Origin of the sequence: Nostoc sp. FACHB-892 (assembly GCF_014698795.1) — a bacterium.
Classification (GTDB): domain Bacteria; phylum Cyanobacteriota; class Cyanobacteriia; order Cyanobacteriales; family Nostocaceae; genus Nostoc.
Genome location: NZ_JACJTR010000001.1, coordinates 403,701 through 519,043, shown reverse-complemented (window position 1 = coordinate 519,043; position 115,343 = coordinate 403,701). Strand labels below are relative to the sequence as shown.

Genomic DNA, 115,343 nt, shown 5'->3' with positions numbered 1-115,343 from the left:
ATTATTGTCTACTGCCTTGGCTGAGTGTCTTTGATAACGTTTATCTCGCCGTTGATTCGGTGTTTCCTAAAAAACCCCAGGCAGAAAAACGGGCGATCGTCAGAGAACATTTAGCAATGGTGGGACTCACAGAAGCAGCTGACAAGAAACCCAATCAGCTTTCTGGTGGGATGAAACAGCGAGTTGCGATCGCTCGCGCCCTTTCCATCCGTCCGCAAGTTTTGATTCTTGATGAACCCTTTGGGGCATTAGATGCCATCACAAAAGAAGAATTACAAGAAGAACTCCTGCAAATCTGGCGTGAACATCAAGTCACCGTACTGATGATTACTCATGACATTGATGAAGCGCTTTTCCTCGCAGACAGAGTTGTGATGATGACTAACGGCCCATCTGCTCACATTGGTGAAATCCTGAATATTCCCTTCTCCCGTCCCCGCAATCGTCGCCGCATCATGGAAGATCCAGAATATTACGACCTGCGAAACTACGCTCTAGACTTCCTATTCCGCCGATTTGCTCATGCTGACGAGTAACTACCGCTTCGCGGAGTCATTTGTCAAGAGTTAAGAAATTTTCTTCTGCTTCCCTACCTTCTTCTGTGTGTCCTCTTCAATTAGGAAGATTTGAATGCTTAAAAATTTATTTTCATTCAGCGATCGCTACCGCATCTTACATCAAACTTGGTTTGCCTTCTTTCTCACCTTTGTCTGTTGGTTTAACTTCGCTCCCTTTGCTACAACCATTGGCAAAGAGCTAAGTTTAGCGCCTGAGCAAATCAAAACTTTGGGCATCTGTAACCTCGCCCTTACGATCCCTGCACGGCTCATTATTGGGATGCTTCTGGATCGTTTTGGCCCCAGAATCACCTATTCAATCCTGCTGATGTTTGCATCTGTTCCTTGTTTGGCGACGGCGCTAGCGCAAGATTTTAATCAACTAGTCATCAGTCGTTTGCTGATGGGAATTGTCGGATCTGGGTTTGTTGTGGGTATCCGCATGGTGGCCGAATGGTTCCAGCCAAAGGAAATGGGAATTGCTCAAGGCATTTATGGCGGTTGGGGCAACTTTGGAGCTTTTGGCGCAGAGTTTGCTTTGCCAATACTTGCAGTAGCTACTAGCTTTTTTGCTGGTGGTGCTTCTAACTGGCGATTTGCGATCGCACTTACAGGAATCATTGCTGCTATTTACGGCGTAATCTATTACAACAGCGTCCAAGATACACCCACTGGTAAAGTCTACAAGAAACCTAAGAAAAATGGTTCTCTAGAAGTGACCAGCATTAAAAGCTTCTGGGCGCTAATTATCTCTAATTTTGGTTTGATTTTCGCTCTCGGTTTATTAGCTTGGCGTTTAGAACAAAAGAATATTCACTTCCTAACTTTAAGCCAAATGTATCTAGCTTGGTTGTTATTAGCAGGATTGTTTGCTTACCAAAGTTACCAAGCTTGGCAGGTAAACCGAGAACTTCTAAGTGGTAAAAAAACTTACGCTCCATCTGAACGCTTTCAATTTGGTCAAGTAGCTTTACTAGAATTCACTTACATAACTAACTTTGGCAGCGAATTGGCGGTTGTTTCCATGCTTCCGGCATTCTTTGAAAAAACCTTTGCTTTAGAGCATGTTGTAGCTGGGATGATTGCTGCTACCTATCCCTTCTTAAATTTGGTTTCTCGTCCCAGTGGTGGCTTAATTTCTGATAAATTTAGTTCCCGTAAATGGACAATGACAATAATCAGTGTCGGCATTGGTGTTAGTTATTTAATGGCACATTTTATTAATGGTAACTGGCCAATTCCGCTAGCGATTGTAGTTACAATGTTAGCCGCTTACTTTGCCCAAGCTGGCTGCGGTGCAACCTACAGCATCGTACCCCTAATTAAAAAAGAAGCCACTGGACAAATCGCCGGTAACGTCGGAGCTTACGGTAATTTTGGCGGCGTAGTTTACCTGACAATTTTTAGTTTAACCGACGCTCCAACACTTTTTACCACAATGGGTATAGCAGCTTTAATCTGCGCTTTTATGTGTGCCTTCTTCCTCAAAGAACCAAAAGGTTCCTTTGACGCTGCCTTTCAAGGTGAAGTACCAGAAACCGCAACTAAAAACCCTAACTTTTTAGCGGAAGAATAGACCTGTCTTGAAAATAGAGAGTAGGGAAAATAAATTCTTATAGTTCGTAGCGAATGGACTCAAACAAACTTTGCGTTCCTCTGCGCTATACTCTGCGCCCCTCTGCGTTTAAATTTCACCCCTCAATTCACCACGATTTTACGCAAAGCTGTATTAACTTGCGCTTTTCAAACAGTCGCTACATCTGAGGTTGCACAATCAAAATAACAAAATGGTACAACCGCCATGAGTGAATTTACCAAAACCCTTTGTCCTTACTGTGGTGTTGGCTGCGGTTTAGAAGTTTCACCTCCAGCCCAACATAACAAAGCAACTAATAGAGATAGCCAAGGAAATCCAACTTGGCGGGTGCGTGGCGATAAAGCCCATCCATCTAGTCAAGGAATGGTTTGCGTCAAAGGCGCAACGATCGCAGAATCTTTAGATAAAAATAGATTACATTACCCAATGGTGCGAGACTCCTTAGATCAAGAGTTTCGCCAGGTTAGTTGGGATGAAGCTTTCGATATGATCGTCAAGCGCATTCAAACCGTGCGCTTCACCCAAGGGCCAGAAGCCATTTGTATGTACGGTTCTGGTCAGTTTCAAACTGAGGATTATTACATAGCCCAGAAACTGATGAAAGGTTGTCTGGGTACTAATAATTTTGATGCCAACTCTCGCTTATGTATGTCTAGTGCTGTATCTGGCTACATCCAAAGCTTTGGCTCAGATGGCCCGCCTTGTTGTTACGAAGATTTGGAGTTAACTGACTGTGCATTTTTAATTGGTACGAATACAGCCGAATGTCACCCCATCGTTTTCAACCGATTGGCTAAGTATCATAAAAAGAACCGCAAAGTCAAAATGATTGTGGTTGATCCCCGACGCACACCAACCGCAGAAGCCGCAGATTTACATTTAGCCATTCGTCCCGGTACAGATATCGACTTGTTAAACGGCATCGCTCACTTGTTGATGCGCTGGAACTACATCGATACCATGTTCATGGAAGACTGCACCAGCAACTTTCCCGCATACGCTGAGGTGATTCGCCACTATCCCCCAGAAATAGTAGCTCATCGATGTGGAATTAGCATTGAAGATTTAGAAACAGCAGCTCGCTATTGGGGTGAATCACAAAGAGTACTGTCTTTGTGGTCAATGGGTGTAAATCAATCGTCAGAAGGGACGGCTAAGGTCAGAACTATCATTAACCTGCACCTGATGACTGGACAGATTGGTAAACCTGGAGCTGGCCCTTTTTCCCTCACCGGTCAACCAAACGCAATGGGAGGACGGGAAGCTGGAGGTCTGGCGCATTTATTACCGGGTTATCGGGTTGTGAAAAATTCTCAGCACCGAGCCGAAGTTGAGCAGTTGTGGGGACTCAAGCCAGGACAAATTTCGCCCAATCCCGGTTTGACTGCTTGGGATATGATTACTGGCTTGGAAAATGGCGCTGTAGGGTTACTTTGGATTGCGGCTACCAATCCAGCTGTAAGTATGCCAGATTTGGAGCGCACGAAAAAGGCATTATTGCGATCGCCTTTCACTATTTACCAAGACGCATATTATCCTACAGAAACCTCTGCTTACGCTCATGTTCTGTTACCAGCAGCCCAGTGGGGTGAAAAAACTGGTGTCATGACAAACTCCGAACGAGTGGTAACTCTGTGTCAAGCATTTCGCCAACCGCCAAGGGAAGCTAAAGCAGATTGGGAAATTTTTGCCGAAGTTGGACGTAGATTAGGTTTTGAAAAAGAGTTTGCCTTTGCTAACTCTGCCGAAGTTTATGCTGAGTTTGTCAAACTAACTAAAACTCGTCCCTGCGATATGACGGGTATCAGTCACGTGCAATTACAAGCAGAAGGCCCTACTCAATGGCCTCACCCAGAAGAGAGCAGGGGGAGCAGAGGAGCAGGGGAAGCAGGGGGAGAAACCTCTCAAAAGCGGTTATATACTGATTTGCGCTTCCACACTCCTGATGGACGCGCTCGATTTGGGGCATATTACTCAAAGGGACTAGCAGAACCACCAGACCCAGATTATCCTTTTGTACTCACTACTGGAAGAGTTTACGGTCATTGGCATACGCAGACACGCACCGGGCGGATTGAAAAAATTTGCAAAATGCATCCCGAACCGTTTATCGAAATTCATCCCCGTGATGCTGCTCGTTTAGGTGTTGTAGAAAGTATGTATATAGAAGTGCGATCGCGTCGAGGTAAAGCTAAGTTTCCTGCTAAAGTGACAAAAGCGATCACACCTGGTACAGTTTTTGTCCCCATGCATTGGGGTTCTCTATGGGCAGACAATGCCGAAGCTAACGCCCTTACCCATCCAGAATCTTGCCCCGATTCGCTCCAACCAGAATTAAAAGCCTGTGCTGTGCAACTGATACCAATCTCTGTGGAAGTTACAGTCAAAGATTATCAACTCCAGTCCTCACAATGGTAAGCTACATTTTGTAGCTCTATGGTAATTAATAATCACCAATAGGTAATTTAGTCAATAAGCAATAACCAATAGTTATTATCATTTTTTATGGTTCTCTACTCTTGACTCATACCAATTACTATATCTAAAGAGGGCAAGTTTCTACTAAACACAGGTTTTACCAGCGCCGAGTTGAGCTATAGTAAAGAGTAAAAATCAGATAATAAACTTACAAATCATCTTTTTTTAATCCTTTAGATTTATCTATGGGATTTTATTTTATTTTAAAATTGGGTGCATCACATGAAAAGGTTACTTAGACGAATTTTAGTAGCTACCAAAGATGAGAACTTCATGCACTTTATTGAAAATATAGAAGTGCTAGTTTCTAAAGCTCTATCTCTATTCATGGTAGTTGTGATTTTGGTAGCGATCGCAGATTTAGGAGTATTTATTTTTAAAGAGTTATTTACAGCGCCTTATGGAAAGTTTAATACAACATTATATAAAATATTTGGTTTGTTTTTAAATATTTTAATTGCTTTAGAAATATTAGAAAACATTACAGCCTATTTGCGAAAACACGTTTTTCAGGTTGAATTAGTTATTGTTACATCTTTGATTGCTGTTGCCAGAAAAATTATTATTCTTGACTTAGAGAAAGTTGGAGGTATTGATATAATTGGTTTAGGAATTGCTATTCTCGCTTTATCAATTAGTTATTTAATAATTCGTCTTAGTAATTCTAGAGACGCAAGATAAAAAACCTTTTGTGGATTTAAAAAATATTTTTTACTCCCTACTCCCAATACTCATCCAGTAGTTTTAAATTTGTTGAGCAACAACATAATAAACTAACTTTAAATACTTTCTTCTGACCGAAAAGCAAAAGGATATAAACCCCTAAATTTATGGGGATTGTTAATTTTGAATTTTGAACTATAAATTCGGAGCGAAGCAACGTGACAGATTTCTTTGAATTTGAAGCAGATTTTGTTGATTCCCTGCGTTGTATCCCTATGCAGGTGCGTTGCAAATTAGATACCTGTGGCATTAAGCTAAAATTGTCTGATTGGAATCAAATGACTACAGCCGAGCGTCAAGCTTTAGTCGAATTTCCTTGCACTACAGAAACGGAAATTCAGTCTTACCGCGAGCATATCCAGCAATTAATTCTACAACGTACGGGTATACCTGCTACAAAATTGCCCATCGAGCCACATCCCGCATGGCTAGACTCTGCCACTGTACCACCTAGCCTCCAGGAAAAAGCTCAAGAAATAGGTGTAATCCTGACAGAGCAACATTGGGCAGCTTTAACACCCTTACAGCGTTTTGCTTTGATTAAACTCAGCCGCCCAGGACATGAAAGCAAAAACTTTAAAAGAGCGATCGCAGAATTTGATCTGCTTTAATTAGTCAATAGTTATCTATGGACTAAGTAAGTGAGGGTAAGAAGAATATGGCTGCCAAGAAACTTTTGATGCTGGTTGGGGACTATGTAGAAGACTATGAAGTGATGGTTCCTTTCCAGGCGTTGCAAATGGTGGGGCACATTGTCCATGCAGTTTGCCCAGACAAAAAAGCTGGCGACAAGGTACGAACAGCAGTTCACGACTTTGAAGGAGATCAGACTTACAGCGAAAAACCCGGTCACAACTTCACTTTAAATGCCACGTTTGCAGAAGTAGAAGCCGCTACCTACGATGCCTTAGTCATTCCCGGAGGCCGGGCACCAGAATATATCCGCCTGAATCAGCAGGTGCTAGAAATCACTCGTCACTTTGCCCAAACGAATAAACCGATTGCTGCCATCTGCCACGGCTTGCAGTTATTGGCAGCTGCTGATGTACTGCAAGGCAAAAGATGTACTGGTTACCCTGCTTGTAGCCCAGATGTCAAGAGTGCTGGAGGTATTTATATTGATACTCCTGTTGACCAGGCAATAGTTGATGGTAATTTGGTAACAGCACCAGCTTGGCCTGCTCACCCCCATTGGTTGGCAGAATTCCTCACAGTACTTGGAACTAAAATTGAACACCCAGAACTAGCTAAAGTTGTTTGAGTCAAGATCCCAAAAATCTTTTGGTTCCATCTTCGGGGCAGTTTCTTTCCTTACTCCTTGCTCCGAAGGAGATTAGTCAATTATCAGTACTGCAAAACTACAGGCCACTGAAAATTATATATTTTTGGAATAAAACTAAATGCAGTAAAAACTACTCTTTTTGATAAATTGCCGTAGGTTGAATTTGTAGCCAGAATGGCAAGAGTACACTGCTGATACAATCTGATTTATCCGCCTAACAAACCAGATTTGGGACAAAATCTTAGTAAATTGAATACTTATTTACATTAAGTGAAAGAATTTAAAGTTTTGCATTTAGAATTTAAATTTCTTAGCAGTAAGTGAAGCTATAGTGGATTTAGCAATGCTGCTGTTGATGTGGCTAAGGTTAGTCCTGCTGCCAAATTATGTGAAGAATTAGTTTAGAAACGCACTTCTTATCGATGACAGGCAAACACGCAAGACATAATGCATTTCTGCGGCTAGTGTCTGGTAATGGGGCAGCTTCTGGATCAGGATCTCGCTACTCGCTGCCCCCCAGTAAAGAGATGGTAATTGGACGCGACCCCAGCTGCCAAGTTGTCTTGGATGCCATGATGTACCGAATGGTATCTCGTCGTCATGCAGTGGTTCGTCCCCTCTCTCTATCGCCAGATAGCAAATTCAGCTGGGTGCTTTGTGATTTGAATAGTGCTAATGGCACTTATTTGAATGGACAACGCTTGTATGAATGTCAAGAATTGCACCCAGGCGATCGCATTTCTCTAGGTGCTGATGGGCCACAATACGTTTTTGAGTACGAGTATACCTTACTTACCCCGGCGACGACAGTGAACCAAGTTGTACCACTGCCTTCGGCGACGAACTACCACGGTCACACACAATTAAAGCAGCCAGATTCTGTTAGCTTCACCCAACTTTTTCCGATTATTTCCACTGGTAAAGATTTAACTCGTAAAGCTTATCTCGTACCGGGAATACTGACCGTAATCTTTGTGGTGCTAATGTTTGCTACAGTCGGTCGGCCCCAAGATAATCAAGTGATCGTAGCAACTTACATCGCCTTCGCTGCCTACTATTTTGTTTACCAACTTTGCGGCAAACAGAAGCCTTGGTGGGTGCTAATGGCTGCGGCATTGAGTACGATACTGGTTTTAATAAGTCCGGTGTTGGATCTATTTATCTTTGTGTTTCGCACCGTTCTACCTGGAAACTTGTCCTCACCCCAAGAATCAATTACCTTTACAGAGTTGCTGGTGCGGATGTTTTTTGGCGCTGGGCTGATGGAGGAATTACTCAAGGCATTACCTATAATCGGTGCATATTTTATCGGTAGTGGATTACCTTCACCTTGGCGGGAACGGATTGGGGTCTTGGAACCTCTAGATGGTATTCTCCTGGGAACGGCTTCTGCTGTAGGCTTTACTTTACTAGAAACTCTCGGACAGTATGTGCCAGATATCACTCAAAATGTTACGCAACAGGTGGGTATAGGCGCTGCTGGTCAACTGGCGGGTTTACAACTGCTAATTCCGCGAATTTTAGGCTCTGTAGCTGGACACATGGCTTATAGTGGCTACCTGGGTTATTTTATCGGGCTGGCTGTTCTCAAACCCAGTAGAAGTTGGCAAATTCTTTCTATTGGTTATCTTAGTGCCTCTGCTCTCCACGCTTTATGGAATGCTACAGGATCAATCAATGCATTGTTATTGGTAGTTGTTGGAGTGTTATCTTACGCCTTTTTGATGGCGGCAATTCTCAAGGCCCGGGCACTCTCACCAACACGATCGCAAAATTTTGCTACCCGATTTCTTGGCCCAAAATAAAAAATGCTAAAAGGAAAACAAAAAAATAACGCTTGACTTTTGAATATTTATATCTTTGGATAGATGGCCTAATCTGACAGTTAGCTTAAATGTTACTTAAGTCCACTACACAAAAAAATTGAAAATTAGTGGATGCTCAAAACCGCAGCACAAAGTTTATCAGCCGTTATCAGCAGATAAATCTGCCTGCCCCTGAAATTTATGTAGAAAAGATAGAGAGTTAACTCAAGTTATGCTTCAGACTGAGACTTGTTGATTTCATTGAAAGCATAGGAAGCGATCGCTAAACTAACCTTTGCTTTCTCTACTTCTGATAAAGCTGTCCACTCTGTATCTTGAAGACTACTGAGCGCAGATGCTGCGTTTTGCGATTCACTACTTCGCATCGCGTAAGCAAAAGGACGAGCCAAAACTAAAAGATCCTCGGTTCCCCAATTTGGTAGTACTGTCTGAACACACTCAACCAGTTGTTCACTGATTGATTGCTGGGCAGCTAGAATTTCAGCAGCCTTAATGGCGATGGTCTTGAGCAATGCTTGGGGGACACAGGCGGCAAAAGTAGCACATAATCTTTCTTGAAGATTAAGCACTACTGACTGTTGTAGGTTGTGATTGTACTCTGGTGTAGAAGTAATACCAGACCAAAGTATGTCTAGATTATTGTAAAAATCTTCCGATCGCGCTGTCAGTTCTTCCTCAAGCAAATCTTGCATTCCGAACTGTTGTTCTAATTCCTGAAAATAAGCTTCTGACTCTTCATCAGCTGGATTCCAGGGATAGGTAGCATCGTCTGGTTCCAGTAGGGCTTCTAATAACTCTAAATCTACTTGAGATGGCAAAGAAGAGAAAGTATCTGAGCCGTTAATCTTATTAGCCATTGTTTTATTTCCTCACAATTATTTATTTGGTAGTATTGACAGCTACAATTCCTAAGAAGAGATTTCCGCAAAAACAGTTGAATTTTTCTACAGTAAAAATAGATTTTAAAGGCTGATGCTAAAGGCTCAAATCCTTTTCTGCAATTGTGCTAGGAGTCTTCAATAATAAACTCCCAGGTTTCACCTCTAGCACTTCCAAACTTTAACTGCATCCCCGATTTCAAGGGGACTTCCTCTCGGAGGATTTGTTGCCAACCATTAGGGCCTAAAAACCAGGTTGTCCCGTAGGTCGAAAAATCTTGCAAGTAATAACTTCGCACCAACGTAGCATCAGTAAGGGTATTACGGCAGAAGATTTCGGCGTGACGTTTGGATACAGATGGTTCGGGGATGACAATATCATTGTCTTTTGTGCGCCCGATGCGGGTGACTCCATAACGCAGCAACCAGGTTTTACCTTTTGGAGCGAGCGATCGCAAAGTTGCAGCTGGAAGGGAGGAACCTACATCAGGAATGGCTGTGTCTGGTAGCTCAGTAATACCTTCATCCAGATTCTTAATTAGTTCGCCATTAAAATCTGGATGCAGGTAGAGAACAGGCAAAGTCCAAGCAGGTTGATTAAATTTATACAGTGTTAACAACTCTTGCCTAGCCTGTGCTACGGCTTCATCAATTGGTTTGTGCGATCGCAAAGCTTCGGTAAAGGCTTGAATAAAACTGTGGCTTTCGTGGTCTGCGATTTCATCGCGCATCCCCAAAACCGCAGGCACACCATGACGAATCAGCACTTCTGCTAAACTGCTGGCAGGTATAGCTTGATGATTGATAGAAGCTGGTTGTGCGCCCCAACAGGCGTTGAAAACCGCTAATTTCACGCCGGTACGGGTCAATACTTGAGCTAATTCTATCCCATTCAGGGGCATATCTGAGCGCAAAAACAGTAACCCCCCATCTGGGTCTGGCAAACCATGTCCAGCGTAAAAGAAAACATTGTATGCTCTAGTTTCTAATTCTTGAATCAACTCCTGTGGAGTTGGTTGTAGGAGTTGATTCACTATACAAGGTGCATATCTTTGGGAATTACCACCCACAGAAGTATCTGCAAGAGTTTGCTGTAACATCGCAGCTTCTTGTTCCAGTTCTAACTTGTCGTCATGACCTAAAACCAGCAGGATACTTAAAGCTTGGTCAGTTCGCAAATACGGTAAGGGGTCAACTTCACTGCTGGTGCGACTAAATAGCAAATCTTGCGAGAGAGACATAGCCGATTGACCAGGCTCACGCTGCATAATTTCCCAAGGGAGAGCGATCAGATCCGGGTCGCGGATTTCTAGCCGGAAGCGCAAACGTGTATGCTGACCCATAGCAATACCGCGACTGCGTTCTAGACTACCGAGAATTTGCCCGTCAAATATCCAGCGCCATAAATTCATTCCCAAGTATTGCATCAGACGGCTGCTGTAGGGACCAGTGGTTTGACCTGAAGGGGGAGAAATCCAATCTATGGGGAATGGGTTGGACTTTTGAGATGTTGAGTTTGGGGAAATATCTAAATGACTATGACCGGCAAACATCTGCTGCCATTCTTGCCAGACTTGATTGAGTTCATCAGGCCATACAGAGTCACGTAAAACGTAGCCACTGGGATAGGGAGCTTTGACCACCCAAATAGCGAAATTATCAGTGCCAGTGTTTAGGAGACGGGCGATCGCCAAATTCAGGGATGGCATGGATTCATTAAATTAAAATTTAAAACAAATAATTTCAAATAAGAATTCTCCAAGGTTAAAAGTTTTTACTTTTTCACCTTGTAAGTTTTACTTTAATTGTTACCTGATTATTATTCCAGGTTTTTACCAGTTTAACGAGTATTTGATTAAGTTGGACTGGTGTCAGGTGCAGGTGATTGAATCGCTGGCGGTTGTGTGTCGGTTGTACATGGGCTTTTTACATCTGATTGTAAAACAGAGACACCAAAGCGTTTCAGTTGGGATAACAGCAATACTGTTTTCTCTTGCGGCAAAGGTTTTGAATTTGATGAAACAGAGGAAGTTCCTGCGGGATTATTAGTATTAGCTGAAGTTTGTGTGCTTTTATTTGGACAGACTCGCATAGACACCAACAAATCCCCAGAAGCTGGTTGAGAATTTGGTTTTATGTTGATAACTTCTAAAAAAGCTCTAGGGGGAAGTGATTGGTTTTTTCCCAAGGATATTTGATTGTTGGTTTGAATAACCCAACCAGGAGAAAGATTAGCAAGCGATCGCGCTGCGGGTGTTGCTTCGATGGTAGGGTTTTGAGTTTGTAATGGATTGGAAAAAATTGGCGAACGCCCTGATTGCGATCGCAGTTGCTTCACGAACAATCCTAAAGAACCTGCTGCTACTACAAATATTAACGGAACAATCCACTGTAGCGGTAAACTAGGAGTTCTTGCAGACTCAGTGTCTGGAATCACCTGAGTTTTGTGGTTTGGGCTACCTAAAAGTGTCGCATCAGGCTTTCTGGATGCCAAATCAACAGTTTTGGCAGAATAACTCTCTGGAATTACGGCTTTGATCGTGATTTCTGGTTCCCAGTATTGGACTTGATAATGAACTAAAGCGATGGTGACATTATCGTGTCCATTCTTAGCGTTAGCGATTTCGATTAATCTATCCGCAACATTTGTTATATTTGTTTCCCCAGCTAGAATCGGCAAGATTTCTGTTTCCCAGTACTCCTCTACCCGATCAAAATCACTCAAACCATCGGATGTGAGCAGAAAAACAGCATCTTCGTCGAGCATAAACCGTGCAGATGTGGGGTGCAACGAAGTACTAGGCCCCATGCCCAAAGCCTGGACAAGAGAGCCAGCAGCGCTTTGTTGTACAGCTTCACGGTAAATGGCATAGCCTAACCGCACCTCACGGGAAGCAACATCATCGTCCAGGGTTACTTGATAACAGCCGTGACGGGTAATCCAGTAAGCACGACTATCACCGACGTGGGTAATGTACATTTCATGAGCAACAGGCAATGCCATTACTAAAGTCGTACCCATCCGTTGACGACCTTGGCGATTTTCACCGTCATTGCGCTGACTAATTTTGTCATTAGCGATTGCCACTGCCTTTTCTAAATCATTTAGTAGCAGTGAGGGGTCTATGTGGTCGTAGGGAACTTTTGTGAGTTGCTGTACCTGCTGCTGGATTGTTTCAATGGCTAAATTTGATGCGACATTGCCACCTTCGTGTCCACCGATGCCATCACAGACAATTGCTAAGGCTGTTGACTGGGGTGGTTTGCTCACTAGAGTTCCACTGGGTGGGCTACAAGCATCTTCGTTACGTTGGCGGCTCGGCCCAGTATCGGTTTTGGTGATAATTTTGATTGTGGGTGTTTGCGATCGCCCTAATTGTGCTAGTCCCTGGTCTAAAACTGCAATTAATTGATCAGTTGAATTAATCTTTCCCTGAACTAAAGAAAGGCTAATGTGTTCAACAAATTCACCTATGGCTGGTTTAGCACCACTAACCAACTGCTGCCAAAATTGACCTAATTGGGGCAATTCTGGTAATGTTGCTGCGTCGAAACGCAATTCTAATAAACGGACTAATGATCCTTCTACCCGTAATACATCTGAGTCAAGCAAGCTAGAGACGACACCTTCACTTGCAAGAGGTTGCCACAAATGAGCTATTTGCCATAACCAATTGAGCTGGCGCATCGATGTAGCATCACGCCAAGCGGTGGTTAAATCGTTGCCCAAACGCACTTGTTGGATTTTTTCATCTACTAATAATGGAGGTTTTTCTAAAAGTAATATTTCTCGATGGGAGGAACCGTCAGCGAGAAAAAGCACTCCATATACCTGCGGTACGTTTAAACGGTAGGGAATCAGTCTCAGGTAAGCTTTTAGAGGCTGTAAATGATCTACTTCAGGTGTTAAAGCTAATAAACCTGGCTTCGTATCTAAAAGAACAAATTTATCAATAACTAAATAGCGATCGGCTAATATTTCTCCAGGACTACCCACACTCGGACCATCTACCACAGCCCAGAGGTAATTTTTGGGTAGGGGCGTGGAACATCGCTGGCAAAACTTGTGAGTCAGGGGGTTGGCAGCCTGACAATTTTCATTTGGACAGTAGAGCGTTGCCGCGTCATTTTCCATAGTTTTCGCACCGGGAAGCGATTGGCAATTTCTTTAACAGCATTATTCGGGACAATCTAGACCGCTCATCTTTCTTAAACTTCACGTACCCAGACTTTAGATGATGATTTTAGCTAGCGGATATCAGCAGGTGCTAATACTTATTTATCTAAAGAATACGCTCCTAAGTCAACCCTACAGCCTCATCATAGCTTCTATTGCTCTGTGACTCTCCATCGCCAAAGCAACTAACTCCAACCCTGTTACCAAAGCATAACCCAAGCATAACTGCGCCCCAAGCTTTTGCTGAATTTCTCGATCATCAAGAGGCAGATAATGTTGGTATTTATTTAGTTTATAAGTAGGATAGCAACAATTAACTTTAATTAAGAATTAAGATAATTTAAATGTACTTTTGGCAAAAGTACCTGACGAATAAAGTGACTTTAGAAATTTTGTAATTTTGGCATTGCATAGTTGCGGGATGATTTGGCAACTTCTAAAATTCCTCCCCTGCTTCCCCTGCTTGCCCCAATTCATCCCACTGTCCTGGAACGCCGTAATTTTGTTTCCGGGTTCGTCTTTGGGGAAATCGCAAAGCTTTACAGAGGGCATTCCCAGCCAGAGGCTGGGAACGAGGCACTAGCTACGGTGTACACACATCTCTACAAACGATACAAAACATCGTGTGATCCTCCTAAGTCCCCTTTCTAAAGGTGACTTTGAGATTTATTGCCCCCTTTTTTAAGGAAGGTTGGGGGGATCAGAAACTGTGTGTACACTGTAGTTTTGGGGAAGGGGGAGAATTCAGAGGCTCTCTTTTTATAAAAGAGAGGTCAAAATATGAAGTTGACATTGCGTGAGCTTATTGTTTGTCGTCAATTGCAACTTGGGGGACTCCCATGCTGTAGTTGGTAACACGGGCAGAAAGATTGTAGCTGATTTCGCCAAGTTGTAGAAGCGATCGCAGATAATGTTCTAAGTCTGACCCAACACGGCGCAAGTTATAGTCTGTGAGGTCTGCGCCACTAGATGCTTCTACTAGTTCATCAAATTTTCGATAAACTTTTTGCAGCGCATCTTCATTCCAGTTAAATTCGTTATCTGGGTCAACATCTAACGTTAAGACCTGTTGACTTGGAACCAGTTCGCCATCCCGGTCAATTTCACCTGCAAAAATGCGGATATGCCGGGTTGTGGACTTGAGCAGCATCGGGTTAGCCATAAAAGGGTGTAAGATTTGGGTGGATTACACTGAAATTATTGTAAACGCTATATTCAAGCGTGAATGCTCTCAATCTACAAGCTTTGAAAGCAATTTCAAAAGGGTATATTGAATGGGCATAAGTAAAAATATCACCTCTACTGATGAACTTGCTACTTCTGTTAGGAGTTGAAGATAAATTTAGTTGCTAGTACTGACAGTAGTCTAATTATTTTTCTGTAAAAATTACTGGTTGGAGTATTTTTATTTGGCGCATACAAATAAGTCTAAGCGCTGTGCCAGTCTTACCTAAAGCTAAGATTTTTGTACTCAATCAAGGATAGAAGGCAGTAGGGCGGGGCGCTCGGCGAGAATAATTTAATCTATGTACATTTTTATATGGGTAACAAAAATCTTTATCTTAATAATTATGCTGATTAATTTCTCCGGAATTTTATGTTGAAAAAAACGCACATCAAGTAATATTACTGAATAGCGCTACATCGACCTCTGGCATTAGTAAGCTCAAAAAAATTAAGCGGTTTTACTTACGTATAAACACCAAAATTCAAGTAACAAGTCCAACTGTGATTGACGTTAACATAAAGTTGGTGTAAAAAGCTTTAAAAAGGTCGAACAACTTCTTACAGAAACTTTATTGTGTAGAATCTTAAAAACTGAATAATGGTTATGGCTTACCATTAAGCTACATCTGGCACAAGAACATCAAAATCTAGCTTGAAAATAAAACACAGGAGACTGAAATGGAATACAAAAGTGATTGATGAAGAAAAATTCTTAATTCAAGCACTTTGGATTCAAAGAAGATATAAAGAATTTTGCTGGGCATCTACCTCCTTACCCTCATGACCACCAAGTAAAGGAATCTCAATAGCTATGAACTCCAAAGCATTACCACGCCAGATAAATAATCTCGAAGTAGGTGTTTATGAGTGCGAAATCCATCTCAAATTCCGGTTGATTGAGGAAAAGAGTCTATTGGGTGATCGCGAACAACTGTTACAGGTATTACTTGATGCCTTGACTGAAGGTTCTGACGACTTTCTAGAGACGTTGCAAGCCTCCGTTAAAGCGCAAGAAGTATCAGAGTTCAAAGCCTCACCTCAAATGCGACGTCAGCTGATGCGTTTACGTAATGCTGCTGAAAATCCCCAAACTTAAAGGTGTAATTTAAGTAGTGAAAAAACATGAATTGGGTATCAAATCAAATGTTGATCCCATAGCCCCGTTGCAATAAAAACTAACCAGCAAATAGAATTCATAAAATATTGTGATTTCTAGTTTGTGAAAGTCTTATTTAGCAGCACGAAGTCCCAGGAACAGTTTCCTCTATTAAAAACTTTGTAGCAAAGGGTACTGGTAGAATCTGAAAGCAAATTCAGCCGGGTGCATTTTACCGAGTTTTTATCAAGACATTGTAGGAAGAGCAAAACCCTGTGTCTTTACAGATGGGGAATTGGACAACAGGCGCGAATTCAATGAAAGCCTAAAAGGCCAAAGTGAAAATAAATAATTTACTTTTAGCTTTTTACTTTAGCTAAGTGCCTGATTTGCTGAAATACTTATGTTTTATCTATCACTGGTAATAGGTCATGGTTTAGCAGCCAGTTACCTATTACCCATATCAAAAAAAGATTTAATGAAGAGGATGCAAAGAGGAGGGCAGGGAGCAGGGGAGGATATTCTCCCATGCCCAATCCCCAATCCCCAATCCCTATTTAGCAAGACCGTGTTCTAGTGCGAAACGAACTAACTCTGTACGGCTATTGGTGCCAGTTTTACTAAACAAACGGCTGACGTATTTTTCTACATTGCGGACGCTCGTTTCCAAGCGACGGGCGATTTCTTTGTTCATCAGCCCTTCAGCGACCAGATTTAGAACACTTTGTTCTCTGGGAGTCAAATCAATTTTGAAAGGGGCTGGCGATTGAGAAATGGCATTTTTTTGAGTTAACAATGCCTTAATTTGGGCAATCTGATTAGCTAGTTCAGCAAGATCGGGGGTTTCAACGTCATCTCCCGTAGTTGGAGCCTTAGCAGCACGGCGGGCTAGCAAATTTTCGACTATAGCCACTAACTCATCTGGATCGAAGGGTTTGGGTAGATAGGCATCGACACCAGCATGATAGCCTTGGATGCGATCGCCTGTCATACCCTTAGCAGTTAAAAATACTACCGGGAGGGTTTGGAAGCGAGGGTCTTCTCGCAGTTGTTTCAGGAACTGATAGCCGTCCACTTGAGGCATCATGACATCGGAAATCACTAGGTCGGGTGTATTCATTTGCATCCATTCCCAACCTTCAAGGGCGTTACTGGCGACTTGAACGCTGAAACCGCTCTCTTGCAAATAGTCTTTCACGGCTTCCCGTATCCCTGGTTCATCATCCACCAGTAACAATTGTGCTGACATTTAAAATTCCCTTAAGTTTACCTTTTTCCAATTTAGCGAAAGTTGACAGTCATTGAACAAAAGGCGTAAAGGAAAAACGAGAGAGCTTGTTAACGTTGGGTGATGGCTGATAACGACGGTAACGGGTTTGTTTCAGCCGGAGACTATTTTACCACCGGGGATTTGTCATAATTAATGCCTCTGCTACTGAACTATTTAATGGAACAGAGAAAAAATTTCCTTGGGCATATTCACAATTCAACTTTCTTAAAAGTGCTAGTTGCTCTTTTGTCTCTACTCCTTCGGCTAGCACATCCATACCCAGTTTGTGTGCCAATGTGATAACTATCTCAATAATTTCTAAATTTTTACTATTACTGGCTATCAGGCTGATGAAAGAACGGTCAATCTTCAACACACTAATCGGAAAGTTATAAAGACGACCTAATGAAGAGTAGCCCGTACCAAAGTCATCAATTGATAACTCAATGCCCATCTCTCGAAGTTGTAAGAGTACGGCAGTTGCCTTATCGGCATTTTCCACAATTACGCTTTCAGTAATTTCTAGTACTAGAGTGCTAGCATCCAGACCAGTTGAGCGCAAAATTTGCCGAATCTGCTCAATCAAATCGGGCTGGGAAAATTGCTTGAGGGAGAGATTGACGCTGATTTTCTCTATAAAGTTGGAATGATGGCACATTCGCCAAGTTTGCACCTGGCGACAGGCTTCATACAACGCCCAGTTGCCAATGGAGTAAATTAGTCCAGTTTCTTCTGCTAAAGGAATAAAATCTGCTGGATTAAGCAAACCATGCTCAGGATGCTGCCAGTACAACAAAGCCTCAAAACCTAAAATAGAGCCTTTAGTAAGCGAAACAATTGGTTGGTAATAAACTCGAAACTCAAGGCGTTCAATTGCTCGGCGCAAATCGCTCTCTAACTGCAATTTCGCCAGAGTATTAGCATACATATCTGAGTTGAATAGCTCATAACGCGCTCTGCCCAGCAACTTGGCTCGGTACATTGCTGTATCAGCATCCCTCAACAGTTCTTCTGGATGTTTATAGTCTACTGTCGAACTCAACGCGATGCCAATACTTGCCGTTGTAAACACTTCTTGTCCGTCAAGCTCAAAGGGTAACTTTAGTTCCTGTTGAATCCGTTCAACAACTTTGATAGCGTCTGCCACATCTTGGATTCCCTCAAGCAGGATTGTAAATTCGTCTCCTCCAAGCCGTGCAGCTGTATCTATGGAGCGTACGCATAGTTCTAGCCTACCCGCAATAGCAAGCAGAAATTGGTCTCCTTTTAAGTGTCCAAGACTGTCATTGATCACCTTAAACCGATCTAGGTCAATAAAGAGTACCGCAAATAGATAATCTGAATGTCGTTTTGAATAATCAATGGCACGCCCTAGGCGGTTCATAAATGCAGCGCGGTTTGGCAGACCCGTTAGTGCATCGTGAAACGCAAGGTGCAGCAGTTGTGATTCGACTCGTTTACGCTCTATAATTTCAGTTAGCAATTTCTCATTTGCTTGTACCAGCTCCGCTGTCCGTTCTGCTACTCGTATTTCTAACTCATCGTAAGCTTGGTACAACATTTCTTCAGCTTGTTTGTGGTCGCTGATCTTGCACAGAAGCCAACGCCAGCCAACCTGCTTCCCCTGGAAGTCGTACACCGCAGATGCCTTACTTATAGCAGGAAAAGGATCTCCTCCTCGTGGTTGCAGGTTAATTTCCCAGTTTAGTAGCTCCTGGAAATTGTTCATCTGAAAGCTAAAACAGCGACGGTCTTGTTGAGCAATAAACAGAATTAATGGTTTACCTACCAAATGTTTTTGGTGGACACCGAGTAAGGTTGCCGCAGCATAGTTAGCCTCTAGGATTATCCCTGCGGTATTAGTTACCAAATAACCATCTGGAGCGAACTCAAACAAATCTTGGTAACGCTGGCGCTCTTTCTCTACTACCGCTCGTGTTAACTCTAACTCCTCGGAGGCTGTCAATAGTTCTTCCATTGCGGTGTGGAGTTCCTCGAAAGCCTGTGTTATTGTGTCTTGTTGTAAGCTTGCCTTAGTTCCATTGCATTGTAATAGTCCCTGTATCTGTAAGCACAATTTTTCTATCTCTTGGCTAAATGCATCCACGTTCATGTTGCTCAACTTACAAAACTATGAAACATAGGTGTGAATGAAGAGAGTAAGAGAAGCAAACCGCATACCTTCCTCAAGGGTTCAGACCCTTTTGAGCAAGTGAGAATTGGGTTACTTGCAAGAGCGGACACGTTGTAAATAAATATGGCAAAACTTATTTTCTTGATTTACTAATTTATCTATCAATGATGAGAAAGCAAACAAATTTGTCCACGCTCAGATAAACTCTTCACACTATTCAGTGCCACAAACTTGTCCATTAATGACCAAAGTACAAAGTTGGACCAAGCCCTACTTGCTGAGATTTTTACTTTATTAAATACAATTTCAGTTTATTAAAGTTAAATTTTACTATAACAGTATACTTGCTGTACCTATTTTTTTTAAATACTTCTTAAGATATATTCACTTTTATGATGTTAAGGCAAAAATAAAGGTTTCAGGCAATGCCTTGGGGCTGACAAAAGCGTTTTTTCTTACAGTAGTCCACTAAAGAAATTCGGTGGAGTTTTATAGTAAGAAAATCAAGTTCTTTTCTCCCTTTGCCTTTACCCGTTATTTTTGACTTGGTCGAGTATTAGTAGCATGAAATGCTATAAATTGTAATACATAACGGTAACATTTCAATGCAAGCAAAAATAAATGTTGAAGGACTAGAAGCTAGGCAACGAAAGTTTTTAAGCCAGTAACTTACAGTTTAAGGAGGATTTTACACTCCCTACAGAATTGACTGCTAGCCCCCAAATATTGTTACAGTCGATCAATTCTCTTAGCATTCTCTGGCAGCTTGGCGTCTCGTTGCCCAACAGTACGTGCCCTAGCTGTGAACAAACCAATGGGAGTATTCAATAAATCTACAAGGGTAGCTTGACCCGCGATGCCTGCGGCGGGCTGCGCCAACGCCTTTTTAATATCCCTTGGTATTTCTTTGAATAACCAACGTGCCAAACGATAGCCGCATTCTTTAAGTGTAATCTCTCGCATCAAATCTACACCATGTAGTTCGTGTAGATAGCGATTTGAACGTCCATAACGCCGCCATTGACTTTGCAGTTCTTTAAGTGTGGCGCGGTGGCGGTGCTGAACGATCGCATTCGGGGCAAATTCCAAACGTCCCATGTTTTCCCCCAAAATCCGCCAGCAAATATCGGCATCGCCACCAGTGGTAAGATAGGGACGAAATAAACCCGCTTTTTCTAAGGCAATGCGTCGAATTGCCAAATTAGCCGTTTGACCATAGGGACAAAAAGAATGGTTAAGGGTATGCTTTTGCGACAAAGTTTCTTGACGATCTGCGTGCTGTTCTAGCAAAGTTGTGCCTGGTAGTGCCAAAATTTCACCAGCGACAATTATCACTTCTTTGTTGACAAAAGGCTGAATCAATGCGTCTAACCATTGAGGTTGTGGGCGACAATCTGCATCGGTAAAAACTATAATTTCACCCGTAGCGGCACGAATCGCAGTATTACGAGCAGCATAGGAGCTTTGAATTTGGTTTTCGCTCAAAGGGCGAATTGTAATCGGGTAATTTTCGGCAAATGTTTTGAGGATGGTGAGAGTACGATCGCTACTATTATTGTCCACCAACAAGTACTCTACCCGGTCTTTCGGGTAGGTTTGAGACAAAAGACAATTGATTAACTTTGGTAAATCCGCCTCACCGTTATAAATAGGAACAACCACCGACACCATTGGTAAGAAACTGGTGTCGGTGGTTGCATCAACTGGCTGATGATTCATAAATCTGAGATTTTAGAGATGGGATTTCTAGTTAGTATTCCCAATCCAAAATCCTAGAACGGTATATCATGCAGTTTTCATAACTCCAAAAATCTGGATTTGGGAATACTACTATATAAACACCTGAAAACAAATCATTTGCGTCAATCTAAAATTTCAGGTTATCGGCGCGGCTCATGGGTCGAGTGGGCTGATTTGCTGGCGGCTGGGCAAAATTTCTATTGGATAAAATTGCGATCGCCCGAGCATATTGCGGATCACTCTTAGTTCCGATTAAATCTGGATTAGAAGCTAACTGTCGCTCTTGTGCCTCTGTCAAGTCTAGCTTGATATCTGGGACAATGCCTTTCTGGTTAATATCCGTTCCCGCAGGGGTGTAGTAATGGGCAATGGTAACTGCCAAGCCGGAACCATCTGCAAGCTCATGAACTGACTGCACTAACGCTTTACCAAAGGTTTGTCCACCTACGACTACCGCACGCTTATTATCCTTAAGTGCCCCTGTAAGGATTTCGCTAGCACTAGCTGAATTACCATCGACTAAGACTGCCAAAGGACGATTTGTCAGAGCAGTGCGATTGGCTTTAGTTTCGTCAGTGCCACCCACACGGTTTACTGTCTTGACAATTCCGCCCTCATTGTACCACATCCGGGCAATCTCAATGCTCGCCTGCAACAACCCACCAGGATTTCCTCGCAAATCTAAGACATAAGAATCGACTTTCTTAGTGTTTAAATCGCGGATGGCTCGTTGCATCTGTTCTGCGGCGTGGGCGCTAAATTCCCGCAAACGGATATAGCCAATGCGGCGATTTCCTTCTTGCTTGAGGGTATAACGTACCGTTGGCACTTCAATATTTGCTCTTGTCAGCTTCAAATCAAAGGCATTTACCCCTCTCCGCCCCAGCTTTAGTTTGATAGGAGTACCCGCTTTGCCACGAATTAGTTTAGAGGCGTCATCCACTTTCATTTTGAGAGTGGGTTTGCCGTCAATTGCCAAAATTTCATCGCCTGCTTTGATCCCAGCTCTCAATGCTGGAGAATTTTCTATGGCTTCTACAACAGTGAGCCGTTGAGTTTTTTCGTTCACTTCCATCCGAATGCCAATACCAGAGACTTCCCCAGATGTTTGGCTAGTGAGAGCTTCAAACTGTTTGGGGTCCATGAATCGAGTGTAAGGATCTCCCAACTTTTGTAAAGCTTCACGGATGGCAGCATAAGCCTCTTCACGAGAAGAATAGTCTTTGCTCAACAGGCTTTGTCTGGTTGCTTGCCAATTTTGTTGATTAAATTTGCCATCAACATATTCATGATTCACCAGTTGCCAAACTTGGTCAACTATCACTTTCGGGCTGTCTTGTAGGGCTAGAGAGGCACGGACAGCACGAGTCCAAGCGGGGCCGAACACGGACATTGTAGCAGTAGTGGCGATCGCTCCACCAATCAAGGCTACTTGGAGCGGCGAGTAACTTTTCGCAGATTGGTTCATGTATATTAGCTGGAATAATTGTGTTATTGACAGTTTAGCAATCAGGCTTTCCAGAAATTTTTAAGTTTTTATACCCCAAACTAAGCTATGCTCTGTTCATAATTTTTATCGTTGAATGATGCTGAAAATACTGCATTATTAACAACGACTTCTTAGTTTCTTAGCCTTCTCCGGAAGGCTATACTCAATATGTGACACTTTGATCAGCGTCATGTTTGTACTTTTTTATTACTTTTATAAGATAGCACTTTGATCACTGAAATGCAGCACTTTAGACAGCGATAAAATCATGTTTTGTTACCTAAGTCATGAAACGTAAATTTACGATCAAATCATTAATTTCTATTAAAAAAAAATTTGCTGATTTGTGGCAACTGTTACAAAAACTAACTGGTGGATTGTACTTTGTTTTGGGTGCTTGGCTGATTTTTACTACTATAACCTTAGTTTTTGCTTCTTCCCAGCCAGTAGATGCTTTCTTTGTGCTTGGTGGGAGTATTCGTCGAGAAACTTATGTTGCCCAACAAGCAAAACAATACCCGCAAACCCCAATTTTAATTTCTCATGGTTCCCCAGACCCCTGTATATGGTTACTTTTTCAGGCGGAATTAGCAGAGTTACAAAACGTTTGGTTAGAAAAGTGCGCGAATTCTACTTTTGAAAATTTTTATTATGGTATTCCAATTTTGCGCCGTTGGGGAGTGCATAAAGTCATGTTGATTACCTCGCAGAGTCATTTACCCAGAGCCAAATGGATGGCACAGATTCTTTTGGGCGCTCATGGTATTTGGGTAGAGACAGAGATTGTTCAGGAGTCGGGTGTTCCTGGTAATCGTGAATCTTGGCCCAAAACTGGATTAGATGTAACACGCAGCTTATTTTGGGCGATTGTAAGTCAAATTATTCAACCGCAATGCTCAAATCTAACAAAACTTACCCAAGTAGATATGCAAGCTTGGGAAAATCGAGGTTTTCATTGTGAACACCAAGGGGGGTTGAGGAGATAAGGGGGATGAGGATTCATCGAGGACTATAATGCTACTCCGTTTTTGGTAGGAGGAACTAAAAAGTCATTTTGCAATTTAGAACCACAAAGTAGCGATCGCCTGGAATTTTAAGCAATATATTTGCATAAAATAATCGCAATTGGGTGATGCAGCCAAAAGAAAATTAATGCAAAAATTCCCAATCTTGTAGCATCAAAATAGCATCTCTATACAAAGACAAATTTACTTGGTGAACTTCTATCCCCTGCCCGATTTCTTGTAGAAGGGTGATGGTCAAATTTCCGCCCAGGTGTTCGCGGAATTCCGTAAGCCCTCTAAATAGACAATGCGGATGATCTAGTTGATCTAATTGCTCTGTCAATGCCGATACGTACAAATTAAAGCCTAATTTTTTGAGTGTAGTTATAACCCTTTGCCACTCAGATTGCAAGAGTTGCCCTGTTAAATATGAATAGGTTGTATCTAAAGCAATGCCGATCGCTACAGCTTCACCATGACGTAGGCTGTAATTAGTTAAATGCTCTAGTTTGTGAGCAGCCCAGTGTCCAAAATCCAAAGGACGCGATGAACCCATTTCAAAGGGGTCGCCGCTACCAGCAATATGCTCTAAGTGCAACTGGGAACAGCGATAAATTAGCCTTTCCATTATGTCCATGTCTCGATTAGCCAATTTATCGGCATTAGTCATAATGAAATCGAAGAAATCTGCATCTTTAATCAGCGCTACTTTCACCGCTTCTGCAATACCCGATCGCCAATCTCGATCGTCAAGGCTAGTAAGAAAATCAAAGTCATTCAAGACAGCATAAGGGGGCATGAATGTACCCAAAAAGTTTTTCTTGCCGAAGGCATTGATTCCGTTCTTTACCCCTACACCAGAATCATTTTGCCCTAATACTGTTGTCGGTACCCGTAGCAGCCGAATTCCTCGGTGAGCCGTTGTTGCTGCGTATCCGGCCATGTCTAAAACGGCTCCACCTCCAATAGCTAAGACGTAGGAGTGGCGGCACAATCCAGCTGCATTTATGCGCTGATGAATTTGCTCTATAAATCTAGAATCATTCTTGACTGCTTCTCCACCCGGAACTATTATCGGCTCACTGCTCAGTGTTAGTACATTTTCATAATACTGAGCATAGACTGATAATTTTTTTAGCAACCCTTCCTGATGCTGTAAAAATCCTGCATCTACCACTGCTAGCACTTGTTTTGGCGCTGTCTCCCCCTCTGCGGCAATCACTTGTGCGAGTAAAGGATTATCTAACTGAAACAGACCTCTAGTGAAGTGAACATCATAGTTAAAGTTCACGCGAACACATTGGTTAATTGGTTGCAGATTAAGAGCAGTTTTTTGTTGAATAATCATTGGAATATTATTACTTTTTAATTAGTACAAATACATATAATACGATTAAAGCTAATAGCAGATTAGGCAAAACTAAACTTATCTAAAATAATTTATAAGTTAAGAACAAGCTAATGACTTGATCAGGCTTTTAAAGGTTTACTCATTCTAGTTATAGAATTTTTAAAATAATACTAATTTGCAATTTTATTAATGCCTAAGCTTTATATATAAGATGGGCTATGAATATCAGTATTACATAAAATTTTAATTTTATTCCGTAAGCGAATTTTATTATTTATCTAATCAAAATAATATCTTTACAGTATCTTATTTAAAATCGGAAGATTTTTATAGATTCAGTGAAGTTATAATCTCAGTAGTATATTATCTAGCTGCTTTAATCACAAAATATCAAGTTTAGTGCTATATTTTATACTTGGTTGTCACAAAAAAGTTGGGCAACTTTTCCTGAAATTCATCATGAGTAAAGTAAACAAGTTACTGCATCATTGGCTGTCAAAGTCTGTTTCAGAGAAAGCTTTTGTTTGGCTAGAACAGAAGCAGGCACAGATTGCTGACGGTGCTGCTGAGAAAGTGTTTTTTACGGCTTTTAGTGCAGTACCGCGTTATCTAGGTAAAGAGGATTTGCAGCTAACATTCCAGGACTTGGAAGCAGCACAGGATGTGATTCCCGGTTGGTATCCTGGTCATTGGAGTGTAGATCAAGCGGGTCGGACACTGTTGCTTCTAGCTTTGCCCCACGATGATCCTGAGGGCTATGTGCGATCACTTGATAAATTCTTCTCCACTGCCGATATGGGGGAGTTAGTTGTTCTTTATCAAAGTTTGCCGCTATTACCACATCCAGAGTTACATCGCCATCGCGCTGCTGAAGGAATTCGCAGCAATATGAGTAATGTATTCCAAGCGATCGCACTACGAAACCCTTATCCGGCGGATTATTTAGATAATGCTGCTTGGAATCAGATGGTGCTGAAGGCTGTGTTTGTTGGCAGTCCTTTGCATCTAATTTGGGGACTCGATCGGCGTGCTAACCCAGAATTGGCAAGGATGTTAGCAGACTATGCCCATGAACGTTGGGCAGCTAAACGCTCAGTTACACCAGAACTTTGGCGACCTGTAGGACGGTTTGCGGATAGTGCAATCATTACAGATTTGGAAAAAGTACTGGCTAATGGGGATATACACGAGCAAGAAGCAGCAGCATTAGCTTGTGCTGAGTCTGGTTTACCCCAAGCGCAAGAATTACTTTCTCGCTACCCAGATTTACAGTCATCTATTCAACAAGGTAATCTTACTTGGAGCAGTTTTAGCCCTGATGTCTGTGGCTAACTGCGCTAACGCCTTTTTGTTTACAAATAAAAGGGAGTGGAGACTAAGTAAAAGTTTTTTAAATACCCAATTCCTCATAAATTTTATTGCTCATTAAACCACATCATGATGTTCATTGATCCTCACATTCATATGTGTTCGCGCACTACTTACGATTACTTAGTAATGCGGGAATATGGCATTGTCGCCGTTATTGAACCAGCCTTTTGGTTAGGACAACCGCGAACGAACGCTGGCACATTCAAAGACTATTTCAGCAGTCTTGTGGGCTGGGAACGGTTTCGTGCTAGTCAATTTGGCATCCAACATTACTGCACAATTGGTCTAAATCCGAAAGAAGCTAACAATGAGGCACTAGCAGCAGAAGTTATAGAATTGCTACCACTTTATGCCTGCAAAGAGGGAGTTGTTGCCATTGGTGAAATTGGCTATGACGACATGACAGACGCAGAAGATAAGTACTTTTGTCAACAGTTAGCATTAGCCAAAGAACTCGATATGTTGGTGCTAATTCATACCCCTCATCGTAATAAAAAAGCGGGTGCTAGTCGGAGTATGGATCGCTGTATTGAATACGGCTTAGATCCCTCACAAGTAGTTATTGATCATAACAATGAGGAAACCGTTGAGGAAGTATTAGGACGAGGTTTTTGGGCAGCTTTTACGATTTACCCACAGACGAAGATGGGTAACGCCAGGATGGTAGAAGTCGTCCGTAAGTATGGACGCGATCGCATCATTGTAGATAGTAGTGCTGATTGGGGTATTAGCGATCCTTTGGCAGTACCAAAAACGGCTCAGTTAATGTTAGACAGGGGCATTCCTGAAGAACATGTGCGAGCAGTTTGTTATGAAAATGCCCTAGCTGCTTACAGTCAAACTGGGCAAATGCAAGCATCAGACTGGCTCAATCCCCAATCTGTTGATCAACGTCAGCTGTTCAATGGTAATTCTGTGTTGCGGGGACAAGAACCAGGAATCAAATCAGTTTCTGATTATGTATTGATTGAGTAAAAAATTGGGAGTGGGGAGTGGGGAGTAGGGATGAGGAATTGCATAATGTAATATGCGGTTTATTTTGAGAAATTATTAGGTACGGAGGCAGATAAGTGAATGTTGCAAGCTTAAATTTTCAAAGCTGGCGGGGTTATCTGGAATTAATGCGTCCTGCAAATATTGTTACTGCTTGGGCGGATATTCTTGTTGGTTTTGCTGCTTCTGGTTCTGGAATTATTTTTGCTCAATTAATCAATGGAGAAGCAAGTTTTACTATACTAATTCCATTAGCTTGGTTGTTATTGGCTACAACTGGATTATACGGCGGTGGTGTAGTTTTTAATGATGTTTTTGATGCTGAATTAGATGCAAAAGAGCGACCAAATAGAGCAATTCCCAGTGGTCGCGTATCTCGTCAAAATGCTACTTTGTTGGGGAGTATACTATTTGCAATCGGGATTATAGCTGCTTTTCAAGTATCGTTGGTAAGTGGTGCAATCGCTATATTTATTGTTCTTTCATGCTTACTGTATGACTCACTTGCCAAACATCACCCTTTTTTTGGCCCACTTAATATGGGTTTATGTCGTGGCAGTAACTTATTATTAGGTGTAAGTGCTGTACCAGCAATCATAGGAGAACGTTGGTATTTAGCACTAATTCCTGTTTTTTACATTGCTGCTATCACCGCAATTAGCCAAGGTGAAGTTCACGGAGGTAAAAAGATTACGGGAGTACTCGCATTACTGCTGATTGCAATAGTTTTAACGGCAGTTTTAGCTTTAGGACTATTAGGAGACTATGCAGCGATCGCAGCATTACCATTCGCGGCTTTATTAGCGATCAGAGTGCTGCCTAATTTTATCAAAGCGGCGCGTGAACCGATAGCCGAAAATATCCGAACTGCGGTGAAAGTAGGCGTGTTATCTCTAATAGTCTTAGATGCAACCGTTGCATCTGGTTTTGCTGGTTTGTATTACGGTTTTTTAGTTCTAATTTTGCTACCAATTTCGATGAAACTAGCACAAATATTTGCCGTTACTTAAATAGGAATGTACACACCCAGTAATACAATAAATCGGCTGTAGGGGCGCACATCTATGCGCCCTTACCCATGAATATACGGCAGGTATTTTGGGAAATGGTATAAGCCAAAGAAAATAAATTACTACCATATATAGGGCATAAATTTAGAAAATGAAAATTCCAAAAGACAGCAAATTTCATTTAACTTATTGCAGCAATATTCATCCTGGGGAAAGTTGGCTAGAGGTTTTCGCCAATTTAGAAAAATATGTTCCCAATCTTAAGTCACGTTTATCACCTACAGAACCTTTTGGTATTGGTTTGAGGTTAGCAGATGCAGCCGCTAAACAACTTCTAGAAAATAATAATTTAGCTCAATTCCAAGCGTGGCTTAGTCAAGAAGATTTATATGTTTTCACTTTAAATGGATTTCCTTATGGCGGATTCCATAGACAGGTGGTAAAAGACCAAGTTTATGCACCAGATTGGTCTACACAAGAACGGTTAAATTATACATTAAACTTGGCACAAATTTTAGCTAATTTGTTACCAGAAGGACTGGATGGCGGAATTTCTACATTGCCATTATCCTATAAACCTTGGTGGCAAAAAGACCAAGCAATCGAGACAGTTATAAAAAATAGTTGTTTAAATATAGCATCTGTTGTGATAGAAATGATTCGCATCTGCGAAGAAACAGGAAAGGTACTTCATATTGATTTAGAACCTGAACCTGATGGTTTAATTGAAAACACCTCAGAAGTAATTGATTTCTATCAAAACTGGTTATTGCCAATCGGTGGTAGTTATTTATCAGAGAAATTAAATATTGAACAGACTTTAGCAGAAGCTAAATTGCTAGAACACGTTCGTATTTGCTATGACACCTGCCATTTTTCAGTTGAATATGAGGAACCGCAATCTGTATTTGCACGTTTTCAATCGGCAGGAATTAAGATTGGCAAGATTCAAATCAGCGCCGCAATTAAACTAAAAATACCTGCTGATGTTGAAAAACGTAGTTTGATAGTTGAACGCTTACGCCCATTTGCAGAATCCACTTATCTTCACCAGGTAATAGAACGTCGCACTGATGGTACACTCCATCACTATCCTGACTTAATAAGTGCATTACCGCATTTAGAACAATCTCTAGCTGAAGAATGGCGGACTCACTTCCATGTCCCAATTTTTATTCATGATTATCAAATTTTACAATCTACCCAAGATGACATTGCTACTGTTTTGCATCTACTTCAAACAAATAATGCTTGCTCACATTTAGAAATTGAAACTTATACCTGGGATGTATTACCAACAGAAATGAAGATAGATTTGCTGACTTCTATTCAACGTGAATATGAGTGGGTATTAAAAGAATTTGCCGCAAATTAAGAGGAGATTAAGTTTATGCAAAAAACGGTTGTTTTAAATGTCGTGGGATTAACGCCCAGTTTACTAGGAGAAAATACACCGTTTTTATCTTCTTGGGCTGCTAAAGGACAAGTAGTACCCATAGCGACAGTTTTACCCGCTGTAACTTGTTCGGTTCAGGCTACTTATTTAACAGGAAAATTGCCTGATGAACATGGAATTGTCGCTAATGGTTGGTATTTCCGCGATGAATGTGAAGTGAAGTTTTGGCGGCAGTCTAATAAGCTAGTACAGGCTCCCAAACTTTGGGAAATAGCTAAATCAGTTGATCCAAATTTCACTTGTGCCAACCTTTTTTGGTGGTACAACATGTATTCTTCAGTAGATTATGCGATTACACCGCGCCCGATGTATCCCGCAGATGGCAGAAAATTACCTGATATTTATACCCATCCTAGTGATGTGCGATCGCAAATTCAATCTGATTTAGGAAACTTCCCTTTATTCGATTTTTGGGGCCCAAAAACTACCATTAGTTCTAGTCAATGGATTGCCAATTCAGCAAAATGGATTGAGGAACGTTACAGCCCTACATTATCACTAGTTTATCTGCCACATTTAGATTACTGTCTGCAAAAATTTGGTCATGATGAAAAACACATCCAAGCTGATTTGCGAGAAATTGATGCTGTTTGTGGCGATTTGATTAAATATTTTGAAGCACGCAACACTCAGGTAATTATTCTTTCTGAGTATGGCATTACCCCAGTTTCTAAAGCTGTGGATTTGAACCGCGTGCTACGAGAAAACGGTTTAATTGCTGTGCGGGAAGAATTGGGGCGAGAACTGCTCGATTTTGGTGCTAGCATTGGCTTTGCTGTTGCCGATCATCAAATTGCCCATGTTTATGTGAATGATCCGGCATACATTTCGAAAGTGCGATCGCTTTTAGAAGCGACTGAAGGCGTAGCCAAGGTATTGGATGAAGAGGGTAAACAAGCCTACCATCTCGATCATCCTAGATCGGGTGAGTTGGTAGCGATCGCTCAATCTGACGCTTGGTTTACCTATTATTATTGGCTCGATGATGCAAAAGCTCCTGATTTTGCTAGAACTGTAGATATCCACCGCAAACCTGGTTACGATCCTGTAGAACTTTTCCTTAATCCGCAAATTAAATTTCCTCAAGGAAAAATTGCTCTCAAACTACTGAAGAAACAACTGGGTTTCCGCTACTTAATGGATGTGATTCCTCTGGATGCTTCCCTTGTACGCGGTTCTCACGGTCACATTAGCACTTCTCCAGATGAAGGGCCTCTATTTATCACCCATCAAACTCACCTAGTTGGTGAAAATCGAATTGAGGCGACAGATGTTTGCTCGTTGATTCTCAAACATTTAAATTAGGATTAGTCAAATTAACGTAAAAAGGGCGGTTAGAAACCGCGTTTACACAAACAAAACCCACCTGCGTGGGTTCCAGACAAGGGGCTTAAGCCCCTTGTTCCGTATGGTCGTTGTGTAGCTGAGGGGTTGGGTATTTCAATTGATCCTTCATTACTTCCAGTTATTGCTCAAGCTGTAAGTATCTAGCAGTTTGAGACTAGAAATTACATTTTGATCTAGTTTTCTAGGGTGCATTACGCCATTGCTAACGTACTAAAAACTCGATAATTAGTTACATACTTAAGGTAGATTTAAATCCCCGGCTTCTTCAAGAAGTTGGGGATTTGAGCATGAAAACAAACTCATTATAGGTATTTTGTAAAATCGGAGAATGCCTATTCTTTGGCGAAGAAGAAAATTGTGGTGTCAACCAAACCGGGGTGGGGTGACCCCTGTATTGCAGAGAAGTCAAAACTGGTATTACACAAAGACTTTTAAGGCTGACGATTCCGCCGCAAGTATTCCAGATTCATAATGCCAAATTGATGAAGCTAGCTGCCACATCTGGACATTCACCGCCGAAATTTTTCTTAAAGGATATAGCATTTTTCACCCTATCGTAAGGCTTGATTGTAGGCTCTTTGACGTTAGTAAAATCTTCCCAGGCTCAAGATCATCTCACCCCAGATGTGTTTCTTTGGAGCGATTAAGTCGTGTTCTATGCTTGCTAGGTTAGGTGTGAGAGTTAACTAATAGCCATCTGGTTTTAATCAAGGAGATTATTGATATGGTTGAGAATAAGCAAGCTTTAGATAAACAGGTTGAAAATGCTAACCGCATAACAACAGGTCAATCCTATGGTGCTTCAACTGGCACAAACATAAATGCTGGATTACCTGAAACTGAGTATGCTAACCGCACAACAACGGGTCAATCTTATGGTGCTTCAACTGGCACAAACATAAATGCTGGAGTATCTGAAACCGAGTATGATAACCGCACAACAACGGGTCAATCTTATGCTGATTCAACTGGTACGAACATAGGCACTAGAAGACCTGTATCTGCAAATGCTCCTACAATTACGCCTGAATCCGATGCTCGTCCTGCAAACAAAGGTAGCAATCCTGCATTAAATAGAGCGCTAGTAGGGGGACTCATTGGTCTTACGTTAGGCTCATTAGCTGGCGCTTTTGCTGGCAAAAGAATAGGTCAAGGCTTTAAGCATACTGTAAAAGGTATAGGAGACGCATCAAAGACTATTGGTGATGGTCTTGGTCAAACCGCAAAAGGTCTAGGGGACGCGGCAAAGAGTGTCGCTGAGGGTACTATCCAAGCTGTTGTAGGCGGTACAATCGACACAGTAGAGGGCGTTGGTGACCTAGCCAAGCAAACCACTATAGGAACACTGGACGCTGTACAGAACACAGCACAAGGTGTGAATCAAGCGGTACAAGTTACTGTGGACACAGTAAAGGATACAGCACAAAATGTCGCTGAGGGAATCAAGCAAACCACGGTAGGAACACTAGACGCAGTACAGAGTACAGCAGAGGGTCTTAATGAAGCTGTACAAGGCGCTGCGGACAAGGCAAAGGATACAGCAGAAAATGTCGCTGACGTAGCCAAGGAAACCACTGTAGGAACACTAGACGTAGTACAGAGTACATCAGAGGGTCTTAATGAAGCTGTACAAGGTGCTGCGGACAAGGCAAAGGATACAGCAGAAAATTCTAAAGCATCTGAAAATCAGAGCCATCCACACAAGCGGAGATAGTTGCAACTAATAGGGTAGTTCTTAAAGACTAAGGATAAGCAATAGTTTCTTTTTTAAAGTATATATACTTATTCCTTTTTGAGGACTACCTGCAAACATAGAAAGTTCATGAGTTATTAGTTACCAAACAACTTACGTTTTTTCAAATTAGACTCTGTGAAACCAAGGAAAAATTTTTAGATATTGCTTTCCTGTCCTAGCACAAAATACAAAACAGAAGATTATTATGAATGAGAATCAGCAGTTTTCAGAGCAGTCTGAAGAAAATATTGATCCGCTTACAGATCAACCTAATAATTATACAGCAGGTAATAGCTCAAAGAATGATTTAGCTAAAGTAGCAATTGGAGCGCTGATTGGTGCTACCGTGGGCGCAATAGCTACGGCTTTAACTATTAAAGGTACAACTGAAAAAGTTGACAAAGCTGTAAAAAGTGTAGGAAATGCGGTAAAAGGTGCAACTGGGAATTTTAATCAAACTGTAAAAAATGTCGGAAATGCAATAAAGACTGTAGCTGACAGTGTTAACGAAACTGTAAAAGATGTAGGAGATGCTGTTAAAGATACAGCTTTAGATGTTAACAGTATTGCAATAGATACAGTGGGTGCTGTTAAAGGTACAGCTATAGGCATTAACGATACTGTAAACAATACAGTAGATATTGTTAAGGGTGCAGCTGAGGGTGTTAAAGACACTGTAAAAGGTACAGTGGACGTAGCTACAAATGCAGTTGAGGATGAGACTCCATCTGCTAGTGAAAGCGCTAATATACCTAATAACCAGACAACTTACATTTTGGTTCCACTAGACAAAAACCAGTAGTAGGCATCTGTCTGCCTTCATCATCAGCACTAAACTGCTCTTAATATAAACAAAAATATTTACAGTAATTGCGATCGCACCCTTCGCAGATCATATCGTAGAGAAGTAGTTATAGGGGTTGCGTTCGCATTATTTTGCTTTGGTGCGAGCGCAATGACATTGTGTAATTAATTATATTGCTGATAAAGAGTTAGTTAGAAAGCTGACATTGCTTTCAACTTTGCCTTAATTTAGAAAATTATTCAATGGTTAAATAACTTTGAAATGGGATATTTTGGCTTTTTATTCCCTAAAAGTTGACGAAAAGGAAGGTTTTGCTATGATAGGAAGTTTCCTTTGAACTGTTCAACTCCTTTGTCTGGCTAATGAAAAAAATTGTAAAAATCATTACCTCAATAATTATTACTGTATATGTAGTCTGCTCGGTTTTTAACTACTATTGGTATAGTGGTTTTATTCCCGCGAAAATTGAGATAACCTATGCCATACACATTGGCGGTGTGAGTGGTATTATTCGAGAGGGTTGTGGCGCAGCTATATTTCGACTATCAGATGCAACTGCGGATGCCATTTCCCGCAAAGGTTTCGATTTTTTTAACGACGCTCTCTATTCAAGAAAAAGCAAAGATCGCTACCACACCTATAGTTCATGGAAAGAAACACCAGTTCCCAGTTCATGGACGAGTGAAGGCACTTGGCCAGGTTTGGGTTGTTCGGGTGCAAGTCGTTCACTGTTGTCTCAAATCCTTCTCCCTGCTTCTAAAAAAGGAAGCTACTACTCCTCCAAATACGAAGCAGAGATTCTTGTTATTCCAAGCTTTAAATTGGTAGTCTTTTCTTACTTTGGTTAGTCCCGCCAATCCAAATGCCATCTTAACATCAACTGAAAAAGCATTTCACAATCCGTTAGACTGGACTTAAACAAAACTCAAGAATAAAAAAGAGTAATCGCAAAGCTTTCCTCTGTATTATTCCTCGCTACTTTCTCTGACGCAAGTTAATTTCATTCACTTGATTTATTAAAAACTTCTAAAATCTGTCGGCAAATCTGTTTGAGCTTATCCTCGATTTCACCAGAAGGCGAAGATGCGCCGACAACACTCCAGTTTTCTACCGTAGAAAGTCGCCACGCTTCACCGCGATGATCAAATCCAGCTACCTCCACACCGATCGCACGGCGGGAATTATTGATGGGATCTTGATAAAATCGGATTTGAATTAAAATACTGCGACTTCGCCAAGATTTGCTGATACCAGGAAAGTGAAAGCCAATATCTATAGAGTCTGGATCGACTAACTCTCTGGTTTCCGGATCATTCTTCCAGGGTTTGAGATCAGATTTGGCATCAGGAAACTCACATTTGAACAAATTAACCACTGTAGCTATGTTGCTGGCGAGTTCAAGATTCGTTGCCTGTTCAGCTGCGTTCACTAAAAAACACTCCTCTAATTGCGTCGGCATCTCCGGGTATCTGAAGATAAAAAACCGCCAGAAGGCTTATATTATTGGTGTTTTAGCTTATCAATACCTTTGAGATTTAGCAACTCTAAATTAGACTTTCCTAAGATTCGTTGTTACTAACAGATATGAGAAATAGCTTCTCATTGGGACTAGCTAACACCTATTAAGTAATTATACTTAAAAACTTGTCAAAAGCAGATGAAACTCTGCTCTTTGTGAAAAATATCAAGATTTTCTGCAAAATCCTTGGCAGACAAGAACGATAAATTGCGCTAGCGACGATCTAAAATGACACTGTTAATCGGCAAACAAAAAGCAATTAAGTTCATTGTATGGCGCGTCAACGCTCGATTTTTTCATTTGTCCTAGTATTATTGACCACATTCCTCATTAGTTGTGGCGGCCCTAATGTCGCGGTAGCACCTCCTACTTACACAGCAACGCAACTTGAAAGAATTCAGGCATACGTTCCTGAAATTCAGGCTGTGCGCGATCGCTCAGATGAGTTGAAAAGGCTGATCCAAAGAGGTGATTGGATCAATGTGCGTAATTTTATACATGGGCCCATAACAGAAGCGAGGCTGAACCTGACTTATGTCACTTCCAACCTTCTGCCTAAAGACCAACCCGCAGCACGTCAGATAACGCGAGATTTGTTTAACGACCTGGTTAAACTTGATAAAGCTACTAGTGCTGGCAATCCTCTAGTTGCCTTGAATCAATCCCAAGCTGCTTTCTCAGAGATTGACAAATTCCTCAACCTGCTTCCTAAAACCAGCAGTGAAGCAGAGGCAAGTTAAGCGCGAGGTAAGATGATCTGAGAGGATGAGGGGGATGAGGAACAATAAAAATTGTTCACTTGCTCCCTCATCTTCCCCTGGTCTGCCATCTCCGTTTCAAAACAGCAATGAGTCATGTAGTTATTATCGGTTGTGGTGTAGTTGGGGCTACGATCGCCTATGAACTGAGTCAAGTAAAAGGGCTGAAAATCACGGTTTGCGATCGGCAACCACCAGCACAAGCTTCCACGGGTGCTGCACTTGGCGTTTTGATGGGCGCAATCAGCCAAAAAATCAAAGGCAAAGCTTGGCAAATGCGGCAAACTAGCATCCAACGCTATGAAACTTTGATTCCTGAACTAGAAGCTTTAACAGGTCGCAAAATCCCCTTTAATCGCCAGGGAATTCTCAGTCTTGGTTTGGAAGAGGAAAATTTAGCAGCGTGGGAAAAACTTGTAGAAGTTCGCCACTCTCAAGGCTGGCATTTGGAAATATGGGACATGGCTAAACTCAAAAATACTTGTCCTCAAGTTGCTCACGAAACAATTACTGGCGCTGTCTATTCTCCTCAAGATCGTCAACTTGATCCGACTGCTCTGACATTAGCTTTAGTTGAGGCTGCCCAGCAAAATGGTGTAACTTTCAAATTTGGTGTGGCTGTTTTGGATGCCCAAACCTCACCACCTGAATCTTCCCCCCAATTTTGCAATCAACTTGAGACTACAGAAGGAAAAATAGTCGCAGATTGGTTTGTAGTCGCAGCAGGGCTAGGTTCAACACCACTGACAGCAAAATTCAATCAAATAATTGATATCCGCCCCGTACTTGGGCAAGCATTGCAAATGCACTTAGGGCATCCATTAGGCAATCCCAACTTCCAGCCAGCGATAACGGGTAACGATGTGCATATTGTTCCTGTGGGCGATGGAGATTATTGGGTGGGTGCAACAGTGGAATTTCCCAACAATGGCGATGAGATACCGCCAAATCAAGAACTGCTGGAATCTGTTAGAAAACAAGCGATCGCATTTTGTCCAGAGTTAGCCACAGCAACAATTCTCCGCACTTGGTCGGGGTTACGCCCCCGTCCTGAAGGTCGTCCAGCCCCAGTTATTGGTAAGTTACCAGGGTTTAGTAACATCCTCCTAGCTACCGGACACTATCGCAACGGCGTTTTACTAGCGCCCGCTACAGCTTATGCGATTCGTGAGATGATTATTTCTCAGCAAGTGGGGAGTGGGGAGTAGGGAGTGACGAGTGGGGAAAGCAGGGGAGGCAGAAGAGAATAATAATTCCTGACAAATGACAAATGCCCAATATAGGAAAATAGCGTGTCAATAACAGAACATAAAATCAATGTAGATTCACTGGAATGGTTTTATCGGGAATCTTTACCAATCGGTAGAACTGACTTAGCGCCTGTGTTATTGCTACACGGCTTAGTTTCACAAAGTTATAGCTGGCGTAATATTATGCCTGCTTTCGCTAGTCAAGGTACAAGAGCGATCGCACCAGATTGGATTGGTTACGGCTTTTCTGCAAAACCAGAAAAACGAGATTTTGCTTATACCCCCGATGCTTTTATCACAGCTTTAGAAGGATTTATTAAAGCTCTAGAACTTGAACATTTTTCTTTAGTTGTCCAAGGGTTTTTAGGTTCTGTAGGGCTACAATATGCTTTGCGTTATCCAGAACAAATTGCCAATTTAGCCATCCTAAATACACCAATTTCAACTGCTGCCAAATTACCCTGGAAAATTAAACAGATGGGTTTGCCTTTGGCAGGTGAAGTTATGACCCAAGACCCACTATTAGTTGACCGGACGCTAGAAGCTGGAAGCCGTTATCGCATAGGGGATAAAGAACTAGATATTTATCGAAAACCCTTTTTAAAAAGTTCTTCATCTGGGCGGAGTCTCTTATCAAGTATTCGCAATTTACAGCTTGATTCAGCAATGCAAGAAATCGAATCTGGCTTTAAAGAATGGCAACAGCCAATTCTGATTCAATGGGGTATGATAGACCCTTGGTTACCCGTAGACATTGCAGAAAATTTTGCCAATTCCGTACCAAATTCTGAATTAATAAAACTTAATAACGTCGGACATTATCCTCAAGAACACTACCATGAGGCAATTTTGCAAGACCTTTTACCGTTTGTGCGTCGTAAAGATGCTCATTAACAATATACTTTTGGCAAAAATCGATATTATAAAAATGAAACCACAGAGAAACACTAATAATTTATCTGTGATAAAGAAATGAATTCTGGATTTTTGCTAGACCTATAATGTTATTTCAGCCTACATTTGTGAACTTTTTATTACCATTCAAAATGCATCACAGCCACAAGTAAAGGAGGTAAGTATTCATGGCTTATTCATGGTTTAAAGCCTTTCATATCGTCGGATTTGTAGTATGGTTCGCTGGTTTGTTTTACTTAGTACGTCTTTTTATCTATCACGTTGAAGCAAACCAAGAGCCTGAACCCGTGCGAACGATACTGAAAAATCAGTATCAAATTATGGAAAAGCGTCTTTACTCTATCATCACCAACCCAGGAATGTATGTGACGATCGCAATGGCAATAGGTTTAGTAAGTACCGAACCGGACGTTTTAAAAGAGGGTTGGTTGCATATCAAACTGCTGTTCGTTGCTATTTTAATTGGCTATCATCATTACTGCGCTCGGCTGATGAAGAAATTAGCGGTAGATGAATGTGGCTGGAATGGTCAGCAATTACGTGCTTTAAATGAAGCACCCACAGTTATGTTAGTAGCGATTGTATTGCTGGCTGTGTTTAAAAATAATCTACCTACAGATATCGCTGCCTGGGCTATTTTTGCCATGATTATTTTGATGGCAGTCACTATTCAACTTTACGCCAAAAAACGCAGGCAAGATAAAGAAAAGTTGATGGCACAAATAGGACAACCACAACAACAAAGTTAGACAAAATCGCCTGCGATATCTAACATAAATTAGGGGCGCACAGCTGTACGCCCTCAATACACATTTCATCACAACAACAAGCGCTACCAATTAACCATTACCTCATCCTGGAAACATTTTGAGTAAATCATCCCCAGGAATCACACTAGTGTAAAAAGTATATTTGCGATTAGCGACATAACGACGATCTTGTTTAATAAGTGCCATAAACTCTCTATGTCCATCACGGGTACGCCCCACTAAACAACCCGCACTAGCAAGGCGAATATCATTTCGAGGAAAATCAAAGCCGTAGTGTTGATTCACATAAAAATTATTGCCTGTATCAAGTTTGTCTCCAGTTCGTTTAAAATCTTTATTGAAATCTCTACAAACAGTTATATCTCCAACTTGGACTAATGCTTCGTGAGGCTCTGCTGTGCCGTGAGTGCCAACAGCCCAAGCTTTGTATTGTCCAAACTGAATCCTAGCTGCTCCTTTGGGATTCATCGGATTATAAGTGTAGTACTTCCCTGGTTCTGTAGTAGCTTCCCAGTTATCTATGATTTTGGGAACTCCATTTACTACTTCAATCACAATCCGCCGATCATTAAATTGATTAGGTGTATCACTGTTGAGTTTCCAGTTTGCATCTATACCTTCTACATAAACAATGTTGTATTCTTTTGGATTGGTAAATACCTGGTAACCTTTAGATAGCATATATTTCACAATCCTACTAGCGACGTCGTTGCCTAGTTTTAAGGGGGGTTTAGGAAGATCATCTAGTTTGGTTTCAATTAGTTTCTTGGCTGTGACTGCTCCTAAAAAGCCACTCTCTTCAGTCTTGGTTAATTCTTGAAATTTTTTGAGAGATATCACAGAAACAGGGCCAAATTTACCATCGGCTGGAGGTTCTAGCAAACCTAAGCCGATTAACAGTATCTGAATCTGACGAGCCAATTCTGCATCCTCTGCGATCGCATCAAATGCCCATTTCTCATCTTTTCCCAAGAAATCTTGTAGTTTCATTATGCACCTACCTTAATTTACTTATTTCTAAGTATAAACATCATTTTCACGATTAATTTTGTTTGAAACAATACTCTTAAGCAAACAAAAGTATAAATTCAGAACAAGCTTGTTTATAGATCAATACGGTTGCGATCGCTAGCTCAAAGCCTACCAATGATTCGTTGTCTGCGTGCCAGGTGATTGAGTCCAGTCCACTGCGTTACTAATTTCCGATGATCATGCGGATGTAGCCACATGAGTTCGACGGGGTGAATTAACTATAATAGAAACTTTTGGGTTCAATTCAGGAAGTAGGCGATCGGGTTATCATCTTTTTCTACCAATTTAGGTGTAAGGAATTGGTATAATCTATCTCCTATTGACTAAGCAGGACTCGTTTATTTTTACCAACACCATTCAGGATTAGCAGCAATTAATGCTACTGCCTCTGAACTATGCAATGGACTAGAGAAAAAGTATCCTTGGGCAGATTCACAGTGTAGATTTTTTAAAATTGGCACTTGCTCTTGTGTCTCGACACCCTCAGCAATCACTGTCATACCTAGTTTATGTGCCAGCGCGACGATAATATCAATAATTTCCAGATTTCGGTTATCAGCAGTCATTGGGTTAACAAAGGAACGGTCAATCTTTAACACACTAATCGGAAAACTATAAAGACGACCTAATGAAGAGTAACCAGTCCCAAAATCATCAATTGATATCTCAATACCTAATTCTCGTAGTTGTAAGAGTATAGCAGTTGCTTCATCACCGTTTTCTACAATGACACTTTCGGTAATTTCTAGCGCTAAACTATTAGCATCAAGACCTGTTGAATCCAAAATGTGTCGAATCTGCTCAATTAAATTTGGCTGACAAAATTGCTTGACCGAGAGATTGACACTCATTTTCTTTAGTGAATGGTGAGGATAGCTCATCTGCCACACTCGCATTTGGCGACACGCTTCATACAGCACCCAGTAGCCAATCTCGACAATTAGTCCAGTTTCTTCTGCCAGGGGGATAAAATCTCCAGGATTAAGCAAACCACGCTCTGGATGCTGCCAGCGCAAGAGTGCCTCAAAACCTAAAATAGAGCCATTAGTGAGCGAAACAATCGGTTGGTAATAAACTTGAAACTCAAGACGTTCAATTGCTCGACGCAAATCAGCCTCTAACTGCAATCTTGCCAACGCATTAGCATACATATCTGGGTTAAATAAGGCATAGCGCGATTTGCCTAAAGCCTTGGCTTGATACATCGCCGTGTCAGCATCCCTGAGCAGCTGTTCTGGTTGGTCGTACTCTATAGTTGAACTCAAAGCAATGCCGATACTTGCACTTGTAAAAACTTCTTGCTCATCAACCTTTAAAGGTAATCTTAGTTCTTGTTGAATTCGTTCTGCCACTTTAATGGCATCTGAGACATCTTGAATTCCTTCCAGTTGGATGGCAAATTCGTCTCCCCCAAGTCGTGCAGCTATATCTGTAGAGCGGATGCAGGCTGTTAAAATGTGGGCGATAGTAATTAGAAATTGATCTCCTTTTAGGTGTCCAAGACTATCATTGATCACCTTAAACCGATCTAAGTCGAGAAATAATACAGCAAATAAATAATCTTTTTGCCGTTTAGTTTGTTGGAGCGCGTGTTTTAAGTGTTCCATGAATAAAGCTCGGTTTGCTAAACCTGTCAGCCCATCGTAAAAAGCATTCCGCCGCAATTGTGATTCTGCTTGCTTGCGTTCTGTCACGTCAAACCCTGTACTAATTACCAAACTTCTGCTATCGGGTAGATGCCCAAGCGGTGCCGAGTAAAAATCCCAGATGCGTGTTTCACCTGTGCTGGTTGCAATTGTGTATTCACCTTCCGCAATTCGGCTATTAAGACGATATAAGGAATTAATCTGAGATTGTACTTGTTCTTGACGACAGCCATAGGCTCTTTGTGTCCAATCCGCGATCGTGGGGATATCTTCGATGCTGTAACCTGTAATTTCTGTCCATGCATGATTGAGTTGCAGAATTTCACCATTTTCTGTGTGCAACATGATGGGCATGGGAGCATCGAGAATGGCACATCGAAAGCGCTCTTCACTCTGGCGTAAAGCTTCTTGGGTCTCCTTGAGGTTGGTAATATCGAAGCGAATGGCAATGTATTGATATGGCTTGCCCGTGTCATCTAGGAACGGTACGATCGTAGTTGCCACCCAGTAGTATGTACCATCTTTGGCGTGATTTTTAATCTCTCCTTGCCAAACTTGTCCCTGAGAAATGGTTGCCCACATTTGCTCAAAGAAGGTTTTTGAATGATAGCCAGAATTGATAATACGATGGTTTTGCCCCATTAATTCTTCTTTGGAATATCCAGAAAGCTCACAGAATTTATCGTTAACTTCGGTGATGATACCTCTAGCATCTGTGATCGCCATAATAGAGGATTGATCCAGGGCAAACTTCATATCTGCCATTTGTCTAAGAGATTGTTGCAAAGCCGCTTCTGTTCGCAACCGCTCGGCAATTTCTTGCTCTAAAACTTGGTTTGCCTGAGATAGTTCTTCTGTGCGTTCCTCTACCCTGACTTCCAGTTCAGCATAAGCAGTTCTTAATGCCTCTTCTACCCGTTGGCGCTTCATATCTAAGCGATATAGCCCTTCTGCACAGTACCAAATTAACCCCGTAAAGGCGGTTACATTGCCAATTACATGGAGGCTCAAGCCAAAAGCATGATCGAACAACCCCACTTTTTCCCCAAACACTCGCAGCCCCCCTAAGGTAAAGGGAATAATGATTGCGGCTGGGAGTAGCACTCTAGCCGTTATCCCACCTGCACTATTACTGGTTATCAAGCCCATGAAACCCTCAGAGGGAGCCACTAACAATGTACCAATCGAGAGTAAGAGAAACGTAATAGCACTGTGGATGGCAGCCTGAGTAAATAATGACAATCCAAATAATGGTTTGACTCCGTAAATATAGGCAATCAAAACCTGTAGCGATGTCAGGGCGGTAATAAGTGCAATTATTTGTACTTGTCGATAATATTTGCTTCGGTCAGCACAAAGCCATAAAGCAGAACCCATTAAAATAAAGTTTAAGGCTGATACAGGTGACATTCGTCCAGGGTAAGAGGTAGCGATCGCTGCTGATTTATCTGTAAATAGCAGTTGATCAATTCCCAAATTCAACCCTAAGAAGTATTGACTCATAGTCAACAATCCTAAAAGTGCTATTGCCAAAGCCAACCCCTGAGATATTCGACGCTTTGATTTTTGTGTTGAGTGAAGAAAATTTAACGCCAAACCTGATATGACAAAACCTAAAGCGGTATTAGGTTTCATCGATACTGACTCTGGCAAAATGCTTTTAAGCACTTGAATATCAAAATACCAGCCTATCAGTACAAGAAAACCTACTAAAGTAACAAATACACTTATAAACTTTGAGACGACTTTTAGTACATTAATTAGATGTTGATCTAAGAGAGAATGGTTCATAAGTACTAATAGGTTTTTTAGAAAATATACAGATATCAAGCTGTCATCTTCAAGCTCCTCTAGAAATAAAATCTCCTAGTTTTCACTAACAACAAAGGCTATGGTTGCCTATATATAGGAATAGGAATCGTATTTGATTGTTGAAACATACTTAGGGTTGGAAATAGGCACCAAAACCATTATCCGGTGGGCATTCTTTGCCCTACAGTTACTTAGATTTTTCATGCTATCAAATCGGGTTCCTATATATTCAAAATATATTACTTAGGTCAACATCGTCACTTCTTAAAATATTTAATTATGGGTGCGTCTATATACAATAACCTGATTCTTTGAAATAGCATCGCACTAAATCGTCTTTCTTCTATCTCTCTTTGTACTGGGAGCTAATATACACATGGATATATTTTATCTCTAAGTAAAATCCCTAAATGCAGTTTAGTCGAAATAAGTACTTATGTGCGTATGACGACATCTGCCAAGATGTGCTAGCAGAAAAGAAGCAACGAAAAATTAGCATTGCGCCCAAGACGATAAAGTTGTCCATACCCCAATACGGTTCAGTTAAGCCTAAAACTGTGTTACCAAAATTAATTTTTTAACGTAGACGCGGAGCGGCTTGCCGCAGGCTACCGCCTTCGTGCAGCGTCTCGTAGAGAAGGCGCAGAGGACGCAGAGAGAAGAAAGAGATGCTTAACTGAAACGTATTGGGTTATGTAGTGTCCGTCTAATCAGTCTAATAAAAAGATATCTCTCTGGTTTTACTAAACAAAAGCTGTCCAACTCCGATGCAAAGAGGGAGAGACTTGAACAAAAATTCAAGGTAGGAAGAGCTTTGATAACTAATTACTTGATTTGCGGATGCGCGTCTTGTCCATCCCAACAGACTAAGGTAGGTGTAGCTATGCTTTTAGTTTGGTAAGCGTTTTTGACACCAACCCAGTTACTGGCAATTGGCATTCGCCAACCGGTTCCAAAGGCGCGATCGGTGATTTTTAAGCCGGGGGGTGCTTGTCGCCGTTTAAATTCAGCCCGCGCTACCATTTGAATTACTCTATCTACAATTACCGGATCGTGACCTGCTGCAACAATTTGCGCTGCTGATTGGTGGTTGTGAACCAGGCGTTGTAAAATATCGTCCAAAATTTCATAAGGCGGTAAAGAGTCTTGATCTACTTGACCTGGTTTGAGTTCGGCGCTTGGTGCTTTAGTCAAGACGTTTTGCGGGATGATTTCATTATTGCGATTTAACCATTGGCAAAGTGAATACACACGAGTTTTAGGGACATCTGCAATCACCGCTAACCCGCCATTCATATCGCCGTAGAGAGTACAGTAACCAACTGCCATTTCTGACTTGTTACCAGTAGATAAAAGGAGATAGCCAAATTTATTAGCGATCGCCATTAATAAATTACCCCGAATTCGGGACTGTATATTCTCCTCAGCCAACCCAAACTCAGTACCTGCAAACAAATCACCTAAAGTTTGATCAAAGCCTTGCATTAACTCCCTAATTGGTAAAAGATTAGTCTTAATCCCTAAATTTTCGGCTAATGCTACAGCATCACTAATGGAATGCTCCGAACTGTAAGGGGAAGGCATGAGAACACCAAGGACATTTTCTTTACCGAGTGCCGCAGTTGCGATCGCAGCTACTATTGCAGAGTCAATCCCGCCACTTAAACCCAACACTACTTTAGAAAAGCGACACTTGCGAGCATAATCTCGCACTCCCAAAACCAAAGCTTGCCAAATTTCTTCATCTTCCGATTTGTAAGCAGGTGCTACAGAACCTAATTGAAAATCTCGTTGCTCCTCGTCAAATTCAATTACCACTAAATCGGTGTCAAAACCACGGGCACGACACATAATTTCACCTTGACGATTCAAGGCAAAACTACGTCCATCAAAAATTAGGTCATCATTTCCACCAACCTGATTAGCATAAATAATCGGTTGTTGAAAACGTATTGCACTATGCCTAAGCATTGTTTCTCGAAACTGTTGCTTGCCGACGGTGTAGGGCGAAGCAGATAAATTGACAATCAAATCTACACCCAGAATTGCTAAGTCAGCAATCGGATTCACTGCATAACTACGTTTGCCCCAAAATTCCTCATCATTCCATAAATCTTCGCAAATAGTTACGCCAATATGGATATTATCTAGGGTGAAATAATTAGCTTGTAACCCTGGTTCAAAATAGCGACGTTCGTCAAATACATCATAAGTAGGCAAAAGTCGCTTGTGAAAAACTTGCTTAATCTTGCCATTCTCTAACAAAGCCATGCTGTTAAATAAAGTTTTGCCACCACTAATATGTGCATTGAGGTTTTGTTCAACAGTTCCTACCAACACAGCTAAATTTGGTGGTAAATCTTGAGCCAAGTTTTGTAAAGTGATGCCCATCGCTTCCACAAAACTTGGATTTAGTAATAAATCTCTTGGTGGATAGCCACACAATGAAAGTTCTGGTGTTAGCAACAAACGTATACCGCTAGATGCGGCGCGTTGTGCCGCATCTAGAATTTTTTGGGAATTCAAAAGTAAATCACCAATTGTCGGATTAATTTGAGCGATCGCAATTTTCATATTATTTGTGATTAGTCATTGGTCATTTGTCATTTGTCAAGAGTCAGAAGTTACTCTGGACTTAAGACTTTTAACTCTGGACTTTGGGTAGAGATTGGTTAAATAAACACCAAGGGTTTATCTTTTAAAGGAGCAAAAGCTTCCGCATCAAACTTATACAAACTAGCCGGACGGCCAGCACCCCGTGATACTTTAATTCCGGTATCTGATAAAAAACCTAACTTGAGTAGACGCGCTCGAAAATTAGAATAATCTGAAAAGTTATCACCTAAAACTGTGGCGTATAACTGATATAAATCATTCAACGTAAACATTTCTGGCAAAACTTCAAAAGCCACCGGGCTATACTCTAATTTATTACGCAACCGCCGATGCCCATAAGCCAGAATTTCATTATGGTCAAAAGCTAATTGTGGCACTTGTTTTACTGGATACCAAGCTATGCCAGTCATGCGATCGGCAATCAATTCGGCTTCCTCAAATCGCACTAGGGCAAAGTAACTAACTGATAGATAACGTACACCATAACTATCAGTTGCTTCCCGTGGATCGCGATTCGGCCCTCCAAATGTATAGAGTTGTTCTAAGTAGAGATTGTTTACCTTAATTTTCTCCGCCATAATGCGATAGGCGGCATCTTCTAAAGACTCTCCTGGACGTACTAAAGTACCAGGAAGGCTCCAATGATTTACAAATGGTTCCTGCTGTCGCATTACTAATAAAACTAACAGCCGATTCTGTGCAGTATCTACAGAAAAAATTACATTATCTACACCAACCTTGAAATCGGCCAAAGGTTGTTGGTTTAACGGAGTTGGTATCTTTTTTTGTGAACGTCCTGGCATTCGTACAAATGCTCTCGATTAATATAGGCAACTACAGGGGCTGTGAGGGCTTGGGGATCTCCATGTTCGCGGTACGCTGTTGAGGAAACATCTAGACCGATCAGACTAGCGATCGCAATCTTCCCTCCCAGCTTTTGCACTACCTCTGAACTAGATTCATCTATTGCATATCCAGGTCGCGGTACAATAAGTAGTTGCACTTCCTGTAACAAATCTTCAATGCGATACCAACGTGGTAGCTGAGTCAGTAAATCTGAACCAATAATCAACGTCAATTCAGCATCTTCACCCCAAGTAAGCTTTGCTTTTTCCACTGTTTCTAGTGTTCTGAAGCTACTCAATTCTTGTTCCAAAGCAATGTTGTGCCGTGGCGCGTCTATATTCGCAATCAACAGTTGCAGCATTGCCGCCCGGTGTTCCAAGGGCGTTTGATGGGACTTAAATGGATTATCTGCCGCCCAAACCGCTACCCAATCATAACGCTCAGATAACCAACTCAGAATTTTTTGATGTCCCGCAGTTGGTGGATCGGCACTAGTACCAAACAAAGCAACTCTCATAATAATTCGTAATGGGCTACGCCCCGCTTCGTTAACGTAATTCGTAATTCGTATACCGAAAGAGTACTTCTTACCTCTGTGTACTCAGCGCCTCTGTGGTAGCCTACGGCAAGCCGCTGGTACGTCTACGTTGCTTAGTTTCTTCAGTCAATACCCGTAACCCCTCAGAAATCTCCACTTCTACAGCTACAGGATGATCCAAACGCCGTGTTTGTTGTGGCAAACTGGCAACTGAGGCGGCGGTACGCTGACGAATTGTTGCCAAAGAATCTAACGGTTGCAAGCGTTGGCCTTCTTGTACTACCAACTGCAACAAAGGTTCTTCATCCAAAGGAATTTCATCTAAAAGTCCCAACCTGTCTGCTTTTACCTTACCTCTCGAAAACGAGCGAAAAATCTGCTTGCGTCCTGGATAAGTAACTTTACCACTAGACTGCTTCATCACTGGGATACCATCAATGTCTACAAGTTTATAAACTCCATTTACAGGCGAACCTGTAACTAGTCGCGTTCCCAGTCCGTAACCATCAATTTCGGCCCCAGCAGCTTTTAATTTGGCAATTTCCCACTCGTCCAAGTCGCCGCTGGCAAAAATTGGCACACCAGGAAGGAGCGATCGCACCTGTTTTGATAAGGTAACTAAATCTCCTGAATCCAATCTCACTCCTGTTAATTGCATTTCCCCGGAATTTACTTTTTCGGCCAAGCGCCCGGCAGCAGCAATGGTATCGTAAGTATCAATCAGCAACGGCGCACCCGGAAAATATCGATGAAATGCACTAAAAGCTTGTTCTTCAGTGCCTTCTATTGCTGACAACGCCATCACCAGGGCGTGTGCCATAGTACCACTTGGCTTTTGTCCTAGTTGTAGCGCTGCTAACACATTAGAAGTGGAATCTAAACCACCTGCCAACGCCGCCCGCGCCGCCCACAAAGACCCTTGGGGACTAAATGCTCGTCTTGTCCCAAATTCTAAAAGTGTTGCTTGCTCCCCCGCTATATCCCGCAACCGTGCTGCTTTTGTAGCAATCAAAGTCTGGTAATTAATCGTATTCAGCAAGTAGGTTTCTACTAGTTGTGCTTGCCAAAGTGGTGCTTCCACCCGCAACAGTGGCTGATTGGCAAAGACGGCTGTCCCTTCTGGTACTGCCCAAACATCACCTGTAAACTTTCCCTCAGCTAAAAGTGACCAAAAGCGATCGCCTGCTTGAGCGAAAATTCCCGTTGCCTTTAATGCCGCAATTTGCGCGGAACTAAAGCGGATTTTGTCCAAATATTCCAATGCCTGCGTCAGCCCCATTGCAATTAAATAACCAAAACCCTCTGGCAATCGCCTGACAGACAACTCAAAGCTTGCCCGTCGTTGTTCTATACCTTCGCCTGTATAACAAGCTGCCATTGTCAACTGGTAAAGGTCGGTTAGTAAGCTGTAGTCTTCCGCAGAGAGGTTTAGTTCTTGGTTCTGCTGGCTTTGTTGTTTATGTACATAGTCCAAATCTAAGAAAGTTGTCATGCAAGAGCTTCCTTACAAGATGCTTCTCTATTTATGGTAATATTTACCATAAATAATGTCAACTCCCGGCAAGTATATTTTCTGAGATTGCCGTATAACAGTAGGTTTACAGGTAAATTAATCTTAGCTTCATAGAATATTTAATATTTTTTAATAGTAAAAGCTAGCAATAATGTTCATTTGACCCATAGAATAATAAAAAGTAACAACATTCTGCTAAAGTAAGTTTGTTTGCCAGTCTCTTTCCTAGACTGAGGTTAAAGAAATAGCTAAGTTGCAATTACAATCAAAGATGAAAAGTTTAGTTTTTTGACAAGCTAAAGTATTGCAAACTTATCTGAATAAACATTGCATATATTCTCAATATATTGAGAATTGAAGCCAGCTAAGAATATCAGTATTAGAGTATAGGTAGTACCATTAAAGCGGCTCGAAAATAAGGAGTCCAATATTATGGCTATTTCTCAAATCCTTGCTAACATAACCCAGTACATTTCTGAAGCTGCAATGCGGATTTTTGGTCCTACGGATGATGCTTATCCTGTTATTGGCGTACAACCGTTTACAGGTGAGCCTTACAATAAACGTACAGATGATAATTGGTAAGTGCTGATACAGCATTGATAAAGAATACAAAACTCAAGTTTAGAATTCAGACGAGGGCAATTACCGAAGGATTCAAAACACGAAATAGCCTACGCCGATTGGGCTTGTGGGTTTATTTAAATCGAAGTTAGCCAATTTAAAACTGTTATTGGCTTTTTTGCATTGACATTACGCGCACATATTGGTCATGAAATTGCGAACCCTTTGCTGATTCCTTTTTCAGTAGACTGAATCCTTATACCATTTGTTTGTGAAGCTGCAATCAATATATATATTCCCCCCTGTAGTCCTTCCTTGCCGAGGAGAAACTACAGGGGATTTTGATAACGCTTATCTTTATAAAAAAGCGTCAGGAAAACCCACTCTTCTTCAAGATGGGATGAGAGACGCTCCGATGCCGTTGGTGGTTGACGGTTAACAGTCAACAGTAAACAATTCTTTGATGATAAATAAACCTGTACTGTAGAGGCATCGCATCAATGTGTCCTGACGATAGATGTAGTTTTTTTAAGCATCCAGATTTACTCTTTTATGTCAATGCGTAAGTCTTATTTATGAGTAAATTTTCTGTGAATTTTAAGCTATTCTTTTTTCCTAATTGCTGCTTTATATAACAAGAGAATCAATAAATTTTCTATAAAAGCAGTCAGTAAATCTACTGTTTTAGAAAAAAAGGATTAACTTAGGATTCACAACGGAATCAGGAGATTTATTCGACATGAAAGTTACTACAATTGTTTCTCTTCTTGTAACTGGAATTGGAGCTACTATTACTACAGCTTCTGCACCAGCTTCGGCTGCTAGTTTTGGTTTTCAAAATATTCCAGGAGGTGATACTGTTGGTGATGCTTTTGCTAAAGACTTTTTTCTTGATGTAACTGACAATGGAGGTGGTACAGTTTTATTCAAATTTTTGAATAAGGCTTCTAATCCTTCTTCCAACTCAGCGTTGAAACAGGTCGCTTTTAGCGTTGACAATACTGTAAAGGGGATTTTGTCTGAAATAGCGTTGATGTAGGCAATTCCGGTATAGTTAACTTTGAAGAAAGTACTCAAATAGAAGTTTAATCAAATAAGGGTCAAACCTGAATTGATGGATATATCTAGACTATTGACATTAAAAAAAAGAGTAAAATCAGGGCGTGAGGAAAACTCACGCCTTTTTATTTAAATTTTTTTGCCACCGCCTGCTAAGAGTTCCAGAATAACTCCATTTGTCCAGCCGAAACCAACTTCGTTAGAACTATATCCAAAGGAGATTTCGTAGGAAACGTTGGCAGAACAGCGTTCAACATCATATTTCTCAACTAGGGTGTTATGACGCCCGAATTCTTTAATTACCATCGCTAAAAATTTGTTAGCAATGCGATCGCCCTCTGTATGAAACCCATAACGGTGAAGTCCCTGGACGGCAATCAACGTCAATGGTGCCCAACCGAAGGGTGCATCCCATTGGTTTCCGGTGACGCGAGTACTGGTAAGAATTCCGCCTGGGGCTTCAAACAAAGAGAGATTTTCCACGACGCGCTGGGCTTGGGCTTGAGAAGCAATTCCTAGCCATAGGGGATAGAACGTAGTAGCAAATTCGTAACCGCGGCGTTTTCCACTCTGGAAGTGATAATCCAAATAAAGTCCCTGTTCTTCATCCCAGAGACAGCGATCAATACGATCGCGGCGGATATCTGCACGATCGCACCATTGTTTTTGCAGTTCTGCGTTCCCAAAAATATTGTGGATTTGCCCCAAGTCTTGTTCTACCTGATATAGCAAACTGTTGAGGCACACAGGAGCATAATGGAGGATATCAGCACTGAAAGGGCCAAAGCGGTTGGTGATATCAAAACCGGACTCGCGCATGGTGCGATCGCCCTTATAAAATAGGTGCGTCAGTTCGTCTTTTTCCTCGTTGTAGTAAAGACTAACGTCATAATCCTCAACCTCAAAAGTTTTATAGTACTCCTTGACGCGATCGTAGTGGCTTTTTCCCTCATCATCCCGCTCAGAGAACAAAACTTCTGGCGCGGGGCCTTCTCCAAAAGCATAGAATCGGGATAAGCCTGTTGCCGGATTCAGGTGAGGCGGTACTACCCAGTAATAATAAAACTGTTCTAAGATCGGTATAGTTGACTTTAACCACTCTTCATCCTGGGTGTGCTGGAATAGCGCCAAAACCATCATGCTGAGGACGGGGGGTTGCGATCGCGACAGCATATAAGTCCGGTTGGAATTCAGAACAGTTCCGTAATGCTGCACCTGGTACAACAACTGATCAACTTGGCTTTGTGCTATCTCCCATTCTTCGTCGTGCAAAAGCCCCAGTAATATAAAGTAGCTATCCCAGCCATACATTTCGTTAAAGCGCCCACCAGGTACAACATAAGGGCCTGGTAGGTATAGTAACCCATGCTCTTTAATCGCTTCCGCTTCAGTTGGCAAAGTGCGAATTTGCAGCCGTTGCATATCCTTGGAAGATAGCGATCGCTCCAACACACTTTGAATGTTGGGACAATCTTCTGAGGGTGAAATGTAGACGATCCAAGGAGTATCAGTTTTATGGTCTAGTTTGGTATCTTTGGCAGATTGTAATAAGTGTTCGTGCGATCGCGTTAAGGTTTTCCAGGTTTTTTTGATATGGGCCCGCAGGGTGTCTATCTGCGTGGTGGTAAGTGTTGGGGTGATCATAATTCAGAATTTTTTTTAACGCAAAGGGACGCGAAGGGAATCGCAGAGGTACGCAGAGGTTTTAGGGGATTTTCTCTGCGTGGGGTAGATTTATGTTTTTACTCGGCACTACTAATTAATAGGGCGACTGGGAAATGGGCGAGGGCTGATCCGATAGATAGGGTTTGTGTAGTTTGTAAAGGTTGTTGAGTGAGGACGTTTTTCCAGGTGGAGGGAGTTCCAGGGGGTAATAACAAGTGCGTATCTTGCCATACTGACTCGCCCAAGGGGTTTTCTCCTGGCTGGATGAGGCTTGTTAAAAAGCGAGGGGCGATCGCGATCGCTGTTTGATTCCCTTCTCGCCGCGCAAAGGCAATTATATGATTGGCGTGGGTTCCTTGAATTTCTAACGGCAGATAGTCGCCGTCCTGGAATAATAAGACATAGTTTGCTCTGGCTTGGAGTAATTGAGCCGTTAAAAACAGTTTGATTCTACCGTCGGTTTTATCACTCAACAATTCTTGAATTAAACCTAGAATGTCAGTTTTCACCTGTTCGCGGATAGCGCTTAAGTAGGTGCGTCGCTGTTCAAAATCTACCGGGCGGCGGTTATCTGGATCGACTAGGCTGAGTTCCCAAAGTTCTGTTCCTTGGTATACATCGGGTACACCGGGGGCGGTAATCTTCAGCAGAGTTTGGGAAAGGGAATTGAAGATACCATACTCTGCAATTCGCTGTTGAAAGGGACGAAAGGCTTCTAGAAATTCGCCGGAGAGGGAAGGGTCGAGTACTTTCTCAATGAAGGAGGTACAAGCTTCTTCATACTCACTATCAGGCCGCAACCATGCTGTATGAACTTTCGCTTCTCGAATTGCCTTAATTATATAGTCTTTCATCCGTTCCACAAAGGATGCGTGTTCATGTTCCGCAAAGGGAAACGCCCCTACCACGGTTTGATAGAGGAAATACTCGTCGTTGCGATCGGGCATAGCAAACCCGTGGCGATAGCTACGATGTACCCGATTCATGGCGCTCCAAGTATTTACCTGCTGCTCCCACTCATCGGGGAGTTCTGAGAGAACATTCAACCTAGCTCGCACATCTTCGCCGCGCTTGGTGTCATGTGTAGCTGTGGTGTTCATTGTGTGAGGCCAGGTTTCTTGGTGCTGTTTGTTAAATGCATGAAATTTGGCTAAGTCAATGCCAAAATGTCCAGGATTTCCCCCGACTTCATTCAGCGACAGCAATCGGTTGTAAACATATAATGTGGTGTCTTCTACGCCTTTTGCCATTAGCGGGCCGCTGTATTGCTGCATCCGTAAGACAAAATATATCCACTGTTCGCGTTCTGTTTGAGTCAGAGAATTATCAAACTCTAGCAGCATTAACTTTTCAATAAAGGTCAGTTCGTTCTGCAACAAGGGCGCTTGTTCTTTGGCTTGATCGATTACTTTCTGAATGGTAGCGCGATCACTATCTCCAATTCCATCGGGTGTAATATAGGTGCGGTAAATCGGGAATAGTGTCAAAACTTCGGCGATCGCTCTTTTCAAGCCATTCAATGTAAAATCATTGCCATAGCGATATTTGCTAGAAACGTTCTTTAATAAAAGAGCCAAATTGTCAATATCACCTGCTAAATTCTTTTCCAAAATCAGGTGCTTTTTATCCTTCACCACCGATGCATAATCTACTCTTGATCCGATAAAGTTTTGGTAGATTCTATCGAAGGATGATTCATTTTCAGTTTGACAAAATACGCCATTTACATAATTCAAGAAGTCATAACCAGATGTTCCTTCAATTTTCCAGTTTTCTGGCAATTCTTCGGTGAGTTCTAAAATCTTCTCGACCGTAATATAAACATCTCCCGTTTTTTCTCGCAGCCTTTCGAGATACTGGATTGGGTTATAAAGTCCATCAATATGATCAATGCGTAAACCAGTAAATTTACCTTCCTCAACCAGCCTTTGAATTAAGCTGTGGGTATTATTAAAAACCCGCACTTCTTCAACTTTAACAGAAATTAGTTCATTGACAGTAAAGAAACGGCGGTAATTCATTTCTTCCGCACCAACTTTCCAGAAAGCGAGACGGTAAAATTGGTCATTTAGTAATTCATCTAGCAAGTTAAAGCTTTCTGAATTACCGGGTTCTCCGTTGAAAGCTTGAATATTTTCGTCAATGAACTCACGGATGGCATCGTTTGTGGTGTAGAGTTCCCAAACCAATCCTTTAATAAATGCGATTTGGTCTTGTCGCTGTTTTCCCGCAACTTCTGAAGGCACATTTCTAAGAATGTAGAGAATCCCCAATAGTTTAATAAAATCGGGATGATTGCGTCCCAGTGTGCGGGTGAGTTTACCCAGATTATAGGTGATAAATTTTGTGTAAGACTCTAATCGCAGTGGCAGTTTCAAGCTGTAATAGTTGACAGTTAAACCGTTTTGTTCATATTGCAGTTGAATGTGTCCATTTTCCAGGGATGCACCATAGAAATCTCCCAACAGAGGAGCGAGAATTCGCTCTTGGCGATCGCCAAAGGGAGCATTCCAAGAAAGGTCGAAGTAATCGGTATAGCTGGAATCTGGGCCGTGTTCCAATACGTCCATCAAGTAATCGTTTTCGCTGCTATAGGCCATGTGGTTAGGCACAATATCTTGTAACCAGCCCATACCAAGGGATTGGATTTCGCTTGCTAATGCATCAAAAGATTCATTAGTTCCCAGTTCTGGATTAAGTTGAGTGGCATCTACTATATCGTAGCCGTGCGTACTCCCGGATCTTGCTTTGAAAATGGGGGAAGCATATAAATCAGAAATACCTAAATCTGCAAGATAAGCTGCGATCGCTTTGGCGTTGTCAAAGCCAAACTGAGGTGTAAATTGGATTCGATAAGTGGCGGTAGGAATTCGCATATTTTTTTTGAGTAGGGAATAAGGGAAATGGGGGAGATGCGGGAGTTTGAGATTTGTAGCTCGAACGTTGAGCCTTTTAGAGGATGTTTGAAAAGTCCTCTTCTCGGTAAAAAAACGTTTAGATCCCCCTAAATCCCCCTTCAAAAGGGGGACTTTGATTCCGGTTCCCCCCTTCTTAAGGGGGGTTAGGGGGGATCAATAAGTACCTAAGAATCACAGCCAACCACTTTTCAAACAACCTCTTAGCTCGAACATTAAGTCTTTTAGCTCGAACATTGAGGTTATGAGGCTAAAACTTTAAGTTCTAACTCTCCCTCTCATCCTTTTTCATAGAGTACTAAACTAGTAGGTTGCAATTTCACTTCTTGTCCCACAGAAAGATGTTCAGCAGCTTCAGAACCATGCCCAGACCATGAGGTATCAGCAGAGTCTAACAATTTATTAGCGTTTTGCTCAAACGGCAAAGTCACTGTCACGGGAGACGAACTAAAATTCATCACAAATATTAGTTCACTTGATTCGCACCAACGACGCACGATTACCAACTGCTTGTCTTCATCGCTAGTCGCTTTAATGGAGTTGCGGTCTTGATTCAAAAGTGCTGGATGCGTCTTGCGTAAATTAATTAACTGACGATACCAATCCCACAGAACTTTGTGCTTACCTTCATTGCGTAATTGCCAGTTGAGCTTAGACTTTAAGAAAGTTTCTGCCGATTCTGGATCTGGGGGATCATCTGCGAAGTGAAATGCTTCAAATTCTTCTTTGCGTCCGGCTCGAACTGCTTGAATTAAATCTGGATCGGAGTGACTGACAAAGTAAATGAAGGGTGCTGTTTCGCCGTATTCCTCTCCCATGAATAATAAGGGTAAGTTAGGCGACAGCAGTACAGCCCCAGCAGCTAACTTCAATCCTTCAAAAGAGATACGCTGGCTGAGGCGTTCTCCTTTCATTTGATTGCCGATTTGATCGTGATTCTGAATACAGATTGTAAATTGTGATAGGGGGCGATCGCGGCAAGATACGCCATGAAAACGCTTACGGTGTGGTGCGTACTTCCAATCGTAGACAAAAGTATCTTCATAAGCTTTTGCCAACTGAGCCACTTGCCCAAAATCTTGATAATATCCTTGGCGATCGCCTGTCAACAGTGCGTGCAATGAATGGTGAAAATCATCACTCCACTGGGCATCAAGACCATATCCACCCAATTCTGCTGGACGAATTATTCGCGGATTATTCAGGTCACTTTCGGCAATTAGATGGCGTTTCCATTTTTGCCCTTGTTCTGAGAAATGATGAACTGCTTCTGCTAGTTCCCACAAAAAATGCTTCGCCCCCAAGTCGTAAATTGCTTGAATGGCATCCAGTCGCAATGCATCTATGTGAAAGTCGCGCAACCAGTAAAGCGCATTTTCGATAAAATAATTTCGTACACCCTGACTATGGGCATCGTCAAAATTCAACGCTTCGCCCCAAGGCGTTTTATAGGTTTTAGTAAAGTAGGGCGCGAACTGACTCATATAATTGCCTTCTGGCCCAAAGTGGTTATAGACCACATCCAGCACTACAGCAATTCCGTGTTGGTGGCAAGCATTTACTAGTTGCTTCAGGTCGGCTGGGCTACCGTAAGAATTTTGGACAGCATAAGGGTAAACGCCGTCATAACCCCAGTTGCGGTATGCAAGAGTTGCTTCAATATGAGTATCTCCCGGAAACTGGGAGATGGGCATAATTTCAATGGCGTTAATGCCCAGTTCTTTTAAATCCGGTAAGCGGGGAATAATGGCGGTGAAAGTTCCTTCAGGCGTGAATGTTCCAACGTGGAGTTCATAAAAAATCATCGACTCCACAGGAATGCCAGTCCACCCTTCATCTGTCCACTCAAAATGTTGATCGACAATTTGAGACGGCCCATGTACCCCTTCTGGTTGATACTGCGACGCAGGATCGGCAAAAGCGTCTTGTCCATTTAAGACATACCGATAAAGCGTGCCTGGATACACATCGTTGACTTTCGTTTGCCAGTATCCCTCAGACTGAGGCTTGAGTGGAATTAACTGCTGTTCTGGTGTCAAAATTTTTACAGTGACGCTCTCTAATAGCGGAGACCAAACTGTAAATTCACACTCTCCGTTACCCAAGTAGTTAGCACCTATTCTCACGCAGTATCCTCCCATCAGTTCCAGTTTGTTGTGCCGAATCGTGGCGTGATGGCGTACCCGCCCGCCATAGGCGATCGCAAATGTCATTGATTGCACAATATTTACAAACACGCCAGATAGCATAATGGTTGGTCTAGCAGACTTTTTGCTAGCACCTGGAGGCGGATTTTTGACCAGAACAAATTCAGTCTAATGACCAAAGAGGCAGGGGAGCTGGGGGCGGGGGGCTGGGGGAGAAAGATGCTGAAATTCCCCAGCAGTCTAGGGTTACGAGCTAATAAATGTATTTATGCTTAAGCAAAAAATATTTATTTTGAGCGATAAATGCGACGATAAATAATGCGTATTTGTCTCAAAGCCAATACATTTATTTATAGGGTTTTCCCTCATCCCCCTGCCCCTGCCTCAGACTGGTAATACCTACGGCTTGCAGCTACCATCCACACAGTATGCCGATTGATATGTATCAGAACGCTTACCAAATATGGTGTAGCGATTATCACGGATTTGTTCGTAAAAGCGATCGCCTGCCCACTTCATCCCTGGTAAGGCTCGATAAGCGTCTACAAATATACTTCCTGCTGGCAATAAACGCCCAATTTCTTCAGCAGCGTTACTACCTTGCCAACGTCTTTGAGGATCATTGCCATCAATTAAAATCATCCCCTGTTCACAGTCTTGAGCTGTAATTCCCCACCGTAAAAGTGTCTGCTCATCTTGCATAGGACTGTAGCGAAACAGCTTTCCTTGGTCTAAGGTTTCTAGCGATCGCACTAAGGTAACGCAGAGATTACAATTTCCATCGTAGATTACGTAGTAATTCATAAAAATAATTCACTTGTCAGATGTGTTTAATTTAAATACAACTTTGGTATTTTAGCTTAGAAAACCGTAGCGATCGCTCTTGCCTGAGTAAGGCAGTGCTAAATAATCCGATCTACCTCAGCCAGAACAAAATTTAATTTGTTAAATATGCATAATGTTGTCTAGCTTAAGTTGTAAATTTGGCAAGAGATTAGATTGACAAAAAATACCGAATATGAATAGGTTTAAAACTCACATCTGTTCTTAAGGGCACAGCAATATTCCCTACAGTATGGTCTATTTATGAGCGCACAATAATTAAGAAAAAGCTGAAACAACTTACTTCTGTTAATGCATATCACGATGCATTTGTACAGTGCGTAAGCGCTACATCATAGTTTCCAAATCAAAACTTTAAAATATTTGCATAGCAAATTGCTTTCATCACAAAAAAACTAATTACTCTTCATTGTTTTATTATTATTCCTTAATAGAAAAAACATTATATATTTATAATTATTTCTTAAATAGTCTTTTATCATACACAAACTGGCACAAGAAAATACTGAATACTTGCAACACGTAAGTATCTTTTTAATTTTCAGGCCTTGTAACTTAAAACACCAATTACCTCATAAACAAGTATGGCTAATATCACTGGAACTCCTCTAAACGACGTTGTTCTTAACGGTACTATCGGCAACGATGTAATCAATACACTGAATGGAGATGACGTAATTATTGCTAGTGCTGGTAACGACATTATTAATGGTGGGGATGGACAAGACACCGTAGATTACAGATTCAGTGGTGGTGTCACAGTATTACCAACAGGTACAGTTCAAAAAAGTAATGGTCAAGACCAACTTATTAGGATTGAAAAAATTATTGGTTCAGCAACTGCGATAGATACAATAGACGTTTCTGGAAGCAATGTACAGCTAATTGCTGATTTATCTGCTGAACAAGTCAACATCAGCAATATTCCCAATTTCGGTTCTTTAAATTTCCAAGTTGTGAACTTTGACAACGTTTTCGGAGGTAATGGAAATGACCGCTTAACTGGGAATGCTGGAGCCAATGTCCTGAATGGTGGTTCGGGTGATGACAACCTTGATGGCAGAGATGGTAATGATATTTTAATTGGCGGATTGGGTAGAGATATCTTAGCTGGTGGAGGAGGAGCTGATTTCTTCCGTTACACCAGTGCTTTAGAGGGTGGCGATATTATCAATGACCTAAACGCATCTCAAGGTGATAAAGTCCAAGTTTCCGCATCTGGATTCGGAGGTGGACTTGTAGTAGGGCAATTACAACCTACTCAATTCACTCTTGGTAGTGCTTTCACTAATACTACTCAACGCTTTAGATTTGACACCAATAGCTCAATTCTATTCTTCGACAGAGATGGTAGCGGTTCGCAATTTGGCTCTGTCGAAATTGCTAGAATCAACGGCGTTAACGGCCCTCAAGTTATCGAAGTAATCGTTTAGAAGATTATGGAATTGAGATTCTAGATTGTAGGGTGCCGTACTTTATGTAGCTACGGCACCATTAGCAGACATCAATAAACTCAATTTCTGAGTTTATTAAATTGAAAAATATAGTTATATAAAAATATTTGACTAGGATGCTCAGTTAATTTATTAATTTGACTTTTAACTGTAACCTTTATATATTCTTTCAAAAAATGGCGGTGGCAAAAAAGAATAGTGTGGATTAACAAAGCGGATGTTGCATTGAAATAGCACGACAACACAAATATTAAACGGCTTGTGCATAAACATTGCCCCCAGTTTCCAGCTATCATGCTTTTGGAATGGTATTTGCTTAGTTTTTTCATTAATGAGAAAATATTCATGAGATACAAACTCTTGGGCAAAAGCGGGTTAAGAGTCTCTGAACTCTCTTTAGGAACCATGACCTTTGGTGAAGATTGGGGTTGGGGTGCATCTGTTGACGAAAGCCGTAAAATCTTCGATAGCTATGCAGAAGCAGGGGGAAATTTCATTGACACCGCCAACGGTTATACAGATGGTAGCAGTGAAAAAATTATCGGTGAGTTGATTGCTAAAGAACGGGAATGCTTTGTAGTTGCGACAAAATATTCCTTTCCCTTGCGGATGAATGACAAAAAAGGCGACCCTAACGCCAGTGGAAACCATCGTAAGAACTTAATCCAGTCTTTAGAAGGTAGCCTGAAACGACTCAATACTGATTACATTGATTTATTTTGGTTGCACGCTTGGGATTTCACAACACCTATTGAAGAAGTATTGCGATCGCTTGATGATGTAGTCCGTCAAGGTAAAGTACTTTACATCGGTATTTCTGACACACCCGCTTGGATCGTTTCCCAAGCAAATACCATTGCCCAATACCAAGGATGGACGCAGTTTGTCGCTTTACAAATTGAATATAGTTTAATTCAACGAACCCCAGAACGTGACTTGCTACCGATGGCTAAAGCTTTGGATTTAGCAGTAACACCGTGGTCGCCTTTGGGTGGTGGTGTGCTTACAGGTAAATATAATCAGCCTCCTCAAGAGAGTAGCGAACAAGGAAGATTAGTTAATCCAGCATTTGGAACTATTTCAGAACGGAATTTAGCGATCGCTCAAGTTGTTAGTGAAGTTGCAACCGAAATTGGACACACACCTTCACAAGTAGCATTAGCTTGGTTACACGCTCAAAGTGGTGTAATTATTCCGATAATTGGGGCACGTAAATTAACGCAGTTTCAAGATAACTTAGCTTCTTTAAACATCACTCTTTCGCCAGAACATTTGCAACGTTTAAATGAAGTGAGTCAAATTGAACTAGGTTTTCCCCACGACTTTTTGCAGAGTGATGTAATTCGCGATCGGCTTTTCGGTGGCACATTTAATACTATAGAAAACCACCGTATTTAACTAATTGTCATAAATATTAACACATTCAGGCATTAATATAATCGGTCGTCAGAGAGTTTCGCGCAAACAACCAATTCTGTAAAGTTAGATTTAAAAGGCATTAACAACGTAGAATCATGAGCGACAACAACATTTCATCACGTTTGTACCCTACTCGCATTGATATTCCTGCCGAAGCACGAGTGCAAATCGTAGTACTTCTCAACAAAACTTTGGCAGCTACTTCTGATTTGAAAACCCAAGCAAAGCAAGCGCACTGGAATGTTAAAGGTACTGACTTTTACCAGTTACACCTATTATTTGATGAACTTGCTGGGGAATTGGAAGGATACATCGATATGGTCGCTGAACGCGTTACAGCTTTAGGCGGATACGCTTTCGGAACAGCCCGCGCCGCAGCTAGTAATTCAATTTTGCCAGAATATCCCTTAGATATTTTGGATGGCAAAGACCACGTAACAGCCTTGTCAGATCGTTATGCATTTTATGCTAAACATCTCCGCGAAGCGATCGATAAAACTGATGAATTAGGCGACCTCGACACCGCCGACCTTTACACCGAAATTTCTCGCACCATTGACAAACGACTCTGGTTCTTAGAAGCTCATCTGCAAGTAGCAGAAATTAAGGCAGAGAATGGCAAAGCGGCTACTACTAAAACTCAAAAGATCCCTGCTGGTGTAAAGTAAGCACTTCTGATAAAAGTAGTCTTTCGTAAATCTAATAGTATCTTTTTGGTAAGTACGTCACTTTTAAGTGCGTACTTTTCTTTTATATGTACATACTTTACTATTGAAATAGTTCAAAAGTAGGTCGAAAAATTCAAAAATATCTTTGCAACTGATACATCAAAATTTATACTTCAACTTGAAGTTATTAGATCACTGGAAAGGTATGCTAGTTCAATTCTAATTCTTAACTACTAATTAAATATTCATTAACAACGAGGTGAATCTATGTCTCAAAATACAATTAGCCACCTAATTCACGATCGCAATGCCCGTGGTCACGCTAAAATGGGCTGGCTTGATAGCTATCACACATTTTCCTTCGGTAGTTTTTATGATCCCAACCGCATGGGATTTCGCTCTCTGCGAGTGATTAACGACGATCGCATCGCTCCTGGTGCAGGATTCCCTACCCATAGTCATCGTGACATGGAAATCCTCACTTATGTCTTAGAAGGTGCTGTAGAGCATAAAGACAGCTTAGGTACTGGATCGGTGATTCGCCCCGGTGATGCTCAAATTATGAGCGCTGGAACTGGAATCAGCCACAGTGAATTTAATCCTTCACCAACTGAACCACTGCACTTGTTACAAATCTGGATTCTTCCCGATCAAGAAAGGTTGACACCAAGATATGAACAAAAAGCTTTTCCTCTAGAAGAAAAGCGCGGCAAATTACGCTTAATTGCTGCAAAAGATGGGCGTGATGGTGCTGTAACAATTCACCAAGATGTTGATTTATACACATCTGTTTTAGAGTCAGGTGATGTTGTTAATTATCAAGTCAAACCTGGTCGTTATGCCTGGTTACAAATAGCTAAAGGCATAGTTAACTTGAATGGCGAAGAACTCAGAGCCGGTGATGGCGTGCAAATCAATGGCGAAGAACAGCTAGAAATTAGTACCAACATCGGCGGCGAAATCTTGCTTTTTGATTTAGGCTAATATCGCATTTATTTGCTAAAAGGCTCGTCTCAATGAGCCTTTTACTCATAAATAAGTATTTACTTACTCATCAGCCAGAGATTTAAATCTCTGGCTGATAGCGTATGTCTACTTAGGTGGATTGAAAATTTTTTAGTTAAGAATTTCATAACAAAATTTTTTGCTTACAGTTTGGATAAAATGCCAAAATGGTGTAATACAAATTGTAGTATTACTAATAAAACACTGGATCAAAAAGAACTATCACTGCGAGAGAGCGTTTAGTTTCTGCAAGATTCAGCTTCAATCCGCTCAGAAGAAAGGTTATACTTTCTCATAAAACTAACCTGAGTTTCGGGATAAGCTGAAACCCTTATTACATCGTTGCTTGATTCTGAGATATGTCAACCTGTTTGCGTCGTTTCAGTCAACTAACGCTGAATAAATCTTCTTAACCCGAACTGACGTTAAAACTAGCAAAACAACTAGGCGGCAACCGCCAAAAAGTTCTTAGAGGATGTTTGAAAAGTATTTGGCCGTGATTTAAAGCACTTATTGACCTCCCCCCCTAACCTACGCCAGTCGCTCCACTTGGGAGAAGACCGCGCTAGCTCCCCTTAAATAGGGAGAACCGGAATCAAAGTCCCCTTTAAAAAAAGGGACTTAGGAGGATATAGGGCGTTTTGATAGTTACAACATAACTTTTAAAACATCCTCTTAGCCTAAGTAAAGATGTATCAGACTTTAATAATTCTTAGAGGTCGCTGTAATGCCGACGATTCATTTTGTAGATGGTGAAAAAGGTGGAGTAGGAAAGTCTCTCTTTACCAGAACAATGATTCAGTATTGTCTGGATAAGAAAATCCCTTTTGTACCAGTGGAGACAGATAGATCGAATCCAGATGTCGCAGGGGTATATAAGGAGATATGTAAGTATGCTGTGTTTAGTGAGAATGAACGACAGGCAAACAAGGCAGATAGAATATTTGAGTGGGCGATAGAGAAGCCGGTAATTGTAAATTTAGCCGCACAATCGCATAGAGCAGTACAAGGGTGGATTGACTCTAATCAATTAATTGAACTAGGGAATTCGCAAGGAGTGATGTTTTGCAAATGGTTTGTATCGACAGGAGGATACGACAGCATCAACCTGTTTACTCAGTCAGTGAATACCTACGGTGAGAGAATTCGTCATATTCTGGTGAGAAATTTAGGGCTGTGTGATGATTGGGAGCATATTGAGTCCGACTCTAACTTTCAGATCATGGTAAATAAAAATCAGATAAAAGTTATAGATTTTCCGAAGTTAACATATAGAGAAAGAAACATAATTGACCAGCATCGCCTGACGTTTGCAGAGGCTAGAGAGTATAAAGAATTTGGGATAATTGGGAGACAGAGAGTAATTAATTTTCTGAAGCTTGCTTATGGTGCTCTTGAGAAAGTAGGTATCTGGTATGAAAAAGTTGAATAGCAGTCATTAGTCATTAGTCATTGGTCATTGGTCATTGGTCATTAGTGATTAGTGATTAATACCAATGACTTTGGACAAACCGCAGTTAAGGAGATTGGCTAGGGGTGCGTAGACACGTTCGCAAAGCGTCTTGTAGACAAGTGGCTTGTTAACAGACATCGTAAAGCTAATTTGACTACAATTCTTAGAAAGAGTAGCAAAAACCTAATGTCTAAAAAGTCCGATTCGCAGTTCCAAAATCTTTTTACTTCGCCCAAATCAACCAACTGGGACGAAAGATCAGCCCAAATAGCCTATCGCTTTAACCGAGAATATCAAGGTGAAAACTTTGAACTCCCAGCCGAAGTACAGGCAATGCCGATATTTGGCGAGTGGATTGGAGGTAGTTTCTCAGGGAGAGTTGCTTCCCCTTTTTGGGAAATTGCTAAACCTCAAAAAAACCAGCACTGTTTGGATATCGGCTGTGGTATTAGCTTTTTAATCTATCCTTGGCGGGATTGGCAAGCATTTTTTCATGGGCAAGAAATCAGTAATGTGGCACGCGATACCCTTAATTCCCGTGGCCCACAGTTGAATTCCAAGCTGTTCAAAGGTGTTGAGCTGGGAGCAGCCCATCAGTTAAACTACTCATCAGAACAGTTTGATCTAGCGATCGCAACAGGATTTAGCTGTTATTTTCCACTCGAATACTGGAATGCTGTACTGGCAGAAGTTAAGCGGGTATCAAAACCAGGTGGACATTTTGTGTTTGACGTTCTCAACCCAGAACAGCCTTTAGCAGAAGATTGGGCAGTTCTGGAAACCTATTTAGGGGCTGAGGTGTTTTTAGAGCCTTTGGCTAAGTGGGAAAAAATGATTAAAGCGGCGGGTGGTAAAATAGTAGCCCAGAAATCAGGGGAATTATTCGAATTGTATAAGGTGCGGTTTTAAAAATACTATTACTCAGGGATAAGCGAACTCGATGGATCTAAAGAAGTTGTAAAAACAAAATAAATTACCCCAGATCCGAGAATCATGATTGCGAGACTGAACAGCAACACCCAACGGTCTGTTGGTTCATAAGTATCTTCTTCGATATCACGACGGACTGCAAAATAATGTCCAGTTGAAAGCCACACCGTGATTAAACCCACCAGCGAGAAGACTAAACCTAACTTCCAGCCGTTGCCGGGACGGGGTATCAAAGGTACTTGGAAGGCGCGCAAACGCACAATGACGACACCAAACTCTAAAAGAGCAATCCCTGTCCGCATCCAAGCGAGGTAGGTACGCTCATTTGCCAAGTGATCTCGGATTCGGGACGGATTCAGTCGTCCTGGCTTTTTTTATCTTTATCTTCTTCTGGAGATTTCAATTTTAACTGCATCAATAATACCCGTATCCCCAAAGCTACTTTTATCAAAAAACTATGTAAATAAGAATAGCAAATCTCCTTCCTGATGACTTGCACCCAGCGCAATAGTTGCGCTGATGAAATATATTTATTGTGATTGTACATTTTTTTAAAATTCAAAATTTATTTTAATGCAGATATCTAAATAAAACAAGCCTGAGATTGAGGATAGATAAAACCAATTCGCAATTCGCAATTCGCAATTCGCAATGGGCTAACGCCCCGCTCCGCTAACGCAATAAATTCAAGAAAACAGCCAAGACCAGAGAGGTTTTTTCCAGTGCAGTCAGGTTTCTCCTCTGATTTTGGCTGTTAATCTATTTAAATTGAGAACAATCATTCAAAAATAGACTATACTGTTTTATTTCAAGACTGATTGCTAGGCGCATTAGGAACTCGTGTATCTATGAGAGCCTGCGATATATTTGGGATAAACCAGTTAGCTGTATTGCTGTTAAGAACTTTCACAGTAGGAACATTCAATTCAATCGCAGCAGTATCTGGATTTGTCTGAATCACCAATTGAGTTCCATCAAGTATCTTGATAGCAGCCGGCCCTGTCAATTCTTGGCCTTGCCCATTTGGACTAGAACTGAAATTTGCTACGTTGACATCATTCGGTAGATAGATCCCATCACAATCCCATTTATTTTGAGTAGTCTGACCAGGCGCTAAAAAATAAAGCTCATTATCGTATGGGGATTTTTTATCGTCATCGTCATCGTCAGCTTTTGGGTTTTTGCCGTAGACCCCTAGAGTTTTACTTGTTTCGTTACGACATTGCCCCCAGGTATTTCCCGCCTCTAAAGCATATTTTTGTAGTGTTAATTCATCGATTCTGTTTTGAATTTCTTCTGGTGTAAGACCTTCAACTTTAGTTTGGGTATCTTTTGTCTGAGATAGTTCGTTCAGAGCTTTAGTTACTTCGATATAGTCAGGGTTTTTACTAAATTTTGGTCTATCAGCAAAAGAAGGTTGAGCCAAGGCTAGATTAGCAACAACTATCAAGACAATTAGCAGAGATTTCCAGATTTTCATGTTTTGATTCCTATTGATGGATAATATTTTTTGCAGTTTTGAATTAATTTTGACCAGAAAATTCATGATGCACCTCCAGTTTAGATACTTATTTTTTCTTTATCTTCATTCGACGGTTGAGTATTGAACCCTAAAATCAATGAAAATATACAACTAGAAACTACAGATAAAAAAGTCCAAGTAACATTTTCTGTAACAATAAATATACCGAGTCCAATCAATATACAAGGCACAAAAGTATTGCCATTCTCTGTTAAAAAGTTAGCGATCGCAGGCAAGTAGGTTAATTTATATGCGGTATAACACCATACACCTACTAATGAGAAGAAAACACTTAGTATTACCAGTAGACTATCTAATTCAGAGTTGGCAAACAGGGGCACGTAGACGCTGATATTATCACTACCATTGGCAAAGGCGATCGCAGCTACATTGCATGTTTGCGGAGAGAGAAAGCTGGCAATTATAGAAGGACAAGACGGCTCGGTTTCTTGTTCGGCTTCCTCTGGTGAATCCTCTTCGCGTTTTAGTAAACTATTCACACCAATGATTATTGGCATTAAACCAAGTAGTCTAATCCAGTCTTGCGGTATAATTAGACCACCCAAGAAACCGGGAAGGCTAGCCAGGATCAATGCAGCAAAACCGAGATACTGACCGGCAACGATGTGGCGACTGCGAAACGTCTTATTGATTTGCGAAAAAAGCAACGTCAAAATGACAATATCATCGATGTTGGTAGCGCTGAATGCCGTAATCCCTGTGGTAATTGCAGTTACTAAACCGCTCATTTGTAAAAGTCCTTATTTTCATGCTTGGAAATTAGAAGTTGGGCATGGGGCATTGATTACTCCTCTGCTTCTTTTGCTCTCTGCTTGGATATTTAAGACCGTGCAGAAGCCTTGGTTTATACTTTAGTCAAACTAATCGATAGAATCAAATGCTTTTATTTGTCAAAATGATAAGTGGAAGTGATTAAAATTCTGACACCAAGCTTGTAGGGATACAGATAAATGGCAGGAATGACGTTTGAGCAGCTAAAAATCTTTCTGGCTGTGGCGCAGCACTTACACTTTACTCGCGCAGCAGAGGAGCTTTATATTACACAACCTGCCGTCAGCGCAGCAATCCACAACTTAGAGCAAGAATACGGTGTGAAACTGTTCCATCGGATTGGTCGCCATATTGAGATTGCTGAGGCTGGTAAATTATTGCAAGTGGAAGCGCAAAAAATTCTCGATCAAGTCTCCTTGACTGAAAGGGGATTGCGAGAATTGAATAATCTGCAACAGGGTGAGTTGAGATTAGGGTCGAGTCTAACAATTGGTAACTACTGGTTACCAAGTAAGATTAGTGAGTTTAAGAGCAGATATCCCGGTATTCAGATTGACTGTAGCCTAGCCAATACAGAAGAGATTTGTGTCGGAACAGCAACAGGACAGTTTGATTTGGGCTTGGTGGAAGGAGATATTAAACCAGCGCTCCAGAGTACTTTAGACTACCAAATAGTAGGGAGCGATCGCTTGCAAATTGTGGTAGGTCAAAAACACCCTTGGTTTGAGTCGGGAGAAATTGACTTAAACCAATTGACTAAAACTTTATGGGTGATGCGAGAACCAGGTTCTGGAACCCAGCAAAGGTTTGAAGAAGCTCTACAAAGTTGGGGAATCAATCTCAGTGAATTGAATGTAATTTTAGTATTCAATAGTGGAGAGATGACAAAAGCAGCGATCGAACATGGTGTCGGTGCAATTGGAATTTCTGAGTTGATGGTCAAAAAAGAAATACAATTGGGAACTCTACGGGCAATTCGAGTGATTGATAACAGAGAGAGCAACGGTGCGATGCCTACGGCGGGCTACGCCTACGCAGAAATAGTTCGACCTTTTTTCAAACTCAAGCATCGTCAGCGTTTTCAAACTGCTCTTTCTAAAGTCTTTGAACAGATGTTGATATCGTCTATGTTAGATGGCTCATATCAACATATATCAAAATAAGCTATTTAAAAAGGACTGGGGATTAAGGATTGGGGATTGGATGCCAAATTGAAAAATTATGGTGATGGGTAAGAGCAACCACCAATTTTAAAAAACTTTTTCCCAGTCCCCAGTCCCCAGTCCCCAATACCGAGTCCCCTTCACACCTTCCGCATATTTCTACTAATGGGGTCAAAACCTCTAGAAAACCTCGTGCTTTCATCATAGTAAGCGCCAGTCAGATTCGCTCCATACAACTTGGCATAGTTAAGTTTCGCTCCTCGGAGATTTGCTTCATTCAGTTTGACACCGCTTAAATTAGCTCTAGTCAAGTTTGCTTTGGCTAAATTGGCTCTACTCAAATCTGCTCCCCAGAGTTTAGCTTTTGCTAGGTTAGCCCCACTCAAGTCAGATCCCCATAAATTGATTCCAGGTAAATAGGCTCCAATTAGCTTGTAGTTACTTAAGTTGATTCCTGGAAAATATCTTTCTCCTGCGGCAAAACGCCGTTTTAATTCATCAGCATTCATGCGTTGCGTTCACCTTCGTTAGTAATACAGAAGTTATTTCTTCCCATTCCTAGCCTAATTCTCCTTGGAACTCTGGCTGACCACTACGTTGATACCAGAAACGGGCATTGTTCAAATCGCCTTCTTTGCGGTGCAGATAAGCATGAACCCAGGCACTATCGACATCTCTGGCATTTGTAACTATTTCATGAGCTTTGTTCCAATCATCTTTTTTGTCATACCACATTGCTTGCAGCCCTTTTGGCAGTGTCTGAGGACATGAGCGCTGCTTTTCGATCAATCGCAGGAATTCCTCTGTATTCATTGATCACCACCCAACAAGAATCAAACTTCTATCTCTAAGATACTCTTCAGCTTAAGGTTAAGGGGAGTAGAGAGCAGGGGGAGAAATAATTAATGCCCAATGCTCAATCCTTTCATATCTGCTTTACTGGAATAATTTCAAACTCAAAAGTACTAATTAAACGGTCATCAATATAGACCTCTATTCTATGCTTACCAAGCGGATCGCCAGGAGTGATCGTCCAAAAATTCTCAATCACACCCTCTGGAGCCGACTGTGTACGCCGCGTCACAGATGTCATGCCGTCTGCTGACATTGAGAAGTCTTCACCCTTATCTGTACCCCAAGTTACTGGAGGTTTTGGTAAACGCAAGACTTCGCGCCATTTAACTTCACCTTGGTAGTCTTTTAGTTTAATCCGCCACCCGTAGGCGTTTCCTTCCTGAAGTGGCACTTTTGTTGTCCGTAAAATAGTAACGTTCCCTTTGGAATCAACTCTCCTCAGCCCGAACTCGGTGTTACTAACAGTAATCTGTTTTGTATTTGTTGGCGCAGGAGATGATATGGCATTTTGTACCAAAACAGAAGTAGCGTTGATTGGCTCAGAACCTATCACCCCAGATATTAGCCAAGAAGAAGCTAGCACAGCAGTAGTAGCCCAAATTCTCATTAGTATGGTTTTCCTGTCAGACTTTTGGTACTTATTCAAGTAATCTGACATATTTTCCGGGTCAAGCGTATCTATAGTTGGACAAAGACAAAATTGCTTTTAATAATTGCCAGATTGAGTAACTCAGGGAAAACTTGGATTTGATGAATAAGACTTTTAAGCGATTGACTGAATTGAAAACATGGTCTGCGAAAGCTTGGTAAAGTCTACAGAAGTGACTAAAGGTAGGAATGGAGTCTCAGTACACCAGGATTTACATATTTTGGCAATGGTACCGCCTTCTTATTTTCCTAAATAATTTTACTGAGGCTTGCTCGTATAACTTACGTTAGTTTGGGGCGTTGATACAAACTGATTTGGTGATTTCGTGTTTGCTCAAGCCTCAGACAGTAACTTTATTGCTTTTAATATATCGTCTCAAAATAAGTTCCAACAAAATCAAAATGTACAGAGCTTATCCGAAGTTTCGCCCATAGGTAAAATTTGGGACAAGCATAGAGCTAATACTGATAAAGTTTTACATTATTACGCCAAAGCAGACGAACATTATTTTCAGGAGTATGCTTGGCGCATGAAAATATGTTCCGAGTTGCTGAAGTTTCAATTAGTACCAGACGAATCGGAAGGTATTCTCAAGTTAAAGCTATCAGATGCCCGATTCTGTAGAATTCGTCATTGTCCGGTTTGTCAGTGGCGGCGATCGCTCATGTGGAAAGCAAGAGCTTACAAAATTCTCCCACAGGTGGTCACTGATTATCCCAACTACCGTTGGCTATTTGTCACCTTGACTGTAAAAAATTGCCAGATTGAGGAACTCAGGGAAAATTTGGATTCGATAAATAAAGCTTTTAAGCGATTCACTGAATTGAAAGCATGGCCTGCAAAAGGTTGGGTGAAGTCTATCGAAGTAACTAAAGGTAGAGATGGAGTCTCAGCACACCCGCATTTACATATTTTGGCAATGGTACCACCTTCGTATTTTAGTCATGGATATCTTTCTCATGCCAAATGGGTAGCGTTATGGCAGCAGTGCTTACGGATTGATTACCAGCCTGTGGTTCATACTAGCGCGATCGCAAAGTATCATAATCCATCACTACTTATCCCAGAAATTCTCAAGTATCAGGTGAAAGAGCCAGATTTGGTGGGTGATAGAGAATGGTTTTTAGAGTTAACCCGTCAACTGCATAAAAGTAGAGCGATCGCTGTTGGGGGTATACTCAGGCAGTATATGCGCGAATTAGAGGAGAAAAACCAAGACCTCATTGATGAAAGTGAAGAGACAGATGAGGTGGATAGGGAAAGTTTGTATTTCCGATGGGAGCGCAAGTTACAAAGATTTAATATAGAGTGACATCAGCGATACAAGAACAGCCTCATAATCCTTACATGAAAAGGACTACATAAGTTTAGAACCGTAGTTACTGTGACTTAATCCGGCGAAAGGACAAAGACCAGCGTTCAGATACAACCGGAAGTAGTTCATGGAGAATACTAGAATCAAACTTGATAACCTGACCATCTTCAAGCTGATGTTCCTGATTACCGACGCGGAAAGTAGCATATCCAATATTGACTAATCCTACCAGAGGTTCAAAAACGGGGTGGTCATAGTGTGGTTTCATGCCAACACCTGGACGATAATGGCAGAGTAAGGCACAATTCCATCCTGGAAGAATGCGATCGCCAAGTCGATTAACCCTGGCATCCCAATGTCCTTTCTTGATTTTCGCATTAGGCTTTAGTAGTATTACCTCGTATCCAAACCATTTGTGAGTTCGATCAAAAGCAACCCGACTAGAAGACATTGACCTCATGCCAAATTGATGATTAGTCCAATCATGAAGACTTTGAAGGTCAGTACGAACATATCCAATAGTTTCAATTAAGTTCATTATTAACTCCTGAAAATTTTAACTCTGCAAATCAAACTAATTACACCTACCGTCAGCGCGAAGCGTTTTAAAAAAGATATTAAAGGCTGTTCCACCCCAAGCGTATTGAGGTAGAACACTCTAATATTCATTTTCTACAGGCGTTAGCCTCTCTTTATTTCTTCAGCGCGAAGCTTTCCAAAAAAATATTAAAGTCTATGTCACTCCACGAGGATTGCAGTAAAACTCTTTATTTCTTTTATTCATTCCCTTTAGGCGTTAGCCTATTCTTTCTCTAAACACAAAAGCGCAAAAAATAAATACCAGTCGTCCGAAAAACAGATGGCTGGTATTTATAAATCACCTTTACTTGAAGTTAGGAAATAGGTTCGATGATAAATAAAGTCAAAGAGTTAAAGTAATAAATTAGAACTTTCATCTATATTGTTAAATGACAGCTTGCAAAACTAGGAAACAAAAAAAACCAGACAAACAACTAGTGAATGACTGGGATATGCAAAGTAGCTTCACTCGAAATTAGTAAATAACTTTAAGGGGGAATTTATAAATTGTAAAAATAAATTGGTAAGGTATAAGACTGAGCGATTTAAACTGTCCTTAAAAAATCACCTCATGCTGACTTCACTGTTACTGCTAGCTGTAATCCCAATGCATCCAGTAATTTACTCAAACAATAAAATTCAATTTTTCCTTGCTCAGATAACATCAAGTTGAGTTGCTCATAGCATTGCTTAACTTGCACTGGAAACTGATCAATTCCACCCTGTGCCTCAATAACATTTTTGAGCGCTTTTCTTAACATTTTAGGATCGCCCTCTTCTATAACTACTTCGATATAAAATGCTGCTTCTAATGGATCTTGGAGATGTTTAACTAGTCCTTCGTGATAGCTTGCACTTTTAGGCATTATCTCTACTCATATAATTAATCTTTCCAATATTCCTGAGCTTTATCAACATCTTGTTTTTGAGTGCTTTTATCTCCACCACATAAAAGAATAATAATTGTTATGTCTTCTTGTCCAAAGTATATGCGGTAGCCTAGCCCATAGTCGATTCTCAATTCAAAAACACCTTCGCCAAATGACTTACAATCAGCTAAATTACCATCTTTAACTCCGTCAAGTCTGGCTCTTATTTTAGCTTTTGCTTTTCTATCTCGCAGAGAATCAAGCCACTCATCAAAAATATTTTTTCCATCTACTGTCAGATAATTCCTAATTTTTCTTGGTTTGACTTCCATGATTCTTTGGACAAGTCTATTTATAAATCATGAAATAATTCATAGTTTTCTCGCCGCCAATCTTTGACTAACCAACTCAGCCGCTAAATGTATCGCTGCTTTCATACTCGTAGCATCAGCAATTCCCTTACCCGCAATATCAAACGCTGTTCCATGATCTGGTGAAGTCCGAACGAAAGGAAGGCCGATAGAAGTATTAACTGCCCGATCAAACGCCATCAGCTTCACAGGAATTAAGCCTTGGTCGTGGTAAAGTGCCAAGTAAGCATCAGCAGGATTTTGTACTGAAGAATTTCCATACCAAGCTTGACCAGGTTTAACCCACATTGTATCTGGCGGTATTGGCCCATCTAGTTGCAATTGTGGTCGTTTTTGCCGCTCTTGTTCCAACCAAGGAATTAACCAATCTTGTTCTTCATGTCCAAGTTGTCCCTGTTCGCCACTGTGGGGATTCAAACCTGCGATCGCAATTCTCCCTCTATCTATACCAAAATCTTTCTCCAAACACTCCACTAGTAAATCCAATTTCTGTGTCAACAACTGCGGTGTCAACGTATCAGCGACTTGACGTAAGGGTATATGTGTGGTGACTAGTATTGCGCGGAGTGTCCAATTAGTATGGGGTGATCGCGCCACAAATAACATCCCAAAACGGTCAACACCTGATTTTTCTGCCAAAAGTTCTGTTTGTCCTGGATAATTATACCCGGCGGCTTTCCAAGCAGATTTAGCGATCGGCCCTGTGACAATAGCATCAAATTTACCAGCGAGTGTTCGAGCGATCGCACATTCCATATAGGCAAAACTAGCTGCACCACTGGCCGCATTACCTGTTCCAGCAATAATTTGATCTTTAATTTCCCCATCCAACTGCACATCAATCACCGACAACTCGTCTGGATTTGCCAAAGATGCTAAATTATCGATTAAATTCAGTTTGTGATACGCCTTTACTAACAAATCTCGGTTACCCACCACCGTAACGTCGTATTTTTTACTAATTTCCGGTTCTGCTAAAGCTTTCAAAATCACTTCCGGTCCAATCCCCGCCGGATCCCCGAGCGTCAGCGCCAAACGTGGGCGACTCTTTTTGTTAAAATTCACTAAATTACTTTGATTATTTTCATACATAAAATTTATTCATAATTATTATCATTAATTTTTTCTCCATCCCCCTCATCTTGCGCTCTACAGTAAGGATTGCCCCCCAAGTGAGTAGGGATTACTTGCTAAACTAGTTTAAAATTATTTACACAGGTCTAATCCTACAGCAACAATTCAAGAGCTTCTGTTAGACCTAGTTTACACATACTATTTGCATAAGGAGAATCACACCAATGGGCGGCGAAATTTTGAATGCAGCTATATTGTCCTTCGGTTTAATCTTTGTGGGCTGGGCCTTAGGCGCATTGTTACTGAAAATTCAAGGCACAGAAGAATAATTCTTACGGTAATTGGCTATTGAGAGGGAAGAGGTTTTCCTCTGCTTTGAAAAGTTCTGTTCGCCCCAAGCTGGCGTTCATACTTCTCGCTAACTGGGAAAAAAGCTTGTCCGTTTATCGGACAGCTATTTTCTCATAAATCTGTCCATAACAAACGATTTTCTGAGAAAAAATGTAAACTTTTGTTTGCATAGGTTATTCTGATAACATTCTTTTCATAAAACATTAAAATTTATTACAACCCTCATGACATTATTAATCGTCGGTGCCACTGGCACCTTAGGAAGACAAGTGGCTCGTCGGGCAATCGATGAGGGATATAAAGTACGCTGTCTTGTTCGGAGCAGTAAAAAAGCAGCTTTTCTCAAAGAATGGGGTGCAGAACTCGTACCGGGAAATTTGCGTTACCCCGATACCCTAGCCGAAGCTTTAGTTGGTGTAACTCAAGTTATTGATGCATCAACATCTCGCCCTACAGATTCACTGAGTATTAAACAAGTGGACTGGGAAGGTAAAGTAGCATTGATTCAAGCAGCAAAAGCAGCAGGTGTAGAGCGTTTTGTCTTCTTTTCGATTTTAGATGCCGATAAATATCCAGAAGTGCCGCTAATGGAAATTAAGCGGTGTACAGAACTATACTTGGCTGAGTGTGGCTTGAATTATACCATCTTACGGCTAGCTGGCTTTATGCAAGGGTTAATTGGTCAGTATGGGATTCCCATTTTGGAAGGACAGCCAGTTTGGGTAACTGGTAATTCTTCTCCCATCGCCTATATGGACACTCAAGACATTGCTAAGTTTGCTATTCGAGCATTGAGTGTGCCTGAAACGGAAAACCAAGCTTTTCCTGTAGTCGGGACTCGTGCATGGAGTGCGGAAGAAATCATCAACCTATGCGAACGTTTATCTGGAAAAGATGCCAGGGTAACGCGGATGCCAATAACCTTGCTGCGGGCTGTACGGGGCTTAATGCGCTTCTTTCAATGGGGATGGAACGTAGCAGACAGGCTAGCATTTACAGAAGTATTGGCTAGTGGTAAACAGTTAAATGCTTCAATGGATGAAGTATACAAAGTTTTTGGCTTAGATCCGCAACAAACCACAACCCTAGAAAGCTATCTACAAGAGTACTTCAGCCGAATAATGAAGAAGCTCAAAGAGTTAGACTACCAGAAAAATAAAAATAAAAAGCAGAAACCTAAAAAAACTCCTTTTAAACAGTCTTCAAAAGCCAATAGTCAATAATCATTACAAAACAGACATTAGTCGTTAAATTCTAGACTCTGGATATTTGACTCTAGATTAATGACTACATGACCAAAATGTGTAAGGATTACATAATAAAGAGCACCGCCTAAACTTGGATATTTGAGTGTGCCGAAAGCAGGCATTATCTACAATGACGTTAAACCGATAGCGGGCCGTGTCGCTATCGAGTTGAAAGACAAGCTAACCACTGCCGGCTGGGATGTGTGTATCACATCGAGTATCGGTGGAATATTGGGCTACTCTAACCCAGATAGTCCTGTATGCCATACCCCCATTGACGGTCTGACACCCCCTGGTTTTGACTCAGATATGGAATTTGCAGTGGTGTTAGGGGGAGACGGCACTGTTTTAGCAGCGTCTCGTCAGGTAGCCCCCTCTGGTATTCCACTGCTAACAGTGAATACTGGCCACATGGGATTTTTAACGGAAACCTTCCTGAATCAGCTGCCCCAAGCACTAGAACAGGTGATGGCGGGTGAGTATGAAACTGAAGAACGAGCCATGCTCACCGTCAAAGTGTTTCGGGGAGAAGCAGTGTTGTGGGAAGCCCTCTGCTTGAATGAGATGGTTCTGCACCGGGAACCTTTGACCTCTATGTGCCATTTTGAAATTGCCATAGGGCGTCATGCACCAGTAGATATTGCAGCCGATGGTGTGATTGTTTCTACGCCTACTGGGTCTACAGCTTACTCATTGAGTGCTGGTGGCCCAGTTGTTACCCCTGGTGTACCTGCTTTACAGCTAGTACCCATCTGTCCCCATTCCCTAGCTTCTAGAGCATTGGTATTTCCAGACACTGAATCGGTCAACATTTACCCAGTCAACATTCCTCGACTGGTGATGGTGGTAGATGGGAATGGAGGGTGCTATGTACTACCAGAAGATAGAGTATATATGGAGCGATCGCAATATAGTGTCCGATTTATTCGCCTACAACCGCCTGAGTTTTTCCGAATTCTGCGAGAAAAATTAGGTTGGGGTTTACCACATATTGCTAAACCAACTTCGGTAGAATTGCCGTAGTATTGGGCAGGAGGCAGGAGGCAGAAGTTTTTGAATTTTGAATTGATTTCTCCCTCATCCCCCACTCCCCACTCCCTACTCCCCAACTTACTAATTTCCTTCCAGAATTACTGGTGTAGGAATGGTATTTGGAGTTAGTTATTAAGATTGCATCGGAGAATTCGATGGCTGACACCTGAACGTGCTAAAAGATTCTTAGCAGCGTGTCAAATCAGGATTGCTCCATCACTAAAAACTCGTAATTGCACTTTTAACTGATGTAAAGATTTTCTCTGGAATATCTTTACAATTCCAAATCCAATATCCCAAATTGTTATGACAGTTGCTCCAAGTCCCTGCGTTTTGGTGATTGAAACCGATGAGAGCCTTGCAAATCAGCTTTCTTGCGATTTGCAAGAAGCCGGCTATGAATCAATTTTGGCTCATGATGCAACCAGTGGTTTGCAACACTGTCGCGATCGCCAACCTGCTTTAATTGTTTTAGACCGGATGCTAGCAGGAGAATCAGGACTCTCATTGTGCAAAAATCTGAGAAGCACTGGTATGCGATCGCCTGTATTGATTTTAATGGCAAGGGATACAGTCGATGATCGGGTAGCTTGTCTAGAAGCTGGAGCAGATGATTACATCCTCAAGCCTTACCGCTCAGAAGACTTTTTGAAGTTGATTCGGCTCTACTTAAAACCTGATGTGGATACCACAGAGCAGTTACGCTTTGGGGAGCTAATTTTAGATATCGCAACTCGCCGTGCTATACATAGCGGACGGGCAATAGACTTAACAATGAAAGAATTTGAACTATTAAAATTCTTAATGGAACATCCCCGTGAGGTGTTAACCCGCGAACAAATTTTAGAAAACGTTTGGGGTTATGACTTTCTGGGTGAGTCGAATGTAATTGAAGTGTACATCCGCTATTTGCGGTTAAAAATTGAAGATGAAGGTCAAAAGCGCCTCATTCAAACGGTGCGAGGCGTAGGGTACGTTTTAAGAGAATCCTAGTACACTGTAGTGAAAGTTTGCCTACCTTTAACAAAGGGATTTTGCCCCAAGTCTTGTTAATTGAAGTTGAAAACGTCTGTGGATTACAGGACGAATAAAAGCCGTGGGTTTTCTAGCTCAAATTCTGTAAAATTGAAATCTAAATTACAAAATCAGAAATAATTATGAGTTATCGACTAAGTTTGCTCTCAATTTTGCTGAGTATTTTTTTGATGGGCTGTTCTGTGCCAACAACAGCTAAACCTCCCATCCCCACATCTGGTTTTCAAACTCCAGCATCAGAGAGCTTAGGTCAAACACTACCAATTTCTGCTAAAGCCATCCTTCCTAATGGCACGACGATTCAGCTAGAAGTGGCAAAGACACCACAACAGCAAGCGATGGGCTTGATGTATCGACCAGCTTTGCCAGATGACCGAGGGATGCTATTTGGATTCCCTTCACCACAACCAGTTAGTTTCTGGATGAAAAATGTACCTGTGCCCTTGGATATGGTATTTTTACAAAACGGTGTAGTTAAATATATCCAGGCTTCTGCACCTCCTTGTACAAGTGAGCCTTGTCCTACCTATGGGCCCAAGACACCAATCGATAAGGTGATTGAACTCCGCTCTGGAAGAGCTGCCGAATTGAAGTTAAAAGTGGGCGATACCGTCAAAATTGAGTTTTGAGACTTCGGTGCTTTGCAAAGATAAAGATTTGGATAGTTGCTCTGCCCAAAGCCTATACTATCGGAAATTATGTTTTTTTTGTAAAAAATGTCACGTCTTGTGGTGAAAAAGTCATCTGTAACGCTAATATTTAAAAACTGTGGTAATAATGTAAAATTTTCCTGTCTCCAACCTGAAATTGCGGTCTTAAGGTTTGGCAAAGATATTCCCTTGGGCGTAAGTGTAAATAGTCGCCAATAAGAGAGTATAGGCTATGGAATCTTTGTTACTACATGTGTAATTAAATAACGCACAACAGTAAACAAGATGGAGGCAATTTAACTAAGTAAAAATACTGCTTGAAAATTGAGCAGATGATTTGTACAAAAATTTCTATTTCTCAGACCTTCTGTGAGAAGTCGCTTTATGAAGGCAAATCAAAAACACTGTGCTGGGATGTATAGCCGAGAACGGCACAGTGACAGATAAAATACTGGCTACTGGCTACCAAGCAATGGTGAATAAATATATGACAATACATTCTACACAAGGAGGTGAGATACAAATGTCACCATCAAAATATTCTCGACTGATTCATTTTTTGCAAGAAGATTTGGCAATTTCCACAGCATCACTGGCGGTGGCGCTTCGGCATCGGGAGCAAGACCCAGGCCCTTTGGCAATGATTCTTTGGCAGTATGGGTTAATTACTCTAGAGGAGTTAGACCAAATTTATGATTGGCTGGAGACGGCATAGATAATACCAATTTTAGATTTTGGATTAAAAGTCTATACCATAAGGCTAATATTATTTATGCCAATTTTGTACCATATTAAGTTACCAAAGTTAGTCTTGTTTAGTATCAAAGATGGTGTGCGACTGTCTTTAGAGTAAATAATACTATTTAGGGCAACTTGATATCATTTAGGAGAATTGAAGGATGCCATATCCACTCTACCTTGTGCAAAAGTTGATATATAGGTCTATTGACTCTTGGCGTTTCTACTCATTTATACACAAATTAAAAGAGCGAGTTAAATTATTAACTCGCTCTTTTGATTTAATAGTAACTACTTAGGACTGACTAAACACTCTAACTGCTGCCGCTATACCAGCTCCGGGTGTGAAGTCTTCGTAGCCAAGTTCTGCTAGGGTAACTTCTAAGGATGCTATACAGCTAAGGATATCGCGATCGCTCACAAAGCCCAAGTGACCAATACGGAAAATCTTATTACTCAAATGGTCTTGACCACCTGCTAGGGCAATATCAAAACGTTTTTTCATCAATGACCGAATCTTATCCGATTCAATTCCCTGTGGTGCTACAGCCGTAATTGCTGGACTAGCAGAACTATCTGCTGCAAACAGGGGTAAATTTAACCCTTGAATGGCGGCGCGGGTAGCATTCTTAAGCCGTTCATGTCGAGCAAATATTGACTCCAAGCCTTCCTCTTTCATGATTCGCAACGTGGTGTGCAGCGCTACAATCAAGTTCACAGGCGGAGTAAATGGAGTTGTATTTTTGGCTGTGGCTTTGCGATATTTCCCTAAGTCCAAATAATATTTCGGTAGCTTCGCAGTTTTGTAAGCTTCCCAAGCTTTGGGACTGACGGAGACAAAACCCAATCCTGGCGGAATCATATAGCCTTTTTGGGAACCGGAGGCGACTATATCCAAACCCCAAGCATCCACGGGTAGATTGAACGCACCCAAGCTCGTCACAGCATCAACGATAATTAAAGCTTCACCGTGTTCTTTGACATGGCGGTTAATGCTTTCTAAATCATTCAAAACACCCGTCGAGGTTTCGCTGTGGGTAATGATTACGGCTTTAATTTGCTTTTGGATATCTGCTTGAAGTTTTTCGGCAAATACTTTGGGGTCTAAGGGTTTTCCCCATTCCACCTTAACTTCTTCTACATTCAAACCGTAGGCTTGGCCTATTTCTACCCAGCGTTCACCAAATTTACCATTAGAACCAACTAAAATGCGATCGCCTGGAGAAAGAAAATTAATTATTCCAGCTTCTACAGCACCCGTACCACTTACATTCAGCGTCAGCACATCACTTTGAGTCTGGTGCAACCACTTGAGGTTTTCCGTCACCTCTGCCAATATGTTGCTAAATTCACTAGTGCGGTGTCCAATTGGGTGCTTGGCTAATGCCAGTAAGGCGGCTTCTGGCACCGGGGTTGGGCCTGGAATCATTAGCATCAGCTTATCGTTCATGTTTCTATCCTAAAAGTCAAATAAAAGTCAAAATTGTGTAGAGTTGGTTTGGTCTGGTAACAAATTCTAGATATTTATCTAAAAATTACACTCAGCTCGTCACCAGACTTGTTGTATATTTTCCAAATCCATAGGAAAAGTATCGTGGGAGTTAATTAACGGTCAGCTTGACCTTTGCAATTTATACCAGACTCCAACTCAAATAAAACCTCTGTTCCAGGCAATCTTACCACACACCTAGACAACAGGTTAAGGCGTTTGCTCGTAGGAGAGCGGCTATTTTAACCAAAGGTGAAACGTTTATCTAGATGAGGCACAGGTTTAATAAATTTTTAAATCTTATCCATAATCCGCCTCAGTTGTTTTTATATAAATACGCAAAATCGTTTTGAATATCGCGGAAATCGCCAGTGAAAAAGCTGTGTTTTGCTTCAACGAAGGATGTAACCGCCTACACTATGCGGAAGGGTTGGATGTCGCCGTTTGCTAAGAGATAGAAGATACCTAACCCAAATTTTTCAATCTGCTTGGGTCGAGCATTTGTTCTTTGGTTGCCATCCTCTACAGAATACTTTTATCCATTGAATATCTGATAATTTATTTCACTCCAAATCGCTTCGATGTCAATATTAAAAGCTTATCTGGCTTACTCAATGGCGATTTTCTACTGATACTTTCCGGTTCGTTTGCTGCCAATTTTGAGATGATTATGCTGCTACTTGCTGCACATTTTGAAACTGTACCCAGTGGTAGGCGATAGCTAATAAACTATAAGTTTTTATACTATACTTAGAAAATTGCTACAATCGTGCTTAGTCTTGTTAGTTACTATTCATGATGAGTCGTTTTTAACTAGTGTTCAGTTCATAAACTGTCACTCACCAGATCCCCGGTATTCTTGCAAAAGAGATATTCTTAGTTAGTGCAAGGAGTGATACCATTTCACCACATGTTTGTCACAAGTTATCCCCGCAATGCTCCCAAATAAGGGGGCGTTGCAGATTTCAAATGTTGCATCAAACGAGTGAGTTGGTATAAGCTTTTACGGGGAAACGCTTGAGTGAGCAAAACTCTCAAGCGTTTTTTCGTGTATAAATAAAACAGTTTAACTCTCTGGAAGATCATACAGATGTTCTTAAATACACATATACCAGAGAAGTAAACTACTGTTATAAAAGTTGTTGCAACACATACTTGATGACTTTAGCATTTGTGCATTCCATCAAAACTTTTTAATCAATTCTGTGGGTTTAAATCCCCCGCTTCTAAAAAGCCGCAAGTATGTTAGGCAGGGTCTAAATCCCCGTTTCAAAACTTAATTACGTTAGCGCAGCGTTAGCGACGCAGAAGCGTCATTATGAATTATTTTAAATGACTAGACGTACCACACGAATTAGTTTTCCTTGCAACGGTTCTTCTGCTGTCACAGCTTCATCTATCCGTGCTGCAAACTGTTCCCAATTACGATTGTTCGTGCAAACAATAATACCAAAGTGGTTAGAATCACGACGGTGCAAACGGATAAAATCAACTCTGTTGATAGTTAATATTGAGCGTTCTTGACTTATGGCAAATGCTAGTACTTCCTCATCAGGTATACCTTGGTCTGCATTTTCTGCTTCTTGAACTGTCAAAACATCATGTCCCAAAACGCGTAATAATTGCACAACTGGAAACGGAAATTGCTCGTCTGCGTAAAACCGTGCCATTAATTAGGCAACCTCATTACGCCCAATTGCCAATTCGATTTCATCGGGATGAGCTTCTGCATATACCCAAGCATTAGCTAAATCTGTAGCTGTAATGGTTGGATAGCTCATCAAAAGGTCAGCATCACTATATCCAAGACGGCGAGCTTCCACAAGTACCCAAACGGGAATACGAGTTTTAGCAATGCAAGCTTCTCCACCACAGACTCTAGGAGTTTTTTCAATTCCTTGCCAATGGTTGCCGAGACTTTGAGCAAGTAAATGTATAGCCTGCAATTTTTCACCAGGACTGAGGGCAAGAAGTTGTTGTTCTAACTCTTTGAGTGTCACGGATGTAAATCCTCTGATGTTTTGTCAGGCTAAATTTACAATTTTATCAATTGCTAAGTACAACATTTCATTAATTGGTAGCGAATTGTCTGCGCCTCTACCCTGTAGGAAGGCGTTCGCGTAGCGTCTCGTAGAGAAGCGCATCTGCCTTGAAATTTCAATCCTCAATTCGCCAAGATTTTAGGCAAAGCTATACTTAGTTAGCTAACTACAAAATTTACCAACTTTCCAGGCACGACAATTACCTTTTTAATCTCCTTACCTTCGATGTAACGTTGGGCAATTTCTGATTCACGGGCATATTTCTCCTGCGCTGCTTTATCTGCTTGTGCTGGCACTTGAATCGAGCCGCGAGTTTTACCCATAATTTGAATAACTAAAGTGATTTCATCAGCTACCAAAGCGGCTGGGTCAAATGACGGCCAAGTTTGAGTGTGAACTGAATCACTTTCACCCAATAAATGCCACAATTCATCAGCAATGTGTGGTGCAAATGGTGCTAGCAATACAACCAAAGTCTGAATACCTTCTGCGTAAATTGGTGAATTTTTTGCATCGGCATCAGTTAGGGCATTGCTCAACTTCATCAATTCTGAAATAGCTGTGTTGAATTGATATTCGTCTTCAACGTCTTCTGTCACCGCTTGAATAGCCGTGTGAATTGCCCGCCGCAATTCTTTTTCTGCTTTAGTTAAATCAGCGAGTTGGGCTTGCTTACGGGATACCCCAGCTACAACATAATCTGTCACCAAACGCCAAACCCGATTTAAAAAGCGGAATTGTCCTTCCACATCGGCTTCATCCCATTCCAAATCTTTTTCTGGCGGTGCTTTAAATAAGATGAACATTCGCGCTGTATCTATACCGTATTTGGAAATTACGTCTTCTGGTGCTACACCGTTACCCTTCGATTTAGACATGGTGGCATAAAGACGTTGTAATGGTTCGCCTGTTTGCGGGTCGCGGGGGTCGGCTGAATTTACCAGATTAGAAGGAATCCATTTATCTTTGCCACCCTTGTTAGGATTTAGATAAGTTAAACCCTGTACCATGCCTTGAGTTAACAGGCGTTGGAAGGGTTCATCAAAGTTCAGTAACCCTCTGTCCCGCAGAACTTTAGTAAAGAACCGCGAATACAATAAATGTAAAATTGCGTGTTCAATACCACCTACATACTGGTCTACTGGCATCCAGTCGTTAACTTTACTGGAATCAAAAACCTGTTGTTCATTTTTCGCGTCAGGGAAGCGCAAGAAATACCACGAGGAATCAATAAAAGTATCCATCGTGTCGGTTTCCCGCTTCGCAGGAGTGCCACAAGTTGGACAAGGCACATTTACCCAGCTTTCCAACTGAGTTAAAGGTGAACCGCCACGTCCAGTAAATTCCACCTCTTCTGGTAACTGTACAGGCAAATCTTTATCAGGTACTGGCACTATCCCACAGTTGGGGCAGTGGATTACAGGTATCGGTGCGCCCCAGTAACGCTGCCGCGAAATTAACCAATCCCGCAAGCGATATTGCACCCGCACTTTACCAAAACCTTGTTGTTCGGCGTATTCAATTATTGCTTGTTTAGCATCTGTGGAAGTCATACCAGTAAAAGCCCCAGAATTAATTAAAATTCCTGGTTCAGTGTATGCCTGGTTATATTCAATTTGGATGAGTTGCGTGACTTCATTAATCTCTGATGTTGGAGTCAAGTCAAAACCTGCAACATCATCTGGAGAAGCGATGACAAAATTAATTGGTAAATCGTAATTTTTGGCAAACTTAAAATCCCGGACATCGTGTGCTGGTACACCCATTACTGCCCCAGTACCATACTCATACAGTACATAGTCAGCAATCCAAATGGGCACTTCTTCCCCTGTAAATGGGTTAATTGCTACCCCACCTGTGGAGATACCGCGCTTTGGTTTGTCTTCAGAGGTACGTTCCAACTCACTTTGATTGGAAACCTCTTTAATAAAAACTTCTACGTCTGCTTGTTGTTCTTTTGTAGTAACGCGCTTTGTTAAGGGATGTTCTGGTGCTAACACTAAGTAGCTGACACCATAAACGGTATCTGGGCGCGTGGTGTACACGGCAATTTTTTCATCTATCCCAACGATAGGAAATTCTAAGTAAGCGCCTGTAGATTTACCAATCCAGTTTGCCTGCATCAACTTGACGCGTTCCGGCCAACCTGTCAACTTATCCAAGTCATTGAGTAATTCTTCGGCGTAGTCAGTAATCTTAAAAAACCACTGCCGCAACAATTTGCGCTCAACTATTGCCCCACTACGCCAAGAACGTCCTTCGTTATCAACTTGCTCATTTGCCAATACTGTTTGGTCAATGGGGTCCCAGTTTACTGCTGCTTCTTTTTGGTAAGCTAACCCTGCTTGCAAAAACTGCAAGAAAATCCATTGCGTCCACTTGTAATAATCTGGCGAACAGGTAGCAAGTTCACATTCCCAATCAATGGATAAACCAAGACGCTGCAATTGCTGCCGCATCTGGACTATATTCTGATAAGTCCACTTTGCTGGCGGTACACCACGGTCAATGGCGGCATTTTCTGCTGGCAAGCCAAAGGCATCCCAACCCATTGGGTGTATTACCCGATACCCTTGCATTCGCTTGAGGCGAGCAATTACGTCGGTAATGGTATAATTACGGACGTGACCCATGTGTAGGCTGCCCGATGGATAAGGGAACATGGAAAGAGCGTAGAATTTTGGCTTGTTGCTAGCTGCTGGCGTTTTATCAAAACCAAGGTCTACCCATGTTTTTTGCCATTTTTCCTCAATCGCTGCTGGCTGATATCGGGACTCCACTAAAAATTCTCCTACTGGGTCTGTAATTCTATTTGCCTCCATACATATTGGGTTAACCCAATATGTCAACCTATATTGTAGGTCAACTACTCACAGATTTATATATAAGTGCGATTAAGGAGCAGCTTGAATTATGCCCAAACTGCAACCCTTTCAGGTATAGCAAGAGTCATTTGATGAAGGTTTAAATGGTTGAATCAAATATAAAATTTTCTGATTTAGTGCGGGTTTTTGTCTACGGCACACTCAAACCGGGTGAAGCTAACTATAAAAAATACTGTGCTGGCAAAGTAGTTAATGTCAAAAGAGCCTTTGTACAAGGCAAATTGTTTGCTTTGCCAATGGGCTACCCAGCGATGACGCTAGGGGATAGCCAAGTTTACGGATATTTACTCTCTTTTTCCAACCCAAGAGTTTTAAATGAGCTAGATGTGCTGGAAAATTACCAGCCCACTAGACAACCATCAGAAAATCTCTATAATCGCCAAACTATTGAGGTTTATGAGCCAGAGTCAACCTCTCTGGGTTGGGCTTGGGTTTATTTAATGGCTCTAGAGCAAGTTGAGCAGTTAGAAGGCTTCCTCCAACCTGATGGCTGGTGGAGTGGGTGTGGTTTAACCGCAAAGTACAGCTATTATCTGTGAACTGTTAATGCGATTAGTTTATTTCCTGTTTGGAGTCCTGGCGTTGTGGCTGTACCGGATAGATTGGATTTTCTGGAGAAGCTACTGCTGCTTTAGGAATTTCAATTACCGGGTTATTTAGTCCCACCATCAGCGGGGAAGGTGGAATTATAGACGCAGAGGAGGTTTGTATGGGTTCTATTTGTGGTCTTTGTGCCAGTTGCGGCGCTCTAGAACCAACAGGTATTAAGCCAGATACTGCACCGATTACACAAGCAGCAACGGCTGCACCTCCCGCCATCCAGTTTAAACGGGAACGGCGGCGTAAACGTGTTAATACTTGCTGAACTGTTGCTTCTGGTGACTCTTGGGCTGTGGGCACTGGGAGAGTCCGTAAGCCTTGGCGCAGCTTTAACAGTCGGGCATACAAGCATTGAACTGAGGCATCATTTGCCAGCCATTCTTCTACTTGCCTGCGTTCGGAAGCTGTGACTTCACCATCAAGGTAAGCACTCAATAACTCGAAGCGATCGCGCTTCACCATATCCATAAGACCCGTTGATTCATTGGTATGATTGGCCATTCCATCTGACAAATCTTGAGGAAGTTGTAAAGGAGAACGGTCGTAAAACTGAGAATCAGTAGTCATCTTAACATTATACCAATTCATACACGGGTAAACTGGGCGGGAAATTCGGAGAAATTAGCCAATTTTCCTCCTAAGGGCACAACCGATCTGTATTCTGGTAATTCTTAATCAATCCTTAAATTCTCCCATTGAGCAGAGGCAAGATACTGTAAATTAGGAATCTAGATAATTCTGCAAGTGAGCTTGCAGCCTCGATCTAGCTCTGGCTATTCTTGACTTTACAGTTCCTAAGGAAACTCCTGTGATTTCGGCAATTTCTTCGTATGCCATGCCTTCGATTTCTCTCAGGACAATAGTTGTACGAAAAACTTCTGGTAAATCCGCGATCGCTTCCCGCAGTTGTTCGTAAAATTCTCTAGTTGTCAGTTCTTCCTCAGGTCCGGGAGTATCGCCAGCGATTTCCCAATCCATCTCGCCATCCTCTAAGGAGCGAGGAGCATCCAGTGACAAAGGACTCATAACCCGCTTGCGTTTCCGCAACTCATCGTAAAACAAGTTGGTGGCAATGCGGCTTAACCAGCCCCGAAATTTAGCAGGTTCTTGTAATCGGTTAATATTCCGATAAACTCGAATCCACACTTCTTGAGCCAAATCGGCTCTGTCAGCCCAATCTGGAGCCAGGTGGTATAGAACTCTATCAACTTGACTTTGATAGCGGCGTAATAATTCTGCAAACGCAACACGATCTGGTCGCAGTCCCGCTTGACAGCGCAAAATTAAATCGTGGTTAGGGAGTTTGTCAACTTGCACTGATGCTTCTGGGTACTTTGCATCAACCGTTGACCAGGATACAGAGATCGACTGACTCATAGATCATACTGGCTCTAAATCATCCCTATCTATTAGACCTGCTAATGGGACAGAAGTTCCATGCTAAGGTGACGGATTTATGACTGGAACACTGAGGCATACAATTTTGGATACATTTATAGCAATAAGCAGAGCCACTTTTTCCTTATACTGCTGGCATAGTTGCCCTTGCACCATCAACTAATAAAAGCGCAGCAATATGCACATTTTAGTACTTTTAGCAACTGGGTATATACGCTTGATAAAAATAATTAAATCTGGTTATAAGGATGAAGATAAAAATTTTGTAATTTTAACTTCTTGATACCTTTAAAATTCAGGCAATAATTTCTGGAAGTTGGGTTGCTGTGGTTATTATAATGGTGATTTATTTTTTTGATTTTGTTACTAGAATAGTTGCTGGTTGTTCTGGTTGTGACCCGTAGGTAGCACCATTATGTTGCTCTGGTACGCGAAGTTTAAAAAATAAATTGAGGGAAAATGTAATTGTGACTGCTAGCAATAATTTTTCAAACATGGTTTTTCTCCCACCTACAGCACTAATGATTGATTGCTACATTCCAAAGGTTCCATCAGAAAGTCCAACTATTGGCTTACAACCCCCAGAACTTTGGAGGAATGAGGTTGGCCACTTGGAGGTCTGCTGCTGGGACAATTCGCATAGTCTTAGTTTGCCCAGAGGTATTGGCAGATTTATAAGGGAAATGATAAGTATTGATAAATTTTTGATAATAGGATGATGAACACATCCAATTGCTCGGCTGGATATGTCAGGGATAAACAATAAACAATGGCAATGGTAAGAAACGAATCTGTGGGGCGGATGGTAATGTTGCTCTGTTTTGGCACAGCATTTTTATCTTTAGCTGTCCATTGGCGCATTACTACGGCGAAAGGGTACCTTGAGAAGTCTGCATCTACTTCGATGCGGCGAGATTCGACTTTAACCAATCCTAAAGGAAGCCGCCCAGAGGAAACCTACAAGAATCTTTCTCAAGTAAGTTTAGGGGAAATTGCACTGGGTGCATCTGGTCCTTCTAGTGAAGTCACCGAAGGTTCAACTGTCCGAAGTACTTCTACACTTAAGCCTTCTACTATTAAGCCTCAAACTAAGTCAAAAATAATTAAAAAAAATGTAGTTAAAGCAACTGTCCGAAGTACTTCTACACTCAAGCCTTCTACTATTAAGCCTCAAACTAAGTCGAAAATAATTAAGAAAAATGTAGCTAAAGCAACTGTCCGAAGTACTTCTACACTTAAGCCTTCTACTATTAAGCCTCAAACTCAGCCCCAAAGCATTAAGAAGAATATAGCTGAAACGGATCTACCAACAACTAAGACGCGGCTGGTGGCGCAAGCAGAAAAACAAAATCCAGTTGCGGATAGTTGGCCAAAATCTTTATGGTCTAAGGCTTCAGCCCAGCAAGTACCTTCTAATAGGCTGGCGAATGCCAAGACGCAAGTAGTGGTTGATTTAAGCGATCGCCGCACCTATGTATACGCAGAAGATGAGGTAATAGCCAGCTACCCAATCGCTATAGGTAAGAAAGGCTGGGAAACGCCTACAGGTTCTTTTCAAGTGTTCCATATGCGACACTATCCAATCTGGCGTCACCCAATTACGGGCAAAGTATTTGAGGCTGGTACGGATAGTCCCTTGGGAGACAGATGGATTGGTTTTTGGTCAGATGGACGGAATGAAATTGGCTTTCATGGCACGCCGGAGATTGACCTGGTAGGAACGGCTGTATCCCACGGCTGCTTAAGAATGCGTAATTCTGATGTTCGATTGTTGTATGAACAGGTAAGTTTAGGGACAACAGTGTTAGTACGTGATTAATTATAGAGTCATTAGTCATTAGTCATTTGTTTTAGACTAATAACTAATGACCAATGACTATTAAAATTATAATTTTTGCTCAAAGTTAGGTGCGTATGTTTGGAGTAAAGCACTAACTTGGCGTACAACTTCATTGCCAGTATTTTTGCCTAAGGCTTGTCGTTCTGGGAAGAAGTTAGGTCGATCGAGGTAACGATTAATCGCCTCACTTATTTGCTGAGAAATTAAGTCTTGAAGTTGTGCCTGAGCCGTTTGGCGCTGGAAGTTAGCACCTTCTTCTGTAGTAGCATATAGAGGTGGTAGCCGATTGAGGGCGTAAGCAGCAATATCCCCGACATCTAAAGAGCTTTCACTGGTAGCTTCAATTTCTGCGACTCGTGCGATCGCTTCCGTCAGTACCAATTCTTCCATAACGTTAATAAATTGTTTACGAGGTACCGCCACTACCTCACCAGTCAATAGTGCCCCCATCAGCCGATCAAGCGCCATATACTCTTCAATTGAGAGTTCTGAGGCGTTGTCACAGATTCTACCGACTTCTGCTTCCATTGCTGGCGTCAAATAACCATCCTGGAGAGCTTGTTCTACAATTTTTTCGATACTCATAATGCTTATCATCATTTATGTTAGCCAAGCAAGGTAGGAGCGGTATAAATCAAATTTATTTTGCCTAATTATCAGCAAAAAAACATAAATTATGCACAGACGAGATCAACTCTGTCTCTACTAGTTAACGGTCTTGGTTCGCCAAGGCGTTGGATCAACAGATTGTCCGTTTACATATAGACCCCAGTGTAAATGTGGCCCAGTGGAAGCACCTGTTGAACCTACTGTGCCAATTAGTTGGCCAGCTTTCACAAAATCACCTTCTTTAACGTTAATACGACTCAGGTGCATGAAAATACTGGTCACTCCTTGACCGTGGTCAATGCCAACTACGTTACCGTGTACCCGAAACCCTTGGGATACCCTACCTACCAAAGCAATTCGCCCAGAGGCCGGGGCAATTACCGATGAACCAGCTGCACCAGCGTAGTCAAGACCACGATGATAGTAGTCCTTTGCAAATGTACCATTATAGTAGCGACGTACACCATAGGTTGTACTTATTCGTCCTGCATTTGGCTTTAAGAATACTCCATTCCAATATTTTTCTGGTGTTTGCAATGCCTTGAAAGCTGCCACACGCTTAAGTTCATGCTCTGTGGCGCCCACTCCAGCTTTGCCGGGTGGTAAAGTAATGCGTTGTACGGGGAACTTGCGATTAAGTACATTCACTGCCAAGTTTCGTACTTGACCATCCCCTGTAACCCGAAGTGTTCTGGTTCCAGCTTTTTCTAGTGGAGTTGTGGGAATCAAGGCCCGATATTGATTGGGAGCAATTTCAAAGGCTGGGTATGTATTATTACCACTAGCTACTGTTGGATTTGTACTATTATCGGGATTATCTCGATTAATCTCCACTGAGAGTGTATCCCCTAATTTAGGATTAGTTGGAGTCACCTTTACTTGTAAAGCATCTACAGGCAATGCGAAGGTGATGGGAAGAACAGCAAATATTCCCTTTAACACATTTATTGCACGCCGATTAGCTGTCAAACTCTTGACATCAAAATCGAGCAACTTCTTGTTTGAACTACTAGCGCTATTGTCAATAATCATAGAGCTACAAAAATTCCTTGCTTGTGTTGAAAAATAGACTAGCTTATTTCTACTAGTGTTTCTAGTTCGCAATAGATGTTGTTGAAAACCATAAATGTTGGGAAATCCTCTAGAGGCTTATAGATAGAACAGGCACAGGGGGTAGGAAACAAGGAGAAATGATTTATAACTGTAATTTAGTGAATTGAGATTAATTTTAATAGCCTACATTGGCAATGATCTTAAAATTTAACTAGATTGATCACAAAAACGCTCTTGTGGCCTACCGTAGGTATCATTTGTCAGGCAACAAAAGAAACTCTAAGGGTTATAGCCATTACATAATAGTACTTGAAGGAAATCTTGGAAGCAACTGGACAGTTGTTCAACTGGACACTCAACTACACTATTCAGTTAAAGTTGGTGTAACGGAATCAGCGAGTCTGTTGCCTTGGAGGTAAGAGGGAACTTTAATAGGGCGAGCAAGATGCCTGCCATACAATAATTTTTATTGAGATATGGCGTGAAATTATAATAGGACTTACGCAAAAAAGCAGTGAAAGCCTTGATTTACCAGGGGCAATTCATGAATTGCCCCTACATTTCGTACTTGATGCGTAAGTCTTATATAAAAAGGCATCGGGAAAACCCACTCTTTTTTTTAAAGATGGGATGAGAAACGCCCCGACGCGGTTAACAGTCAACAGTCTTTCGTGTTATCCCATCCCCTTTTAGGGGTGGGATGAATTTAACAACTCTAAGCTGATAGTTTTACTTTTGACTTGAGTTTGCCATCTTCCATGTGAACAATGCGATCGGCAATGTCTAGGATGCGATTGTCATGAGTAACCATCAAAATGGTACAGGCTTGCTCTTTTGCGAGTTTTTGCATGAGATTAACTACATCTCGTCCCGATTGACTGTCAAGGGCGGCGGTAGGTTCATCCGCTAAGATTATTTGAGGATGACTAACTAAAGCACGAGCGATCGCTACTCTTTGTTTTTGTCCGCCAGACAGTTCATCAGGATAGTAATGCAAATGATTTCCTAATCCTACCTGTTCTAGCATTTGGGCTGACCTAGCTAGCATTTTTTTTAACCCAAGATTTTTGTGCAATTCCAAAGCCATTTTGACGTTTTGGAGTGTCGTCAAACTACCATGTAAGTTATGTGCTTGGAAAATATAACCGTTACGTCGTCGCGCTTGCACTAGTTGTTCAGCACTAGCACCACAAAGTTCTTGTCCCAACACCCGCAAACTACCAGATTGGGCAGAACGCAACCCACCCACTAAGGTTAGCAAGGTTGTCTTTCCAGAACCAGAGGGTCCAGTCATGATAATAATTTCACCGGCGTTAATTTCTAAGTTGATGTTAAATAAAACTTGCTTACGGAGTGAAGCGTGACCAAAATAGTGGTCGAGATTCTCAATGGAGATGACGGGAAGCATATTTGGGGGGTGGGGAGTGGGGAGTGGGGAGTGGGGAGTGGGGAGTGGGGAGTTAGGAGTTAGGAGTTAGGAGTTGTAAAAATTCTTCCCTATTCCCTACTCCCCTAGTTCTAAAACATATCAGCCGGGTCGGCGGCTTGGAGTTTGCGGGTGGCGATCGCACCGGAAATTGTACACATAATGATAGTCAACACTAGTACTTGCAATGCTCGAATCGCAGTCATATACATAGGCAAATTTGTCGCACTGCGAGTCAGTTGGTAAAGTGCTAAAGACACTCCCAATCCGGGGAAGAAACCCAGTGCTGCTAATATCAACGATTCTTCAAGCACCACACCTAGCAGGTAGTAATTGCGATATCCCATTGCTTTGAAGGTGGCATATTCTCGAACATGGGCATTAACATCGGTGGAAAGGACTTGATAGACGATAATCACGCCCACCACAAAGCCCATTGAGACACCGAGGCTGAAAATAAACCCAATTGGAGAATTTGTTCTCCAAAAGTTGTTCTCAAATTCAATAAATTCGGCGTGGGTTAAAACTTTGACATCATCTTTCAGGTAGGCTTTCAATGTTACTGCCACCTTTTTCGGGTCATAGCCTGGTTTTACCTTAATCAAACCTAGACTAACACTGCTGGACTGTCGCCCAGAAAATAGCCGCAAAAAGTTTTGATCGCTGGTAATCAGATTGCCATCAGCGCCAAAGGAAGCCCCAACTTGGAATAAGCCACTAATGGTAATTGTACGCCGTTCTATTTCGGTGGTTAGGGTTTTACCTTGGTCAATTTGAGCGATCGCTTCTTGGTAATCTCCTCTAGCACCACGATCAAACAAGGCAGCACCTGGCAGCTTGATTGTCTGCAATTGCTGGTTAACATCGGGTAAGTCAAAGGCTGGCTTATCTGGATTGAACCCGATAACTAAAACCCCTGTCTCACGGTGTGTTTGGGGATTTTTCCAGATTGTGTTGTTGAAATACATTGGTTCTGCCGACTTCACCCCTGGTATATCCATTGCTTGGTAAAGTCGCCGCCGAGAAAATGTAGACAAGCTTGGCAAGTTACGGGCTTGGGGACTGGTTAAAACAATGTCTGCTTGCAAACTGCGATGCAGTCTAGTGTTACTGTCATACAGCGCAGTCTGAAAGCCCAGTTGCATGAACATGAGAAGATCCGCAAAGGCAATGCCTGACAATGCCACTAAAAGACGGCTTTTTTCATGATTCAGTTGCAGCCATCCAAGAGGAGTTCGGCGTCGCAGTTTTTTAATCAATCCCATTATGAGGAGTGGGGGGGCAGGGGAAGCAGGGGAGGCAGGGGGAGCAGGGAAAATAACCAATGCCCAATGCCCAATTTCCAATTCATAGTTCAATTACTGCCTTAACTTGCATATTGGTTAAGGTGGCGGCTTTTCGGCTGGAGGCTTCATCAAGTCGGATGTGGACTTCCACTACTCTGTTATCGATATTGTTTGCAGGATCTGTGTTAATGACATTTTGCCGCCGCACCTGTAAGCCTTTGCGATCTACAATTCCCTGCAATTCAATTGAAAGGGAATCACCAAATACTCGCGCTTGCTGCCCTGAATGCACTTTGCCGATATCGCTTTCGTAAACTTCGGCTATCACATACATCTGCTTGGTTTGTCCGATATCAGCGATACCATCATTTGATACTAATTCGCCAGGATGGGTATGGATCTCGAATATCTGTCCATTTTGAGGCGATCGCACTTCGGCCTGTTTTAGATTGACTTTTGCCAAATTCATGGCTGCTACGGCCCGATTGACTTCTGCTTGGGCAGCTTCTACATCCACTCCGCGCACTTCGGCAATTTCATCAAGTTTTGCTGTGGCTTCTTTTACCTGTTGTTGGCTAGTTGATTGGGTACGATTTAACTGTGCTTGTGCTTCTTGCAGGTTTTTTTGGGCGGTTTCCAAGTTTAAACTCTTGCTATCCCGTTGGGAAGCGGAAATTGCGCCCTGTTGATATAGTTGCTGATAGCGTTCGTCTTCTGTTTGGGCGTTACGCACTTCGGCTTGAAATCGTTCAATTGTTGCTACTTGGGCATTAATATTGCCTTGGCGTTCTGCTTCTAAGCGAGCGATCGCAGCTTTTTGGGCGGCAATTTCACCGCGTTTAGCACCTGCTTGGGTGCGGTTTAGGTTTGCCTGGGCTACTTTTACTTGTTCCTGCGCCTCATCTAATTCTGCTTGCAAGCGATCGCGGCTATTCAAAATCGCAATCACCTGTCCTGCTTTTACCTTATCCCCCTCCTTCACTAACAACTTTTCTACCCGACTTCCTTCCGCAGACACCGCAGCAGAAAGTTTAATTACCTTTCCCTGTGGTTCAATCCGCCCTAAAGCTGTTACCGTTTTTAACTGTGGTAATTGTGTTGCTGGCACTTGTGCCTCTGGATTTGCATAATTTTGCCAGCGTTTTACTATATAAAAACTTATTCCGCCAACCAATAAAGATGCAATTATACCTATAGCAACGGATGGACGCAGAATAAGCTTAGGGAACGTTCTGTACCCTAGCTTTGAGTTTCGCACCATAGATTACCTCTTAACTAGCGGCGCAGAAAAAACTAAATAGTTATTGTTATTTTTTTGATTCAGAGTTCATAAAAAATTGAAATTGTTGATACAGCAGTTTGTTTTTTAAGTGAGTTACAAAATGCTCGACTCACACATCATACATAAAGAGTTTCTACCTCCTGCCTCAAAACCGGGAGTTTTATACTTCATGCAGATGAGAACTGTTGTAATTTACCAACTTACTGCAATTTAGCCGACTAGGATAATAACAAATCATTCTCCAATATTAAGAAATTTATGTTCCTAACGAACTACTTTTGTTTTTTGAAAGTACTCAGATATAGTAAACGGGTTCAAAGATGTGGGTTGTAACAGTGCCAACAATTAGAGACAAATTAATCAAAAAAAATATTTTTTATGAAATACTAATAAATTGCAATTCTTAAAAGATGTCTTTCAATTTTATATTTATATAACTTTTAGTGATATATTTAACTCTTAAAATTTATTCTCCTAAAGCGTCTAAACAAACAAAACCCGCTTGTGCGGGTTGTTAGAACAAGGGGCTTAATTTGACTGAAACTGAGCTTTTTATTACTTCCAGTGTTTGGGTATTTTAAAATTTTCCGGTAGGATTGTTGTGCGATCGCCAATTGCCGGTTCAATCTGCTGTAATTCAAGGTTTTCACATCCGCTGAAGTTTGCTCTAGAGAGGTTAGCTTCTTGGAAGTTAGCATATTGCAGGTTAGCTGTACTGAGTAATACAGCTTCTAAGTTGGCTCCAGCAAGTTTTGCGTTTTGCAAGTTACTACCAATCAGGTTTGCATCTTGAAGGTTGCTATCCTCAAAGTTTGCTCCTTCCAAGTTGGCATCACACAGGATTGCTCCTTCTAAGTTTGCACCGCAAAGGATTGCTCCTTCTAATTTGGCATCACAAAGGATTGCCCCTTCCAAGCTAGCATCATAAAGGATTGCCTGCGAGAGGTTCGCTTTTCTGAGGACTACGCCTTGGAGATTGGCTTCTGGGAGGATTGCTTTTGAGAGGTTGGCTTCATAGAAGATTGATCCACAAAGATAGGTTATTGATAAGTCTGTCTCCGAGAGATTTGCTCGCGTAAAATTGATCCATTGCAAGTTAGATCCTGTAAGGATTGCTTTTGAGAGGTTGGCTTCTGTTAAGTCTGCATTACTGAGGTCTGTATTGCGTAAATCTAGTTTCTGATTTACCGGATCTTTATGTGAATCGCGTCGTCCAATGACAGTTAAGGCTGTTTGAATATCTGTAGGAAGTTTTGATGACTCCTCTAAATCGTCCTCATATTTATGACTCACTGGAGCATTCTCGCGGATAAACGCAGCGAGAATTTCCATAATTGTCCAATGGTCTTTGTGAGAATCTTTGGCAATTCTTTCTAAAGCATAAATTGCGGCAAACCGCGTTTCAATTTTTTCATTTCCTAACTGTTCAATTGCTTTAGAAAAACGTTCTGGAACAATTTCTTCTATAGTTTGTTGGGTGTTTTTAATGCCAGTTTCGATATTGTTGTCCCAACCTAGTGCCCCAAAAAGAAGTTTGGTTAACGCACTCTGATTGCCACCAAAAGAGAGTCTGGAAGTATAGTAAGCATTAATTATTAATGCTAATCCTCCAATCATTATGGCAATAGTTGTTAATGCTTGATTAATATATTCTATTTTTTCTTGATTTGGAAATCCTTGAATATTTTCAAAGAATGAGAAAATTAGAGTTAATGTGAAAATAAATATAATTGAGACAAATACTAACAAAGTCGTGAATCCATTTGTCTTTATGAGAGATATGTCATAAGTCTTCATATCTGGCTCCTTTCCGAAGTGAATTTAGGTTGATTTTAAGAGTATCTATAGCGTTATGATAGAGTACAAACACGTAACTACTTGATAGCTCCTTAAATCTATTTCATAGAAATTATCTATAAAATTTTTGATAACTTGATTTTTCAACCATTTCAAATATTCTCTAAAATGTAGTGGTTAGTGATAGAGATACAGCATTGTTATGCTTACAGGAAGGCTATTCCAGGCAATTGAAACGTTTGTATTATCTGTAAATAATAGTTTAAAATCTGTAACACTAACGAGGTTCATCTAATTATTCAGGTTGTCACGAACACTTAAGTAGATTGGACTAAATTAGAAATCGCCATGAGCAATTCGTCTGGTGCTACAGGTTTAACGATGTATTGTTGAAATCCTGCTTTTAGCGCTTGTTGCTGATTGATTTCACCTGCATAAGCAGTCAGAGCGATCGCTGGAATCTGCTTTTCCCCTATTTCTGCTTCTAGAGTCCGCACCTGTTTTATCAGCATATAGCCGTTCATTTCTGGCATTCCAATATCGCTGAGTAAGATATCTGGCTTTGACTGTGTTAGCGCTTGTAATGCTTCATCTCCTGATGCTACTGTGGTGACGATCGCTCCAAACTCTTCCAGCACAAAGCTGAAAAAGTCGCGGGTATCTTCATTGTCATCTACAATCAAAACTTGTAAACCCATGAGGGAAGAGAAGGCAGAAATGGCTGTTGAGGAATCATCATTCGTGTCATTCTTGATTGTTGCAGCTTCCTTGAGCCGTGGTAACTTAACTGTGAAGATAGCTCCTTTGTCCTCACCAAGACTTTCAGCGCAAATCGTTCCACCGTGCATTTCGACCAAGTGACGAGCGATCGCTAAACCTAATCCTAGCCCACCAAACTTTCTAGTTGTTGTACCGTCACCCTGACGGAAATAGTCAAACACATGAGGTAGGAAGTCAGAATCAATACCTTTACCTGTATCGCTCACAGTAATCTGCACTTGAGTGTCGATGCACTCCAATCGCACATTTACTTTTCCCCCAACCTCTGTAAACTTGACAGCATTTGATAACAGGTTCCAGAGGACTTGCTGTAAACGAGTCGAATCACCCAAAACTTTCCCCTGTGGATCAAGCGCCGTCTCAATCTGAATAGTTTTTGCCTCGGCTGCCAAACGCACTGTTTCCATTGCAGATTCAATAATGAATGCCAGATTGACTGGCATCATGTTGAGGTTGAGTTTGCCTTGGAGAATGCGAGAAACATCCAGCAAGTCTTCAATTAGTTGAGCTTGTAATTTGGCATTGCGTTCAATAGTTTGAAGGGCTTTTTGGAGCGATATCTCATCAAATTTACGGCTCTGCAACAGTTTTGCCCACCCGATAATCGGATTCAGTGGCGATCGCAATTCATGAGAAAGTACTGCTAGAAACTCATCTTTGATTCGGTTAGCAGCCTCTGCTTCTGCCCTAGCTCTTTGCTCAAGTTGCAAAAGGCGATCACGTTCTGATTCGGTGCGCTTGCGATCAGTGATATCAGTTAGCATAGCGATCGCGCCCAAGAAATCGTTTTGTTCATTCAAAATCGCTCTAGCAGAAATCAGCGTCCAAATGTAAGAACCATCCTTGCAGCGCAATCGAGCTTCTTTAAGATCGCTACCTTCTTGCTTATGCCACTCCAGTTTCTCTTGGGCTGCTACCCCATCAACCTGATCTATAAAATAAAACATAGAACGACCGAACATTTCTTCTGCCGGATAACCCAACATCTCACAGAGGCGTTGATTCACAAACTCTGTTCGTGATTGAGAGTCAATCGTCCAGATTCCTTCATAAGAGGTATCAACAATTCTGCGATACTTGGCTTCACTCTTCTGTAACGACTCTTCTGCTTGCTGGCGCTTCCGGCGCTCCTTGGCTTCCCGCAATGCCCGCTGCACTGAGGGAACTAACCGTCCTAATCGTTGTTTTAATACATAATCGGTTGCACCATTCTTCAGGGCTTCGATCGCTAATTCTTCACCCAACGCGGCAGAGACAAAGATAAAAGGAACCTCTGGACAGTGATTTCGGGCAATTTCTAAAGCAGAAATTCCATCAAAAGATGGCAGCGCATAATCGGCAAGAATTAAATCGAAAGTTTCTGTTTCCAAAGCAGCCAGGAAATCAGCGCCAGTTTCAACTCGTATTAATTCACAATTAATTCCCCCTTCGGTTAACGTTGTTTCGGCAAGCTCCGCATCTAACAAACTGTCTTCCAAAAGCAGGAAACGGAGTAGATTCATCAGTTCTTCTCCTGTTGACGATGAGGTGCTGGAGGTAGAGCGCCAACAGGAGGCTGATTAATGATTGCCCAAAACAGTCCTACACCCTTGATAGCATCGGCAAACTCATGGTAATCAAGAGGCTTGACGACATAGGCATTAACGCCTAACTCATAGCATCGAACTAAGTCTGGCTCCTCACGAGAAGAAGTTAGCACTACGACTGGAATCACTCGCATTATTGGATCAGATTTGAGTTCTGCCAACACTTCTAATCCATCGATTTTAGGTAGTTTCAAATCGAGCAAAACCACAACTGGATGCCCCTCCATCCGCAACCTAAACAGCCCCCGGCGATAGAGGTAATCTAGTGCTTCCTCTCCATCACGCAGTACCACCACTTCGTTGGCGAGATGATTTTCTGATAAAGCGGCCAATATTAATTCTGCATCATTGGCACTGTCTTCAATCAGCAGAATTCGCTTAAGTTCTTTCATTGCCCTCCTTTTTCGACAACTTAGGTAGTGAAAAATAGAAGGTGGCTCCACTGTCAACTATAGCCTCTGCCCAGACTCGACCATTATGCCGATGAATAATGCGTTGCACGTTTGCCAATCCAACACCTGTGCCTTCAAATTGTGGTTCGCTATGCAGGCGTTGAAATACTCCGAATAATTTGTGAACATATTGCATATTAAAGCCTACGCCGTTATCTTGTACAAAAAAGACAACTTCGTTTTCATTGTCAGTACTGCCAACAGTAATTTCTGTTGGGTTTCGAGTCTGCGTATATTTTACGGCATTGTCTATGAGGTTGCGAAGGACGAGCCGCAGCATGGAAGGGTCACCTTGCACTTCTGGCAGTGACTCTATGTGCCAATTGATTGTGCGTCCTGGGATTTGGATTTCCAAATCGCGTTTTATTTCTTCTACCAGTTGCTCCATATTGATATCGATGTAGCGCATTTCGGTGCGCCCCATGCGAGAAAATGTGAGCAACTCATCTATTAGTATTCCTGCTTGTTTGCTAGTTTCTGCAATTATTTTTAAATAACGCTGACTTGTTTCATCTAATATAGTTGTTGAGCTATGCCGTTTTTGAAGCAATTCTATAAATCCGGCGATGTGGCGAAGCGGCGATCGCAAGTCGTGAGAGACTGAATAGGAGAAGGATTCGAGTTCTTTATTGGCGGCTTCGAGTTGGGCTGTGCGCTCTTGAATCCGTTGCTCTAGCATTTCGTTGAGTTGTTGCAAGGCGGCTTCGGCAACTTTGCGATCGTGAATGTCGCTGGCAACGCCCACCCACTTGATAATCTGTCCAGCTGCATCTCGAAATGGCAAACCCCGCACAATATGCCAACGATAGCTACCATCAGAAACTCGACGGAAGCGAATTTCTGCTTCGTAGTTTGTAGCTTTAGTAACAGCCTGCATCGAAGTTTTAAAGACGCGATCGCGATCATTAGGGTGAATGATATCAATCCAGCCATACCCAGCCGTCTGCTCCATTGTCAATCCACTGTAATCAAGCCAGTATTGATTGCAATAAGTAATACCACTACGGCTATCGCCCATCCAAATAGCCTGGGGCGAAACTTCTGTTAAAATTCGGTATCGCTCCTCGCTATCACGTAGCGTTTCTTGTGCCAGATTGCGATCGTGGATATCAACACAAGAACCGATATAGCCGAGAAACTCTCCTGTTGGTGCAAATCGAGGCACACCAGTATCGAAAAGCCAACGATATTCGCCATCATTGCGTCTGAGGCGATATTCCATTTGAAATTTTTGTCGGGCATCAAAGGCATTGGTGTATGTATCTAAGCAACGCTGAAAATCATCGGGATGAACGCCTTCAGCCCACCCATTGCCCATTTCTTGCTCTAGAGTCCGCCCGGTAAAATCTAGCCAGGGTTTATTAAAGTAGTTACAAAGTTTGTCAGTGCCAGACATCCAGACTAGTACAGGGGCGGTGTCTGCAAGGTGGCGAAAGCGGGCTTCACTTTCACGCAACGCTGCTTTTGCCTGCTGCTGTTCGCTGATGTCAGTGATTAACGCCGCATACCCTTCAACGGTTCCCTGTTGATTCAACTGGGGAACACAAATAGCATTAATGTAGCGTGTGCCAGCATCTTTATAAGGAACTTGACTTTCATAAGTGACCTGCTCTCCTGCAAGTACTCGTTCCACGTATGGACGAACTACTTCATAAGCGGATTCACCTAAAACTTCCCAAAGATGCTTTCCATAAACTTCTGCTGTCGAATGCCCAAACCATTCTTCATAGGCTCGGTTATTGAAGCGGTAGCGTTGTTCTGAATCTACAAAGGAAATCAAAACTGGCAACGTATCTGTAATTAAGCGAAGTTCCGTTTCTCGTTGCCGCAGTGCCTCTTCGATGCGCTTGCGGTTGGTGATGTCTCGCCAGCAATTGATTGCACCGATAATTTGACCTTGGGAATCTCGGACTGGTACTACATTAGCGATCGCTGTAATCCGGGTTCCATCTGGACGTTCAATGATGCATTCTTCGTCGCGGATTGTTTCACCGTAGCGCGTAGCACGATATAAAGGCAATTGCTCTAGGGTAAGGCGCGTTACACCATCAGTCAAAAACAGACCAATGGACTGAACGTAATTACCAGAAGTCATGCCAACGAGGGATTCATCAGGTCTACCCAAAAGCTCTTGCGCGAGTTTGCTGTTGGCGATGATCTGGAAATCAGGGGGGCCGTCGGTGATTGTAATTCCCTCTGGGACGTGTTCTAAGAGCATTTGCAGGATGCTTTGGGAAACTTCTGCTTGTTTGCGATCGCGCAGCGCAGCTTGCTGTTCGCGTAGCGCAGCTTGCTGTTCGCTCAAGTCAAGAACAAAACCAATGATTGTCCGATCTCCCTGCTTGACAAAGCCAATTAAGACGGGAACTTGAGAGCCGTCTTTGCGGATGTATTCTTGCTCAAAGGGCTGACAACTCCCAGTAATTCTGAGTTCTTCAATTGCTCGTTCACTCACCTCAATGTATTCGGGTGGAGTAATCTCGCCCCAGCGAATTCTACCAGAGCGCAAATCCTCGTGTGTATAATTGAGCATTTGCAGAAAGGCATGATTGGCTTCCATGATTAAGCCGTTGAGATCAGCCACAAGTACCCCAATAATATTGGACTCTGTTAAGCGACCAAACCTTGCCTCGCTTTCGCGTAGTGACTTCAGACTTGCCTCAGCTTTCCGTTGAGCTATGCGGCGTGATTCGTTGAGCAAGCTGATTAACCCTGCTGTCAGCATGAACACAAGCAACGGGACTAAAAAGTTGATATTTATAATGTTTAGCGAATAAACTGGCTTAAAAAAGAAGTAGTTGATTGCCAAAGTAGACAAAACAGTGGCAAGTAACCCCGGTCCCAAGCCACCGTACCAGGCACTCACCATCACCGCAGCAAAAAACAGCGCCGCAGGTGTTGGCGTGAGGTATGTTTTGAGCAGCAGAGTTGCCCCCAGTGCTAAGGCAACGGATAGCAAAGCAATAACATAGTGTAGCAGTAGCTCTCTACTGCCAGCAAAAATGTTTTTAGATTTCGATGCCCTCACTTGATGAGCCATAACCCTACTCTGCTTCTGGAAAATATTGGTTCAGCAGCCTTTTGCCGGGTTCACCCATCTGCCGTAACATTTCTTTTATTAGTTTTAGTGCTATCTGTGAAGGCACTGTATGCCTATTCTGCCAACGTTTGACTGGTTTTAATGAAACCTCTAATTTAGTAGCAAACTGTTTCTGAAAAAGATTGAGTTGCTGCCGAAGCTCCGGAATTAAATCTAAAATCTCCAGCTGCTTTCTGACAGACATCTCCTTTTTCTATCCCCATAGCAATGACTAGGATAGGACAGGTGTCTTATTGTTTATCTCCTGCTTAGGGAATATTTCTCAGGTTATACCAGTAAGCTGGGTTTCTCTGCCTCTCTTCCTCTTATTGACAGTGTGACAAGAAAGCAAATAAGTCTTCCATATCATCTTTCTCTACTAAATCAGGGAGAAGGGGCATACCGTAAGTATCCAGCATTTAGAAGTTAGAACGAGAAAAATTAAATTAATTTTGCTAAAAAGAAGCTATATTTTATTTTTTGTCAAGTATCTAAAGATAGTTACATTAGAGGCATTTTTCAATGAAACTATCTTTAGATAGATATTTTATCTACCTTAGTCTGTTTTTTTCACAAGTTGCATAAGAGCTATTTACAGCCGATAGCCCGTGATGGTTGTAAAAAAAACATTTCTTTTTCTTTAAAGAGATAACTTTCTCAATATTCATCTAAGTACAAGCAAAAACTATAACGCCTTTAACTAACTCTGGTGTCTCGTCAACATGGACATTGGGTTGCATAAGCCCTAACCCAATCCGAAAGTGCTTCAACTAAATACTTATAAAAACTTATACAGGGCTGTTTTGTCAATACTAAATACTAAGAGGATATTTTATGAAAACTAAATTTAGCTCACTCGTCATCAAATCAGTGGTTACTTCTTTTGCAACTACTCCAGTTAATATCCAAACTGATATTTATAAACCTTTAACGGATCTATTTCCTTTACTAGTAGGGACAGAAATACTTCCACAAGAAGAAGAACAGTTAGTTCAGCTTCACCATGAGATTCGCTTTCAAATTAACAAAATTTTTACTCCTATACAGCAAAGTCAGTTTGAAGCTACCTTAGAAGAAGGTGGAAATTTTAGAGATGCTTTCTGTGCAATGAATGTTTCTTCTCAAGAACAAGCACAATTGCGTAAAGTTTTTCAGTTGTCTTGCATAAAATTAGCTAATCTGCTTACCCCTCAACAGGAAATAAAAATTCTGCAAAATTTGCAAGATCGTTATAGAAACGCAAGTATTAAGAATAAGGAAATAGTAAAGCTGTTGACAGGTTTATTGGAGATTTCTTGGCAACCATCCACAGTGTCAGCATGAGCCTCAACCTTGGGGTTCTGAGGGTGAAACTTGAGTTTTCCAATGTTTGGGTGGTCGAAGATTTTCCGGTAAGATTGTTGTGCGAATTGTTTTAAGATGCTAAAACTTCATTGAGGATAACAACAGCTAAACCAGGAACATTACGAAAGCCTTTATCGTTGGTAAGAAATTGGTGGCAATTAACAGATAAAGCTGTTGCAGCATGAATGGCATCGGGTGTTTTGAGGTTACTTGTAGCCCGAATATTTGCAGCTTGTCGTAGTATTGATTGACTAATGGGAATTAATTGTACTTGAGATGACAATAAGAGTTCTTGATAGTCTGTAACTAAAGAATTATTACCATTACGCAATGGAACAACTAAAACCTACATTAATATTAGTTCACTACTGATGATTTGAATTTCTCCTGCATAAAACTTAGACCATAGTGGTTTCAGAAGAGAGTAATAATCAGAGATGCCTTCAATAGTATAAATAGCCACTGAAGTATCTATATAAATAGAGCCACTTGCTGGAAGCATTAGCTGTCCCATGATAAGCGTTCTTGTTGTAGTTGTCTGTCTATATCTTCAGCAGTTCGAGAAGGGTGTCTCTTACGGCTTTCTTCAATAATCTCTAGTACAGAGCGATGTTTTGGTTCAGCTTTTTCTGGTAATATTACAAATACATCAACGCTATAGCCTATTTCAGCTTCTGGAATTTCAATTTCTATTTTGTTTCCTGGTAAAACTTTGGTTGTGATACGTAAAGCTGATTGCATTGTTTTTCCCTCAACATTTATTAATACTGTAGGTAAGATTGTTCTCTTCTATATTCTCCTACAAGTTTTTCGGTCAGAATACCCAACTGAATTCTGACTCCTAAATTCTGTTCGATAAAATTAGAATTATAAATAAATTTCTCGGTATGTCTGTATTGTTATCAGACATAGCTTTTATCTTCCTCATCTCCCAAATATTTACGGAGAATTTTGGTAAAAACTATAGCATTAAGTGAAACTGGTAGAATGCGCCCAAATAAATAATGATGCTGCGGTCACTCAACTTGATTGTCGCCAATCTGTCGGTGCTTCTATATAATCAGGTAGACGAGTGGTGCGATCGCCAAATGCTTTTTTAATCTGCTGCAACTCTAAATTTTTAGCCCCTGTTAAAATCGTCCCTTCCAGTTTGACATCACTCAGGTCAGCTTCTAAAAAGTTCGCTCCCATAAGGTTTGCCTGAGTCAGGTTAGCTTGATAAAAGGTTGCTCTATGCAGGTTAGCTCCGATGAGGTTTGCTTGATACAGGTCGGCTTCCGTGAAACTGGCTTCTGAGAGGTTGGCAAAATAGACTTCTGTTTGGTGGAGTTTGGCTGCATTCAAGTTAGCCTCAGAAAGGTTGGCACCATTCAAGTTAGCCCCTGAGAGGTTGGCACCAATCAAACCCGTCATCTGGAGATTGGCTTTACCCAGTTTTGCTCCTTGCAAGTTAGCTAAAAATAGCTTTGCTCCAGAGAGGTTAGCCATTTTTAAGGTCGCTTGTTGTAAGTTAGCTTTATAAAGGTTTGCTCCTTGTAAATCAGCTACACGCAAACTTGCTCCAGAGAGGTTGGCTGAACGTAGGTTAGCTCCAAAGAGATTAGCACGGTTGAGATTAGCCCAACACAGGTTTGCTCCACAGAGGCTAGCTTTTAGTAATTTGGTTTCATAGAGAATAGACTTAATGAGTTTAGCGCCGTTCAGGTCAGCCTCACTCAAGTCGGCTCCACGCAGGTCAGCTCCACTCAGGTCAGAACCACGTAAGTCTGCTTGTTGCAGATTAACTCCTAGCAGGTCTGCTCGCCTGATGTCGATATTACGTAAATCAAGTTTCTGATCTTTTGGGTCTTCGAGTAAATTACGCCTGCCGATAACAGCTAGAGCTGCTTGAATATCGGTGCGGATTGTTGGCAATTCTTCATGGAGATTTTGCTCTAACTGCTGTGTCGGACGCAACTCACCTCTACGCCTACCTGAGTAAGCTGCTGGTGAATATTCCAGTTTTTGTTGCTCTACTCTCACCTGCTGGATAGGTGCATTTTCTCGCACAAAGGCAGTGAGAATTTCCATGATTGTCCAGTGTTCTTTAGGAAAATCTTGGGCAACTCTTTCTAATGCATAAATTGCGCCTGTCCGGGTTTCAACCTTTTCATGACCAAGCTGGGCAATTGCTCCCATAAAGCGCTCTGAAATCAATCTGTCTTGATTGACTTTTACATTTTGAATGCCAATTTCTAGGTTTTTCTCACTTGCGATCGCATTTTTATGCATCGCTTGGGCACGCTTTGCTGCATAATAAGTATTAAACATTGCTGCCGATGCGAGAAAAACTATTGCAGTAGTTGTTAATGCTTGGTTTCTATACTGAATTTTTTCCTGAATTGACAATTCTTTAATACTGGATAAAGCGAAAAAAATTACAGTCAATGAACAGCCAAATATAACTGTTATAGTTATCAACCAATTCAAAAGAGCGTCTGTCTTTTTAGAAGACATGGTAACGATTTTCCTTACAACCTAGAATTATTACTTAGATGTTGAGGAAAAATAGTATAGCATTTAGCAGAAAATTATAATAGGTGTTAAGACACTCATTTAACCAGGTAATGACATTGAATATACTATACCGTTTCTGGTATGCATGAAGTACATTTTTTAACCTTCTCCTCCAACCCCCTTTTTACTAAGGCTGCGGTGTACACATAAGTCTTATAACATTCCTCCATAGGCTTTTGATTCCCCCAACCCCCCTTTTTAAGGGGAGCAAAAACCTCTTAAAATTCCCCAATTTATCGGGGAATTTAGGAGGATCTAAATGCTGTAAGACAACTCTAAAATACTTGTGTGTACACCATAACCTTACTAAGGAGAGGGGAGTGTTTGTTTTAACAAATACGCAGTGAGATTCAGACTGTATTGAAACCGCTATAGTACATTAAAGCGAAAATTGGGCACTCATTTAAAATCGGTAAAAACCCACGCTATAAGCTTTTTTACTTTTGACTTGCGTCTTGCAAGACTAATTTTTTAATCAGAGAATTTAGCTTCTCTGAGGTTTGCCCCACCAAGTTTGGTATCATTGATAACTACCTCATTCAGCCTAGCTAAATATAAGCTTGCACAATGTAGGTTAGCTCCTGAGAGGTTAGCTCCTGAGAGGTTAGCTGCGCTAAGAATTGCTCCTTCTAGATTAGCCAAATATAAGTTAGTACCTTCTAGATTAGCTGCACTGAGAATTGCTCCTGCAAGATTAGCTTCTGTGAGGTTAGCTCCAGCAAGATTAGCTTGATAGAGATTTGTCTGTTTTAGGTTCGCCTGATTGAGATTTGCTCCCCTCATGTCCGTATGACTCAAATCAAGTTGCTCATTCTCTGGGTCTTTGTTTACATCTCTTCTAGCGATAACGGTAAGGGCTGCTTGAATATCTACACGAATTTTTGTTGACAGGTTGCTCGTTACTTTCTCTTGGGGTATAAAAGGAGCGTTCTCTCGTACAAAAGTAGTAAGTATGTCCATGATTGTCCAGTGATACTGTGGATGATTTTGGGCAATTTGCTCTAAATCATTAATTACAGCTAGACTGATTTCTATTGTCTTATTCCCTAATTGTTCAATTGCTATTCTTAAACGTTCTTTTGGCGAATGATGCTGAGTTTGTTGAACCTTTTCCTGGAAATCATATATCTTCAGACATATTCTTGATATCTGACTATTATTTGTCTGTAGAATATTTTTTATGCTATGAAAAGCATTAATAATTCCTGTAAACATTTTTAATTGATAAAATTAGGTTTCAAAAATTACTTGTACTCACTACTCTTCATCTTCACTATCAATTAACCCTGATCGTAATGAATTTGATTGATACCTAATTAGTGATAGAGCATTCAGAATCATTTATGAAAACCACTAATTATAAAGGATAGCCTTCTTTTACCAGAGACGCTATGCGAAGACGAAAAATTTCACAACTGGAATACTATTGTTATTAACTACTTCAATGCAGCAAAAATTACAGCCTATAGTTAAAGACCTAGTGCTGATTGGTGGCGGTCATAGCCATGCAATTGCGCTGAAAATGTTTGGGAAAAAGCCTTTACCCGGTATCCGTTTGACGTTGATTACCGCAGCAAAAAATACAGCCTACTCTGGAATGTTACCAGGACACATTGCTGGATTTTATAGCCACGATGATTGTCATATTGATTTGCGACCTTTAGCGAACTTTGCTCAAGCACGGTTGTATATTGACACAGTAGTTGCCCTAGACTTGGAAAATCACAAAGTTCTGTGTGCTAACGGGCTTGTGGTAGATTTTGATGTGCTGTCTATTGATATTGGCAGCACTCCGGCCACAGTGTCTGTATCAGGTGCAGCAGAATATGCGATCGCAGCTAAACCAGTATCGCACCTATTGGAACATTGGTATGAATTAATTGAAACTGTAGGTAAAAATCCTCAAAAACCAATTAGCATTGCGATCGTGGGTGGCGGTGCTGGTGGTGTAGAATTGGCTCTGTCAATGCAATCTCATATACACCGCATTTTACGTCAAACTCAACAACCAATTCAAAATCTGGAAATTCATTTATTCCAGCGTGGTATGGAACTAATGCCCAATTACCATTCATCAGTACGCCATCAAATTCAGCAAATTTTAACCGAGCGAGGTATTAAGTTACATCTTGGAGAAACTGTGTGTAAACTTGCACCTACAACTCGCAGGGAAACTAAAGAAATATTTAAGATTAAATGTGAATCTGGTTTGACAGTAGAGTGTAATAAAATTTTTTGGGTGACACAAGCATCAGCACCCGAATGGTTAAAAACGGCTGGACTAGGAACTGATGAACAAGGTTTTATTTTGGTAGAAGATACGTTACAATCTCAAACGCACCCCCAGGTATTTGCATCTGGTGACGTTGCCACAATAGTAAATCATCCGCGTCCGAAAGCTGGAGTGTTTGCTGTTAGGCAAGGTAAACCTTTGTTTGAGAATTTGCAGCGAATTTTATTAAGTAAATCGCTCAAACCCTATAAACCACAGAAACAATATTTGAGTTTAATTGGTACAGGAGACAAACGAGCGATCGCAACCAAAGGCATCTTCACTTTACCACCTCACAAATTATTGTGGTGTTACAAAGATTGGATTGATCGCCGCTTCATGGAACGCTTTTACTTTAAAGAAATAAGGGAGTAGGGAGTGGGGGAAGCAGAGGAAGCAGGGGAAAAATAACGATGTCCCTTGCCCAATGCCTAATCCCCAGTACCCAATCCCCTCATCAAAGCTGTTCAATTAGCTCAATAATTTGTTGATAATACTGAATATTTCCTTCTTGGTAATACAAGTCTGCGGATTTCTGGAAATCCGCAATTGCTCTTTGGGAGTCACCCAGATTTCGGTAGACATCTGCCCGAAGGATGTAAGCTGAAGCCCAATGAGGTTGACGTTGTAAAGCGAGGTTCAAATCTGTAAGCGCTCCTTGCAAGTCTCCCAATAAAGAACGGCTACGACCCCTATTGTACCAGTCTTCAGCAAAGCTAGGGTCGATCGCGATCGCCCGACTGTAATCTTCTATTGCCCCTTGATAATCTTCTAGGGCATAGCGGGCATTAGCACGATCGCTGTAAAATGCAGCAGATTGGGGATTTATTTGCAAAGCTTGAGTGTAATCTGCGATCGCACTTTCATATTCTTCTAAAGCATAATGGGTAGAACCTCGGTTGTAATATGCTTCAATTAAATCGGGATTAATTTCTAATGCCTGATTATAATCTGTGATCGCTCCTTGTTCATCCCCCAAAAGACGACGAGCATTACCTCGATTGCAGTACGCTTGCGAAAATTCAGGAACCAACTCTATTGCTTGGGTGTTATCATCAATTGCTCCCTGTAAATCTTGCAGGGCTTCACGGGCAATCCCCCGACCATAATAAGCTGCGGCTAAGTTATCATTAATTTGTAATGCCCGATCATAATCTTTAATTGCTCCTTTATGATCTCCTAAAGAACGACGAGCCGCCGCGCGATCGCAATATCCTTCAGCTAAACTAGGATTGAGTTGTAATAGGCGATTACTATCTTCAATTGCGCCTTGATAATCTCCCAGTCGGCGACGAGCGTTCGCCCGAAAGCCGTATACTAAAGCTAAAGTCGGATTTTCTTGTAACGCTTTGTCATAATCTGTGATCGCACCCTCATAATCCCCAAGAGTACTACGAACAAGACCTCGCTCAGAATATGCTTGTATATCATCAGGATTGAACTTTAATGCTTGGTTAAAATCCTCAATTGCTCGGTGATATTCTTTGAGATGAGCAAGAACTAAACCGCGATTGTAATATGCTCCGGCAAACCTGGGATTAATTTCTAGGGCGCGGTTGTAATCTGCGATCGCACTTTGATACTCTGCTAAAGAGTAGTGAGCGTTACCTCGGTTATGATAAGCCTCTGCCAAGCTTGGATTTAATTGTAATGCCCGGTCATGGTCAGCGATCGCTTCGGGAAAATTTCCTAAGATATGGTGAATATTACCCCGATTGCTGTAGGCTGCGGCAAAATTTGGATGCCATTGTAAAGCTTGTTGAAAATCAGCGATCGCTCCTTGATAATCGCCCTTTTCAAAACAACTTACACCCCGATTATGATAAGCATTGGCAATATCAATATTAATATTATCAGCTAACTGGGTACTAATTTCAATTGTTTGTATATAATCAGCGATTGCTTTGTCGTATTTTTCTAAAGCAAAGTAAGCATTACCCCGGCTGTGGTAAGATTGGGCGAGATTTGGATCGATTTGTAAAGCTTGGTTATAATCTGCGATCGCTCCTTCGTAATCGGCTAAAAAGTAACGTGCATTACCTCGGTGACAGTAGGCTGTGGCAAAATTGCGATTGATTTCTATGGCGCGATTAAAATCTGCGATCGCATTACGATAATCTTTGAGTTGACCACTTAGAATAATTCCTCGATTATAGTAAGCTTCGGCATAATTAGGATTGAATTTGATTGCTTGGGTGTAAGCTGCGATTGCCCCTTGATAATCCCCTTGCAAATTTTGGTTTAATCCTTGGTTTAATAATTCTTCAGCATTCATATAATTTTTTGGGATTTCGACATTATCTAGCTTTCAGGCAACGGGATTTTTAACGATATATTTTGAAAATCGCTCCAGCTACTATTGTGCCTCTTGCTAAGATTTTAATTCCTGATTTTCTGTGAGCTTATATTCAGTGTGACGAATTTCAGGCGACTTAAACAGCAGCAAGCACCGCAAATAAGAACGGTGGGTGTTTGACTCGCCGTTTTCTACTGGTATTGATATAGTAGCGGATAATACATTTAACCAAGTGCGATCGCATCTACTAGCAATATGCGTAAACAGTCTCAAAATCGTTTAGAACACTTTACTAGCCTAAAGTCCAAGTACCAAGCAACTAAATATAACGATTCATCACCCGCAAGTCTGTTGTATCTGATTTTACGAAAAGTTGATTTAGGTATTGAACTTAGTGATTTAGAACTTAATTGGTTGGGAGAGTCTGAGCTTAAAGAGACTTTAGAAGCTATCAAGCAAGAGCAGCAACATAGATTCCAAGAATTCGGCAATCTAGAATTTGAATTCTCAAAATTAAAATCTAAGTATAAAGCTACAAAAGATAACATTTCTTGGCAATCAAGTCGTCTGTATTTCCTTCTTTTGAAACTTGAGTCAGGAAATTTACTCACTGATTCAGAAGTTAAATGGTTAAGAGCAAACGGTTTACATGAGACGAATCAAATTGCTCAAGAGGTAAAACGATTTACTCAACTTAAATCTAAATACAAAGCTACTCAATATCAAGACTCATATCCTGATAGTAAACTATATCAAATACTAAAAAAATTAGAGGTTACACAAAGTTTAAGTAATTCTGAATATAATTGGCTTATTAATAACCAACTTTTGGAAACAGCAGAAATTTTTAAGCAGCAAGAGTCAGTAAAAGAAGCTAACTTTGCTGAATTAAAAGATAAATACCAAGCAATTAAGTATTCAGATTTATCATTATCCAGTCCGCTATATCTAATACTGCAAAATATTGACGCAAAAAATCATTTGAGTGATTCAGAAATTAACTGGCTGGAACAGAAAGGATTTAGCGAAACAATTGCCATTGCTCAAGAATTGGAACAAACACGAGAATTTGCTGCCTTAAAAGCTAAGTATAAAGCAACTGAGTATCAGGATTCAACGCCTAAGAGTCACCTGTACAAAATTCTCAAAAGGCTTGAATTGTCCAATCAGTTAGGTGAACAGGATATTAACTTCCTCAAAAAACGCAAGCTGACTGGGATTATAGAAATTGCAAATGAAAAATACGTCTCTACCCTAAAATATAAAATAGATTTAGGAGAACTACTTAATGAATCAGAAATTGAGTGGCTGAAAAATAATAGACGTGAAGATATCATTATTCTCGCTCAAGAAAAGCATTTTACAGCCTTGAAAACAAAATATGATGTTTTAGACTATCAAGATAAATCACACACCAGTCTTTTATACACAATTTTGCAAAAACTTGAGTTAAAAGAGCGACTTGAACCAACAGATATTGCTTGGCTTCAGGAAAATAGAATTGAAGTGCCTCTAGCAACATATAGTTATTATAGGTGGCAAAAAGAGCCTCAGTATCAAGGGATTAAATTATTCTCTGGTAAGATTTTGATTGCTTACCACACAATTGAGGCAAATTTCTATGAGCAGGAGTTTCAGCGCACTGAGAACAAATGGAACTTAGCAAATGCTAGTAGCCATTGGCGTAAAGCAGATGAACCAAAACAGGCATTGCAACTGACAAATAATTTGGAATTCGACAAAATTAAAGAAAATAAACTCAAGGCAGCTTTACTAACTAGCAGAGGTGGAGCCTTTCGAGATATTGAAAAACTAGATAAAGCAGAAAATTGCGCTCGTCAAGCTATTGAGCATCAACCAAAAAGCCATCACCCTTATACCTTGATGGGAGCTATTTGTTTTGAACGGCATCAATATTCAGATGGTGAGTATTGGTTTGAAGAAGCAATCAAACGTGGGGCTAATCCTAGAGATATGGATTCTGAAATCAAGCGAGTAGTGAAAAATGCTAAGGATGAAAACAAGCGTCGGGAAGTAATAGAGTACCTACTGAAAAAAGATTCAAAACGATATGCTTGGGCTAAGTCTTATCTCAAAAAAACGTCAGACAATGGTAAATAAACTTATAAGTCTCTCAAAATCAAGACGAGGAAGATAGGGAATTACTTATGCGATTAGCACCACTTTACCAACAAGATCGAGAACAGGCTAAACAACAAGGAATTCAGCAGGGAGAACGCTTGGTGGTGGAAAACTTGCTCAAAGTTCGCTTTGGTGAAATAGATAATGAGCTTCAAGCAATTCTTGAACCTTTATTGACGTTACCACCAGAAGAGTTTACGCCTTTACTGTTGCAGTTATCCCGTGAAGAATTAATTGATAGGTTTTCCTAGTGTCAATCACATATCCTTTACTAAAAAGGGAAAAGAGTTAAAGTCTTTTTCCTTTTTAGTTTTTCCAATTTCTACCTTACATTACAATGTAAACCCGAAGACGTTAATACAGTATTATAAAAATCAATTTATAAGTTGTTTAACCAATGAAAACTTTATTTTATAGGTTTGCATCGCAATGGATTTTCTAACAATTCTAGGATTAGCGGCTGCCACAATAACCACAATCTCTTTTTTGCCACAGATGTTTAAAACGTGGCAAACTAAATCAGCCAAAGATGTTTCTTTGGTGACGTTGATTACATTCATAACTGGTGTTTTTTTGTGGTTAATCTATGGAATCTATTTACAAGCATTGCCAATTATTCTTGCTAATAGTGTGACATTGTTTTTTAACTTGATAATTCTATGGCTTAAAATTAAATATAGATAAAGAAGCCCTGGCGACTATAAATCGCGGCTACACAAACTCTCGGCAGCCTGCGCGGACTAAAACGAAACACCTAACCCCCTAATCCCCTTCCCGACGCGGGAAGGGGGAAAAGTCAAAGTCTCTCTCCTAAGAGGAGAGAGATTTAGAGAGAGGTTTCCCAGATACCGTGAAAACCCACGTTCGCGTAGCATCTCGTAGAAAAGAGAAGGAAAAGTAGTTTTTGCCTATGTAGGCACGAATTCTATGAGACTCCATTATTCAAACACCCCTAAAAAACACCTGTGACATCATCTGTATTTACCTCTGAACGCCTCCTTTTCACCCCCGCTAACCCAGACACCGACGCTATCCCCATCATTTTTGCCTTCCCCAATGAGTACAGCGTAGGTATCACTAGCCTCGGCTATCAGGTAGTTTGGGCAACTTTGGCTATGCGTGATGATGTGCAGGTGAGTCGCCTGTTTACAGATACTCACGAACAACTCCCCAGAACCCCGGAAATTATGGGATTTTCAATTTCCTGGGAACTGGATTATGTGAATATTTTAAATCTGCTGGAATCTTTAGAAATTCCGATTCTGGCAACTTCTCGCAATGATTCTCATCCGATAATTTTTGGTGGTGGCCCGGTTCTCACAGCGAATCCTGAACCTTTCGCAGATTTTTTTGATGTAATTTTACTGGGGGATGGCGAAAACCTCCTGGGAAATTTCATTGAGGCGTACAAAGAAGTTAGAAATGCTTCTAGACGAACTCAACTAAAAAGACTTGCACAAATCCCAGGAATTTATATTCCCAGTTTGTATGAGGTGGAATATCACAGCATAGATGGTGCGATAAAGTCAATTCAACCAATTTCTCCCGAAATTCCCCCAGTGGTGCAAAAGCAAACTTATCGGGGAAATACTCTATCGGCTTCGACTGTAGTCACCGAAAAAGCCGCATGGGAAAATATTTACATGGTGGAAGTGGTGAGAAGTTGTCCAGAAATGTGCCGCTTTTGTTTGGCGAGTTATCTGACACTGCCTTTTAGAACAGCCAGTCTTGAAAGTTCATTAATTCCAGCTATTGAAAGAGGTTTAGAAGTCACAAATCGGCTAGGATTATTGGGCGCTTCTGTAACTCAGCACCCAGAATTTGAGGCTTTACTAGATTATATTAGTCAGCCAAAGTACGATGATGTGCGTCTTAGCATTGCCTCAGTGCGAACCGATACCGTAACAGTCCAGTTAGCAGAAACTTTGACGAAACGAGACACGCGATCGCTTACCATTGCAGTAGAGAGTGGTTCTGAGAAAATCCGCCAAATCATCAACAAAA

Annotated in this window: 102 protein-coding genes (2 of these 102 cut by a window edge); 46 read left to right on the top strand and 56 right to left on the bottom strand. The window is 41.4% G+C overall.

All coding sequences use genetic code 11. From position 1 onward, the window contains the following. From H6G96_RS02210 to H6G96_RS02180, 7 genes are all read left to right on the top strand, one after another. Positions 1 to 536, top strand: the 3' portion of a protein-coding gene (locus H6G96_RS02210; protein ID WP_190909779.1) for a nitrate ABC transporter ATP-binding protein. The gene continues 304 nt to the left of window position 1, outside the view; only the last 536 of its 840 coding nucleotides appear in the window; its start codon lies beyond the left edge, outside the window; the stop codon is at positions 534 to 536. Positions 537 to 630: 94 nt separating this feature from the next. Beyond that, a complete protein-coding gene (locus H6G96_RS02205; protein WP_190909777.1) occupies positions 631 to 2,133 on the top strand; it encodes a NarK family nitrate/nitrite MFS transporter in 1,503 nt (500 codons plus the stop codon). A gap of 225 nt (positions 2,134 to 2,358) precedes the next feature. Beyond that, positions 2,359 to 4,572, top strand: a complete 2,214-nt coding sequence (locus H6G96_RS02200) for a nitrate reductase (RefSeq protein WP_190909775.1) — start codon at positions 2,359 to 2,361, stop codon at positions 4,570 to 4,572. A 282-nt stretch (positions 4,573 to 4,854) separates the two neighbouring features. Further along, a complete protein-coding gene (locus H6G96_RS02195; RefSeq protein WP_190909773.1) occupies positions 4,855 to 5,313 on the top strand; it encodes a phosphate-starvation-inducible PsiE family protein in 459 nt (152 codons plus the stop codon). A 200-nt stretch (positions 5,314 to 5,513) separates the two neighbouring features. Continuing rightward, complete coding sequence (locus H6G96_RS02190) at positions 5,514 to 5,966, top strand: nitrate reductase associated protein (RefSeq protein WP_190909771.1); 453 nt, start codon at positions 5,514 to 5,516, stop codon at positions 5,964 to 5,966. A 47-nt stretch (positions 5,967 to 6,013) separates the two neighbouring features. Next, positions 6,014 to 6,616 carry a DJ-1/PfpI family protein gene (locus H6G96_RS02185; protein WP_190909769.1) on the top strand — a complete coding sequence of 201 codons (603 nt, stop codon included), beginning with the start codon at positions 6,014 to 6,016 and terminating at the stop codon, positions 6,614 to 6,616. A 443-nt stretch (positions 6,617 to 7,059) separates the two neighbouring features. Next, positions 7,060 to 8,442 (top strand): PrsW family glutamic-type intramembrane protease, encoded by a 1,383-nt coding sequence (locus H6G96_RS02180; RefSeq protein ID WP_190909767.1) that lies wholly within the window; start codon positions 7,060 to 7,062, stop codon positions 8,440 to 8,442. 230 nt (positions 8,443 to 8,672) lie between these two features. On the opposite strand, the gene H6G96_RS02175 is transcribed toward H6G96_RS02180, so the two are convergent. The 5 genes from H6G96_RS02175 to H6G96_RS02155 form a co-directional block, all read right to left on the bottom strand. Continuing rightward, positions 8,673 to 9,320 carry a hypothetical protein gene (locus tag H6G96_RS02175; protein ID WP_190909765.1) on the bottom strand — a complete coding sequence of 216 codons (648 nt, stop codon included), beginning with the start codon at positions 9,318 to 9,320 and terminating at the stop codon, positions 8,673 to 8,675. 149 nt (positions 9,321 to 9,469) lie between these two features. Further along, the gene (locus tag H6G96_RS02170; RefSeq protein ID WP_190909763.1) at positions 9,470 to 11,050 is read right to left on the bottom strand and encodes a CHAT domain-containing protein; all 1,581 of its coding nucleotides are present in this window, start codon (positions 11,048 to 11,050) and stop codon (positions 9,470 to 9,472) included. Positions 11,051 to 11,196: 146 nt separating this feature from the next. Next, complete coding sequence (locus H6G96_RS02165; RefSeq protein WP_190909761.1) at positions 11,197 to 13,476, bottom strand: protein phosphatase 2C domain-containing protein; 2,280 nt, start codon at positions 13,474 to 13,476, stop codon at positions 11,197 to 11,199. A 478-nt stretch (positions 13,477 to 13,954) separates the two neighbouring features. Beyond that, complete coding sequence (locus H6G96_RS02160; protein WP_190909759.1) at positions 13,955 to 14,098, bottom strand: hypothetical protein; 144 nt, start codon at positions 14,096 to 14,098, stop codon at positions 13,955 to 13,957. Positions 14,099 to 14,320: 222 nt separating this feature from the next. After that, complete coding sequence (locus tag H6G96_RS02155) at positions 14,321 to 14,680, bottom strand: NAD(P)H-quinone oxidoreductase subunit M (protein ID WP_190909757.1); 360 nt, start codon at positions 14,678 to 14,680, stop codon at positions 14,321 to 14,323. A gap of 876 nt (positions 14,681 to 15,556) precedes the next feature. On the opposite strand from H6G96_RS02155, the gene H6G96_RS02150 reads away from it, so the two are divergent. After that, entirely contained in the window at positions 15,557 to 15,841 is a 285-nt protein-coding gene (locus H6G96_RS02150; RefSeq protein WP_138498346.1) for an Npun_R1517 family heterocyst differentiation transcriptional regulator, read from the top strand. A gap of 553 nt (positions 15,842 to 16,394) precedes the next feature. On the opposite strand, the gene H6G96_RS02145 is transcribed toward H6G96_RS02150, so the two are convergent. The 4 genes from H6G96_RS02145 to ctpB form a co-directional block, all read right to left on the bottom strand. Then, the gene (locus tag H6G96_RS02145; RefSeq protein ID WP_190909756.1) at positions 16,395 to 17,090 is read right to left on the bottom strand and encodes a response regulator transcription factor; all 696 of its coding nucleotides are present in this window, start codon (positions 17,088 to 17,090) and stop codon (positions 16,395 to 16,397) included. 148 nt (positions 17,091 to 17,238) lie between these two features. After that, a complete protein-coding gene (locus H6G96_RS02140; RefSeq protein WP_190909754.1) occupies positions 17,239 to 19,224 on the bottom strand; it encodes an EAL domain-containing protein in 1,986 nt (661 codons plus the stop codon). 750 nt (positions 19,225 to 19,974) lie between these two features. Beyond that, complete coding sequence (locus H6G96_RS02135; protein WP_190909752.1) at positions 19,975 to 20,964, bottom strand: glycosyltransferase; 990 nt, start codon at positions 20,962 to 20,964, stop codon at positions 19,975 to 19,977. 148 nt (positions 20,965 to 21,112) lie between these two features. Then, positions 21,113 to 22,453: a carboxyl-terminal processing protease CtpB gene (gene ctpB / locus H6G96_RS02130; protein ID WP_190909750.1), complete on the bottom strand. Its 1,341-nt coding sequence runs from the start codon at positions 22,451 to 22,453 to the stop codon at positions 21,113 to 21,115. A gap of 308 nt (positions 22,454 to 22,761) precedes the next feature. Here ctpB and H6G96_RS02125 point away from each other — a divergent pair, with 308 nt between their 5' ends. Further along, entirely contained in the window at positions 22,762 to 23,460 is a 699-nt protein-coding gene (locus H6G96_RS02125; protein ID WP_190909748.1) for a YdcF family protein, read from the top strand. Between the two features lie 163 nt (positions 23,461 to 23,623). On the opposite strand, the gene H6G96_RS02120 is transcribed toward H6G96_RS02125, so the two are convergent. Further along, positions 23,624 to 24,826, bottom strand: coding sequence for a 3-dehydroquinate synthase (locus tag H6G96_RS02120; RefSeq protein WP_190909746.1), 1,203 nt, complete (start codon positions 24,824 to 24,826; stop codon positions 23,624 to 23,626). Positions 24,827 to 25,288: 462 nt separating this feature from the next. On the opposite strand from H6G96_RS02120, the gene H6G96_RS02115 reads away from it, so the two are divergent. The 5 genes from H6G96_RS02115 (at position 25,289) to H6G96_RS02095 (ending at position 30,964) form a co-directional block, all read left to right on the top strand. Then, positions 25,289 to 26,161, top strand: coding sequence for an EboA family metabolite traffic protein (locus H6G96_RS02115; protein ID WP_190909744.1), 873 nt, complete (start codon positions 25,289 to 25,291; stop codon positions 26,159 to 26,161). Positions 26,162 to 26,266: 105 nt separating this feature from the next. Continuing rightward, positions 26,267 to 27,175, top strand: coding sequence for a TatD family hydrolase (locus H6G96_RS02110; protein ID WP_242063139.1), 909 nt, complete (start codon positions 26,267 to 26,269; stop codon positions 27,173 to 27,175). Positions 27,176 to 27,270: 95 nt separating this feature from the next. Then, entirely contained in the window at positions 27,271 to 28,203 is a 933-nt protein-coding gene (gene eboC / locus H6G96_RS02105) for a UbiA-like protein EboC (RefSeq protein ID WP_347242161.1), read from the top strand. Between the two features lie 151 nt (positions 28,204 to 28,354). Then, complete coding sequence (gene eboE / locus H6G96_RS02100) at positions 28,355 to 29,578, top strand: metabolite traffic protein EboE (RefSeq protein WP_190909742.1); 1,224 nt, start codon at positions 28,355 to 28,357, stop codon at positions 29,576 to 29,578. 15 nt (positions 29,579 to 29,593) lie between these two features. Next, complete coding sequence (locus tag H6G96_RS02095; protein ID WP_190909740.1) at positions 29,594 to 30,964, top strand: nucleotide pyrophosphatase/phosphodiesterase family protein; 1,371 nt, start codon at positions 29,594 to 29,596, stop codon at positions 30,962 to 30,964. A 459-nt stretch (positions 30,965 to 31,423) separates the two neighbouring features. On the opposite strand, the gene H6G96_RS42265 is transcribed toward H6G96_RS02095, so the two are convergent. Further along, positions 31,424 to 31,549, bottom strand: a complete 126-nt coding sequence (locus H6G96_RS42265; RefSeq protein WP_277932890.1) for a hypothetical protein — start codon at positions 31,547 to 31,549, stop codon at positions 31,424 to 31,426. 181 nt (positions 31,550 to 31,730) lie between these two features. On the opposite strand from H6G96_RS42265, the gene H6G96_RS02090 reads away from it, so the two are divergent. The 3 genes from H6G96_RS02090 to H6G96_RS02080 all read left to right on the top strand — a co-directional run bounded on the left by H6G96_RS02090 (position 31,731) and on the right by H6G96_RS02080 (position 34,394). Beyond that, positions 31,731 to 32,720, top strand: a complete 990-nt coding sequence (locus tag H6G96_RS02090) for a hypothetical protein (protein ID WP_190909738.1) — start codon at positions 31,731 to 31,733, stop codon at positions 32,718 to 32,720. Positions 32,721 to 32,946: 226 nt separating this feature from the next. Then, entirely contained in the window at positions 32,947 to 33,543 is a 597-nt protein-coding gene (locus H6G96_RS02085) for a hypothetical protein (RefSeq protein ID WP_190909736.1), read from the top strand. Positions 33,544 to 33,908: 365 nt separating this feature from the next. Further along, positions 33,909 to 34,394 (top strand): hypothetical protein, encoded by a 486-nt coding sequence (locus tag H6G96_RS02080; RefSeq protein WP_190909734.1) that lies wholly within the window; start codon positions 33,909 to 33,911, stop codon positions 34,392 to 34,394. 152 nt (positions 34,395 to 34,546) lie between these two features. Here the strand turns inward: H6G96_RS02080 and H6G96_RS02075 are convergent, their stop codons facing one another. Next, complete coding sequence (locus H6G96_RS02075) at positions 34,547 to 34,975, bottom strand: hypothetical protein (RefSeq protein WP_190727470.1); 429 nt, start codon at positions 34,973 to 34,975, stop codon at positions 34,547 to 34,549. A 362-nt stretch (positions 34,976 to 35,337) separates the two neighbouring features. Between H6G96_RS02075 and psbQ the strand changes: the two genes are divergently transcribed. The 4 genes from psbQ to hemJ all read left to right on the top strand — a co-directional run bounded on the left by psbQ (position 35,338) and on the right by hemJ (position 38,737). Further along, a complete protein-coding gene (gene psbQ, locus H6G96_RS02070; protein ID WP_190909732.1) occupies positions 35,338 to 35,805 on the top strand; it encodes a photosystem II protein PsbQ in 468 nt (155 codons plus the stop codon). 107 nt (positions 35,806 to 35,912) lie between these two features. Next, entirely contained in the window at positions 35,913 to 37,031 is a 1,119-nt protein-coding gene (locus H6G96_RS02065; RefSeq protein WP_190909730.1) for an FAD-dependent oxidoreductase, read from the top strand. Positions 37,032 to 37,115: 84 nt separating this feature from the next. Further along, on the top strand, positions 37,116 to 37,967 hold the full coding sequence (locus H6G96_RS02060) for an alpha/beta fold hydrolase (protein ID WP_190909728.1): 852 nt from the start codon (positions 37,116 to 37,118) through the stop codon (positions 37,965 to 37,967). A gap of 188 nt (positions 37,968 to 38,155) precedes the next feature. Further along, positions 38,156 to 38,737 (top strand): protoporphyrinogen oxidase HemJ, encoded by a 582-nt coding sequence (hemJ, locus tag H6G96_RS02055; protein ID WP_190909726.1) that lies wholly within the window; start codon positions 38,156 to 38,158, stop codon positions 38,735 to 38,737. Between the two features lie 102 nt (positions 38,738 to 38,839). Here hemJ and H6G96_RS02050 read toward each other — a convergent pair whose 3' ends face one another. The 6 genes from H6G96_RS02050 to H6G96_RS02025 all read right to left on the bottom strand — a co-directional run bounded on the left by H6G96_RS02050 (position 38,840) and on the right by H6G96_RS02025 (position 48,740). Next, positions 38,840 to 39,748 carry a peptidoglycan-binding protein gene (locus H6G96_RS02050; protein ID WP_190909724.1) on the bottom strand — a complete coding sequence of 303 codons (909 nt, stop codon included), beginning with the start codon at positions 39,746 to 39,748 and terminating at the stop codon, positions 38,840 to 38,842. A gap of 386 nt (positions 39,749 to 40,134) precedes the next feature. After that, the gene (locus tag H6G96_RS02045) at positions 40,135 to 43,227 is read right to left on the bottom strand and encodes a bifunctional diguanylate cyclase/phosphodiesterase (RefSeq protein WP_190909722.1); all 3,093 of its coding nucleotides are present in this window, start codon (positions 43,225 to 43,227) and stop codon (positions 40,135 to 40,137) included. An 846-nt stretch (positions 43,228 to 44,073) separates the two neighbouring features. Further along, positions 44,074 to 45,822 (bottom strand): NAD+ synthase, encoded by a 1,749-nt coding sequence (locus tag H6G96_RS02040; RefSeq protein ID WP_190909719.1) that lies wholly within the window; start codon positions 45,820 to 45,822, stop codon positions 44,074 to 44,076. Positions 45,823 to 45,920: 98 nt separating this feature from the next. Beyond that, positions 45,921 to 46,667, bottom strand: coding sequence for an NUDIX domain-containing protein (locus H6G96_RS02035; RefSeq protein ID WP_190909717.1), 747 nt, complete (start codon positions 46,665 to 46,667; stop codon positions 45,921 to 45,923). Beyond that, a complete protein-coding gene (locus H6G96_RS02030) occupies positions 46,628 to 47,227 on the bottom strand; it encodes a nicotinate-nucleotide adenylyltransferase (protein WP_190909715.1) in 600 nt (199 codons plus the stop codon). The genes H6G96_RS02035 and H6G96_RS02030 overlap by 40 nt, the downstream gene beginning before the upstream one ends. 103 nt (positions 47,228 to 47,330) lie before the next feature. After that, on the bottom strand, positions 47,331 to 48,740 hold the full coding sequence (locus H6G96_RS02025; RefSeq protein ID WP_190909713.1) for a nicotinate phosphoribosyltransferase: 1,410 nt from the start codon (positions 48,738 to 48,740) through the stop codon (positions 47,331 to 47,333). Positions 48,741 to 49,193: 453 nt separating this feature from the next. Between H6G96_RS02025 and H6G96_RS02020 the strand changes: the two genes are divergently transcribed. Together H6G96_RS02020 and H6G96_RS02015 are read left to right on the top strand one after the other, a co-directional pair. Then, entirely contained in the window at positions 49,194 to 49,346 is a 153-nt protein-coding gene (locus tag H6G96_RS02020) for a hypothetical protein (protein WP_190909711.1), read from the top strand. A 718-nt stretch (positions 49,347 to 50,064) separates the two neighbouring features. After that, on the top strand, positions 50,065 to 50,364 hold the full coding sequence (locus tag H6G96_RS02015; protein WP_190909709.1) for a hypothetical protein: 300 nt from the start codon (positions 50,065 to 50,067) through the stop codon (positions 50,362 to 50,364). A gap of 149 nt (positions 50,365 to 50,513) precedes the next feature. Here the strand turns inward: H6G96_RS02015 and H6G96_RS02010 are convergent, their stop codons facing one another. The 4 genes from H6G96_RS02010 to H6G96_RS01995 all read right to left on the bottom strand — a co-directional run bounded on the left by H6G96_RS02010 (position 50,514) and on the right by H6G96_RS01995 (position 57,915). After that, a complete protein-coding gene (locus tag H6G96_RS02010) occupies positions 50,514 to 52,028 on the bottom strand; it encodes a trehalase family glycosidase (RefSeq protein ID WP_190909707.1) in 1,515 nt (504 codons plus the stop codon). A 98-nt stretch (positions 52,029 to 52,126) separates the two neighbouring features. Beyond that, positions 52,127 to 54,925, bottom strand: coding sequence for a malto-oligosyltrehalose synthase (gene treY, locus H6G96_RS02005; protein ID WP_190909705.1), 2,799 nt, complete (start codon positions 54,923 to 54,925; stop codon positions 52,127 to 52,129). 317 nt (positions 54,926 to 55,242) lie between these two features. Next, positions 55,243 to 57,090, bottom strand: a complete 1,848-nt coding sequence (treZ, locus tag H6G96_RS02000) for a malto-oligosyltrehalose trehalohydrolase (RefSeq protein WP_190909978.1) — start codon at positions 57,088 to 57,090, stop codon at positions 55,243 to 55,245. Between the two features lie 420 nt (positions 57,091 to 57,510). Next, a complete protein-coding gene (locus tag H6G96_RS01995) occupies positions 57,511 to 57,915 on the bottom strand; it encodes a DCC1-like thiol-disulfide oxidoreductase family protein (protein WP_190909703.1) in 405 nt (134 codons plus the stop codon). Positions 57,916 to 58,538: 623 nt separating this feature from the next. On the opposite strand from H6G96_RS01995, the gene H6G96_RS42260 reads away from it, so the two are divergent. The 6 genes from H6G96_RS42260 to H6G96_RS01965 all read left to right on the top strand — a co-directional run bounded on the left by H6G96_RS42260 (position 58,539) and on the right by H6G96_RS01965 (position 64,862). After that, positions 58,539 to 59,387, top strand: coding sequence for a calcium-binding protein (locus H6G96_RS42260; protein ID WP_277932889.1), 849 nt, complete (start codon positions 58,539 to 58,541; stop codon positions 59,385 to 59,387). Between the two features lie 366 nt (positions 59,388 to 59,753). Then, complete coding sequence (locus H6G96_RS01985) at positions 59,754 to 60,806, top strand: aldo/keto reductase (protein WP_190909701.1); 1,053 nt, start codon at positions 59,754 to 59,756, stop codon at positions 60,804 to 60,806. A gap of 116 nt (positions 60,807 to 60,922) precedes the next feature. Continuing rightward, positions 60,923 to 61,495, top strand: coding sequence for a DNA starvation/stationary phase protection protein Dps (dps, locus tag H6G96_RS01980; RefSeq protein WP_190909699.1), 573 nt, complete (start codon positions 60,923 to 60,925; stop codon positions 61,493 to 61,495). Between the two features lie 267 nt (positions 61,496 to 61,762). After that, complete coding sequence (locus tag H6G96_RS01975) at positions 61,763 to 62,479, top strand: pirin family protein (protein WP_190727452.1); 717 nt, start codon at positions 61,763 to 61,765, stop codon at positions 62,477 to 62,479. Between the two features lie 748 nt (positions 62,480 to 63,227). Next, positions 63,228 to 63,932: a mobilization protein gene (locus tag H6G96_RS01970; RefSeq protein WP_190727451.1), complete on the top strand. Its 705-nt coding sequence runs from the start codon at positions 63,228 to 63,230 to the stop codon at positions 63,930 to 63,932. A 207-nt stretch (positions 63,933 to 64,139) separates the two neighbouring features. Beyond that, positions 64,140 to 64,862 (top strand): class I SAM-dependent methyltransferase, encoded by a 723-nt coding sequence (locus H6G96_RS01965; protein ID WP_190909697.1) that lies wholly within the window; start codon positions 64,140 to 64,142, stop codon positions 64,860 to 64,862. A gap of 8 nt (positions 64,863 to 64,870) precedes the next feature. On the opposite strand, the gene H6G96_RS41065 is transcribed toward H6G96_RS01965, so the two are convergent. From H6G96_RS41065 to H6G96_RS01950, 3 genes are all read right to left on the bottom strand, one after another. Then, on the bottom strand, positions 64,871 to 65,215 hold the full coding sequence (locus H6G96_RS41065) for a DUF202 domain-containing protein (RefSeq protein WP_242063138.1): 345 nt from the start codon (positions 65,213 to 65,215) through the stop codon (positions 64,871 to 64,873). A gap of 476 nt (positions 65,216 to 65,691) precedes the next feature. After that, positions 65,692 to 66,363 carry a hypothetical protein gene (locus tag H6G96_RS01955; protein ID WP_190909695.1) on the bottom strand — a complete coding sequence of 224 codons (672 nt, stop codon included), beginning with the start codon at positions 66,361 to 66,363 and terminating at the stop codon, positions 65,692 to 65,694. 80 nt (positions 66,364 to 66,443) lie between these two features. Continuing rightward, on the bottom strand, positions 66,444 to 67,154 hold the full coding sequence (locus H6G96_RS01950; RefSeq protein WP_190909693.1) for a cadmium resistance transporter: 711 nt from the start codon (positions 67,152 to 67,154) through the stop codon (positions 66,444 to 66,446). 222 nt (positions 67,155 to 67,376) lie between these two features. Between H6G96_RS01950 and H6G96_RS01945 the strand changes: the two genes are divergently transcribed. Then, positions 67,377 to 68,360 (top strand): LysR substrate-binding domain-containing protein, encoded by a 984-nt coding sequence (locus H6G96_RS01945; protein WP_190909691.1) that lies wholly within the window; start codon positions 67,377 to 67,379, stop codon positions 68,358 to 68,360. Between the two features lie 140 nt (positions 68,361 to 68,500). Here the strand turns inward: H6G96_RS01945 and H6G96_RS01940 are convergent, their stop codons facing one another. From H6G96_RS01940 to H6G96_RS01930, 3 genes are all read right to left on the bottom strand, one after another. Further along, positions 68,501 to 68,869, bottom strand: a complete 369-nt coding sequence (locus H6G96_RS01940) for a pentapeptide repeat-containing protein (RefSeq protein ID WP_190909689.1) — start codon at positions 68,867 to 68,869, stop codon at positions 68,501 to 68,503. Positions 68,870 to 68,918: 49 nt separating this feature from the next. Then, positions 68,919 to 69,173, bottom strand: a complete 255-nt coding sequence (locus tag H6G96_RS01935; RefSeq protein ID WP_190909687.1) for a hypothetical protein — start codon at positions 69,171 to 69,173, stop codon at positions 68,919 to 68,921. Between the two features lie 112 nt (positions 69,174 to 69,285). Then, complete coding sequence (locus tag H6G96_RS01930) at positions 69,286 to 69,822, bottom strand: hypothetical protein (protein ID WP_190909685.1); 537 nt, start codon at positions 69,820 to 69,822, stop codon at positions 69,286 to 69,288. 367 nt (positions 69,823 to 70,189) lie between these two features. On the opposite strand from H6G96_RS01930, the gene H6G96_RS01925 reads away from it, so the two are divergent. Then, positions 70,190 to 71,176: a protein rep gene (locus H6G96_RS01925; protein WP_190909683.1), complete on the top strand. Its 987-nt coding sequence runs from the start codon at positions 70,190 to 70,192 to the stop codon at positions 71,174 to 71,176. A gap of 67 nt (positions 71,177 to 71,243) precedes the next feature. Here the strand turns inward: H6G96_RS01925 and H6G96_RS01920 are convergent, their stop codons facing one another. The 4 genes from H6G96_RS01920 to pdxA all read right to left on the bottom strand — a co-directional run bounded on the left by H6G96_RS01920 (position 71,244) and on the right by pdxA (position 74,090). Next, on the bottom strand, positions 71,244 to 71,717 hold the full coding sequence (locus H6G96_RS01920; protein ID WP_190909681.1) for a hypothetical protein: 474 nt from the start codon (positions 71,715 to 71,717) through the stop codon (positions 71,244 to 71,246). Positions 71,718 to 72,327: 610 nt separating this feature from the next. Further along, a complete protein-coding gene (locus H6G96_RS01915; protein ID WP_190909679.1) occupies positions 72,328 to 72,624 on the bottom strand; it encodes a hypothetical protein in 297 nt (98 codons plus the stop codon). A gap of 17 nt (positions 72,625 to 72,641) precedes the next feature. Then, the gene (locus H6G96_RS01910; RefSeq protein WP_190909677.1) at positions 72,642 to 72,959 is read right to left on the bottom strand and encodes a type II toxin-antitoxin system RelE/ParE family toxin; all 318 of its coding nucleotides are present in this window, start codon (positions 72,957 to 72,959) and stop codon (positions 72,642 to 72,644) included. Positions 72,960 to 72,998: 39 nt separating this feature from the next. After that, entirely contained in the window at positions 72,999 to 74,090 is a 1,092-nt protein-coding gene (gene pdxA, locus H6G96_RS01905; protein ID WP_190909676.1) for a 4-hydroxythreonine-4-phosphate dehydrogenase PdxA, read from the bottom strand. A 206-nt stretch (positions 74,091 to 74,296) separates the two neighbouring features. Between pdxA and H6G96_RS01900 the strand changes: the two genes are divergently transcribed. The 6 genes from H6G96_RS01900 (at position 74,297) to H6G96_RS01875 (ending at position 79,102) form a co-directional block, all read left to right on the top strand. Next, positions 74,297 to 74,401, top strand: coding sequence for a PetM family cytochrome b6-f complex subunit 7 (locus tag H6G96_RS01900; protein ID WP_190909674.1), 105 nt, complete (start codon positions 74,297 to 74,299; stop codon positions 74,399 to 74,401). Between the two features lie 246 nt (positions 74,402 to 74,647). Next, positions 74,648 to 75,646, top strand: a complete 999-nt coding sequence (locus H6G96_RS01895; RefSeq protein WP_190909672.1) for an SDR family oxidoreductase — start codon at positions 74,648 to 74,650, stop codon at positions 75,644 to 75,646. 129 nt (positions 75,647 to 75,775) lie between these two features. Continuing rightward, positions 75,776 to 76,693, top strand: a complete 918-nt coding sequence (locus tag H6G96_RS01890) for an NAD(+) kinase (RefSeq protein ID WP_190909670.1) — start codon at positions 75,776 to 75,778, stop codon at positions 76,691 to 76,693. 315 nt (positions 76,694 to 77,008) lie between these two features. Further along, the gene (nblR, locus tag H6G96_RS01885) at positions 77,009 to 77,695 is read left to right on the top strand and encodes a response regulator transcription factor NblR (protein ID WP_190909668.1); all 687 of its coding nucleotides are present in this window, start codon (positions 77,009 to 77,011) and stop codon (positions 77,693 to 77,695) included. A gap of 164 nt (positions 77,696 to 77,859) precedes the next feature. Beyond that, entirely contained in the window at positions 77,860 to 78,366 is a 507-nt protein-coding gene (locus H6G96_RS01880; protein ID WP_190909666.1) for a DUF192 domain-containing protein, read from the top strand. A 508-nt stretch (positions 78,367 to 78,874) separates the two neighbouring features. Continuing rightward, positions 78,875 to 79,102, top strand: a complete 228-nt coding sequence (locus H6G96_RS01875) for a DUF2949 domain-containing protein (protein ID WP_190727543.1) — start codon at positions 78,875 to 78,877, stop codon at positions 79,100 to 79,102. 318 nt (positions 79,103 to 79,420) lie between these two features. Here H6G96_RS01875 and H6G96_RS01870 read toward each other — a convergent pair whose 3' ends face one another. Further along, complete coding sequence (locus H6G96_RS01870; protein WP_190909664.1) at positions 79,421 to 80,575, bottom strand: alanine--glyoxylate aminotransferase family protein; 1,155 nt, start codon at positions 80,573 to 80,575, stop codon at positions 79,421 to 79,423. Positions 80,576 to 81,122: 547 nt separating this feature from the next. Here H6G96_RS01870 and H6G96_RS01865 point away from each other — a divergent pair. Next, positions 81,123 to 81,335, top strand: a complete 213-nt coding sequence (locus tag H6G96_RS01865) for a hypothetical protein (RefSeq protein ID WP_190909662.1) — start codon at positions 81,123 to 81,125, stop codon at positions 81,333 to 81,335. A 607-nt stretch (positions 81,336 to 81,942) separates the two neighbouring features. On the opposite strand, the gene H6G96_RS01860 is transcribed toward H6G96_RS01865, so the two are convergent. The 3 genes from H6G96_RS01860 to leuS all read right to left on the bottom strand — a co-directional run bounded on the left by H6G96_RS01860 (position 81,943) and on the right by leuS (position 85,436). Next, a complete protein-coding gene (locus H6G96_RS01860) occupies positions 81,943 to 82,284 on the bottom strand; it encodes a DUF5615 family PIN-like protein (protein ID WP_190909660.1) in 342 nt (113 codons plus the stop codon). A 3-nt stretch (positions 82,285 to 82,287) separates the two neighbouring features. Next, a complete protein-coding gene (locus H6G96_RS01855) occupies positions 82,288 to 82,614 on the bottom strand; it encodes a DUF433 domain-containing protein (protein WP_190909658.1) in 327 nt (108 codons plus the stop codon). Between the two features lie 200 nt (positions 82,615 to 82,814). Next, complete coding sequence (leuS, locus tag H6G96_RS01850; RefSeq protein ID WP_190909972.1) at positions 82,815 to 85,436, bottom strand: leucine--tRNA ligase; 2,622 nt, start codon at positions 85,434 to 85,436, stop codon at positions 82,815 to 82,817. Positions 85,437 to 85,624: 188 nt separating this feature from the next. On the opposite strand from leuS, the gene H6G96_RS01845 reads away from it, so the two are divergent. Continuing rightward, complete coding sequence (locus tag H6G96_RS01845) at positions 85,625 to 86,080, top strand: gamma-glutamylcyclotransferase (RefSeq protein ID WP_190909656.1); 456 nt, start codon at positions 85,625 to 85,627, stop codon at positions 86,078 to 86,080. A gap of 13 nt (positions 86,081 to 86,093) precedes the next feature. Here the strand turns inward: H6G96_RS01845 and H6G96_RS01840 are convergent, their stop codons facing one another. The 3 genes from H6G96_RS01840 to H6G96_RS01830 all read right to left on the bottom strand — a co-directional run bounded on the left by H6G96_RS01840 (position 86,094) and on the right by H6G96_RS01830 (position 88,035). After that, a complete protein-coding gene (locus tag H6G96_RS01840) occupies positions 86,094 to 86,708 on the bottom strand; it encodes a zf-HC2 domain-containing protein (RefSeq protein ID WP_190909654.1) in 615 nt (204 codons plus the stop codon). Positions 86,709 to 86,861: 153 nt separating this feature from the next. Next, positions 86,862 to 87,518, bottom strand: coding sequence for a sigma-70 family RNA polymerase sigma factor (locus H6G96_RS01835; RefSeq protein ID WP_190727433.1), 657 nt, complete (start codon positions 87,516 to 87,518; stop codon positions 86,862 to 86,864). A gap of 367 nt (positions 87,519 to 87,885) precedes the next feature. Beyond that, the gene (locus H6G96_RS01830) at positions 87,886 to 88,035 is read right to left on the bottom strand and encodes a hypothetical protein (protein ID WP_190909653.1); all 150 of its coding nucleotides are present in this window, start codon (positions 88,033 to 88,035) and stop codon (positions 87,886 to 87,888) included. 690 nt (positions 88,036 to 88,725) lie between these two features. Between H6G96_RS01830 and H6G96_RS42800 the strand changes: the two genes are divergently transcribed. Then, positions 88,726 to 89,358, top strand: a complete 633-nt coding sequence (locus tag H6G96_RS42800) for a L,D-transpeptidase (protein WP_347242166.1) — start codon at positions 88,726 to 88,728, stop codon at positions 89,356 to 89,358. Positions 89,359 to 89,424: 66 nt separating this feature from the next. On the opposite strand, the gene H6G96_RS01815 is transcribed toward H6G96_RS42800, so the two are convergent. The 10 genes from H6G96_RS01815 to H6G96_RS01770 all read right to left on the bottom strand — a co-directional run bounded on the left by H6G96_RS01815 (position 89,425) and on the right by H6G96_RS01770 (position 102,934). Then, entirely contained in the window at positions 89,425 to 89,964 is a 540-nt protein-coding gene (locus tag H6G96_RS01815) for a late competence development ComFB family protein (RefSeq protein ID WP_190909652.1), read from the bottom strand. Positions 89,965 to 90,084: 120 nt separating this feature from the next. Further along, positions 90,085 to 91,020, bottom strand: coding sequence for a M23 family metallopeptidase (locus H6G96_RS01810; protein WP_190909651.1), 936 nt, complete (start codon positions 91,018 to 91,020; stop codon positions 90,085 to 90,087). A gap of 736 nt (positions 91,021 to 91,756) precedes the next feature. Further along, positions 91,757 to 92,449, bottom strand: a complete 693-nt coding sequence (locus H6G96_RS01805; protein WP_190909650.1) for a DevA family ABC transporter ATP-binding protein — start codon at positions 92,447 to 92,449, stop codon at positions 91,757 to 91,759. Between the two features lie 110 nt (positions 92,450 to 92,559). Next, positions 92,560 to 93,732, bottom strand: a complete 1,173-nt coding sequence (devC, locus tag H6G96_RS01800) for an ABC transporter permease DevC (protein WP_190909649.1) — start codon at positions 93,730 to 93,732, stop codon at positions 92,560 to 92,562. Between the two features lie 82 nt (positions 93,733 to 93,814). Beyond that, the gene (locus H6G96_RS01795; RefSeq protein ID WP_190909648.1) at positions 93,815 to 95,014 is read right to left on the bottom strand and encodes an ABC exporter membrane fusion protein; all 1,200 of its coding nucleotides are present in this window, start codon (positions 95,012 to 95,014) and stop codon (positions 93,815 to 93,817) included. Positions 95,015 to 95,590: 576 nt separating this feature from the next. Further along, positions 95,591 to 96,832, bottom strand: a complete 1,242-nt coding sequence (locus H6G96_RS01790; protein WP_190909647.1) for a pentapeptide repeat-containing protein — start codon at positions 96,830 to 96,832, stop codon at positions 95,591 to 95,593. A gap of 317 nt (positions 96,833 to 97,149) precedes the next feature. Then, complete coding sequence (locus H6G96_RS01785) at positions 97,150 to 99,114, bottom strand: response regulator (RefSeq protein ID WP_190909646.1); 1,965 nt, start codon at positions 99,112 to 99,114, stop codon at positions 97,150 to 97,152. After that, positions 99,114 to 99,590 carry a response regulator gene (locus H6G96_RS01780; protein WP_190909645.1) on the bottom strand — a complete coding sequence of 159 codons (477 nt, stop codon included), beginning with the start codon at positions 99,588 to 99,590 and terminating at the stop codon, positions 99,114 to 99,116. Before H6G96_RS01780 ends, H6G96_RS01785 begins: the two co-directional genes overlap by 1 nt. Further along, the gene (locus H6G96_RS01775) at positions 99,577 to 102,690 is read right to left on the bottom strand and encodes a PAS domain S-box protein (RefSeq protein WP_190909644.1); all 3,114 of its coding nucleotides are present in this window, start codon (positions 102,688 to 102,690) and stop codon (positions 99,577 to 99,579) included. Before H6G96_RS01775 ends, H6G96_RS01780 begins: the two co-directional genes overlap by 14 nt. Before the next feature lie 4 nt (positions 102,691 to 102,694). Beyond that, entirely contained in the window at positions 102,695 to 102,934 is a 240-nt protein-coding gene (locus H6G96_RS01770) for a transcriptional regulator (RefSeq protein ID WP_190909643.1), read from the bottom strand. 629 nt (positions 102,935 to 103,563) lie between these two features. Here H6G96_RS01770 and H6G96_RS01765 point away from each other — a divergent pair. Beyond that, the gene (locus H6G96_RS01765; RefSeq protein ID WP_190909642.1) at positions 103,564 to 104,052 is read left to right on the top strand and encodes a hypothetical protein; all 489 of its coding nucleotides are present in this window, start codon (positions 103,564 to 103,566) and stop codon (positions 104,050 to 104,052) included. A 91-nt stretch (positions 104,053 to 104,143) separates the two neighbouring features. Here the strand turns inward: H6G96_RS01765 and H6G96_RS41055 are convergent, their stop codons facing one another. From H6G96_RS41055 to H6G96_RS01745, 4 genes are all read right to left on the bottom strand, one after another. Beyond that, positions 104,144 to 104,404: a PIN domain-containing protein gene (locus tag H6G96_RS41055; protein ID WP_242063136.1), complete on the bottom strand. Its 261-nt coding sequence runs from the start codon at positions 104,402 to 104,404 to the stop codon at positions 104,144 to 104,146. 170 nt (positions 104,405 to 104,574) lie between these two features. After that, entirely contained in the window at positions 104,575 to 104,814 is a 240-nt protein-coding gene (locus H6G96_RS01755; RefSeq protein ID WP_190909641.1) for a hypothetical protein, read from the bottom strand. Between the two features lie 279 nt (positions 104,815 to 105,093). After that, the gene (locus H6G96_RS01750; RefSeq protein WP_190909640.1) at positions 105,094 to 106,569 is read right to left on the bottom strand and encodes a pentapeptide repeat-containing protein; all 1,476 of its coding nucleotides are present in this window, start codon (positions 106,567 to 106,569) and stop codon (positions 105,094 to 105,096) included. Between the two features lie 531 nt (positions 106,570 to 107,100). Beyond that, on the bottom strand, positions 107,101 to 107,844 hold the full coding sequence (locus tag H6G96_RS01745) for a pentapeptide repeat-containing protein (protein WP_190909639.1): 744 nt from the start codon (positions 107,842 to 107,844) through the stop codon (positions 107,101 to 107,103). Between the two features lie 229 nt (positions 107,845 to 108,073). Between H6G96_RS01745 and H6G96_RS01740 the strand changes: the two genes are divergently transcribed. Then, positions 108,074 to 109,276 (top strand): FAD-dependent oxidoreductase, encoded by a 1,203-nt coding sequence (locus H6G96_RS01740; protein WP_190909638.1) that lies wholly within the window; start codon positions 108,074 to 108,076, stop codon positions 109,274 to 109,276. Between the two features lie 82 nt (positions 109,277 to 109,358). Here the strand turns inward: H6G96_RS01740 and H6G96_RS01735 are convergent, their stop codons facing one another. Both H6G96_RS01735 and H6G96_RS01730 read right to left on the bottom strand, forming a co-directional pair. Continuing rightward, entirely contained in the window at positions 109,359 to 111,176 is a 1,818-nt protein-coding gene (locus H6G96_RS01735) for a tetratricopeptide repeat protein (protein ID WP_190909637.1), read from the bottom strand. A gap of 96 nt (positions 111,177 to 111,272) precedes the next feature. Then, positions 111,273 to 111,470 (bottom strand): hypothetical protein, encoded by a 198-nt coding sequence (locus tag H6G96_RS01730; RefSeq protein WP_190909636.1) that lies wholly within the window; start codon positions 111,468 to 111,470, stop codon positions 111,273 to 111,275. Between H6G96_RS01730 and H6G96_RS01725 the strand changes: the two genes are divergently transcribed. Together H6G96_RS01725 and H6G96_RS01720 are read left to right on the top strand one after the other, a co-directional pair. After that, positions 111,453 to 113,318 (top strand): hypothetical protein, encoded by a 1,866-nt coding sequence (locus tag H6G96_RS01725; protein ID WP_190909635.1) that lies wholly within the window; start codon positions 111,453 to 111,455, stop codon positions 113,316 to 113,318. The genes H6G96_RS01730 and H6G96_RS01725 overlap by 18 nt on opposite strands. A gap of 47 nt (positions 113,319 to 113,365) precedes the next feature. Continuing rightward, positions 113,366 to 113,590 (top strand): hypothetical protein, encoded by a 225-nt coding sequence (locus tag H6G96_RS01720; protein WP_190909634.1) that lies wholly within the window; start codon positions 113,366 to 113,368, stop codon positions 113,588 to 113,590. Between the two features lie 123 nt (positions 113,591 to 113,713). Here the strand turns inward: H6G96_RS01720 and H6G96_RS41050 are convergent, their stop codons facing one another. Beyond that, positions 113,714 to 113,899: a hypothetical protein gene (locus H6G96_RS41050; protein WP_242063153.1), complete on the bottom strand. Its 186-nt coding sequence runs from the start codon at positions 113,897 to 113,899 to the stop codon at positions 113,714 to 113,716. Here H6G96_RS41050 and H6G96_RS01715 point away from each other — a divergent pair. Together H6G96_RS01715 and H6G96_RS01710 are read left to right on the top strand one after the other, a co-directional pair. Then, entirely contained in the window at positions 113,826 to 114,023 is a 198-nt protein-coding gene (locus tag H6G96_RS01715; RefSeq protein ID WP_242063147.1) for a SemiSWEET transporter, read from the top strand. The genes H6G96_RS41050 and H6G96_RS01715 overlap by 74 nt on opposite strands. Positions 114,024 to 114,304: 281 nt before the next feature. Next, a protein-coding gene (locus tag H6G96_RS01710; protein ID WP_190909632.1) for a radical SAM protein crosses the window boundary here: on the top strand, positions 114,305 to 115,343 show its 5' portion. Its footprint extends 617 nt past the window's final position; the window shows 1,039 of its 1,656 coding nt (coding positions 1-1,039); it begins with the start codon at positions 114,305 to 114,307; its stop codon lies off the right edge, out of view.

Excerpts from the sequence above, each read along its gene's own strand:
- psbQ (WP_190909732.1), top strand. The coding sequence starts at position 35,338 with ATGGCGCGTCAACGCTCGATTTTTTCATTTGTCCTAGTATTATTGACC.
- H6G96_RS01810 (WP_190909651.1), bottom strand. The coding sequence starts at position 91,020 with ATGATTATTGACAATAGCGCTAGTAGTTCAAACAAGAAGTTGCTCGAT.
- H6G96_RS01740 (WP_190909638.1), top strand. The coding sequence starts at position 108,074 with ATGCAGCAAAAATTACAGCCTATAGTTAAAGACCTAGTGCTGATTGGT.
- H6G96_RS02015 (WP_190909709.1), top strand. The coding sequence starts at position 50,065 with ATGAAAGTTACTACAATTGTTTCTCTTCTTGTAACTGGAATTGGAGCT.
- H6G96_RS02125 (WP_190909748.1), top strand. The coding sequence starts at position 22,762 with ATGAAACGTAAATTTACGATCAAATCATTAATTTCTATTAAAAAAAAA.
- H6G96_RS02010 (WP_190909707.1), bottom strand. The coding sequence starts at position 52,028 with ATGATCACCCCAACACTTACCACCACGCAGATAGACACCCTGCGGGCC.
- H6G96_RS01770 (WP_190909643.1), bottom strand. The coding sequence starts at position 102,934 with ATGTCTGTCAGAAAGCAGCTGGAGATTTTAGATTTAATTCCGGAGCTT.
- H6G96_RS02155 (WP_190909757.1), bottom strand. The coding sequence starts at position 14,680 with ATGGCTAACCCGATGCTGCTCAAGTCCACAACCCGGCATATCCGCATT.
- H6G96_RS01720 (WP_190909634.1), top strand. The coding sequence starts at position 113,366 with ATGCGATTAGCACCACTTTACCAACAAGATCGAGAACAGGCTAAACAA.
- H6G96_RS02085 (WP_190909736.1), top strand. The coding sequence starts at position 32,947 with ATGAATGAGAATCAGCAGTTTTCAGAGCAGTCTGAAGAAAATATTGAT.
- H6G96_RS41050 (WP_242063153.1), bottom strand. The coding sequence starts at position 113,899 with ATGAATGTAATCAACGTCACCAAAGAAACATCTTTGGCTGATTTAGTT.
- H6G96_RS01845 (WP_190909656.1), top strand. The coding sequence starts at position 85,625 with ATGGTTGAATCAAATATAAAATTTTCTGATTTAGTGCGGGTTTTTGTC.
- H6G96_RS02150 (WP_138498346.1), top strand. The coding sequence starts at position 15,557 with ATGAACTCCAAAGCATTACCACGCCAGATAAATAATCTCGAAGTAGGT.
- H6G96_RS01765 (WP_190909642.1), top strand. The coding sequence starts at position 103,564 with ATGAAAACTAAATTTAGCTCACTCGTCATCAAATCAGTGGTTACTTCT.
- H6G96_RS01915 (WP_190909679.1), bottom strand. The coding sequence starts at position 72,624 with ATGCCTAAAAGTGCAAGCTATCACGAAGGACTAGTTAAACATCTCCAA.
- H6G96_RS42265 (WP_277932890.1), bottom strand. The coding sequence starts at position 31,549 with ATGCTATATCCTTTAAGAAAAATTTCGGCGGTGAATGTCCAGATGTGG.
- H6G96_RS01935 (WP_190909687.1), bottom strand. The coding sequence starts at position 69,173 with ATGAATACAGAGGAATTCCTGCGATTGATCGAAAAGCAGCGCTCATGT.
- H6G96_RS01910 (WP_190909677.1), bottom strand. The coding sequence starts at position 72,959 with ATGGAAGTCAAACCAAGAAAAATTAGGAATTATCTGACAGTAGATGGA.
- H6G96_RS01750 (WP_190909640.1), bottom strand. The coding sequence starts at position 106,569 with ATGTCTTCTAAAAAGACAGACGCTCTTTTGAATTGGTTGATAACTATA.
- H6G96_RS01875 (WP_190727543.1), top strand. The coding sequence starts at position 78,875 with ATGACAATACATTCTACACAAGGAGGTGAGATACAAATGTCACCATCA.
- H6G96_RS01975 (WP_190727452.1), top strand. The coding sequence starts at position 61,763 with ATGTCTCAAAATACAATTAGCCACCTAATTCACGATCGCAATGCCCGT.
- H6G96_RS01940 (WP_190909689.1), bottom strand. The coding sequence starts at position 68,869 with ATGAATGCTGATGAATTAAAACGGCGTTTTGCCGCAGGAGAAAGATAT.
- H6G96_RS01745 (WP_190909639.1), bottom strand. The coding sequence starts at position 107,844 with ATGTTTACAGGAATTATTAATGCTTTTCATAGCATAAAAAATATTCTA.
- H6G96_RS01830 (WP_190909653.1), bottom strand. The coding sequence starts at position 88,035 with ATGTTTGAAAAATTATTGCTAGCAGTCACAATTACATTTTCCCTCAAT.
- H6G96_RS02115 (WP_190909744.1), top strand. The coding sequence starts at position 25,289 with ATGAGTAAAGTAAACAAGTTACTGCATCATTGGCTGTCAAAGTCTGTT.
- ctpB (WP_190909750.1), bottom strand. The coding sequence starts at position 22,453 with ATGAACCAATCTGCGAAAAGTTACTCGCCGCTCCAAGTAGCCTTGATT.
- H6G96_RS02140 (WP_190909754.1), bottom strand. The coding sequence starts at position 19,224 with ATGAACGTGGATGCATTTAGCCAAGAGATAGAAAAATTGTGCTTACAG.
- H6G96_RS01755 (WP_190909641.1), bottom strand. The coding sequence starts at position 104,814 with ATGCAATCAGCTTTACGTATCACAACCAAAGTTTTACCAGGAAACAAA.
- H6G96_RS02035 (WP_190909717.1), bottom strand. The coding sequence starts at position 46,667 with ATGCCAGGACGTTCACAAAAAAAGATACCAACTCCGTTAAACCAACAA.
- H6G96_RS01995 (WP_190909703.1), bottom strand. The coding sequence starts at position 57,915 with ATGAATTACTACGTAATCTACGATGGAAATTGTAATCTCTGCGTTACC.
- H6G96_RS02050 (WP_190909724.1), bottom strand. The coding sequence starts at position 39,748 with ATGAAACTACAAGATTTCTTGGGAAAAGATGAGAAATGGGCATTTGAT.
- H6G96_RS02020 (WP_190909711.1), top strand. The coding sequence starts at position 49,194 with ATGGCTATTTCTCAAATCCTTGCTAACATAACCCAGTACATTTCTGAA.
- H6G96_RS01880 (WP_190909666.1), top strand. The coding sequence starts at position 77,860 with ATGAGTTATCGACTAAGTTTGCTCTCAATTTTGCTGAGTATTTTTTTG.
- H6G96_RS01815 (WP_190909652.1), bottom strand. The coding sequence starts at position 89,964 with ATGAGTATCGAAAAAATTGTAGAACAAGCTCTCCAGGATGGTTATTTG.
- H6G96_RS01795 (WP_190909648.1), bottom strand. The coding sequence starts at position 95,014 with ATGGTGCGAAACTCAAAGCTAGGGTACAGAACGTTCCCTAAGCTTATT.
- nblR (WP_190909668.1), top strand. The coding sequence starts at position 77,009 with ATGACAGTTGCTCCAAGTCCCTGCGTTTTGGTGATTGAAACCGATGAG.
- H6G96_RS01775 (WP_190909644.1), bottom strand. The coding sequence starts at position 102,690 with ATGGCTCATCAAGTGAGGGCATCGAAATCTAAAAACATTTTTGCTGGC.
- H6G96_RS02175 (WP_190909765.1), bottom strand. The coding sequence starts at position 9,320 with ATGGCTAATAAGATTAACGGCTCAGATACTTTCTCTTCTTTGCCATCT.
- H6G96_RS02090 (WP_190909738.1), top strand. The coding sequence starts at position 31,731 with ATGGTTGAGAATAAGCAAGCTTTAGATAAACAGGTTGAAAATGCTAAC.
- H6G96_RS02025 (WP_190909713.1), bottom strand. The coding sequence starts at position 48,740 with ATGACAACTTTCTTAGATTTGGACTATGTACATAAACAACAAAGCCAG.
- H6G96_RS02180 (WP_190909767.1), top strand. The coding sequence starts at position 7,060 with ATGACAGGCAAACACGCAAGACATAATGCATTTCTGCGGCTAGTGTCT.
- pdxA (WP_190909676.1), bottom strand. The coding sequence starts at position 74,090 with ATGTATGAAAATAATCAAAGTAATTTAGTGAATTTTAACAAAAAGAGT.
- H6G96_RS02135 (WP_190909752.1), bottom strand. The coding sequence starts at position 20,964 with ATGAATCATCAGCCAGTTGATGCAACCACCGACACCAGTTTCTTACCA.
- dps (WP_190909699.1), top strand. The coding sequence starts at position 60,923 with ATGAGCGACAACAACATTTCATCACGTTTGTACCCTACTCGCATTGAT.
- H6G96_RS01955 (WP_190909695.1), bottom strand. The coding sequence starts at position 66,363 with ATGAAAATCTGGAAATCTCTGCTAATTGTCTTGATAGTTGTTGCTAAT.
- H6G96_RS02120 (WP_190909746.1), bottom strand. The coding sequence starts at position 24,826 with ATGATTATTCAACAAAAAACTGCTCTTAATCTGCAACCAATTAACCAA.
- H6G96_RS01970 (WP_190727451.1), top strand. The coding sequence starts at position 63,228 with ATGCCGACGATTCATTTTGTAGATGGTGAAAAAGGTGGAGTAGGAAAG.
- H6G96_RS02185 (WP_190909769.1), top strand. The coding sequence starts at position 6,014 with ATGGCTGCCAAGAAACTTTTGATGCTGGTTGGGGACTATGTAGAAGAC.
- H6G96_RS01840 (WP_190909654.1), bottom strand. The coding sequence starts at position 86,708 with ATGACTACTGATTCTCAGTTTTACGACCGTTCTCCTTTACAACTTCCT.
- H6G96_RS01725 (WP_190909635.1), top strand. The coding sequence starts at position 111,453 with ATGCGTAAACAGTCTCAAAATCGTTTAGAACACTTTACTAGCCTAAAG.
- H6G96_RS02030 (WP_190909715.1), bottom strand. The coding sequence starts at position 47,227 with ATGAGAGTTGCTTTGTTTGGTACTAGTGCCGATCCACCAACTGCGGGA.
- H6G96_RS01860 (WP_190909660.1), bottom strand. The coding sequence starts at position 82,284 with ATGGCACGGTTTTACGCAGACGAGCAATTTCCGTTTCCAGTTGTGCAA.
- H6G96_RS01780 (WP_190909645.1), bottom strand. The coding sequence starts at position 99,590 with ATGAAAGAACTTAAGCGAATTCTGCTGATTGAAGACAGTGCCAATGAT.
- H6G96_RS01920 (WP_190909681.1), bottom strand. The coding sequence starts at position 71,717 with ATGAACTTAATTGAAACTATTGGATATGTTCGTACTGACCTTCAAAGT.
- H6G96_RS02065 (WP_190909730.1), top strand. The coding sequence starts at position 35,913 with ATGAGTCATGTAGTTATTATCGGTTGTGGTGTAGTTGGGGCTACGATC.
- H6G96_RS01930 (WP_190909685.1), bottom strand. The coding sequence starts at position 69,822 with ATGAGAATTTGGGCTACTACTGCTGTGCTAGCTTCTTCTTGGCTAATA.
- eboE (WP_190909742.1), top strand. The coding sequence starts at position 28,355 with ATGAAAATTCCAAAAGACAGCAAATTTCATTTAACTTATTGCAGCAAT.
- H6G96_RS02110 (WP_242063139.1), top strand. The coding sequence starts at position 26,267 with ATGATGTTCATTGATCCTCACATTCATATGTGTTCGCGCACTACTTAC.
- H6G96_RS01735 (WP_190909637.1), bottom strand. The coding sequence starts at position 111,176 with ATGAATGCTGAAGAATTATTAAACCAAGGATTAAACCAAAATTTGCAA.
- H6G96_RS01835 (WP_190727433.1), bottom strand. The coding sequence starts at position 87,518 with ATGAGTCAGTCGATCTCTGTATCCTGGTCAACGGTTGATGCAAAGTAC.
- H6G96_RS02145 (WP_190909756.1), bottom strand. The coding sequence starts at position 17,090 with ATGTCAGCACAATTGTTACTGGTGGATGATGAACCAGGGATACGGGAA.
- H6G96_RS42260 (WP_277932889.1), top strand. The coding sequence starts at position 58,539 with ATGGCTAATATCACTGGAACTCCTCTAAACGACGTTGTTCTTAACGGT.
- H6G96_RS01870 (WP_190909664.1), bottom strand. The coding sequence starts at position 80,575 with ATGAACGATAAGCTGATGCTAATGATTCCAGGCCCAACCCCGGTGCCA.
- H6G96_RS01945 (WP_190909691.1), top strand. The coding sequence starts at position 67,377 with ATGGCAGGAATGACGTTTGAGCAGCTAAAAATCTTTCTGGCTGTGGCG.
- H6G96_RS01950 (WP_190909693.1), bottom strand. The coding sequence starts at position 67,154 with ATGAGCGGTTTAGTAACTGCAATTACCACAGGGATTACGGCATTCAGC.
- H6G96_RS02200 (WP_190909775.1), top strand. The coding sequence starts at position 2,359 with ATGAGTGAATTTACCAAAACCCTTTGTCCTTACTGTGGTGTTGGCTGC.
- H6G96_RS02045 (WP_190909722.1), bottom strand. The coding sequence starts at position 43,227 with ATGAACCATTCTCTCTTAGATCAACATCTAATTAATGTACTAAAAGTC.
- H6G96_RS01785 (WP_190909646.1), bottom strand. The coding sequence starts at position 99,114 with ATGAATCTACTCCGTTTCCTGCTTTTGGAAGACAGTTTGTTAGATGCG.
- H6G96_RS01895 (WP_190909672.1), top strand. The coding sequence starts at position 74,648 with ATGACATTATTAATCGTCGGTGCCACTGGCACCTTAGGAAGACAAGTG.
- H6G96_RS02170 (WP_190909763.1), bottom strand. The coding sequence starts at position 11,050 with ATGCCATCCCTGAATTTGGCGATCGCCCGTCTCCTAAACACTGGCACT.
- H6G96_RS02205 (WP_190909777.1), top strand. The coding sequence starts at position 631 with ATGCTTAAAAATTTATTTTCATTCAGCGATCGCTACCGCATCTTACAT.
- devC (WP_190909649.1), bottom strand. The coding sequence starts at position 93,732 with ATGGGATTGATTAAAAAACTGCGACGCCGAACTCCTCTTGGATGGCTG.
- H6G96_RS01790 (WP_190909647.1), bottom strand. The coding sequence starts at position 96,832 with ATGAAGACTTATGACATATCTCTCATAAAGACAAATGGATTCACGACT.
- treY (WP_190909705.1), bottom strand. The coding sequence starts at position 54,925 with ATGCGAATTCCTACCGCCACTTATCGAATCCAATTTACACCTCAGTTT.
- H6G96_RS02040 (WP_190909719.1), bottom strand. The coding sequence starts at position 45,822 with ATGAAAATTGCGATCGCTCAAATTAATCCGACAATTGGTGATTTACTT.
- H6G96_RS02095 (WP_190909740.1), top strand. The coding sequence starts at position 29,594 with ATGCAAAAAACGGTTGTTTTAAATGTCGTGGGATTAACGCCCAGTTTA.
- H6G96_RS01900 (WP_190909674.1), top strand. The coding sequence starts at position 74,297 with ATGGGCGGCGAAATTTTGAATGCAGCTATATTGTCCTTCGGTTTAATC.
- hemJ (WP_190909726.1), top strand. The coding sequence starts at position 38,156 with ATGGCTTATTCATGGTTTAAAGCCTTTCATATCGTCGGATTTGTAGTA.
- H6G96_RS02080 (WP_190909734.1), top strand. The coding sequence starts at position 33,909 with ATGAAAAAAATTGTAAAAATCATTACCTCAATAATTATTACTGTATAT.
- H6G96_RS01965 (WP_190909697.1), top strand. The coding sequence starts at position 64,140 with ATGTCTAAAAAGTCCGATTCGCAGTTCCAAAATCTTTTTACTTCGCCC.
- H6G96_RS01805 (WP_190909650.1), bottom strand. The coding sequence starts at position 92,449 with ATGCTTCCCGTCATCTCCATTGAGAATCTCGACCACTATTTTGGTCAC.
- H6G96_RS02165 (WP_190909761.1), bottom strand. The coding sequence starts at position 13,476 with ATGGAAAATGACGCGGCAACGCTCTACTGTCCAAATGAAAATTGTCAG.
- H6G96_RS01985 (WP_190909701.1), top strand. The coding sequence starts at position 59,754 with ATGAGATACAAACTCTTGGGCAAAAGCGGGTTAAGAGTCTCTGAACTC.
- H6G96_RS02195 (WP_190909773.1), top strand. The coding sequence starts at position 4,855 with ATGAAAAGGTTACTTAGACGAATTTTAGTAGCTACCAAAGATGAGAAC.